111 protein-coding genes, 2 tRNA genes and 2 pseudogenes (1 of these 115 cut by a window edge) are annotated in these 113,261 nt (G+C 66.0%); 75 read left to right on the forward strand and 40 right to left on the reverse strand.

Annotated elements, in window-relative coordinates:
• The 3 genes in view from ABIA30_RS01080 to ABIA30_RS01090 are tightly spaced (at most 19 nt apart) and all read left to right on the forward strand, a layout consistent with a single transcriptional unit that may run on beyond the window.
• Nucleotides 1-31, forward strand: partial view of a hypothetical protein gene (locus ABIA30_RS01080; RefSeq protein ID WP_370061270.1) — the end only. It extends 107 nt beyond the left edge of the window; only the last 31 of its 138 coding nucleotides appear in the window; its start codon lies off the left edge, out of view; it ends in the stop codon at nt 29-31.
• A gap of 19 nt (nt 32-50) precedes the next feature.
• Nucleotides 51-2,027: a hypothetical protein gene (locus ABIA30_RS01085; RefSeq protein WP_370061271.1), complete on the forward strand. Its 1,977-nt coding sequence runs from the start codon at nt 51-53 to the stop codon at nt 2,025-2,027.
• A 10-nt stretch (nt 2,028-2,037) separates the two neighbouring features.
• On the forward strand, nt 2,038-2,334 hold the full coding sequence (locus ABIA30_RS01090) for a hypothetical protein (RefSeq protein ID WP_370061273.1): 297 nt from the start codon (nt 2,038-2,040) through the stop codon (nt 2,332-2,334).
• Nucleotides 2,335-2,577: 243 nt separating this feature from the next.
• Here the strand turns inward: ABIA30_RS01090 and ABIA30_RS01095 are convergent, their stop codons facing one another.
• The 3 genes from ABIA30_RS01095 to ABIA30_RS01105 form a co-directional block, all read right to left on the reverse strand.
• A complete protein-coding gene (locus ABIA30_RS01095) occupies nt 2,578-3,366 on the reverse strand; it encodes an alpha/beta fold hydrolase (RefSeq protein ID WP_370061275.1) in 789 nt (262 codons plus the stop codon).
• Between the two features lie 80 nt (nt 3,367-3,446).
• Nucleotides 3,447-3,782 carry a hypothetical protein gene (locus tag ABIA30_RS01100; protein ID WP_370061277.1) on the reverse strand — a complete coding sequence of 112 codons (336 nt, stop codon included), beginning with the start codon at nt 3,780-3,782 and terminating at the stop codon, nt 3,447-3,449.
• A 31-nt stretch (nt 3,783-3,813) separates the two neighbouring features.
• Complete coding sequence (locus ABIA30_RS01105) at nt 3,814-5,019, reverse strand: MFS transporter (RefSeq protein WP_370061279.1); 1,206 nt, start codon at nt 5,017-5,019, stop codon at nt 3,814-3,816.
• A gap of 74 nt (nt 5,020-5,093) precedes the next feature.
• Between ABIA30_RS01105 and ABIA30_RS01110 the strand changes: the two genes are divergently transcribed.
• From ABIA30_RS01110 to ABIA30_RS01130, 5 genes are all read left to right on the forward strand, one after another.
• On the forward strand, nt 5,094-6,278 hold the full coding sequence (locus ABIA30_RS01110) for an alpha/beta hydrolase family protein (protein ID WP_370061281.1): 1,185 nt from the start codon (nt 5,094-5,096) through the stop codon (nt 6,276-6,278).
• 26 nt (nt 6,279-6,304) lie between these two features.
• Complete coding sequence (locus ABIA30_RS01115; RefSeq protein WP_370061283.1) at nt 6,305-7,087, forward strand: fumarylacetoacetate hydrolase family protein; 783 nt, start codon at nt 6,305-6,307, stop codon at nt 7,085-7,087.
• Complete coding sequence (gltX, locus tag ABIA30_RS01120; protein ID WP_370061285.1) at nt 7,087-8,544, forward strand: glutamate--tRNA ligase; 1,458 nt, start codon at nt 7,087-7,089, stop codon at nt 8,542-8,544. The genes ABIA30_RS01115 and gltX overlap by 1 nt, the downstream gene beginning before the upstream one ends.
• A 128-nt stretch (nt 8,545-8,672) precedes the next feature.
• A tRNA-Gln gene (locus ABIA30_RS01125) sits at nt 8,673-8,744 on the forward strand.
• Nucleotides 8,745-8,804: 60 nt separating this feature from the next.
• Nucleotides 8,805-8,877: transfer RNA gene (locus ABIA30_RS01130), tRNA-Glu, on the forward strand.
• 51 nt (nt 8,878-8,928) lie between these two features.
• Here ABIA30_RS01130 and ABIA30_RS01135 read toward each other — a convergent pair.
• From ABIA30_RS01135 to ABIA30_RS01145, 3 genes are all read right to left on the reverse strand, one after another.
• A complete protein-coding gene (locus ABIA30_RS01135) occupies nt 8,929-10,128 on the reverse strand; it encodes a DUF1501 domain-containing protein (protein ID WP_370061287.1) in 1,200 nt (399 codons plus the stop codon).
• A 17-nt stretch (nt 10,129-10,145) separates the two neighbouring features.
• Nucleotides 10,146-11,423 carry a DUF1800 domain-containing protein gene (locus ABIA30_RS01140; protein ID WP_370061289.1) on the reverse strand — a complete coding sequence of 426 codons (1,278 nt, stop codon included), beginning with the start codon at nt 11,421-11,423 and terminating at the stop codon, nt 10,146-10,148.
• A 91-nt stretch (nt 11,424-11,514) separates the two neighbouring features.
• Nucleotides 11,515-12,216: an IclR family transcriptional regulator gene (locus ABIA30_RS01145; RefSeq protein WP_370061291.1), complete on the reverse strand. Its 702-nt coding sequence runs from the start codon at nt 12,214-12,216 to the stop codon at nt 11,515-11,517.
• Between the two features lie 112 nt (nt 12,217-12,328).
• On the opposite strand from ABIA30_RS01145, the gene leuC reads away from it, so the two are divergent.
• The 3 genes from leuC (at nt 12,329) to ABIA30_RS01160 (ending at nt 15,235) form a co-directional block, all read left to right on the forward strand.
• On the forward strand, nt 12,329-13,753 hold the full coding sequence (gene leuC, locus ABIA30_RS01150) for a 3-isopropylmalate dehydratase large subunit (protein WP_370061293.1): 1,425 nt from the start codon (nt 12,329-12,331) through the stop codon (nt 13,751-13,753).
• A 12-nt stretch (nt 13,754-13,765) separates the two neighbouring features.
• On the forward strand, nt 13,766-14,359 hold the full coding sequence (gene leuD / locus ABIA30_RS01155; RefSeq protein ID WP_370061295.1) for a 3-isopropylmalate dehydratase small subunit: 594 nt from the start codon (nt 13,766-13,768) through the stop codon (nt 14,357-14,359).
• Nucleotides 14,360-14,584: 225 nt separating this feature from the next.
• The gene (locus ABIA30_RS01160; protein ID WP_370061297.1) at nt 14,585-15,235 is read left to right on the forward strand and encodes an HU family DNA-binding protein; all 651 of its coding nucleotides are present in this window, start codon (nt 14,585-14,587) and stop codon (nt 15,233-15,235) included.
• 63 nt (nt 15,236-15,298) lie between these two features.
• Here ABIA30_RS01160 and ABIA30_RS01165 read toward each other — a convergent pair whose 3' ends face one another.
• Genes ABIA30_RS01165 through cofC form a run of 3 tightly spaced genes read right to left on the reverse strand, consistent with a single transcriptional unit; the run spans nt 15,299 to nt 19,115 of the window.
• Complete coding sequence (locus ABIA30_RS01165) at nt 15,299-16,231, reverse strand: NUDIX domain-containing protein (RefSeq protein WP_370061299.1); 933 nt, start codon at nt 16,229-16,231, stop codon at nt 15,299-15,301.
• A gap of 18 nt (nt 16,232-16,249) precedes the next feature.
• Complete coding sequence (locus ABIA30_RS01170; protein ID WP_370063206.1) at nt 16,250-18,421, reverse strand: RNA degradosome polyphosphate kinase; 2,172 nt, start codon at nt 18,419-18,421, stop codon at nt 16,250-16,252.
• A gap of 46 nt (nt 18,422-18,467) precedes the next feature.
• Complete coding sequence (gene cofC / locus ABIA30_RS01175) at nt 18,468-19,115, reverse strand: 2-phospho-L-lactate guanylyltransferase (RefSeq protein WP_370061301.1); 648 nt, start codon at nt 19,113-19,115, stop codon at nt 18,468-18,470.
• A gap of 93 nt (nt 19,116-19,208) precedes the next feature.
• Here cofC and ABIA30_RS01180 point away from each other — a divergent pair, with 93 nt between their 5' ends.
• Genes ABIA30_RS01180 through ABIA30_RS01190 form a run of 3 tightly spaced genes read left to right on the forward strand, consistent with a single transcriptional unit; the run spans nt 19,209 to nt 22,464 of the window.
• Entirely contained in the window at nt 19,209-20,189 is a 981-nt protein-coding gene (locus tag ABIA30_RS01180; protein ID WP_370063208.1) for an NAD(P)H-dependent glycerol-3-phosphate dehydrogenase, read from the forward strand.
• A 5-nt stretch (nt 20,190-20,194) separates the two neighbouring features.
• Nucleotides 20,195-21,310, forward strand: coding sequence for a cystathionine gamma-lyase (locus ABIA30_RS01185; RefSeq protein WP_370061303.1), 1,116 nt, complete (start codon nt 20,195-20,197; stop codon nt 21,308-21,310).
• 32 nt (nt 21,311-21,342) lie between these two features.
• Nucleotides 21,343-22,464 carry a D-alanine--D-alanine ligase family protein gene (locus ABIA30_RS01190; protein ID WP_370061305.1) on the forward strand — a complete coding sequence of 374 codons (1,122 nt, stop codon included), beginning with the start codon at nt 21,343-21,345 and terminating at the stop codon, nt 22,462-22,464.
• 18 nt (nt 22,465-22,482) lie between these two features.
• Here ABIA30_RS01190 and ABIA30_RS01195 read toward each other — a convergent pair whose 3' ends face one another.
• Entirely contained in the window at nt 22,483-23,046 is a 564-nt protein-coding gene (locus tag ABIA30_RS01195; RefSeq protein WP_370061307.1) for a DUF3515 domain-containing protein, read from the reverse strand.
• Nucleotides 23,047-23,071: 25 nt separating this feature from the next.
• Here ABIA30_RS01195 and ABIA30_RS01200 point away from each other — a divergent pair, with 25 nt between their 5' ends.
• Both ABIA30_RS01200 and ABIA30_RS01205 read left to right on the forward strand, forming a co-directional pair.
• Nucleotides 23,072-24,028 (forward strand): thiamine-phosphate kinase, encoded by a 957-nt coding sequence (locus tag ABIA30_RS01200; RefSeq protein ID WP_370061309.1) that lies wholly within the window; start codon nt 23,072-23,074, stop codon nt 24,026-24,028.
• A 9-nt stretch (nt 24,029-24,037) separates the two neighbouring features.
• On the forward strand, nt 24,038-24,721 hold the full coding sequence (locus ABIA30_RS01205; RefSeq protein WP_370061311.1) for a uracil-DNA glycosylase: 684 nt from the start codon (nt 24,038-24,040) through the stop codon (nt 24,719-24,721).
• Between the two features lie 91 nt (nt 24,722-24,812).
• On the opposite strand, the gene rpmB is transcribed toward ABIA30_RS01205, so the two are convergent.
• Nucleotides 24,813-25,007: a 50S ribosomal protein L28 gene (gene rpmB, locus ABIA30_RS01210; protein WP_370061313.1), complete on the reverse strand. Its 195-nt coding sequence runs from the start codon at nt 25,005-25,007 to the stop codon at nt 24,813-24,815.
• A 215-nt stretch (nt 25,008-25,222) separates the two neighbouring features.
• On the opposite strand from rpmB, the gene ABIA30_RS01215 reads away from it, so the two are divergent.
• Genes ABIA30_RS01215 through ABIA30_RS01225 form a run of 3 tightly spaced genes read left to right on the forward strand, consistent with a single transcriptional unit; the run spans nt 25,223 to nt 29,795 of the window.
• Nucleotides 25,223-26,875, forward strand: coding sequence for a DAK2 domain-containing protein (locus ABIA30_RS01215; protein ID WP_370061315.1), 1,653 nt, complete (start codon nt 25,223-25,225; stop codon nt 26,873-26,875).
• Nucleotides 26,875-29,100, forward strand: coding sequence for an ATP-dependent DNA helicase RecG (gene recG, locus ABIA30_RS01220; protein WP_370061317.1), 2,226 nt, complete (start codon nt 26,875-26,877; stop codon nt 29,098-29,100). The genes ABIA30_RS01215 and recG overlap by 1 nt, the downstream gene beginning before the upstream one ends.
• Nucleotides 29,097-29,795, forward strand: a complete 699-nt coding sequence (locus ABIA30_RS01225) for an HNH endonuclease family protein (protein WP_370061319.1) — start codon at nt 29,097-29,099, stop codon at nt 29,793-29,795. The genes recG and ABIA30_RS01225 overlap by 4 nt, the downstream gene beginning before the upstream one ends.
• Here ABIA30_RS01225 and ABIA30_RS01230 read toward each other — a convergent pair.
• Together ABIA30_RS01230 and ABIA30_RS01235 are read right to left on the reverse strand one after the other, a co-directional pair.
• Complete coding sequence (locus ABIA30_RS01230; protein WP_370061321.1) at nt 29,792-30,631, reverse strand: aldo/keto reductase; 840 nt, start codon at nt 30,629-30,631, stop codon at nt 29,792-29,794. The genes ABIA30_RS01225 and ABIA30_RS01230 overlap by 4 nt on opposite strands.
• A gap of 5 nt (nt 30,632-30,636) precedes the next feature.
• The gene (locus ABIA30_RS01235; protein WP_370061323.1) at nt 30,637-31,485 is read right to left on the reverse strand and encodes an aldo/keto reductase; all 849 of its coding nucleotides are present in this window, start codon (nt 31,483-31,485) and stop codon (nt 30,637-30,639) included.
• On the opposite strand from ABIA30_RS01235, the gene ABIA30_RS01240 reads away from it, so the two are divergent.
• The 7 genes from ABIA30_RS01240 to sepIVA all read left to right on the forward strand — a co-directional run bounded on the left by ABIA30_RS01240 (nt 31,484) and on the right by sepIVA (nt 39,538).
• The gene (locus ABIA30_RS01240) at nt 31,484-32,617 is read left to right on the forward strand and encodes an alpha/beta hydrolase (RefSeq protein ID WP_370061325.1); all 1,134 of its coding nucleotides are present in this window, start codon (nt 31,484-31,486) and stop codon (nt 32,615-32,617) included. The genes ABIA30_RS01235 and ABIA30_RS01240 overlap by 2 nt on opposite strands.
• 48 nt (nt 32,618-32,665) lie before the next feature.
• Complete coding sequence (locus ABIA30_RS01245; RefSeq protein WP_370061327.1) at nt 32,666-33,556, forward strand: DsbA family protein; 891 nt, start codon at nt 32,666-32,668, stop codon at nt 33,554-33,556.
• Nucleotides 33,553-34,164: a vitamin K epoxide reductase family protein gene (locus ABIA30_RS01250; RefSeq protein ID WP_370061329.1), complete on the forward strand. Its 612-nt coding sequence runs from the start codon at nt 33,553-33,555 to the stop codon at nt 34,162-34,164. Before ABIA30_RS01245 ends, ABIA30_RS01250 begins: the two co-directional genes overlap by 4 nt.
• 20 nt (nt 34,165-34,184) lie before the next feature.
• Nucleotides 34,185-37,568: a pyruvate carboxylase gene (locus tag ABIA30_RS01255; RefSeq protein ID WP_370061331.1), complete on the forward strand. Its 3,384-nt coding sequence runs from the start codon at nt 34,185-34,187 to the stop codon at nt 37,566-37,568.
• A complete protein-coding gene (gene rsmD, locus ABIA30_RS01260; RefSeq protein WP_370063210.1) occupies nt 37,565-38,122 on the forward strand; it encodes a 16S rRNA (guanine(966)-N(2))-methyltransferase RsmD in 558 nt (185 codons plus the stop codon). The genes ABIA30_RS01255 and rsmD overlap by 4 nt, the downstream gene beginning before the upstream one ends.
• A gap of 25 nt (nt 38,123-38,147) precedes the next feature.
• The gene (gene coaD, locus ABIA30_RS01265; RefSeq protein WP_370061333.1) at nt 38,148-38,627 is read left to right on the forward strand and encodes a pantetheine-phosphate adenylyltransferase; all 480 of its coding nucleotides are present in this window, start codon (nt 38,148-38,150) and stop codon (nt 38,625-38,627) included.
• Between the two features lie 167 nt (nt 38,628-38,794).
• Nucleotides 38,795-39,538, forward strand: a complete 744-nt coding sequence (gene sepIVA / locus ABIA30_RS01270) for a cell division protein SepIVA (RefSeq protein ID WP_370061335.1) — start codon at nt 38,795-38,797, stop codon at nt 39,536-39,538.
• 4 nt (nt 39,539-39,542) lie between these two features.
• Here the strand turns inward: sepIVA and ABIA30_RS01275 are convergent, their stop codons facing one another.
• Together ABIA30_RS01275 and ABIA30_RS01280 are read right to left on the reverse strand one after the other, a co-directional pair.
• Nucleotides 39,543-40,754 carry an SfnB family sulfur acquisition oxidoreductase gene (locus ABIA30_RS01275; RefSeq protein ID WP_370061337.1) on the reverse strand — a complete coding sequence of 404 codons (1,212 nt, stop codon included), beginning with the start codon at nt 40,752-40,754 and terminating at the stop codon, nt 39,543-39,545.
• Entirely contained in the window at nt 40,751-41,920 is a 1,170-nt protein-coding gene (locus ABIA30_RS01280; protein WP_370063212.1) for an LLM class flavin-dependent oxidoreductase, read from the reverse strand. The genes ABIA30_RS01275 and ABIA30_RS01280 overlap by 4 nt, the downstream gene beginning before the upstream one ends.
• Before the next feature lie 185 nt (nt 41,921-42,105).
• Here ABIA30_RS01280 and ABIA30_RS01285 point away from each other — a divergent pair, with 185 nt between their 5' ends.
• The 3 genes from ABIA30_RS01285 to mutM are packed head-to-tail and all read left to right on the forward strand — an operon-like array spanning nt 42,106 to nt 44,223.
• Complete coding sequence (locus ABIA30_RS01285; RefSeq protein ID WP_370061338.1) at nt 42,106-42,669, forward strand: DUF177 domain-containing protein; 564 nt, start codon at nt 42,106-42,108, stop codon at nt 42,667-42,669.
• Nucleotides 42,666-43,379, forward strand: a complete 714-nt coding sequence (gene rnc, locus ABIA30_RS01290) for a ribonuclease III (RefSeq protein WP_370061340.1) — start codon at nt 42,666-42,668, stop codon at nt 43,377-43,379. Before ABIA30_RS01285 ends, rnc begins: the two co-directional genes overlap by 4 nt.
• Nucleotides 43,372-44,223, forward strand: a complete 852-nt coding sequence (mutM, locus tag ABIA30_RS01295) for a bifunctional DNA-formamidopyrimidine glycosylase/DNA-(apurinic or apyrimidinic site) lyase (protein WP_370061342.1) — start codon at nt 43,372-43,374, stop codon at nt 44,221-44,223. Before rnc ends, mutM begins: the two co-directional genes overlap by 8 nt.
• Nucleotides 44,224-44,258: 35 nt before the next feature.
• Here mutM and ABIA30_RS01300 read toward each other — a convergent pair whose 3' ends face one another.
• Nucleotides 44,259-45,101 (reverse strand): hypothetical protein, encoded by an 843-nt coding sequence (locus tag ABIA30_RS01300; protein ID WP_370061344.1) that lies wholly within the window; start codon nt 45,099-45,101, stop codon nt 44,259-44,261.
• 128 nt (nt 45,102-45,229) lie between these two features.
• Here ABIA30_RS01300 and ABIA30_RS01305 point away from each other — a divergent pair, with 128 nt between their 5' ends.
• The 9 genes from ABIA30_RS01305 (at nt 45,230) to ABIA30_RS01345 (ending at nt 57,992) form a co-directional block, all read left to right on the forward strand.
• Nucleotides 45,230-45,637 (forward strand): OsmC family protein, encoded by a 408-nt coding sequence (locus ABIA30_RS01305; RefSeq protein WP_370061346.1) that lies wholly within the window; start codon nt 45,230-45,232, stop codon nt 45,635-45,637.
• Complete coding sequence (locus ABIA30_RS01310; protein ID WP_370061348.1) at nt 45,634-45,927, forward strand: acylphosphatase; 294 nt, start codon at nt 45,634-45,636, stop codon at nt 45,925-45,927. The genes ABIA30_RS01305 and ABIA30_RS01310 overlap by 4 nt, the downstream gene beginning before the upstream one ends.
• 53 nt (nt 45,928-45,980) lie before the next feature.
• On the forward strand, nt 45,981-49,568 hold the full coding sequence (gene smc, locus ABIA30_RS01315; protein WP_370061350.1) for a chromosome segregation protein SMC: 3,588 nt from the start codon (nt 45,981-45,983) through the stop codon (nt 49,566-49,568).
• A 30-nt stretch (nt 49,569-49,598) separates the two neighbouring features.
• Nucleotides 49,599-50,915 (forward strand): signal recognition particle-docking protein FtsY, encoded by a 1,317-nt coding sequence (gene ftsY / locus ABIA30_RS01320; protein WP_370061352.1) that lies wholly within the window; start codon nt 49,599-49,601, stop codon nt 50,913-50,915.
• Between the two features lie 151 nt (nt 50,916-51,066).
• Nucleotides 51,067-52,431 carry an ammonium transporter gene (locus ABIA30_RS01325; protein WP_370061354.1) on the forward strand — a complete coding sequence of 455 codons (1,365 nt, stop codon included), beginning with the start codon at nt 51,067-51,069 and terminating at the stop codon, nt 52,429-52,431.
• Between the two features lie 51 nt (nt 52,432-52,482).
• Entirely contained in the window at nt 52,483-52,821 is a 339-nt protein-coding gene (locus tag ABIA30_RS01330) for a P-II family nitrogen regulator (RefSeq protein ID WP_370061356.1), read from the forward strand.
• Nucleotides 52,822-52,834: 13 nt separating this feature from the next.
• Entirely contained in the window at nt 52,835-55,312 is a 2,478-nt protein-coding gene (locus ABIA30_RS01335) for a [protein-PII] uridylyltransferase (RefSeq protein ID WP_370061358.1), read from the forward strand.
• Nucleotides 55,313-55,321: 9 nt separating this feature from the next.
• Nucleotides 55,322-56,884 (forward strand): signal recognition particle protein, encoded by a 1,563-nt coding sequence (gene ffh / locus ABIA30_RS01340; RefSeq protein WP_370061360.1) that lies wholly within the window; start codon nt 55,322-55,324, stop codon nt 56,882-56,884.
• Nucleotides 56,885-56,891: 7 nt separating this feature from the next.
• Nucleotides 56,892-57,992, forward strand: coding sequence for an amidohydrolase family protein (locus ABIA30_RS01345; RefSeq protein ID WP_370061361.1), 1,101 nt, complete (start codon nt 56,892-56,894; stop codon nt 57,990-57,992).
• 1 nt (nt 57,993) lies between these two features.
• Here ABIA30_RS01345 and ABIA30_RS01350 read toward each other — a convergent pair whose 3' ends face one another.
• Complete coding sequence (locus ABIA30_RS01350; protein WP_370061363.1) at nt 57,994-58,884, reverse strand: D-alanyl-D-alanine carboxypeptidase family protein; 891 nt, start codon at nt 58,882-58,884, stop codon at nt 57,994-57,996.
• 69 nt (nt 58,885-58,953) lie between these two features.
• Here ABIA30_RS01350 and ABIA30_RS01355 point away from each other — a divergent pair, with 69 nt between their 5' ends.
• Complete coding sequence (locus ABIA30_RS01355) at nt 58,954-59,382, forward strand: nuclear transport factor 2 family protein (protein WP_370063214.1); 429 nt, start codon at nt 58,954-58,956, stop codon at nt 59,380-59,382.
• A gap of 34 nt (nt 59,383-59,416) precedes the next feature.
• Here ABIA30_RS01355 and ABIA30_RS01360 read toward each other — a convergent pair whose 3' ends face one another.
• Nucleotides 59,417-60,196: a hypothetical protein gene (locus ABIA30_RS01360; protein ID WP_370061365.1), complete on the reverse strand. Its 780-nt coding sequence runs from the start codon at nt 60,194-60,196 to the stop codon at nt 59,417-59,419.
• A 228-nt stretch (nt 60,197-60,424) separates the two neighbouring features.
• On the opposite strand from ABIA30_RS01360, the pseudogene rpsP reads away from it, so the two are divergent.
• From rpsP to trmD, 4 genes and pseudogenes are all read left to right on the forward strand, one after another.
• Nucleotides 60,425-60,866: pseudogene (gene rpsP, locus ABIA30_RS01365) on the forward strand (30S ribosomal protein S16); the annotation flags it as partial.
• A gap of 22 nt (nt 60,867-60,888) precedes the next feature.
• The gene (locus tag ABIA30_RS01370) at nt 60,889-61,131 is read left to right on the forward strand and encodes an RNA-binding protein (RefSeq protein WP_003881089.1); all 243 of its coding nucleotides are present in this window, start codon (nt 60,889-60,891) and stop codon (nt 61,129-61,131) included.
• A 16-nt stretch (nt 61,132-61,147) separates the two neighbouring features.
• Entirely contained in the window at nt 61,148-61,678 is a 531-nt protein-coding gene (gene rimM, locus ABIA30_RS01375) for a ribosome maturation factor RimM (protein WP_370061367.1), read from the forward strand.
• A 5-nt stretch (nt 61,679-61,683) separates the two neighbouring features.
• Entirely contained in the window at nt 61,684-62,373 is a 690-nt protein-coding gene (gene trmD / locus ABIA30_RS01380) for a tRNA (guanosine(37)-N1)-methyltransferase TrmD (protein ID WP_370061369.1), read from the forward strand.
• Here the strand turns inward: trmD and ABIA30_RS01385 are convergent.
• Nucleotides 62,370-63,284, reverse strand: coding sequence for a serine hydrolase (locus ABIA30_RS01385; RefSeq protein ID WP_370061371.1), 915 nt, complete (start codon nt 63,282-63,284; stop codon nt 62,370-62,372). The two genes, trmD and ABIA30_RS01385, sit on opposite strands and share 4 nt — an antisense overlap.
• 393 nt (nt 63,285-63,677) lie before the next feature.
• Between ABIA30_RS01385 and rplS the strand changes: the two genes are divergently transcribed.
• The 5 genes and pseudogenes from rplS (at nt 63,678) to ABIA30_RS01410 (ending at nt 66,679) form a co-directional block, all read left to right on the forward strand.
• Nucleotides 63,678-64,019 carry a 50S ribosomal protein L19 gene (gene rplS / locus ABIA30_RS01390; protein ID WP_370061373.1) on the forward strand — a complete coding sequence of 114 codons (342 nt, stop codon included), beginning with the start codon at nt 63,678-63,680 and terminating at the stop codon, nt 64,017-64,019.
• 3 nt (nt 64,020-64,022) lie between these two features.
• Entirely contained in the window at nt 64,023-64,865 is an 843-nt protein-coding gene (gene lepB / locus ABIA30_RS01395; protein WP_370061375.1) for a signal peptidase I, read from the forward strand.
• Between the two features lie 10 nt (nt 64,866-64,875).
• A pseudogene (locus ABIA30_RS01400) lies at nt 64,876-65,556 on the forward strand (ribonuclease HII); the annotation flags it as partial.
• Between the two features lie 97 nt (nt 65,557-65,653).
• On the forward strand, nt 65,654-65,959 hold the full coding sequence (locus tag ABIA30_RS01405) for a DUF2469 domain-containing protein (RefSeq protein ID WP_003893809.1): 306 nt from the start codon (nt 65,654-65,656) through the stop codon (nt 65,957-65,959).
• A gap of 9 nt (nt 65,960-65,968) precedes the next feature.
• Entirely contained in the window at nt 65,969-66,679 is a 711-nt protein-coding gene (locus tag ABIA30_RS01410) for a trimeric intracellular cation channel family protein (protein ID WP_370061378.1), read from the forward strand.
• On the opposite strand, the gene ABIA30_RS01415 is transcribed toward ABIA30_RS01410, so the two are convergent.
• Nucleotides 66,670-67,869, reverse strand: coding sequence for a cytochrome P450 (locus ABIA30_RS01415; protein WP_370061380.1), 1,200 nt, complete (start codon nt 67,867-67,869; stop codon nt 66,670-66,672). The two genes, ABIA30_RS01410 and ABIA30_RS01415, sit on opposite strands and share 10 nt — an antisense overlap.
• A 177-nt stretch (nt 67,870-68,046) precedes the next feature.
• On the opposite strand from ABIA30_RS01415, the gene ABIA30_RS01420 reads away from it, so the two are divergent.
• From ABIA30_RS01420 to ABIA30_RS01430, 3 genes are read left to right on the forward strand one after another with little or no spacing between them, the layout of a single operon-like run.
• Nucleotides 68,047-68,580, forward strand: a complete 534-nt coding sequence (locus tag ABIA30_RS01420; protein ID WP_370061382.1) for a TetR/AcrR family transcriptional regulator — start codon at nt 68,047-68,049, stop codon at nt 68,578-68,580.
• Between the two features lie 59 nt (nt 68,581-68,639).
• Nucleotides 68,640-69,311 carry a PadR family transcriptional regulator gene (locus ABIA30_RS01425; protein WP_370061384.1) on the forward strand — a complete coding sequence of 224 codons (672 nt, stop codon included), beginning with the start codon at nt 68,640-68,642 and terminating at the stop codon, nt 69,309-69,311.
• Between the two features lie 38 nt (nt 69,312-69,349).
• Complete coding sequence (locus ABIA30_RS01430) at nt 69,350-70,036, forward strand: haloacid dehalogenase type II (protein ID WP_370061386.1); 687 nt, start codon at nt 69,350-69,352, stop codon at nt 70,034-70,036.
• Here ABIA30_RS01430 and ABIA30_RS01435 read toward each other — a convergent pair.
• Together ABIA30_RS01435 and ABIA30_RS01440 are read right to left on the reverse strand one after the other, a co-directional pair.
• Complete coding sequence (locus tag ABIA30_RS01435; protein ID WP_370061388.1) at nt 70,018-70,710, reverse strand: alpha/beta fold hydrolase; 693 nt, start codon at nt 70,708-70,710, stop codon at nt 70,018-70,020. The genes ABIA30_RS01430 and ABIA30_RS01435 overlap by 19 nt on opposite strands.
• Before the next feature lie 27 nt (nt 70,711-70,737).
• Nucleotides 70,738-71,454 (reverse strand): SDR family oxidoreductase, encoded by a 717-nt coding sequence (locus ABIA30_RS01440; RefSeq protein WP_370061390.1) that lies wholly within the window; start codon nt 71,452-71,454, stop codon nt 70,738-70,740.
• Between the two features lie 193 nt (nt 71,455-71,647).
• Here ABIA30_RS01440 and ABIA30_RS01445 point away from each other — a divergent pair, with 193 nt between their 5' ends.
• The 3 genes from ABIA30_RS01445 to ABIA30_RS01455 all read left to right on the forward strand — a co-directional run bounded on the left by ABIA30_RS01445 (nt 71,648) and on the right by ABIA30_RS01455 (nt 75,680).
• A complete protein-coding gene (locus ABIA30_RS01445) occupies nt 71,648-72,520 on the forward strand; it encodes an alpha/beta fold hydrolase (protein ID WP_370061392.1) in 873 nt (290 codons plus the stop codon).
• Nucleotides 72,521-72,547: 27 nt separating this feature from the next.
• Nucleotides 72,548-73,879: a TetR/AcrR family transcriptional regulator gene (locus tag ABIA30_RS01450; RefSeq protein ID WP_370061394.1), complete on the forward strand. Its 1,332-nt coding sequence runs from the start codon at nt 72,548-72,550 to the stop codon at nt 73,877-73,879.
• Nucleotides 73,880-74,030: 151 nt separating this feature from the next.
• Nucleotides 74,031-75,680 (forward strand): DUF222 domain-containing protein, encoded by a 1,650-nt coding sequence (locus ABIA30_RS01455; RefSeq protein ID WP_370061396.1) that lies wholly within the window; start codon nt 74,031-74,033, stop codon nt 75,678-75,680.
• A gap of 10 nt (nt 75,681-75,690) precedes the next feature.
• On the opposite strand, the gene ABIA30_RS01460 is transcribed toward ABIA30_RS01455, so the two are convergent.
• Nucleotides 75,691-77,397 carry a 3-ketosteroid-delta-1-dehydrogenase gene (locus ABIA30_RS01460; RefSeq protein ID WP_370061398.1) on the reverse strand — a complete coding sequence of 569 codons (1,707 nt, stop codon included), beginning with the start codon at nt 77,395-77,397 and terminating at the stop codon, nt 75,691-75,693.
• Between the two features lie 101 nt (nt 77,398-77,498).
• On the opposite strand from ABIA30_RS01460, the gene ABIA30_RS01465 reads away from it, so the two are divergent.
• From ABIA30_RS01465 to ABIA30_RS01475, 3 genes are read left to right on the forward strand one after another with little or no spacing between them, the layout of a single operon-like run.
• A complete protein-coding gene (locus tag ABIA30_RS01465; protein WP_370061400.1) occupies nt 77,499-78,632 on the forward strand; it encodes a Rieske 2Fe-2S domain-containing protein in 1,134 nt (377 codons plus the stop codon).
• Nucleotides 78,632-78,910 carry a ferredoxin gene (locus ABIA30_RS01470; protein WP_370061402.1) on the forward strand — a complete coding sequence of 93 codons (279 nt, stop codon included), beginning with the start codon at nt 78,632-78,634 and terminating at the stop codon, nt 78,908-78,910. The genes ABIA30_RS01465 and ABIA30_RS01470 overlap by 1 nt, the downstream gene beginning before the upstream one ends.
• Before the next feature lie 4 nt (nt 78,911-78,914).
• The gene (locus ABIA30_RS01475) at nt 78,915-79,715 is read left to right on the forward strand and encodes an SDR family NAD(P)-dependent oxidoreductase (protein WP_370061404.1); all 801 of its coding nucleotides are present in this window, start codon (nt 78,915-78,917) and stop codon (nt 79,713-79,715) included.
• A gap of 15 nt (nt 79,716-79,730) precedes the next feature.
• Here ABIA30_RS01475 and ABIA30_RS01480 read toward each other — a convergent pair whose 3' ends face one another.
• On the reverse strand, nt 79,731-80,513 hold the full coding sequence (locus ABIA30_RS01480; protein ID WP_370061406.1) for an SDR family NAD(P)-dependent oxidoreductase: 783 nt from the start codon (nt 80,511-80,513) through the stop codon (nt 79,731-79,733).
• An 86-nt stretch (nt 80,514-80,599) separates the two neighbouring features.
• Complete coding sequence (locus tag ABIA30_RS01485; protein WP_370061408.1) at nt 80,600-81,364, reverse strand: helix-turn-helix transcriptional regulator; 765 nt, start codon at nt 81,362-81,364, stop codon at nt 80,600-80,602.
• Nucleotides 81,365-81,418: 54 nt separating this feature from the next.
• Between ABIA30_RS01485 and ABIA30_RS01490 the strand changes: the two genes are divergently transcribed.
• On the forward strand, nt 81,419-82,603 hold the full coding sequence (locus ABIA30_RS01490) for an MFS transporter (protein ID WP_370061410.1): 1,185 nt from the start codon (nt 81,419-81,421) through the stop codon (nt 82,601-82,603).
• A 27-nt stretch (nt 82,604-82,630) separates the two neighbouring features.
• Here ABIA30_RS01490 and ABIA30_RS01495 read toward each other — a convergent pair whose 3' ends face one another.
• The gene (locus ABIA30_RS01495; RefSeq protein ID WP_370061412.1) at nt 82,631-83,176 is read right to left on the reverse strand and encodes a DUF1772 domain-containing protein; all 546 of its coding nucleotides are present in this window, start codon (nt 83,174-83,176) and stop codon (nt 82,631-82,633) included.
• A 41-nt stretch (nt 83,177-83,217) separates the two neighbouring features.
• Between ABIA30_RS01495 and ABIA30_RS01500 the strand changes: the two genes are divergently transcribed.
• Nucleotides 83,218-84,141 carry a cupin domain-containing protein gene (locus ABIA30_RS01500; protein ID WP_370061414.1) on the forward strand — a complete coding sequence of 308 codons (924 nt, stop codon included), beginning with the start codon at nt 83,218-83,220 and terminating at the stop codon, nt 84,139-84,141.
• A 12-nt stretch (nt 84,142-84,153) separates the two neighbouring features.
• Here ABIA30_RS01500 and ABIA30_RS01505 read toward each other — a convergent pair whose 3' ends face one another.
• The 7 genes from ABIA30_RS01505 to ABIA30_RS01535 all read right to left on the reverse strand — a co-directional run bounded on the left by ABIA30_RS01505 (nt 84,154) and on the right by ABIA30_RS01535 (nt 90,851).
• A complete protein-coding gene (locus ABIA30_RS01505; RefSeq protein ID WP_370063216.1) occupies nt 84,154-85,008 on the reverse strand; it encodes an SDR family oxidoreductase in 855 nt (284 codons plus the stop codon).
• 21 nt (nt 85,009-85,029) lie between these two features.
• Entirely contained in the window at nt 85,030-85,938 is a 909-nt protein-coding gene (locus ABIA30_RS01510) for an alpha/beta hydrolase (RefSeq protein ID WP_370061416.1), read from the reverse strand.
• Nucleotides 85,935-86,741 (reverse strand): IclR family transcriptional regulator, encoded by an 807-nt coding sequence (locus tag ABIA30_RS01515; protein ID WP_370061418.1) that lies wholly within the window; start codon nt 86,739-86,741, stop codon nt 85,935-85,937. The genes ABIA30_RS01510 and ABIA30_RS01515 overlap by 4 nt, the downstream gene beginning before the upstream one ends.
• 180 nt (nt 86,742-86,921) lie before the next feature.
• Entirely contained in the window at nt 86,922-88,382 is a 1,461-nt protein-coding gene (locus tag ABIA30_RS01520; protein WP_370061420.1) for an FAD-dependent oxidoreductase, read from the reverse strand.
• Nucleotides 88,379-89,287: a VOC family protein gene (locus ABIA30_RS01525; RefSeq protein ID WP_370061422.1), complete on the reverse strand. Its 909-nt coding sequence runs from the start codon at nt 89,285-89,287 to the stop codon at nt 88,379-88,381. Before ABIA30_RS01525 ends, ABIA30_RS01520 begins: the two co-directional genes overlap by 4 nt.
• Nucleotide 89,288: 1 nt before the next feature.
• Complete coding sequence (locus ABIA30_RS01530) at nt 89,289-90,470, reverse strand: acyl-CoA dehydrogenase family protein (RefSeq protein ID WP_370061424.1); 1,182 nt, start codon at nt 90,468-90,470, stop codon at nt 89,289-89,291.
• A 96-nt stretch (nt 90,471-90,566) separates the two neighbouring features.
• Entirely contained in the window at nt 90,567-90,851 is a 285-nt protein-coding gene (locus ABIA30_RS01535; protein WP_370061426.1) for a 2Fe-2S iron-sulfur cluster-binding protein, read from the reverse strand.
• A 132-nt stretch (nt 90,852-90,983) separates the two neighbouring features.
• On the opposite strand from ABIA30_RS01535, the gene ABIA30_RS01540 reads away from it, so the two are divergent.
• Genes ABIA30_RS01540 through ABIA30_RS01560 form a run of 5 tightly spaced genes read left to right on the forward strand, consistent with a single transcriptional unit; the run spans nt 90,984 to nt 95,526 of the window.
• Nucleotides 90,984-92,591, forward strand: a complete 1,608-nt coding sequence (locus tag ABIA30_RS01540; RefSeq protein ID WP_370061428.1) for a flavin-containing monooxygenase — start codon at nt 90,984-90,986, stop codon at nt 92,589-92,591.
• On the forward strand, nt 92,591-93,391 hold the full coding sequence (locus ABIA30_RS01545; protein WP_370061430.1) for a mycofactocin-coupled SDR family oxidoreductase: 801 nt from the start codon (nt 92,591-92,593) through the stop codon (nt 93,389-93,391). The genes ABIA30_RS01540 and ABIA30_RS01545 overlap by 1 nt, the downstream gene beginning before the upstream one ends.
• Before the next feature lie 10 nt (nt 93,392-93,401).
• The gene (locus ABIA30_RS01550) at nt 93,402-94,193 is read left to right on the forward strand and encodes an SDR family NAD(P)-dependent oxidoreductase (RefSeq protein WP_370061432.1); all 792 of its coding nucleotides are present in this window, start codon (nt 93,402-93,404) and stop codon (nt 94,191-94,193) included.
• Nucleotides 94,194-94,198: 5 nt separating this feature from the next.
• On the forward strand, nt 94,199-95,047 hold the full coding sequence (locus tag ABIA30_RS01555; RefSeq protein ID WP_370061434.1) for a TIGR03619 family F420-dependent LLM class oxidoreductase: 849 nt from the start codon (nt 94,199-94,201) through the stop codon (nt 95,045-95,047).
• A complete protein-coding gene (locus ABIA30_RS01560) occupies nt 95,044-95,526 on the forward strand; it encodes a nuclear transport factor 2 family protein (RefSeq protein WP_370061436.1) in 483 nt (160 codons plus the stop codon). The genes ABIA30_RS01555 and ABIA30_RS01560 overlap by 4 nt, the downstream gene beginning before the upstream one ends.
• A gap of 16 nt (nt 95,527-95,542) precedes the next feature.
• Here ABIA30_RS01560 and ABIA30_RS01565 read toward each other — a convergent pair whose 3' ends face one another.
• Nucleotides 95,543-96,382, reverse strand: coding sequence for an alpha/beta fold hydrolase (locus tag ABIA30_RS01565; RefSeq protein ID WP_370061438.1), 840 nt, complete (start codon nt 96,380-96,382; stop codon nt 95,543-95,545).
• A gap of 60 nt (nt 96,383-96,442) precedes the next feature.
• Between ABIA30_RS01565 and ABIA30_RS01570 the strand changes: the two genes are divergently transcribed.
• The 5 genes from ABIA30_RS01570 to ABIA30_RS01590 all read left to right on the forward strand — a co-directional run bounded on the left by ABIA30_RS01570 (nt 96,443) and on the right by ABIA30_RS01590 (nt 101,495).
• Nucleotides 96,443-97,642, forward strand: a complete 1,200-nt coding sequence (locus tag ABIA30_RS01570; RefSeq protein ID WP_370061440.1) for a CoA transferase — start codon at nt 96,443-96,445, stop codon at nt 97,640-97,642.
• The gene (locus ABIA30_RS01575) at nt 97,639-98,442 is read left to right on the forward strand and encodes an acyl-CoA thioesterase (RefSeq protein WP_370061442.1); all 804 of its coding nucleotides are present in this window, start codon (nt 97,639-97,641) and stop codon (nt 98,440-98,442) included. The genes ABIA30_RS01570 and ABIA30_RS01575 overlap by 4 nt, the downstream gene beginning before the upstream one ends.
• 68 nt (nt 98,443-98,510) lie before the next feature.
• A complete protein-coding gene (locus ABIA30_RS01580; protein WP_370061444.1) occupies nt 98,511-98,888 on the forward strand; it encodes a hemophore-related protein in 378 nt (125 codons plus the stop codon).
• 11 nt (nt 98,889-98,899) lie between these two features.
• Nucleotides 98,900-100,483, forward strand: coding sequence for an acetolactate synthase large subunit (locus ABIA30_RS01585; protein WP_370061446.1), 1,584 nt, complete (start codon nt 98,900-98,902; stop codon nt 100,481-100,483).
• Nucleotides 100,484-100,898: 415 nt separating this feature from the next.
• Complete coding sequence (locus ABIA30_RS01590; RefSeq protein ID WP_370061448.1) at nt 100,899-101,495, forward strand: AhpC/TSA family protein; 597 nt, start codon at nt 100,899-100,901, stop codon at nt 101,493-101,495.
• Here ABIA30_RS01590 and ABIA30_RS01595 read toward each other — a convergent pair.
• From ABIA30_RS01595 to ABIA30_RS01605, 3 genes are read right to left on the reverse strand one after another with little or no spacing between them, the layout of a single operon-like run.
• Nucleotides 101,492-102,520 carry an NAD-dependent epimerase/dehydratase family protein gene (locus ABIA30_RS01595; RefSeq protein ID WP_370061450.1) on the reverse strand — a complete coding sequence of 343 codons (1,029 nt, stop codon included), beginning with the start codon at nt 102,518-102,520 and terminating at the stop codon, nt 101,492-101,494. The two genes, ABIA30_RS01590 and ABIA30_RS01595, sit on opposite strands and share 4 nt — an antisense overlap.
• A complete protein-coding gene (locus ABIA30_RS01600) occupies nt 102,517-103,554 on the reverse strand; it encodes a sensor histidine kinase (protein WP_370061452.1) in 1,038 nt (345 codons plus the stop codon). Before ABIA30_RS01600 ends, ABIA30_RS01595 begins: the two co-directional genes overlap by 4 nt.
• 3 nt (nt 103,555-103,557) lie before the next feature.
• Nucleotides 103,558-104,253, reverse strand: coding sequence for a response regulator transcription factor (locus ABIA30_RS01605; protein ID WP_370061454.1), 696 nt, complete (start codon nt 104,251-104,253; stop codon nt 103,558-103,560).
• Between the two features lie 103 nt (nt 104,254-104,356).
• On the opposite strand from ABIA30_RS01605, the gene ABIA30_RS01610 reads away from it, so the two are divergent.
• Genes ABIA30_RS01610 through ABIA30_RS01630 form a run of 5 tightly spaced genes read left to right on the forward strand, consistent with a single transcriptional unit; the run spans nt 104,357 to nt 107,850 of the window.
• The gene (locus ABIA30_RS01610; protein WP_370061456.1) at nt 104,357-105,013 is read left to right on the forward strand and encodes a glycosyltransferase; all 657 of its coding nucleotides are present in this window, start codon (nt 104,357-104,359) and stop codon (nt 105,011-105,013) included.
• Complete coding sequence (locus tag ABIA30_RS01615) at nt 105,010-105,678, forward strand: DUF2064 domain-containing protein (RefSeq protein WP_370061458.1); 669 nt, start codon at nt 105,010-105,012, stop codon at nt 105,676-105,678. Before ABIA30_RS01610 ends, ABIA30_RS01615 begins: the two co-directional genes overlap by 4 nt.
• Nucleotides 105,678-106,307 (forward strand): methyltransferase domain-containing protein, encoded by a 630-nt coding sequence (locus ABIA30_RS01620; protein WP_370063218.1) that lies wholly within the window; start codon nt 105,678-105,680, stop codon nt 106,305-106,307. Before ABIA30_RS01615 ends, ABIA30_RS01620 begins: the two co-directional genes overlap by 1 nt.
• A gap of 2 nt (nt 106,308-106,309) precedes the next feature.
• The gene (locus ABIA30_RS01625) at nt 106,310-107,398 is read left to right on the forward strand and encodes a molybdopterin-dependent oxidoreductase (protein ID WP_370063220.1); all 1,089 of its coding nucleotides are present in this window, start codon (nt 106,310-106,312) and stop codon (nt 107,396-107,398) included.
• Complete coding sequence (locus ABIA30_RS01630) at nt 107,398-107,850, forward strand: hypothetical protein (RefSeq protein WP_370061460.1); 453 nt, start codon at nt 107,398-107,400, stop codon at nt 107,848-107,850. Before ABIA30_RS01625 ends, ABIA30_RS01630 begins: the two co-directional genes overlap by 1 nt.
• Here ABIA30_RS01630 and ABIA30_RS01635 read toward each other — a convergent pair.
• Nucleotides 107,776-109,125, reverse strand: a complete 1,350-nt coding sequence (locus tag ABIA30_RS01635) for a hypothetical protein (protein ID WP_370061462.1) — start codon at nt 109,123-109,125, stop codon at nt 107,776-107,778. The genes ABIA30_RS01630 and ABIA30_RS01635 overlap by 75 nt on opposite strands.
• Nucleotides 109,126-109,354: 229 nt before the next feature.
• Here ABIA30_RS01635 and ABIA30_RS01640 point away from each other — a divergent pair, with 229 nt between their 5' ends.
• Nucleotides 109,355-111,004: an acetolactate synthase large subunit gene (locus ABIA30_RS01640; RefSeq protein WP_370061464.1), complete on the forward strand. Its 1,650-nt coding sequence runs from the start codon at nt 109,355-109,357 to the stop codon at nt 111,002-111,004.
• Between the two features lie 9 nt (nt 111,005-111,013).
• On the opposite strand, the gene ABIA30_RS01645 is transcribed toward ABIA30_RS01640, so the two are convergent.
• Together ABIA30_RS01645 and ABIA30_RS01650 are read right to left on the reverse strand one after the other, a co-directional pair.
• A complete protein-coding gene (locus ABIA30_RS01645) occupies nt 111,014-111,799 on the reverse strand; it encodes a universal stress protein (RefSeq protein WP_370061466.1) in 786 nt (261 codons plus the stop codon).
• A gap of 27 nt (nt 111,800-111,826) precedes the next feature.
• Nucleotides 111,827-113,245, reverse strand: a complete 1,419-nt coding sequence (locus ABIA30_RS01650; RefSeq protein ID WP_370061468.1) for a hypothetical protein — start codon at nt 113,243-113,245, stop codon at nt 111,827-111,829.
• Nucleotides 113,246-113,261 lie beyond the last annotated feature (16 nt).

The raw sequence follows: 113,261 nt of genomic DNA on the forward strand, positions 1-113,261 counted from the left end.
GGAGTCGATCGATCGACAGATGCCCGGCTGATCGGGCGTAGGGGCAGCTGGTGGGGGAGTTCAAGCACTTCACTCGTGCGGAGCTGGCTGGTGAAGCTGGGGTCGATCCGTGGGAGATTAATCGGACATTGCAGACGGGCAACCCGGGCAAGATCGATGCGATCGCCGACGGGATTCACCGTGCGGGCGTGGCCGCCGGCGAGGTTGATAGCGATTTCGACCATGCGCGCAAGCAGTTTCGTGATGCGTGGGTGTCGGACGGATCGCATAGTCCCATCGATGAGTCCGGCGAGGTCCAAAGGATCACCGCGTCGGTGGGAGCACATCGTGATCAATTGAAGGCGATCGCCACCAAGTACGAGGCGATCGCTGCGGCATTGGCGAAAGCTCAGCGCGACGCGGATGCCGAGATCGCGGCCTTGGAGCAGCAGTTACACGCGGTCGACGAACAGATGGATGCTGCCGATCGGTTGATGGCCACCGATCCGACGACGGCACAGAATGTGTCGAAGGTGGCTAAGGCACTGGCTGTCGAATTCGTCGAGAAGGCCGGCGAGGAGATCCACGGCTATCGCTCCACCTACGCGGCAGTTCTCGCGGATGCTGAGGCGGTGCTCAAGGCAAACGGTTCGCCGCTCGCTCCTGAAGTACCTGATATTCCGGTCGTTGATCCTGCTGTTCAACAGGCTACGGACCAGTTGAAGCAGCTGACCGATCAGGCGGTCGTTGACCAGATGGCCAAGGTGCGGTCGATCCAGAAGGCCCTCGATGATGCTGCGGCCGACGCCTATGTGCATGGTCCCGGTACTTCCGAAGGCGAGGCGGCGCTTGCCAAAGTCAATCGGCTCAAGGGCGAATTGGCGTCTGCACTTGATGATTTGGGCAATATCCCGGACTATTCGAAGCTGGACCCGAGGGCGGTGACCGTCGGAGCGGACGGTCATGTGTTCGGCGACTACACCGTCGATGGCCAGCCTGTGCAGATGTACGGGCAGCTCAAGAACGGCACCGGCGAGATATTCGATCAAGCTCGGCAGACCTCGTTCACCTTCAAGGACGGCAAGCTGGTCGGAATGAATCGACTCGATCCAGGCAAGGTCACGCCGGACGATGAGCTGCTGTTCAACGCAGTAACGGCGGCAGTGGGTGCACCCGAAATGGCTGTCGGAGCCAAGGCCGTTGGTGAGCTCGGGGTGCAGGGAATCAAGCGGTTGCTGACCCGTGAGGGCTTCGATCTGACCGGGCCCGGGTTTGCGGCCGGCGATGTGCTCCCGCATGCAATGACGGGCGCGGAAGCGCAAGCCGCGATGGCCGAGGAGCGGTTGCGAGGCACACGCGGTTTGTTCGACGCCTACCCACCGGATTCTCCCCATACAGCCGGTCCCGGTGTAACACACCCGGGAGAGCCGCCGCGAGCTGGTGCGGGTGATCATCTTCCGGCCAAACCGCCTAATCTGGGAGAGGCTAACAGCGCTGATGTGCCCGCGGGAACTGGTTCTCACGAGCCAAGCAACGCAGCTGATAGCCCTCACGCTGGCGCGGGCAATGACGACATCCACCACTCGACCTCAGGCGACGGAGATGTTCCGCACGGCGGATTTGTGGGTCCGTATCAATTGCCGGATTCCGCGCAGCTCACACCGCCACCGGATGGGGCGTATTTCTGGTCTGGGCGAAATGGTGACGGTATCGGGGTGGGGCCGGAATCAGCGGGCGGCAGCGGAGCTGCAGATATGTATGCGGGCAGCCATGGAACAACTCTCGAGGGGCTAATCGACTCGAACAAGATCTCACCCCCCAAGTGGTCGCCGGACAATCCGATGGCTGAAAAATGGTGGTCGGAGGTGTCGCGTATTTATGCAGAAAATGCGAGAGGTGACGTGCACGCAGTTATCGGATCGAATTTGAGGCCGGGCAATATCTGGGAGAATGTAGAACTACCACGGTTGATGACTAATCCAAACGTGACTCGTATCGTAGTGGTCGACCCCGATACGGGTATGGAGCGAGTTGTATTCGAGCGATAGGAGACTAGAGATGGCGAACGAAGATAAGATTGGTCAGGCAGTAGTTCTGAGTATTCAAGATTCGGCAATTCCGAGAGTGGACAGTTCAAAATTGATTGAGGCTTACGGCGAAGAGGCTGGCAAGTCGCTTGCGCATAGCGTGACAGCCCTAGTAAAGGAAGCGGCTTCGATGCCCATTGAGTGGGGTGACATGTCACTTGCTGAGGGCGTAGAGGACATTATGAAGCGATTTGCGCAAAATCATCCCGAATTGCCAGCCGATGCGCTCACTGAAATCGGTAGATGCGTGGGTTGGCAACTGAGGTGAGTGTACGAGTGCGATGAATAAGTTCGAAGCCACTATTATTTCGTAGTGCCTGCATTAGGGGCTGACCGAGTCCTGAGGAGCCTCTCGATGTGATTCGATGACGAATTATATATGGGCGTCTAGAGATGACTCCTGAACAAGTTGTCGTTGCCCGCGCAGCATCTGAACATGGATCGCAGCTTCTCTGTGCAGAGGGCATACGACGTACGCGATGGAATGGCGCGAGGATTGCGCCCGCGATCGCTACGTCCACGAGAGGTCTTTCAGGAAGTCGAGGATGAGTGGGTTGGCTTCGTCTGGTGCTTCCAGCGGGACGAGGTGCGCGGCGCCGGCGGCTTCGATGTGGCGGGCGTTGGGCAGCTTCTGGGCCATTCGCTCACTATGGATCGACGGCAGGGTGCGGTCCTGTTTGCCGGACACGATGAGCGCGGGCACCGTCACCTCAGGCAGGACATCGAGAACGGGCGTTCGATCGATCAGCACTGAACGCACGGTCGCGATGAAGCGACGGCGATCCCAGCTCAGGAATTGATCGGCCAGATCGGTCCCGAGTGCGGGCTCCTGCCTTTGTGTTTCGGCCGCCAATAGTCCCGACACGATCATCGGTCCGGTCACCTTGTCGAGCGCGCCGATTGCCAGGAGCTTGGTCAACAGAGCCGCCTTGGCGCGCTCGAGCACGGCGCCGCGTTCAGCCGACGTATTGAACAGCACCATGGCGATGATGCGCTGCGGCGCGCGCAGCGCCACTCGTGGCGCAACGAACCCGCCCCAGGAGGTGCCGCAGACGATGACCGGTGTGTGAACGTCGCTGGCTTCGAGGACCTCGAGGGCCGCCTGTGCACATTCGTCCATGGAGAAGCGACGTCCGGGACCAGGGCTGCGTCCGTGGCCGGGCGGATCAAGGGCGAGCGTGCGCCAACCTGCTTCATTCAGCGGGGCGATCTGATGGCGCCACATGCGGTGATCGGTAAATAGACTGGGCCAGAGCAACACCGCGGGCTGGCCTGGTTGGCCTTGGTCGTCGACGTACACGGGGCCGAGGGTTGTGTTTACGGTGGCCATGTTTCGGCTTTCTGGCTCGTTCACCAACCAGTAGTGCGGTCGCCAGCAGTCTATAGCGCAGGTCCGCCGATGCGACTGCGCAAGATCTCGATGAATCGTTCCGGTTCGGTTGGTGTGACGCATGGCTTAATTGAATGGCCGCCATCGATCACCACCAGAAGGTGTTTGCGAGGCCGTTTCATGTCCAGTGGGAACCAGTGCCGCACACTCCCGGTGCCCCAAATTCGACCGCGACCGGTCATTGCGGTCAGCGGTCGCACGTCGATGCCGCGAACGTCGCTGTAGGGCAACCGTTTCGCTGTACACAGCGGAAAGTAGTAGCGGCGGATCGTCAGCCCGTCAGCGTCAAGCAATAGCAGCCCGTCGTCGTACAGTGCATCGCTCATCTATCCACCATGCCACGGTGGGACGGATAGATCAGGCCTGCTCGGCAGTCTGGGCGCGAAGTGGGTCCGCGGCGACCGGGACCAGGGGAGTAGCCAGCACCGGGAACAGTGCACACACCGCAAAAGCAAAGGGAAAACCGAAGACACCGATCAATGCCCCGAACACCGGCGGCACGATTGCCGTGGTCAACAGCTGTGACGTGTTCTGTGCGCCCAATGCCCGCCCACTCCAGAACGGCCCGGCGATCTCGGCGATGGCAGTAAACGACAAACCGTTGTCGGTCACCGTCACGACGGAGGCCACCACCATCACGAACACCGCGACAGGCCAATGCAGGTAGTCGGTCAGCGCCAGCAATGCCATCGTGAAAGCCGCGGCCCAGGCGATCACCCGCACCGGTCGCAACCGGGAACCCACGATGTCCGACCAGCGGCCCGCAGCGATTCGTCCTGCGGCTCCGCACAATTGGGCCACCAGTACCAAGGCACCTGCCGAACTCGCGGACCAGCCGTGGGCAGTCATCAACCAGGTCAGCGCGAAGGTCCACACCAGACACTGCGGCGCCACCAACAGCACCGACACGGCATGTATACGCCAGAGCACCGACGATCCACTGTAGGGATTGGCCAAATGCGAAGCGGGAGCTTCGGACCGGGGCGGTCGCGGCGGGTCCAGCACACCCACTGCCGTCACCACAGCGGCGACCAGGCACGCGCAAGCGGGAAACAGTAGAGCGGCAGACACCCCGGAAGACTCGGCCAGCCGTGGAATCACCAAGGCGCCCAAGCCAACTCCCAAGGGCTGGGCGGTCTGCCGGATGCCCATGACCAGGCCGCGCTGCGAAGGTGGGAACCAGCCCACCACCAGTCGTCCGCTCGCCGAATTCGAACTCGCAGCCGCCATTCCACCCAGCAGCAAGAAAACCCCGACCGCCACCAAGGAATCTGCCCAGGCCGCGGCGAATGCCGCCAACGCGGTCAGCAAGGACCCAACAGCCAGGACGAATCGCTCGCCGACCCGGTCGACGATGTAGCCCCACAAGATCAGGGTCAGCACCATCCCGAAACTGGGCATGGCAGATACCAACCCGGCCTGGGACAGGTCCAGTCCGCGCGACCGGTGCAACGTGGGAATCAAAAACGCCGCGCCGTTGATGAATACGTTGGCGCACATCGTCGAACCGAGCGCGATCACCAACATCGACCAGCGACGGGCGGCTGAGATCGTGGCGGTCATAAACCCATGGTGCCATGAAATATCCCAAAATATGACTTCATATCTCAGAATATGAGACACCCTAGAGTGTGGCCATGAATTTGCGCCCAACCCTGTTCCGCGTGGCCACGATCCTGGCCGCCGTCACCGCGCTGGTGTCGACGCCGATCGCGTCAGCGGCCACGCCGGATTGGTCGGGCTTGGACGCCCGCGCATTCGAAGCACCGGTCCAGGCGCCGGGCGCCCTCATCCGGACCGTCCCGCTGAACCCCGCACTGTCGGTCAAGGGCGCCAAAGCCGCCTACCGGATCCTGTATTCGACCACCGACCAACACAACTCACCGGCGGTCAGCACCGCGGCGGTGTTTGTGCCCAACGGCCCCGCGCCCGAGAAAGGTTGGCCCGTCATCGCCTGGGCGCACGGCACCGTCGGGCTCGGTGATGACTGCACGCCATCGGCGCAGCCCCGCAGCGCACGCGACAACGAGTACCTGTCGCATTGGCTGGACCAGGGTTACGTCGTCGTCGGCTCCGATTACACCGGCCTGGGTACCCCAGGTCTGATGAGCTACCTCAACAGCGTCGCCACCGCGCACGCCATCATCGACTCGGTGATCGCCGCCCATCACATGGATTTACCGCTGTCGCCGAAGTGGGCGCTCGTCGGGCAGTCCCAGGGCGGAGCCGCGGCCGTGGCCAGTGCACGATGGGCAACCGAATTCAGCCAGGGCACCGGTCTGGACTATCGCGGCGTAGTGGCCACCGGCACACCGGCCAACATCGACAACGTGGTTATCACCGCCGGCCCCGATATGGCATTGCCGCCGGAACTGGGACCGATCGCATCGGCTTACACCGCCTACATCCTGGCCGGGTTCCGCGAGATCCGGCCGGACGTCAACGACGTGCTGACGCAGGTTGGTCTCGACGCGGCGCAGAAAGCCGAAACCCTCTGCACGGCAGCGCTGAGTGCGGCTCTGACCGACGTGACACCAGAACAGTTCTTCACCGCTCCGCTGGCGTCGCTGCCCGGAATTAAGGAAGCGCTGCATGACTTCATGGGCACCCCGGTCAGCGGGTACGACCGGCCGATCTTCCTGGGCGTCGGTCTGAAAGACCGCGACGTGCCACCGTCATCGACCCTGAAATTCGCCGACCAGCTCAAGGCGAATGGTCAGCGCGTGACGCTCAAGATCTATCCCGACGACGACCACTCCAGCGCGGTGCTGGCCTCGATGGCCGACTCCACCCCGTTCCTGCGCGCCCAGTTCACGGGCTGACCAGAACCCCGAACTACGCTGGACCAATGCGCCTTGGTCGAATTGCCAGTCCAGACGGTGTCGCTTTCGTGGTGATCGAGGGTGACCCGAACTCCGATGCGATCTGCCGGGAGATCGCCGAGCAATACCTGTCCCGCAACCCGACCTTCACCGGTCGGTCGTGGCCGCTGGCCGACGTGCGACTGTTGGCGCCGGTCCTGGCCAGCAAGGTCATCTGCATGGGTAAGAACTACGCGGCGCACGCCCGGGAAATGGGCAGCGAGCCCCCGGAGGATCCGGTGATCTTCCTCAAGCCCAACACCGCGATCATCGGGCCGAACGTTCCGATCCAGCTGCCGGCCGATGCCAATCCAGTGCATCACGAGGGCGAGCTCGCGGTAGTCATCGAACGTCCCGGCAAAGACATCCCCGCCGCCAAGGCCAAGGACTACATCCTTGGCTACACCATCGCCAACGACGTCTCGGCGCGTGATCAGCAGAAGAAAGACGGCCAGTGGATGCGGGCCAAAGGCCACGACACCTTCTGCCCGGTCGGCCCATGGATCGAAACCGCGGTGGACCCAGCCGATCTGGACATCCGGACCGAGGTCAACGGCGAAAAACGACAGGACAGCAACACCGCCCTGCTGCTGCACGACGTCGGCGCCATCATCGAGTGGGTCTCGGCCGTCATGACGCTGCTGCCGGGTGACCTCATCCTCACCGGCACCCCCGAGGGCGTCGGGCCGATCGAGGACGGCGACACGGTGAGCATCACCGTCGGCGGCATCGGCACCCTCACCAATCCCGTTGTGCGTAAAGGAAAGTGATGACCAGTCCCGTCCGCGTAAGATTCTGCCCGTCGCCTACCGGCACCCCGCACGTCGGCCTGGTCCGCACCGCGCTGTTCAACTGGGCCTACGCCCGGCACACCGGAGGTACGTTCGTCTTCCGGATCGAGGACACCGATTCCGCCCGCGATAGCGAGGAGAGCTACAACGCCATCCTCGATGCGTTGCGCTGGCTCGGCCTGAACTGGGACGAGGGCCCCGAGGTCGGCGGGCCGTACGAACCGTACCGGCAATCGCAGCGCAGCGACCTGTACCGCGACGTGATCGCCAAACTCCTTGAGGCGGGCGAGGTCTACGAGGCCTACTCGACCCCCGAAGAGGTTGAAGCGCGGCACATCGCGGCCGGTCGCAATCCCAAGCTCGGCTACGACAACTATGACCGCGACCTCACCGCCGAACAGAAAGCGGCGTTCCAGGCCGAGGGCCGAAAGCCGGTGCTGCGTCTCAAGATGCCCGACGAGGACATCACCTGGACCGACCTTGTGCGTGGGGAGACCACGTTCGCCAAGGGCGTGGTCCCGGACTTCGCGATCACCCGCGCCAGCGGAGATCCGTTGTACACCTTGGTCAACCCAGTCGATGACGCCCTGATGAAGATCACCCACGTGCTGCGCGGTGAGGACCTGCTGCCGTCGACGCCTCGACAGATCGCGCTCTACCAGGCGCTGATCCGCATCGGTGTGGCCGACGCGGTGCCCCAATTCGCCCACTTGCCAAGCGTTCTCGGCGACGGCAACAAGAAGCTGTCCAAGCGCGACCCGCAGTCCAACCTGTTTCTGCACCGCGACCGCGGTTTCATCCCCGAGGGTCTGCTCAACTACCTCGCCCTGCTGGGCTGGGGCATCGCCGACGACAACGACATCTTCAGCCTCGACGAGATGGTGGCTGCCTTCGATGTGATCAACGTCAACTCGAATCCTGCCCGCTTCGACCAGAAGAAGGCCGATGCGATCAACGCGGAGCACATTCGCCGGTTGTCCGCGGAGGACTTCACGAACAGGCTCAAGGCGTATCTGGATCAGCACGGCCAGGACACCACGCTCGACGAAGCCGCGTTCAGGACTGCGGCCGAACTCATCCAGACCCGCATCGTGGTGTTGGGTGACGCTTGGGGTCTGCTGAAGTTCTTCAACGACGACGCCTACGTCATCGACGAGAAGTCCGCGGCCAAGGAACTCGGGCCCGAGGCGGTAGAGGTGCTGGATGCGGCGCTGAGCGCCTTGGAAGGCGTCGGGGAGTGGAACACAGCCAACATCGAAGCTGCGCTCAAGGCGTCGCTGCTTGAGACTCTGGGGCTCAAACCCCGTAAGGCGTTCGGACCGATCCGGGTTGCGGTCACCGGTGCGACGATCAGTCCGCCGTTGTTCGAGTCGATGGAACTGCTCGGCGCCGGACGCAGTCTGGCCCGATTGCGGGCCGCCCGGAACCGGCTGTGAGCGGGCGATTTAAAACCTGCGGCAAGTATTTGATAGTCTGCTCGTCGGTCCGATAACCACAGCGGAGACGTCGCCGCTACGGAGATTCGGTCCAAAGATGCCTCTGACCAGCGGTTATAGGCATCAAATGGGGTATGGTGTAATTGGCAACACTAGGGATTCTGATTCCCTCATTCTAGGTTCGAGTCCTGGTACCCCAGCTGCCGGAGCAATTAGGTCAGCAAGCTCACCTGAGCTAAGCTGACGCTCCGGAAGTTCTAGCCCCCGTCGTCTAGCGGCCTAGGACGCCGCCCTCTCACGGCGGTAGCGTGGGTTCGAATCCCATCGGGGGTACAAAATTCCCGGGGTGCCATACAGGCCCCCGGGATGTTTTGTATCTGGGTATCAGAGGAAGCCGATATTGCGCCGGCCGGTTCCCACCACCGGCTCGGGATCGGTGCCGATGGTCTTGGTCAGCAATTCGTAATACACATCACGAAAATCGGTGGTGGTCTTCAGATCGCCGTCCACCAGATCGGTGAGGCTGGGCTCGTCTCCGTAGAAGCCGCCTTTGACCGGAGTGCCCGCGATGAATACCGGCGCCGACGATCCGTGGTCGGTGCCTTGCGAGGCGTTGGCATGCACTCGGCGGCCGAACTCGGAGTAGACCATCACCACGACGTCCCGGCCGTACGGGTTGGTCCGCATCTGCCGCAGGAACGGGGTGAGTGCATTGTCCAGTGACTGCAACAGCCGCTGATGGTCACCGCGCTCGTCGGCGTGGGTGTCGAAGCCACCCAGATCGACCATGTACACCCGGCTGGGGACTCGGGCCCGAATGCACTGGGCCACCAACTCCAGATCATCGGCCAGTTGCTTGCCAGGGTCGGCCTGAGCGTCCGGTGGTGGTGCGGTGGCGGCGAACTGGCTCAGCGTGTGATCGGTGGTTTTGTTCGTCCGGTAGGTGGCGCGCACCGACGCCATGGCGGGAGTGTCGTGCGGGTCGCTCTGACTCAACGCGGTCAATGTGGCCGCGACCTCGTTGGGGACCAGTGGCAGGTTCGCCGAAAGTGCTGCCGCCAGGTGTTTTTCGCCGACAGCCATCGGAGACAGGACCGCCCCGATGTTGAGGGCGCGCAGTGGGTCGTCGCCGGTTGCGTCGAGCCAGCGGCCGATCCAGCCGGTGGGCACGGGCCGGTCCGGTGATGCCGTCTGCCAGATGTCCATCGAACGGAAGTGGCTGCGATCCTGTTTGGGATATCCCACCCCGCGCACGATCGCCAATTCCTTGTCGCGCCACACCTCGTTCAGACCGGCCAGCGCGGGGTTGAGTCCGAGGTGCCCGTCCAGGTCCAGTACTTCACCCGGTGCGAACGCCAGCTCCGGTCGGGCATCGTGATACGCATTGTCGTTGTAGGGGATGACGGTGTTGATGCCGTCGTTGCCGCCGTAGAGCGTGACGATCACGAGGATGCCCCGGTTGGCTGCGAGGGGATGTTCCTTGGCGTGGTCGAGCAGCATCGGCACGGTAACCGCTGCTCCGCCGGCCACTGCGACTGCGCCGGCGCTCGCAATCAGGAAATTGCGGCGGTTCATCTTGGGCATCGTCGGACTCAATCTCGTTATGACGTCAGGTATTCGGGCGCGTTCAAAGCCGCGGCCACCAGTCGCTGGGGATCATCGGACAGCTCCTTGAGTGCTGCGGCCGTGCGGTCCGTCCAGGCACCGATACCGATCAGGTACCCGGCCGCGTCGACTCGATCATTGGGCCCGGCGGACTCGACGATCGAGATATTGCCCTGCGGCACCAGTTGATCGGCGGCCCAGACCCGGGCTGCAACGCTGGTGGAGGACAGCCAGACCGATCCGCGCGGCCAACCGCCGACGTCTGGCGGATAGAAGGGACGTTGGCCCATCACGATCAGCACGACGTCGGCGGCGGAGAGCATCTCGGGTTTGTCCATCGGGATGGCAAGCGAACGAATCAGTCCCACAAGCCATTCGACCGGGGTGTTGACCACCGTGCCGGCGGCGCCGTTGAACTCGGGATCAAGGAAGACCGCCTTGGTCAGCGCGCGCAGATCCCGGTTGGGGCCGTAGGCGGCGATCAGCCGGCCCAGCGTGGCGTCCGATGGCGCATTGTCGGATGCCAAGGACCGCCACATCTTGGTGGCCACGAAGGGTGCCGACGACGGATGGTTCACTGCGATGTTGCAGAAGTCCGACTCGTTGAAATCGCCGGTCACACCAAGGATGGTCTTGGGACCGGCGTCGTGGTTGTCTGCCGACAATGCAGTCTGTCCGGTGGTGCTCGTCATCCAGCCGGTCAGTGCCCGGGCACCTTCACGCACATCTACTTCGGTGTAACCGTTGCCGTGGCCGAGGGTGAACAGCTCCATGAATTCTCGCGAGAGGTTCTCATTGGGGGCGGCCTTGGTGTTGGTGTTGCCGTCCAGCCACAGCTGCATGGCGGCATCGGTCAGCATCGCGTGGGCGAAGGTCTGGAAGTCACCGCTGTGCAGACTGCGCAGCCGCTGATTCTGTAGGGCCATGAGCTCGGCTGCCGCGACTTTCTCGGCGGAGGTGGCGAAGTGGTTGTGCCACACCATCGTCAGCTTCTCGTGGATGGGCTGTTGAACGGCGGCCATCCGGCGTAGCCACCACGCCGACAATTCCTGCATCTGACCGAAGAGGGTCTGGGCGAACTCGGTGTGCTCCTGCTTGCCGGCGCCGTCACCGGGGACTGGCGGAGTCACCGGATTGGGCATCGGGGTGGCGATTGCACCGGGGTCCGACTCCGGATCCATGCCCAATGCGGCATCAAGGTAGGCCGACCAGTCTTGGCCGGCGACGGCATCTACCTGGTGGCCGGACGCACCGAATCCCGCTCGCCGCAACATGCGAGCGGTGGCGAGCCACTGAGGCGACTGTGATGGCGTTTCTACTACCTCCGATTGGCCCCATTGCCCTGCAGAGTTGCAGGATATGCCGCTACTGACGTCTTGTCAGCGCATCGGCGGCGACCAACAGGTCGGCTGCCCACCGCATTCCGGGGCGGCGGCCCATCCGGTCTATGGGGCCGGACACGGAGATCGCCGCGATCACTGTTCCGCGGCTGTCCCGGACCGGGGCCGAGACGCTGGCGACCCCGGTCTCGCGCTCGGCGACGCTTTGCGCCCAACCGCGTTTGCGAACCTCGGCCAATGCGCGGTCGGTGAATTTGGCCGATGGCAGCACAGCTTGCTGAGTGGCGGGATCGCTGAACGCCAACAACACCTTGGCGCCCGAACCCGCGGTCATGGGCAGCCGCGTTCCGACGGGAACGGTGTCGCGCAGGCCGGCCGGTGGTTCCAGCGCCATGACGCAGACCCGCGACAGTCCTTCCCGTCGGTACAGTTGCACGCTCTCGCCGGTGATTTCGCGCAGCCTGGGCAGGATCGCCGCGGCCGCGGTCAGGAGCGGGTCGTTGACCTGCCCGGCCAATTCGGTCAGCGCCGGTCCCAGACACCACCGTCCCTCGCCGTCGCGGGCCAGTAGGCGGTGCACCTCCAGACCGGCGGCCAGCCGGTGCGCGGTGGCCCTGGGGAGTCCGGTGCGTTCGCACAGTTCGGTGAGCCCGCAAGGGGACTCGGCCACGCAATGCAGCACACCCACCGCTTTGTCGAGGACGCCGATGCCGCTATCCTGTCTCACAAGGAGATACTAGCGTCCCGAATAGTGAGATGCGCAAAGAATCCCCACCGGCAGCCCCGGAGCGGAGAATCGTGGATATCTCCCGATGATCGTGGAAGGAAACCGCAGCATCATGACGAACAATCCACGCACCATGGCCGAAAAGGTCTGGGCCGACCACGTCGTGGTCCAGGGCGCCGGTGAGGGATCGGCCCGTGAACCCGACCTCATCTACATCGATTTGCATCTGGTCCATGAGGTCACCAGCCCGCAGGCGTTCGACGGTCTGCGGCTGGCCGGCCGGCCGCTCCGGCGTCCGGACCTGACCATCGCCACCGAGGACCACAATGTCCCGACCATCGACATCGACAAGCCGATCGCTGATCCGGTGTCGCGCACTCAGGTTGAGACGCTGCGCCGCAACTGTGAGGAATTCGGCGTCCGGCTTTTTCCGATGGGCGACTCGCAACAGGGCATTGTGCACATCATCGGCCCGCAGCTGGGCCTGACCCAGCCCGGCATGACGGTGGTGTGCGGCGACAGTCACACCTCTACTCACGGTGCGTTCGGCGCAATCGCCATGGGCATCGGCACTTCTGAGGTCGAACACGTGCTGGCCACCCAGACACTGCCGCTCAAACCTTTCAAGACCATGGCGGTCAACGTGGACGGCGTGCTGCCCGCCGGCGTCAGCGCCAAGGACATCATCTTGGCGGTGATCGCCAAGATCGGTACCGGCGGCGGCCAGGGTCACGTCATCGAATACCGCGGCAGCGCCATCGAATCGCTGTCGATGGAAGGCCGGATGACCATCTGCAACATGAGCATCGAGGCGGGGGCCCGGGCCGGCATGGTGGCCCCGGACGAAACCACGTTCGAGTTCCTCAAGGGCCGTCCGCACGCCCCACAGGGCGCCGAATGGGATGCGGCAGTGCAGGCTTGGAGTTCCCTGCGAACTGACGAGGGCGCCGAATTCGACACCGAGGTGTACCTCGACGCGGCCGGCCTCAGCCCGTTCGTCACCTGGGGCACCAACCCGGGACAGGGTGTGCCGCTGGCGGGTAACGTCCCCGATCCCGAACTGATCGTCGAAGAAGGTGACCGTCAGGCGGCCGAAAAGGCATTGGCCTACATGGACCTTCGGGCGGGCATGCCGATGCGGGAGATCGCGGTGAACACGGTGTTCGTCGGCTCGTGCACCAATGGCCGGATCGAGGATCTGCGAGTGGTGGCCGACGTGTTGCGCGGCCGGAAGGTCGTCGATGGCGTCCGGATGCTGATCGTGCCGGGGTCGATGGCGGTTCGCGCTCAGGCCGAATCCGAGGGACTGGGCGAGGTTTTCACCGCCGCGGGCGCGGAGTGGCGCCAGGCCGGATGCTCGATGTGTCTGGGCATGAACCCCGATCAGCTGGCGCCGGGGGAGCGCAGCGCCTCGACGTCCAACCGAAATTTCGAAGGCCGCCAAGGCAAGGGCAGCCGCACACATCTGGTGTCACCCGCCGTCGCGGCCGCAACCGCGGTGCGCGGAACCCTGTCCTCACCAGCCGATCTGAACTAGGAGCGCAGAGCCATGGAGGCATTCCATACCCATACCGGAATCGGCGTTCCACTGCGCCGGTCCAATGTCGACACCGATCAGATCATCCCAGCGGTGTACCTGAAGCGCGTTACCCGAACGGGTTTCGAGGACGGGTTATTCGCCGCCTGGCGCAATGATCCGGCTTTCATTCTGAATCTTGCGCCTTTCGACAAAGGTTCGGTTCTTGTCGCCGGGCCGGATTTCGGCACCGGCTCGTCCCGCGAACATGCGGTGTGGGCGTTGATGGATTTCGGCTTCCGGGTCGTCATCTCATCGCGGTTCGCCGATATATTTCGGGGCAATGCCGGCAAGGCCGGACTACTCGCGGCTGAAGTCGCACAGGATGATGTGGAACTGCTCTGGAAGCTGCTGGAGCAGAATCCGGGACTGGAAATCACTGTGAATCTTCAAGATCGGAATTTGACCGCGGGAACCATGGTGTTGCCGTTCACGATTGACGATTACACCGCCTGGCGGCTGCTCGAAGGGCTCGACGATATAGGCCTTACGCTGCGGAAACTTGACGAGATCGAGGTTTTTGAGCAGCACCGGCCGACGTGGAAACCGCGGACACTCCCGGCCTGATCTGGGTTCTGCAATACCCCGAAATCGTCGGCTCGGTGGCCGAATCGCCACCCCCGCAACCGGGTTGTTCAATCCACTAACCATCTCCCAAGTGGGGCAACTGGATTGCCGATCTTGCTGTCAGCTATGCCCGAAATTGGGCGTGGCTCTTGGAAATCAGCGGCACAAAGGTTTACCGTGTGCATTGGTCGGTCCACCCAGGGCCACTTAATTCGGAGGTTTTGGATGAACAAGGCAGAGTTGATCGATGCTCTGACAGACAAGTTGGGCACCGATCGCCGTCAGGCCACCGCGGCCGTCGAGCACATCGTCGATACCATCGTTCGCGCCGTGCACAAGGGTGAGAGCGTGACCATCACCGGCTTCGGTGTATTCGAGCAGCGCCGCCGTGCCGCCCGCGTTGCGCGCAACCCGCGCACCGGTGAGACCGTCAAGGTCAAGCCGACCTCGGTTCCGGCTTTCCGTCCGGGCGCTCAGTTCAAGGCTGTTGTCTCTGGTGCGCAGAAGCTTTCGAACGACGGCCCCGCGGTGAAGCGTGGCGCGACTGCTGCTCCCGTCAAGCGCGCCGCTGCCAAGAAGACCGCTGCCAAGAAGGCTGCGCCGGCTAAGAAGGCTGCGCCGGTCAAGAAGGCCGCGCCGGTCAAGAAGGCTGCACCGGCTAAGAAGGCTGCGCCGGTCAAGAAGGCTGCGCCGGCTAAGAAGGCTGCGCCGGTCAAGAAGGCTGCGCCGGTCAAGAAGGCTGCACCGGCTAAGAAGGCCGCACCGGTCAAGAAGGCTGCACCCGCCAAGAAGGCCGCACCGGTCAAGAAGGCTGCACCCGCCAAGAAGGCCGCACCGGCTAAGAAGGCCGCACCGGTCAAGCGTGGCCGCAAGTAATAACCAAGTAGATCCGACTCAGACGCGCCGTGGATCGGCTAGATCCACGGCGCGTTTGTGTGTCTATCGATTTGCCGGTAGTGGACTGCCGATGTGGTCGGCGGCGATCAATGTGTCGCCGGCCAACGACAGGACCCAAGTGCTGCCTTTGTGATTTCGCGACTTGTCGGGCTTCACGCCGTCGCGCTCGCACCACCAATCGATCAGGCCGGGAATGACCTTGCCCTGGGTGCATATCACCGGTGTCACTTCGGCATTCGCACGCTCCGCAATCCGCAGGACGCGTTGGTGCGCCGTGCCGTGGTCGCGAGCGTACGCCTCCTCGGTAAGCGTGGGCTCGTCGTCGATCTGTATCCCGAGTTCCTCGGCGAGCGGCTCGACCGTCTGCTCGCAGCGCAGGCGGGGTGCCGCGTAGATCTCGTTGGCGCCGAACGCCAACAACTGACCGACCAGTGATTCGGCCTGCGCGCGGCCGCGCTTGTCCAGTGGACGCCGACGATCGTCGTCACCCTTGTAGCGCGCCTTCGACCCTGCGGTGGCGTGCCGCACAATCAGCACGGTGCGGGTGTGTGCAGGCTGGCGGAGGAAGCGGCGCAGCACTTTCCGGTCATCCGGATACTGCAGCCGTTTCATCGCCTTGTCGACGCTGAGCCAATCGAGTTGGTCGACTTCGGAGTTCGGAGTGAACTCACCGCTGCTGCTGCGCACGGCCCAGTACCGGACCTTTTTGGTGCCGCGTTCGAGCGGATAACTGACGGTGGCCAGGCGCCGCCCGAGAACCACCGAATAGCCCGTCTCCTCAAGGACTTCGCGCACCGCGGTCACCGGCGCGGTCTCGCCGGGGTCGACTTTGCCCTTGGGTAGTGACCAGTCGTCGTACCGGGGCCGGTGTGCGACCGCGATCAGCGGCTCTCCGGAACCGGAAGGATCGTCGCGCCACAACACCGCCCCCGCGGCCAGAACTGGAATATCAACGGACGAAGCGCGCTTGGGCACCTCAGTTCCTCCACGGGGTCAAGGGTTGCGGTGTCGCTCCATCATGGACACCTGGTGGTCCCGCACGGTCTGACCCGCGTGGGGCAGCGCCGTCCAATGACCATCGGGCTTCAGTTCCCAGCAGCGGGTGGCCGGATCCATCGCCGAGTCGAACACCTCATTGAGTTGTTCGGTCAGCCGCGGGTCTTTCACCTGTGCCATCACCTCGACGCGACGGTCGAGATTACGATGCATCATGTCGGCGCTGCCGATCCAGAATTCATCGATGGCGCCGAAGTGAATAATGCGTGAATGCTCAAGGAAGCGGCCGAGAATCGAGCGCACGACGATGTTCTCCGAGAAGCCTTCGGCCCCGGGACGCAACGCACAGATGCCGCGCACCACGACCTCGACCCGCACCCCGGCCTGCGATGCCCGGTAGAGCGCATCGATTACCTGCTCGTCGACCAGAGCGTTCATCTTCATCCGGATCCGGGCGTCCGCACCGGCCCGCTTGGCCTCGATCTCGCGCTCGATGCGCTCGATGATGCCGCGACGCACGCTGTGCGGGGCCACCAGCAGGTTGCGGTAGGAAACCTTGCGTGAGTAGCCGGTCAGCGAGTTGAACAGGTCGGTCAGGTCGGCGCCAATGTCGGGCGAGGCGGTCAGTAGGCCCACATCTTCGTACAGGCGAGCGGTTTTCGGGTTGTAGTTGCCTGTGCCGATGTGGCAGTAGCGGCGGATGGTGGAGCCTTCACGGCGCACCACCAGTGCGGTCTTGCAGTGCGTCTTGAGCCCGATCAGTCCGTACACCACGTGCACGCCGGCCTGCTCCAGCTTGCGCGCCCACTTGATGTTCGCCTGCTCATCGAAGCGGGCCTTGATCTCCACCAGTGCCACCACCTGCTTGCCGGCATGGGCGGCGTCGATCAGCGCGTTGACGATCGGCGAGTCACCAGAGGTTCGATACAGCGTCTGCTTGATGGCCAACACATTCGGGTCGGCGGCGGCCTGTTCGATGAACCGCTGCACCGTGGTGGAGAACGAATCGTAGGGGTGGTGCACCAGGACATCGCTGTCACGCAGCGCAGAGAAAATACTCTTGGGAGTCTCCCGCTCACCGAAGGCCGGCGGGGTGGCGGGCACGAAAGGGCGGTCTTTGAGGTCGGGCCGGTCCACCCCGTAGAGCTGCCACAGTGACGAAAGATCAAGCAGTCCGGGCACCGCGATCACATCACCGGGGTGCACGTCGAGCTCACGCAGCAGCAGCTCGAGCATGGTCTCGGTCATGTCGGTCCCGATTTCCAGGCGCACCGGAGAACCGAACCGGCGGCGCGCCAGCTCCCGTTCGAGTGCCTGCAACAGGTCCTCGTCGCGATCCTCTTCGACTTCGAAGTCGGCATTGCGAGTGATACGGAACGCGTGCTGCTCGACGATCTCCAGTCCAGGGAACAACACCTGCAGGAACGCCCCGATCAGATCTTCCATCGGCAGGAATCGGGCCCGAGTCTTGCCGTCGGTGGAATCGCCCGCGCCGGGCAGCTCGACGTAGCGGTCGACGTTGTCGGGCACCTTGATTCGGGCGAAGTGCCGGGTGCCGTCCTCGGGATTGCGGACCGTGATCGCCAGATTGATGCTCAGACCGCTGACGAACGGGAACGGATGTGCGGGGTCGACCGCCAGCGGGGTCAGGACCGGGAACACCTGTTCGTGGAAATAGGTGGACAGCTTGGACTGCTCGTCGCCGTCCAGTTCGTTCCAGTTCACGATGATGATGCCCTCGGCGGCCAGCGCCGGGCGGACCAGGTCGCCGAACACCGCGGAATGGCGGGTGGAGATCTGCTGGGTGCGCTCACCGATTCTGCGCAACTGCTCGCGCGGTGACAGGCCGTCGGCGGAGCGCACCGAAAGACCGGTCTCATCCCGGCGCTTCAGGCCGGCGACCCGCACCATGTAGAACTCGTCGAGATTGGAAGAGAAGATCGCCAGGAACTTTGCCCGCTCCAGCAATGGCAGGGACGGATCAGCAGCCAGCGCCAACACCCGGGCATTGAAGTCGAGCCAACTCAATTCGCGATTGAGGTAACGGTCTTCGGGTAGAGCGTTGTCGGACGAAGCGGTGGTGGCCGCAGGCGGCGCTTCGGGCTCGGCGTCACCGGAGGCGCGATCGGATTCGGGGCGGCGGGTATCGGCTTCGGTCACTCTGCCGATCTTTCCTTATTAGTAGGGTGCAGGCCAGCAACCCCCGTGAAGATCGTCAGGCGTGGCCGTCCACAGCCTGTGTGGTGGCCGGGCCGAGGCCCAGCGCCAGCGCCGCATTCAGGTCTTCGGGGGTGTCGATGTCGCAGCGCAGCCCCGGCCACGTGCCGGACAGCTGGACCGCGCCCGAATCGCTATGGCGCAGAGCCGAATCGGTGCCGAAGCGGGGATCCAGCGGAACCCCGAACGCGAACAGGGCAGCCGTGCCGGTGCCTTGCCGGTCGGCGATGAAACTGCGGGGGTGCGCGCGGGCGGCGGCGAGCGCCGCGGTCAGCTCGGCCGGCCGTAGCGCGGGCAGATCACCTTGCAGCACAGCGATATTCGTCGTACCCCGGCCGACAACCGACTCCGCACTGCCGATCGCGTTGTTCAACGGGTTGTGATGGCCGGCCGGGGTCGGGTCGGTCAGGGCCGAAGCGCCCAGATCGGTGGCGGCTCGGGCGGCGATCGGATCAGGGGTCACCACCGTCACCGACTGCACCCCCGGCGAGGCCAGGGCGGCGGTGATGGTGTCGATCAGCATCGCCAGGACCACCTCCTCACGGGTGCCTGCGGCGAACAGCGGTGCCAACCGGGTCTTGGCTGCGGTCAGCCGCTTCACGGCAATGATCACGCCGACGCTCGTCGGGCCGGGGGTGGCGCTCATGCCATTACCCGTCGCTTCGCTCGCCCATTCATGACCGCCATCCTGCCAAAGGACCGACCGGGCTAGGGTGAGCCCGTGGTGGAGGCGGCTGTGATGGGTGCCGGCGCGTGGGGTACCGCGCTGGCGAAGGTGTTGGCGGACGCGGGCAATCCGGTGACGTTGTGGACCCGGCGCGAGGAACTCGCGCAGGAGATCAACCAGACGCACCGCAACACCGGCTACCTGGGCGATGTGGTGCTTCCGGAGTCGATCCGGGCCACCAGCGATCCGGCCGAGGCGCTGTCGGGTGCCTGCACCGTGCTGCTGTCGGTGCCGTCACAGACCCTGCGCACCAACCTCTCGGAGTGGACCGGGTTGCTGGGCGACGACACCACGCTGGTCAGCGTCGCCAAAGGCGTCGAACTGAACACGCTGCTGCGCATGAGCCAGGTCATCGTCCAGGTGACCGGTGCCGATCCGTCCCGGGTTGCTGTGCTCAGCGGTCCGAACCTGGCCAGTGAGGTGGTGGCCGAACAACCGGCCGCCACGGTGGTGGCGTGCAGCGACTCGGGCCGGGCGGTGGCGCTACAGCGGGCATTCGCCACCGGATATTTCCGGCCGTACACCAACTCCGATGTGGTGGGCGCCGAGATCGGCGGGGCCTGCAAGAACGTGATCGCACTCGCTTGCGGAATCGCAGCCGGTGTCGGGTTCGGGGAGAACACCGCGGCCGCGATCATCACCCGCGGCCTGGCCGAGATCATGCGACTGGGAATTGCGCTGGGTGCCAAGGCCGGAACGCTGGCCGGGCTGGCCGGTGTCGGAGACCTGGTGGCCACCTGCAGCTCGCCGCAGTCGCGCAACCGCAGTTTCGGCGAACGCCTCGGTCGCGGCGGCACCATGGAATCGGCCTTGGCCGCCGCCGGTGGCCACGTCGCCGAGGGCGTCACCTCGTGTCAGTCGGTGTTGGCCCTGGCCGACAGCTACGACGTCGAGATGCCGTTGACCGACGCGGTCAATCGGGTGTGCCACAAGGGGCTGTCGGTCGGCGACGCGTTCACCCTGCTGCTCGGCCGCAGCACCAAGCCCGAGTAGCGCCGGTGCCGGACTTTCCGCTCGGCGATTCCACTCGAACCGTCAAAATAACCGCTTCCCAACGGATTCCGGGTCAACCCGTGGCGCCGCCCCCGGTGCCGGTGGCGGCATACCACCTGTCCGACGACGACGCCGATCCGTTGGACTTCTACGGACGTAACTCCAATCCGACCTGGCGCCAACTGGAATCGGCCCTGGCCGAGTTGGAGGGCGCCGGCTCGGCACTGACCTTCGCCTCCGGGATGGCGGCAATCTCGTCGACGCTTCGGGTGCTGGCCAAGGCCGGCAGCACCCTGGTGGTGCCGGCCGACGGCTATTACCAGGTCCGCCGGTATGCGACCGAATACCTTGCGCCACAGGGTGTCAACGTCGTCGAGGCAGCGGCTGCCCAGATCTGCGACGCCGCCGCGACGGCCGACGTGGTGCTCGCCGAAACCCCGGTGAATCCGACGCTGGACGTGGTCGACCTACGCCGGTTGGCGGAGGTCTGCCGGGTCCGTGGCGCCACCCTGGTGGTGGACAACACTGCGGCCACCCCACTCGGGCAGCGTCCGCTGGAGTTGGGCGCGGACCTGGTGGTCGCCAGCGCGACCAAGGGGCTGTCCGGGCACAGCGACCTGCTGGCCGGCTACGTCGCGGGTTCTGATCCCGATCTGCTGACGGCCATCGAACGCGACCGACTGCTGTCCGGCGCGGTCCTCGGGCATGTGGAGGCCTGGCTCGCGCTGCGCAGTCTCGGCACCGCGGGACTGCGCTACGGGCGGCAGTGCGACAACGCCCTGGCCCTGGCAGCGATGCTCGATGAGCACCCGGCGGTGCGTTCGGTGCGGTACCCCGGGCTGCCCACTGATCCGGCACATCCGGTGGCCGCCGAACAGATGAGCCGCTTCGGGTCCTTGGTGTCGATCGAACTGGACGACGCCGCCGCGGTACACGCCCTGGTCCGCCACAGCGAGCTCCTGGTCGCCGCCACCAGCTTCGGTGGGATCCACACGTCGGTGGACCGGCGGGCACGCTGGGGCGACCCCGTCGCCGCGGGGTTCGCCCGTATTTCGCTGGGCATCGAGGACACCGACGACGTCCTGGCCGATTTCGCGCGGGCACTGGGCGGCGGTCGGTAGGGGACAGCGGTGGCCGGTAGCCTCTCTAGGTTGTGACTACCCCTCATCCATCAGGAGACACCGCCCGGACCCGGGTCGCCGTCGTGTTCGGCGGCCGCAGCTCCGAGCACGCCATCTCCTGTGTTTCGGCCGGTAGCATCCTGCGCAATCTGGATCCGCAGCGCTATGACGTGATCGCGGTCGGCATCACCCCGGAAGGCTCCTGGGTGCTCACCGACGGCCGGACCGATCAGCTGGCGATCACCGACGGCCGTCTCCCGGAGGTCACCACCGAAGCGGGTACCGCGCTGACCGTAGCCGCCGATCCCGCGCGCCGCGGAGAGCTGCTGTCGTTGGGGGCCGCCGATGTGCTGGCCACCGTTGACGTGGTGTTCCCGGTGCTGCACGGGCCCTACGGCGAAGACGGCACGGTGCAGGGACTGCTCGAACTGGCCGGAATTCCCTACGTCGGCGCCGGGGTGCTCGCCAGCGCAGCCGGCATGGACAAGGAATTCACCAAGAAGCTGCTGGCCGCCGAGGGGCTGCCGATCGGCGACCAGGTGGTGCTGCGCCCTCGGGACGAGACGCTGAGCCTGGACCAGCGGGAGCGGTTGGGTCTGCCGGTGTTCGTCAAACCGGCGCGCGGCGGTTCCTCGATCGGGGTGAGCCGGGTCGCCGCATGGGAGGACCTCGATCGGGCCATCGAGTATGCCCGCGAGCACGATCCGAAGGTGATCGTCGAAGCCGCGATGCCCGGCCGCGAATTGGAGTGCGGGGTATTGGAATATCCGGACGGCCGGGTCGAGGCCAGCATCCTGGGTGAGATCCGCGTCGCGGGTGTCGCCGGCCGCGAAGACGGCTTCTACGACTTCGCCACCAAATACCTCGAGGATGCCGCCGAACTGGACGTTCCGGCCAAGGTTGATGACGAAACTGCCGATGTCATAAGGGAATTGGCGATACGGGCGTTCCGTGCCGTGGATTGCCAGGGCCTGGCCCGGGTCGACTTCTTCCTCACCGACAACGGCCCGGTGATCAACGAGATCAACACCATGCCCGGCTTCACCACGATTTCCATGTATCCGCAGATGTGGGCGGCCAGCGGGGTGGATTACCCGACGCTGCTGAGCGTCATGGTCGAAACCGCACTGGCCCGCGGTACCGGCCTGCGCTGACCGCTCAGTGTTGACCGGTCAGCGCGCCGGCGCCGGGTCCAGCGGACGGACCGGCATGATCTGCTCCAGCAGTTCGGAGATGGTCTGGATCGGTGTCGGACCGGAGCCCTGCGGCAACGTCAGCGCCACATAGTTTCCAGGCGCGCCGCGATCGACGGCGTACCAGGTGCTGAGGCCGTCACCGCGCACTTCGAGCCAGGACACCGCGTCGACCATCTGCAGTGGCGAGCCCACCACGAAATCCGCGGGTCGCTCGACCCCGCAGCGCAGGATCACCGGGTCGGTCCCGGTAGCGCCCAGCCAGGCTGCTGCCCCCGCGGGCACCGGGTCGAGGGCTTGCGCCCGCCGGAATTCGCCCATGGTGTCCGGCAGCGCCGAGAGCAGTTTCTGGCACGGTGGACTGTCGGCCAGCGGTGCGAGCGCCGCAGCGATGGGGACCCTCGGCTTGGCGGGATGGGCTTGCCGCAGAGCCACATACGCCAGACCGCCGACGATGGCCGCAACCGCCACCGCGACGGCGGCGATGATCGCGCCGCGCGGCGGGCCGCCGTCATGGTGGTGGCCGTCGGTGGGCTCGGTCATGGGCACAACTCTAGACTTGTGGACCATGACGGATTCCGGGGAGACACTGGCCGGAGTCGGCGAGTTCGCGGTGATCGAGCAGTTGGTGGCGGGCCGGCCTCAGCCCGCCGGGGTGTTGGTCGGTCCGGGTGATGACGCCGCGGTGCTGGCGACCGGTGATGGTCGCGTGGTGGTGTCCACTGACATGCTGATCGAGGGACGGCATTTCCGGCTGGATTGGTCGACACCAGACGAGGTGGGGCGCAAGGCGATTGCGCAGAACGCCGCCGACATCGAGGCGATGGGCGCCCGGCCGTATGCTTTTGTGGTCGGTTTCGGCGCTCCGGGCGGGACACCGGCGCGGGCCGCGACTTCGTTGTCGGACGGAATGTGGTCGGAGGTAAGCCGATTCGGCGCCAGTATTGTCGGCGGTGATCTGGTGGCCGCCCCGCAATGGGTGATTTCGGTGACGGTGCTGGGGCAGTTGGACGGTCGCGCCCCGGTGCTGTTGAGTGGTGCACGGCCGGGGAACACCGTCGCGGTGACCGGCGACCTGGGCTGGTCGGCAGCCGGATATGCGCTGTGGAACAACGAGATTGATGGCTTCGACGCGCTGCGTCAGCGGCATCTGGTGCCCGAGGTTCGGTATGGGCAGGGAGCGGCTGCGGCGCACGCAGGTGCGACGGCGATGACTGACGTGTCCGATGGCTTGATCGCCGATCTCGGCCACCTGGCGCGGGCTTCTGCAGTGGCCGTCGACCTTTCGCTGGCGGCGCTCGGCGACGACGTCGCGGCGTTGGCCGGTGCGGCCGAGGCGCTGCGGGCAGACCCGGAGGACTGGGTATTCGGTGGCGGTGAGGACCACGCGCTGGTGGCGACGTTCGGTGGTGCGCCACCGTCGGGTTGGCGGACCATCGGCACTGTGCGGGTGGGTGAGCCTGCGGTGACCGTCGATGGCGCCGCGTGGCATGGAGCTGCCGGGTGGGAATCGTTCGGACAGTAAGGTACTCGCGTGACTGCCCGACCCCTCAATGAACTTGTCGACCCCGGCTGGGCCGGCGCGCTGGAACCCGTTGCTCCCCAGATAGCCGCCATGGGCGAGTTTCTGCGGGCCGAGAACACCGCGGGACACGGCTATTTGCCGGCCGGCGAGAATGTGTTGCGCGCCTTCACCTTCCCGTTCGACGACGTCCGGGTGCTGATCGTCGGGCAGGATCCGTACCCGACGCCCGGACACGCGGTGGGCCTGAGTTTCTCGGTGGCCCCAGAGGTGCGGCCACTGCCGCGCAGTCTGGCGAACATCTACACCGAATATCAGGCGGACCTGGGCTACGAGATGCCCTCATGCGGCGACCTGAGCCCGTGGTCCAAACAGGGCGTGATGATGCTCAACAGGGTGCTCACGGTGCGACCGGGAAACCCGGCATCGCACCGGGGCAAGGGCTGGGAGGCCGTCACCGAATGCGCGATCCGGGCCCTGGTGGCGCGGCCGCAGCCGCTGGTGGCCGTGCTGTGGGGCCGCGACGCGCAGACCCTCAAGCCGATGCTCACCGAGGGCGGCTGCCGGACCATCGAGTCGGTGCACCCGTCGCCGCTGTCGGCGTCGCGCGGATTCTTCGGGTCCCGGCCGTTCAGCCGCGCCAACGAGTTGCTCAGCGGGCTGGGCGCCGAACCGATCGACTGGCGCTTGCCCTGAATCTGGCGAGAGCGGGGACACACAAAAGCGCTGCGCGGGAATCGCGCAGCGCTTGGGTGTGGCGGATGTCAGTCCGCCCGCTGGGGCTGAACTAGCCCCGGGTGACCTTGCCGGCCTTCAGGCAGGAGGTGCAGGCGTTGACCCGCTGACGGTTACCACCCGGACGGTCGACGGCGCGAACGGTCTGGATGTTCGGGTCCCAGCGGCGGTTGGTCCGGCGGTGGGAGTGCGAAACCGACTTGCCGAAGCCGGGGCCCTTTCCGCAGATGTCGCACACGGCGGCCATGTAGAACTCCTCGAAATCAGTACTTGGGGTTTGAGCCTGACGACCGCGAACAGCCGACGGTTCGACCAGGCAACCTGACCAGGATACCGGCCCGGTTGGGGATAACCAAAATGGGTGCCCAGCCACCACGCCGCAGGCTCTGCGCACGCTGATCTGTCGGGGCCACTGACTAGGCTTGGCGCCATCGATCGGCGTCGCAACGTTTTGGAGGTCACATGCCGGCTGGCGCGGGTTCCTCGCCCCGTCCGCGCGGTGTGCTCGACGGGGCCGCCCTGCACGAATGGACCCACACGGCGGTCCTCCAACTCATCGCCCACACCGATGAGATCAACCAGCTCAACGTCTATCCGGTCGCCGATTCGGACACCGGTACCAACATGTTGTTCACCATGCGCTCAGCCGGTGCCGGGGCCCATGACGCACTCGCCGCATCCGGCAATGATGTGGTGGCGGTAGCCACTGGGCTGGCCGCCGGGGCATTGCACGGGGCCCGTGGCAATTCCGGGGTGATTCTGTCGCAGATCCTGCGGGGCCTGTCCGATGCCGCTGCCGAGCGTGGCAGGCCGATCGAGATCGACGCCGATATTTTCGCCGCGGCACTGCGTCGGGCCGTGGTCCTGGCAGTGGCCTCCGTCGGCGAAGTTGTCCCGGGCACCATCGTCTCGGTGGTGCAGGCGGCGGCCGACGCTGCCGGCGCGGATACGACGCGCACATTGGCCGACACCGTCGCCGCCGCCGCGGACGCCGCGGTGATCGCATTGGAACGCACACCGCAGCAGCTCGAGGTGCTGGCCGAGGCCGGCGTGGTCGATGCGGGCGGCCGGGGTTTGGTGGTGCTGCTGGACGCGATGACCGCAACACTCACCGGCGTCCTACCCCCGCGGGCGTTGTACCGGCCCGCCCCAGCCGCTGGGCCACATCAGCACGATCACGACTGCGACACCGCGGCGGCGCCCCAATTCGAGGTGATGTATCTGCTCGACGGCTGCCCGCCCGACGCCCTCGATCGGCTGCGGGACCGGCTGGATCGGCTCGGCGAGTCGGTGGCCATCGCGGCGTCCACCGTCGGGGCGCAGTACACGGTGCATGTCCATGCAGACGATGCCGGCGCCGCGATCGAAGCGGCGATGGATCTCGGTTCGGTCAGCCGGATCCAGGTGACGGCGCTGACCGGCGGGGCGGCTGCCCGCCCGGCCGGCGGCTGGAGCCTGGACCGGGCAGTGCTCGCGATCGTCGACGGGGACGGCGCCGGGGAGTTGTTCGCCGGCGAGGGTGCGCACGTGCTGCGGCCCACCGATGGGCCGATCAGTGCCCAACAGTTCCTGGCCGGGCTCGTCAAAACCGGCGCGGCGCAAATCATGGTGCTGCCCAACGGATATCTGGCCGCCGAGGAGCTGGTGGCCGGCTGTACCACCGCGATCAGCTGGGGCATGGACGTGGTGCCGGTGCCGGCGGGATCCATGGTGCAGGGGCTGGCGGCGCTGGCCGTCCACGACGCCGCACGCCAGGCCGTCGACGACGGGTACACCATGGCGCGCGCCGCAGCCGGTGTCCGGCACGGCGCGGTGCGCATCGCCGCCGAGTCGGCGTGGACCTGGGCGGGCATGTGCAAGCCCGGTGACGGATTGGGTATCGCGGGTGATGAGGTGCTCATCGTCAGCGGTGATCTGGCAAGTGCCGCAAAGGGATTGATCGATCTGATGCTGACTTCTGGTGGGGAACTGGTGACCGTCTTGACCGCCGCCGGGGTGGATCCCGCGGTCGGGGCGGCATTGGCCGATCATGTCCGCCAAGAACATCTGGGCGCCGAATTGGTCACGTACCACACCGGTCATCGGGGCGATGCGCTGCTGATCGGGGTCGAATAATGGCCACCCTTGCCGACCGTCTCGAGTTCGTGCTGGGCCGCAAAACCGCGGACAAGCTCGAAGAGCACTTCGGTATGCACACCGTCAACGATCTGCTGCGGCACTATCCGCGCAAGTACAGCCAGGGTGCCACGGTGTTGGGTGAAGGCTCGGAGCTGCCGGAGGAGGGTGATCACATCACCTTCGTCGATGTGATCACCAAGGCTGAAGTGCGCTGGACCAACCGCACGCCTAAACGTGAATACCTCGTGGTGACGTTGGGGCACCGCAATCCGACGGTCACTGCGACGTTTTTCAACGCGAAGTTCACCAAGAAGACACTCGTCGAGGGCACCCGGTTGATGTTGTCCGGTGAAGTAGGCTTCTTCAGGCGCGCAATGCAATTGACGCATCCGGCGTTCCTGGTGCTGAACTCCGAGTCTGGACGCAGCTTCGGGTCCGCGTCCCTGAAGAAGATCGCCGATGCCTCGCAGACCGACGATGGTGAATTCGACATGTCGGCGTTCACCCGCGAGTACTTCCCGATCTACGCGGCCTGCGCCAAGGTGCAGAGCTGGGATATCTACGCATGCGTGCTGCAGGTACTCGCCGTACTCGACCCGGTCCCGGATCCGTTGCCGGAATCGTTTCTGCGCCAACGTGATCTGCTCAGTCTGGACGAGGCGTTGCGGGCGATCCACCTGGGTGAGCGGGAGGCGGAGCGGGAGCGCGCGCGCGAGCGGCTGACCTACGACGAAGCTGTCGGCCTGCAATGGGCGTTGGTGGCCCGCCGCCACAGCGAGCTCAGCGAGTCCGGGCCCGTCGCAGTGCTTCGCGACGATCGATTGGTTGCCGTGATGTCCCGCATACTGCCGTTCGAGTTGACCGCGGGCCAGCGTGAGGTGCTCGACGTGATCTCCGGCGAGCTGGCCTCCACCCGGCCGATGAACCGCATGTTGCAGGGTGAGGTGGGCTCCGGCAAGACCATCGTGTCGGTGCTGGCAATGTTGCAGATGGTCGACGCCGGCTACCAGTGTGCGCTGTTGGCGCCGACGGAAGTCCTTGCCGCCCAACATGCCCGGTCGATCCGCGAGATCCTGGGTCCGATGGCGATGGCGGGTCAGCTCGGCGGCGATGACCTGGCCACCGGTGTCGCCCTGCTGACCGGATCGATGACAGCGCAACAGAAGCGGCAGGTGCGCGATGAGGTGGCCGGCGGACGCTCCGGCATCGTCATCGGTACCCATGCGCTGTTGCAGGAGGCCGTCGAGTTCGACAACCTCGGCATGGTGGTGGTCGACGAACAGCACCGGTTCGGGGTCGAGCAGCGGGATACCCTGCGAGCCAAGGCAGTTGACGGTGTGACACCGCACCTGCTGGTGATGACGGCCACCCCGATCCCGCGCACCGTCGCGCTCACCGTCTACGGTGATCTGGAGACCTCGGTGCTGCGGGAACTGCCGCGTGGTCGCCAACCCATCACCACCAACACCATTTTCGTCTCGCAGCAACCGACCTGGCTGGACCGGGCCTGGGCCCGGATCCGCGAAGAAGTTGCCGCCGGCCGGCAGGCGTATGTGGTGGCATCCCGGATCGACGAGTCCGACAAGCCCACCGACTCCGATCAGGGTCAGGGCGGTCCGCCGCCGATCACGGTGGTCGCGCTCCTGGAGAAGCTGCGCGCCGGGCCGCTGGCGGGCCTGCGCCTGGGCCTCATGCACGGTCGACTCGGCGGTGAGGAAAAGGACGCGGTGATGTCGGCCTTCCGGGACGGCGACATCGATGTGTTGGTGTGTACCACGGTGATAGAGGTCGGTGTGGACGTGCCGAACTCGACGGTGATGGTGGTGATGGACGCCGACCGGTTCGGGATCAGCCAGTTGCATCAGCTGCGTGGGCGGATCGGCCGTGGCCAACACCCGAGCCTGTGTCTGTTGGCCACCAACCTGCCGGAGGGTTCCAGGGCGGGGGAGCGGATCAAGGCGGTCGCCGGCACCCTGGACGGATTCGCACTGGCCGACCTGGATCTGCAAGAGCGTCGCGAGGGTGATGTGTTGGGGCTCAACCAGTCCGGGCGCACCATCAACCTTCGGTTCTTGTCCCTGCAGGAGCACCTCGGGGTGATCACCGATGCCCGCGAATTCTGCGAATCGATGTACGAACGCAGCCCCGACGACCCCGGGATGGCCCTGCTGGCAGCACAATTCACCGACACCGACCGCGTCGAGTATCTGGACAAGGCGTGAAACGCTGGATCTGGTTGGTGGCGGCCGTGGTACTGGCGGTCGCGGTCGCCGTGCAGCAGGGCACCACCGAAGAACCGGCCGCGGTGGCCGATGGTGCGCCGGTGCCCACCGTCGCACCGGGCACGGACATCCTCGCCGGCCTCGGGGTCATCCCGCAGCGGGTGCGCGACCACAACTACCGCCGGGCCGCGTTCGGTGATGCCTGGACCGACGACAACTCGGCGCCGGGCGGTCACAACGGTTGCGACACCCGCAACGACATCCTGGGCCGCGACCTGCGGGACATCGCGTTCGTGTCGATCAAGCGCTGTCCGCAGGCAGTGAAAACCGGTGTCCTGCATGATCCGTACACCAACCAGACCATCGCGTTCACCCGTGGCAACCAGGTCGGGGCCGACGTGCAGATCGACCACATCGTGCCGTTGGCATTGGCGTGGGACTTGGGAGCCAAGGATTGGCCTGAACCGCAACGGGTGCGGTTCGCCAACGACCCGGCCAATCTCTTGGCCGTCTCCGGAAAAGCCAACCAGGACAAGGGCGACAAGCAGCCAGCGGACTGGATGCCGCCCAACCATGCGTTCTGGTGTCAGTACGCAGTGCAGTACGTCGCGGTGCTACGTGGCTACGGCCTGCCGGTGGACCAGCCGTCGATCCCGGTGCTGAGGGATGCCGCGGGTACCTGCCCTACCGGCTAGGTGCCGGTGTAGGTGGCCGGGTCCGGGCGGTAGCGGGTGCCGTCGTCGAGCCCATTGAGCACATCCATGTGGCTGGCGGCCAGCTCGAAGTCGAACACGTCCATGTTCTCCGCGATCCGTTCCGGCGATGACGACCGCGGGATGACCACATTGCCCAATTGCAGGCTCCAGCGGATCAGCACCTGGGCGGCGGTCTTGCCGTACTCGCCGGAGATCGAGGTCACCGTCGGGTTGGTCAGCAGGCTGCCGACACCGAGCGGGCTGTAAGCCTCGGTGACGATGTCGCGCTCGGCATGTACCGCGCGCAGTGCAGCCTGGTTCAGCTGCGGGTGCAGCTCGATCTGGTTGACCACCGGGCTCACATAAGTCAGGTCGATGATGGTGGACAGGTCGTCGGCGGAGAAGTTGCACACACCGATCGACTTGGTGGCACCGTCGTTGTGCTCCTTGATCAGGGCGCCCCAGCTGTCCACGTACTTGCTGGTGTTCCCGGCCGGCCAATGGATCAGGTACAGGTCCACGTAGTCCAGGCCGAGCTTGTCCAGGCTGGCCTTGAGGGCATCCTGGCCGGCCTGGAACCCTTGGTCCGCGGTGGCCAGTTTGGTGGTGACGAAGATCTCCGCACGCGGAATGCCCGAGGCGGCGATGGCCCGCCCCACGGCGGCCTCGTTGCCGTACGCGGCGGCGGTATCGATCAGCCGCACGCCGATTTCGAGGGCCGCCGACACCGCCCGTTCGGTGTCGGCATCCGACAACTCGCCGACACCGATGCCGAGAGCCGGTATCGCGTTGTCGTCGTGCAGTGCCACATTGGGAATTGCAGCCACGGAGGCCATTTCACCTACCCTGTGAAGTTGAATGTGCGTGGATCGGGGCCCAGTCGGGTGCCGTCCTCGAGGGCCGCGATGGACTCCATGTCCTGCTCGCTCAGCTCGAAATCGAACACGTCGAAATTACTCGCTATCCGGTCCGGGTTCACCGACTTGGGGATGACGATATTACCCAGCTGGATATGCCACCTAATCAGCACCTGCGCTGGTGTTTTTCCGTGCGTGGCGGCGAGGGCGCCGACCGCCGGATGCTCCAGCAATGATCCTTGTCCCAGCGGGCTCCACGCTTCGGTGGCGATGCCATAGCGGGCGTGGGTCTCCCGCAGTTCGCGTTGCGCCAGCAGCGGGTGCAGCTCGACCTGATTGACCACCGGCACGATCCCGGTCGAGTCGATCAACATCTTCAGGTGCTCGGGCTGGAAGTTGCTGACCCCGATCGATCGGATCCGGCCCTGATCACGCAGGTGGGCGAACGCCTTGAAGGTGTCGACGAACAAGTTGGCCGCCGGCAGCGGCCAATGGATGAGGTACAGGTCCAGGTAATCGGTGTCGAGCCGGGCCATGCTGGCGTCGAAGGCGGCCAGGGTCTTGTCATAACCCTGCTCCGAGTTCCACAGCTTGGTGACCAGAAAGACGTCTTCGCGTGGCACGCCGGCGGACTTGAGTGCGCTACCCACCTGCTGCTCGTTCTGATACGCAGCCGCGGTGTCGATGTGGCGGTATCCGCTGTGCAGCGCCGCGGTCACGGCGCGCTCGGTGTCGGCGGCCGGGGTCTGCCAGACTCCGAGTCCGACCACGGGTATTGAATTACCGTCGTTGAGCGTCAGCAACGGACCACCTGCACCTGAAGGATCGGCCATGACCAAGAGCATGCCAGGCGATGCTGTGCCCGCCGGATCGGCTGTGTCGCTGCAACATCCGCTGGCCGGTCGACCTGGCCGCCGCAGGCTGCAGCTGCTGGCCGCGATCATGTCCCTGGGGCTGCGGCTGATACCCAAGATCCCCGATGGGCTCAAACGGATCCTGCTGGGTGGCCGGCAGGTGACCATCGACGGCAACACGCTCGACACCACGTTGCAGTTCATGCTGGCCGCTCAGCGCTCGATCGGTGCCGAGGGCCTGGTGGCCAGCAGCGACATCAACGATTCGCGCCACCAATTGCGCAAGCTGGCCGCTCACCTGCGGTGGGGTATTCAGGTCGATACCCGCGACATCGTCATTCCCGGTCCGGCCGGCCCGATCGGCGCTCGGCATTACCGGCCGGCCGGCCCAGGGCCGGCGCCGCTGCTGGTGTTCTTCCACGGGGGCGGGTTCGTCATCGGCGATCTGGACACGCACGACGAGCTGTGCCGACTGATCTGCCGAGACGCCGGTGTGCACGTGGTGTCGGTCGACTACCGGTTGGCCCCCGAACACCCGGCCCCCGCCGGCGTCGACGACTGCTACGCCGCCTACCTGTGGTGTGTGGGCAACGCCACCGAACTCGGCGCCGACCCGGCCCGGGTCGCCGTCGGCGGTGACAGTGCCGGCGGCAACATGGCCGCCGTGGTGTCGCAACGGGCTCGCGGCGACGATGCCCCGGCCCCGGTCCTGCAGTTACTGATCTATCCGGTCACCGACTTCGTCGACGACACCAGGTCGAAAACCCTGTTCGCAGACGGCTTCTTCCTGCGCAAGACCGACATGGACTGGTTCCAGGGCTGCTATACCGACGGATCGGCGCTGGCGCCGTCGGACCCGCGGGTGTCCCCGCTGCTGTCCGATGATCTGTCCGGCTTGCCGCCGGCGCTGGTGCTCACCGGCGGCTTCGATCCATTGCGCGACGAGGGCACGGCCTACGCCGAGGCGCTGGCCGCCGCGGGCGTTTCGGTTGATCACCGCCGTTACGGCTCCCTGGTGCATGGATTTGCCAACTTCTTCCCGTTGGGCGGGGGCAGCGCCACCGCGACGGCAGACATGGTTGCGGCGGTCAAGGCGGCGCTGAGGAGTTGATGTGTGGACCCGGCGTGCACCCGCCGGGCCGCTTGTACCCTTGACGCCGTGCCGTCGAAAAACGATAAGAATGCCAGCTTCGGCTTGAAGGCCGCAGACCGTAAACGTGACTGGTTGGTCAAGGGAGGCCTCACCGCGCTCGTCGTCGTGTTCGCGGTGGCGCTGGTGTTGTACATCGTCATGAACGGCAAGCCGAAGGCCAACCCGAACGAGGTCCGGGCGATCCACCTGGCGGCGAGCAACGTGGTGACCAAGCCGGGAACCAGTGACCCCAAGGTCACGGTCTCGGTATACGAGGACTTCCTGTGCCCGGTATGCGGCAACTTCGAGAAGGGCTACGGCCCGACGCTGAGCAAGCTGGTCGACAGTGGCGCGATCGCCGTCGACACCTACATGGTGAGCCTGCTGGGCCGGGGCGACAAGAACTCCTACTCGACTCGCTCGGCCGCCATCGCATATTGCGTCGCCGATGAGAACAAGGACGCGTACCGGCGCTTCCATTCGGCGCTGTACGCCAACCAGCCCGAAGAGACCGCCAGCGTCTTCCCGGACAACACCAAGCTGCTGGAGATCGCGCGACAGGCCGGGGTGGCCGTCGGCGAGAACGACCCGGTCGGCAAGTGCGTGAAGAACAGCACCTACGTGGACATGGTGAACAACTTGGTCCACAACACCGGGATCCAGGGCACCCCGACCGTCAAGATCAACGGTGTCGAAGCCGACCTCAGCCCGGTCGGTGACCCGCAGACTCTGGTCGACAAGATCAAGGCCATTGCGCCCGACCTGCCGGGCCTGGCCCCGGCCCCGCCGGTGAGCATCCCGCCGGGCGCCGGACTGAACGCGCCGCCGCCGGGTGCGCCGGCCGCACCTGCGGCGCCCGCTGAGTCCGGGGCTCCCGCGCCTGCGGCTCCCGCCGAGCCGGCGGCTCCCAAGCCGTGACCGAAACCGTCGCACCCGACGCCGACAAGGGTGCCGGCGTCGGGGTGCGGCGTGCCAGTGCGATCTGGGTGTTGCTCGCCGGCGTCATCGGTGAGATCGCCTCGTTCGTGCTGAGTGTCGAGAAGATCCGTCAGCTCGAAAGCCCCAGTTACGTCCCGTCGTGCAGCATCAATCCGGTGCTGTCCTGCGGCTCGGTCATGTTGAGCAAGCAGGCTTCGGTGTTCGGGTTCCCCAACCCGCTACTGGGCATTGCGGCCTTCAGCGTGGTCATCGTCACCGGGGTGCTGGCGATCGGCGGTGTACGACTTCCGAAGTGGTACTGGTCCGGCCTGACCGCTGGCACACTGCTGGGCGCGGTGTTCGTCCACTGGCTGATCTTCCAGAGCCTCTACCAGATCGGCGCACTGTGTCCGTACTGCATGGTGGTATGGGCGACGGTGATGGCGCTGTTGGTCGTCGTGACCCCGATTGCGTTGCGGCCCTTGGCCGGTAACGCAGTGCTGGACACGGTGTACCAGTGGCGCTGGCCGCTGTACGCATTGTGGTTTACCGCGATTGCGCTGCTGATCCTGGACCGGTTCTGGAACTATTGGTCGACTCTGATCTAGCCCGAGCGTAGGAGCTGCGCGTGATTTCCAAAGTGCTGGTTGCCAATCGCGGTGAAATCGCGATTCGGGCCTTTCGAGCGGCGAACGAGCTCGGTATCACCACCGTGGCCGTGTACCCGTTCGAGGACCGCAACTCGCTGCACCGGCTCAAGGCCGACGAGTCGTATCAGATCGGCGACATCGGCCATCCGGTGCGCGCCTACCTCAACATCGACGAGATCGTCAGCACGGCAATCGCTTGCGGTGCCGACGCCATCTACCCGGGTTATGGCTTCCTGTCGGAGAATCCGGAACTGGCGGCGGCCTGCGCGGCCGCGGGCATCACGTTCGTCGGGCCCAGTTCCCACATCCTGGAGCTGACCGGCAACAAGGCGCGGGCCATCGACGCGGCCCGCGCGGCCGGCCTGCCGGTGCTCAGCTCGTCGGCTCCGTCGTCGTCGGTCGACGAACTCGTCGCGGCCGCCGAGCAGATGCAGTTTCCGTTGTTCGTCAAGGCGGTGGCCGGCGGCGGCGGGCGCGGGATGCGCCGGGTGGCGGACCCGGCCGACCTGCGCGAGTCCATCGAGGCCGCATCCAGGGAAGCCGACTCGGCGTTCGGTGATCCGACGGTGTTCCTGGAGCAGGCCGTGGTGAACCCGCGGCACATCGAGGTGCAGATCCTCGCCGACAACGATGGCAACGTCATGCACCTGTTCGAGCGCGACTGCAGCGTGCAGCGTCGGCACCAGAAGGTGATCGAGCTGGCACCCGCGCCGAATCTGGATCCCGAACTGCGGATGCGCATCTGCTCCGACGCGGTGGCGTTCGCCCGGCAGATCGGCTACTCCTGCGCGGGCACTGTCGAGTTCCTGCTCGACGAACGCGGCCGGCACGTGTTCATCGAGATGAATCCGCGAATCCAGGTGGAACATACGGTGACCGAAGAGATCACCGCCGTCGACCTGGTCGCTTCCCAACTGTGTATTGCGGCCGGCTGGTCATTGGACGACCTGGGATTGAGCCAGGAGACCGTGCAGGCACGCGGTGCTGCACTGCAATGCCGGATCACCACCGAAGACCCGGCCAACGGCTTCCGTCCGGACACCGGCCGGATCACTGCGTACCGGACTCCGGGCGGCGCCGGAATCCGGCTCGACGGCGGTACCAACCTGGGCGCCGAGGTGTCCGCGCACTTCGACTCGATGTTGGTCAAATTGACCTGCCGCGGAAGGGATTTCACCACTGCGGTGGTGCGGGCCCGACGGGCTGTTGCGGAGTTCAGGATTCGCGGGGTGTCGACGAATATCCCGTTCCTGCAAGCGGTTCTGGAAGATCCGGACTTCCTGGCCGGCCGGGTCACCACGTCGTTCATCGACGAGCGTCCGCAGCTGCGGACCGCCCGCACCAGTGCCGACCGCGGTACCAAGATCCTGAACTACCTGGCCGACGTGACCGTCAACCAGCCGCACGGACCCCGTCCCTCATCGGTGTACGCCCGCGACAAGCTGCCCACCGTCGACCTGAAGGCGGCGCCGCCGTCGGGCTCGAAACAGCGGCTGGTGGAACTGGGTCCGGAGGGATTCGCCCGCTGGATGCGTGAGACACCCGCGGTCGGGGTGACCGATACCACCTTCCGCGATGCACACCAGTCGCTGTTGGCCACCCGTGTGCGGTCCACCGGGTTGTTGGAGATTGCCCCGTACATCGCCCGGTCGACTCCGCAGCTGCTCTCGGTGGAGTGCTGGGGCGGCGCCACTTACGATGTGGCACTTCGCTTTTTGAAGGAAGATCCGTGGGAGCGACTGGCAGCGCTGCGGGAGGCGATGCCGAACATCTGCCTGCAGATGCTGCTTCGCGGCCGCAACACCGTCGGCTATACGCCTTATCCGGAGCTCGTGACGTCGGCATTCGTACATGAGGCGACGGCCACCGGCATCGACATCTTCCGGATCTTCGATGCCTTGAACAACGTGTCCTCGATGCGGCCGGCCATCGACGCCGTGCGCGAAACCGGTACTGCGATAGCCGAAGTCGCGATGTCCTATACCGGCGATCTGACCGATCCGGCCGAGACGCTCTACACGTTGGACTACTGGCTGAAGCTCGCCGACGAGATCGTCGGCGCCGGGGCACATGTGCTGGCGATCAAGGACATGGCCGGTCTGTTGCGGCCACCGGCGGCAGCGAAACTGGTGTCGGCGTTGAAGTCTCGCTTCGATCTGCCGGTGCACGTGCACACCCACGACACCCCGGGTGGGCAGTTGGCCACCTACATGGCCGCCTGGCAAGCCGGCGCGGACGCGGTCGACGGTGCCTCGGCCCCGCTGGCCGGTACCACCAGTCAGCCCGCGCTGTCCTCGATCGTCGCCGCGGCGGCGCACACCGAGTACGACACCGGGCTGTCGCTGGCCGCGGTCTGCGACCTGGAGCCGTACTGGGAAGCACTGCGCCGGGTGTACGCGCCGTTCGAATCCGGGCTGCCCGCGCCGACCGGCCGGGTGTACACCCATGAGATCCCGGGCGGGCAGCTGAGCAACCTGCGTCAGCAGGCCATCGCGCTCGGGCTGGGGGACCGGTTCGAGGACATCGAGAACGCCTATGCCGGCGCTGACCGGATCCTGGGCCGGTTGGTGAAGGTGACGCCGTCGAGCAAGGTCGTGGGTGATCTGGCCCTGGCGTTGGTCGGTGCCGGTGTCACCGCCGACGAGTTCGCCGCCGACCCGGCGCGCTACGACATCCCGGACAGCGTCATCGGATTCTTCCGCGGTGAGTTGGGTGACCCGCCGGGCGGCTGGCCGGAACCGTTGCGCACCAAGGCATTGCAGGGACGCGGTCCGGCCCGGCCGGAGCAGGAACTGACCGGAGCCGACGAGGCGGAGCTGGCGCAGCCCGGTACGGTCCGCCAGGGCGCGCTCAACCGGCTGTTGTTCCCCGGCCCCACCCGCGAATTCCTGGCCCACCGTGAGGAATTCGGCGATACCTCGCAGCTGAGCGCCAACCAGTTCCTCTACGGGCTGCGACGCGGCGACGAGCATCGGGTGCAGTTGGAGAAGGGTGTCGAACTGCTGATCGGGCTGGAGGCGATTTCCGAGCCCGACGAGCGTGGCATGCGCACCGTGCTGTGCCTGATCAACGGGCAACTGCGTCCCGTGCTGGTGCGTGACCGCGCCATCGCTGCCGATGTGCCGGCCGCGGAAAAGGCCGATCGCGCCAATCCCGACCAGGTGGCCGCGCCGTTCGCCGGGGTGGTCACGGTCGGGGTGGCGGTCGGTGATCAGGTCGAGGCCGGTCAGACCATCGCCACTATCGAAGCGATGAAGATGGAGGCGGCCATCACCGCACCCAAGGCCGGGACCGTCGCCCGGATCGCCGTCACGCCGACCGCGGGAGTCGAGGGCGGTGACCTGCTCGTGGTGATCTCCTGACCCGGATCATTGGCGGGCGCTTCGGCGGCCGACGAATTGTGGTGCCGCCCAAAGGGACTCGACCTACTACCGATCGCGTTCGGGAGTCGTTGTTCAACGTGCTGGCGGCTCGGTTCGATTTCGACGACGCCACGGTGCTCGATCTGTACGCCGGCTCGGGGGCGTTGGGTCTGGAATCGTTGTCCCGGGGCGCACGCAGTGCGTTGTTCGTCGAATCGGATCGGCGTGCGGCCGCGGTCATTTCGCGCAACATCTCCGAGCTGGGCGTCAGCGGTGCGGTGGTGCGCTGCGGTCCGGTGGCCGCGGTGTTGGCCGGTGGCGCCGGTCGCGCGGCGGACCTGGTGTTCGCCGACCCGCCGTATGAGGTGTCGGCCGGCGAGGTCGAGTCGAATCTGGCTGCCTTGTCCGCCGGGGGTTGGCTCGCCGATGGCACGGTAGCGGTGATCGAGCGCTCGACGTCCGGACCTGAGTTGTCGTGGCCGGACGGCTGGGTGCCGTGGACACAGCGCCGCTACGGCGACACCCGGCTGGAAATGGCGCAGTGGGCTCCGTGATCGCAGGCAGGTACGGTGGGCGTCCATGAGCGGCGCGGTATGCCCGGGATCCTTCGACCCGGTGACCCTTGGCCACATCGACGTATTCGAGCGGGCGGCGGCCCAGTTCGACGAGGTCGTGGTGGCGGTACTGGTGAACCCCAACAAGAAGGGCATGTTCACCGCACAGGAACGCATCGACCTGATCGTCGAGTCGACGGTGCATCTGCCGAATCTTCGGGTCGAGTCCGGCTCGGGACTGGTGGTCGACTTCGCGCGGGCCCGCGGACTGAGTGCCATCGTCAAAGGCCTGCGCTCGGGCACCGATTTCGAGTACGAGCTGCAGATGGCTCAGATGAACCGGCATGTGGCCGGCGTGGACACCTTCTTCGTGACCACCACCCCGCAGTATTCGTTCGTCTCGTCATCCCTGGCCAAAGAGGTTGCCGCGCTCGGCGGCGACGTCAGCGATCTGCTGCCCGAGCCGGTGAATCGGCAGCTCGCGGCCAAACTCGCCGAGCGCTGAACTGTGCCGAAGTCACCGTTTGTGACGGATTTCAGCCGGAAACCATCACAAACCGTGGTTTTGGCGATCCTCTGCAACGAAAACAGCGACACACCGGTCGGTAAAGCCGAGTCACATGAGTAACACCAGGCACACTAGTAACAACAACTAGGCCTGGAGGGGTTGCCGTGTACCGAGTATTTGAGGCGCTCGACGAGCTCGGCGCGATCGTGGAAGAGGCGCGCGGAGTGCCGATGACCGCGGGCTGCATGGTGCCCCGCGGCGACGTGCTGGAACTCATCGACGACATCAAGGACGCCATCCCCGGCGAGTTGGACGATGCCCAGGATGTGCTGGACGCCCGCGACGGAATGCTGCGCGAGGCCAAGGAGCACGCCGATTCGATGGTCTCCTCGGCTACCGCCGAAGCAGATTCGACCCTGCATCACGCCCGCAGCGAGGCCGATCGGCTGCTCGCCGACGCCAAAGCGCAGGCGGACCGGATGGTCGGCGAAGCCCGCGCGCACAGCGAGCGGATGGTCGGCGAGGCCCGTGAAGAGGCCAACCGCATCGTCACCTCCGCCAAGCGGGAGTATGACGCCGCCACCGGCCGGGCGAGGGCCGAGGCGGACCGACTGATCGAGAACGGAAACATCTCTTACGAGAAGGCCGTCCAGGAAGGGCTCAAGGAGCAGCAGCGGCTGGTCTCGGACACCGAGATCGTGCAGACCGCCACCTCCGAGGCCACCCGGTTGATCGACTCGGCGCACGCCGAGGCCGACCGCCTGCGCGGCGAGTGCGACATCTACGTCGACAGCAAGCTGGCCGAGTTCGAAGATCAGCTGAACGGCACCCTGCGTTCGGTCAGCCGTGGTCGCCACCAGCTGCGGACCGCAGCCGGCACCCACGACTACGCTCAGCGTTCGGCCTGACGCCTCAGAGTTGGCCGTGCCGAGGCGGTTTGGTGCCCGACAGGGTGTATCTGCCGATGTGCTGCAACTTCCATCGGGTGGCGTCGTGCAGGGTATGGGTCCGCGCGTCGCGCCAGTAGCGAGACAGATTCGCCGACGCCGTGGCGCTGCGGGTACCGCCCAGCTCAAAAAGCGTTGTCGCGGCCTGTAATGCGGCCCGTGCCGCGGCAACCTTGGCTACCGCGACGGCCACCGATGCTTCAGCCGCGGTGTCGGCGTTCAGGTTTGACGCGGCAGCGTCGACCCGGCGCGCGGCTTCGGACAGCAGTGCCTGGGCCGCGCGCACGGTGACGGTCAGCTCGCCGGCGACCGCGATCAGCGTCGGGTCCTGCGCCGACGATTGCACGTCGGCCTCGAAATGCGGCCTGGCCTTGGCTGTTTGACGGACGCCCTCGGCCAGCGCCCCGGTCGCGATACCGGTATCGATCGCCGTGTGCACCAGCTGCGCCCGCGCGCCGTACAGCGTCGGCTCGGCAAAAATCGGCGAGTACGGCACCACCTGAGCGGCCGGCACCCGGACGGTGTCCAGCGTCACAGTGCCCGATGCGGTGGTGCGCTGGCCCAGTCCGTCCCAGTCGTCGATGATCCGCACCCCCTGGGTGTCGGCCGGGATGAACGCAATGACCTTGGGGGTCGAGTTATCCGGTGCTGCCGGCGGGTCGAATGACGCCCGCACAGCCAGCCAGTCGGCGAACAGTGCGCCCGTACAGTAGAACTTGCGGCCGGTCAGCTCGAAGTCGGTTCCGGCCGGCACGAGTGTCGTGCGGTCCACGTTGACCGGCTGGGGCCCGCGTTCGACCTGAGCGTTCGCCAGCAGTGCCCCGTCGCGCACCAGGCCGAAGAAGAACTCCTTCTGCGCCGCGGTGCCTTGCAGCCGGATCGCCTCCAGGAAGGTGAAGTGCGATTGGGGAATCTGCGCGAGCGAGGGGTCGGCGTCAGCCAGCAGCCGGAAGAATTCGGCTACCGCGGCCGCCGGCGCGTCCAGGCCACCGAAGGTGGTGGGGACCGAGAGGGCAAGCAGCCCAGAGGCTTTCAACGCCGCCACCTGTTGGCGCGGCAGTATCCGCTCGGCATCCCGGGTCGCGGCGGCCGCGCGGAACTCTTCGGCGAGTGTTGCGGCGACTTGCAGCGCCTGCTCGGGCGTCGTGAGCCGGGCAGCCTGCCGCGCCGCGGTCACCGCGCCGAACTCACGAATGGAATCGACACTGCCGAACCGGCGGTCTGATCGGCGTCGAACACTCCGCGCTGCCGCAGGATCGGCACCACCCCCTCGCCGAACCAATACAGCTCCTCCAGATGCGGATACCCCGAGAAGATGAACTCATCGATGCCGGCCGCGGCATATTCAGTGATCCGGTCGGCGACTTCGGTGTGGCTACCCACCAGCGCGGTGCCGGCTCCGCCTCGCACCAGGCCGACGCCGGCCCACAAATTGGGTGCGATCTCCAGGTTGCGTGCGGCGCGCCAGGTTCCATCGGCCCGGCTGGCTTCGTGCAGCGCCAGCATCCGGTGTTGGCCCTCGGATTGACTGCGCGACAGGCTGGTCTGTGCGTTGCCGACGGTGTCGTCGTCCAGGGCGGCCAGCAGTCGGTCCGCCTGCGCCCATGCCTCGTCCGCAGTATCCCGGGACAAGGTGTGCAGCCGGATGCCGAAACGAATGGTGCGACCCTGCTTGGCGGCCAGCGCGCGAATCCATTCGATCTTCGCCTGCACCGCCTCCGGCGGCTCACCCCAGGTCAGGTACACATCGGCGTGCCGGGCGGCGACCGGTCCGGCAGCGGCCGAACTACCACCGAAATACAGGGGAGGTATCGGGTCGGGCAGAGTGGCCAGCGAGGCGTCCTGCACGTCGACGTATTCGCCGCGATGGGTGACGGTCTGCCCGTCCCACAACCGGCGGACCACATCAAGGAACTCGTCGCAGCGTTGGTAGCGCGCGTTCTTGTCCAGGTGATCGCCGAACGCCCGCTGCTCATGGTCTTCACCACCGACGACGACGTTGAGCAGGATGCGGCCCGGCGCGTGACGGGCGAAAGTGGCTGCCATCTGCGCCGAGAGGGTGGGGCTGACCAGTCCGGGACGAAACGCCACCAGGAAGGCCAACGTGCTGGTCTCGCGCACCAGCAGCGACGCGGTGATGAACGCGTCTTCGCACCAGGCGCCGGTCGGGATCAGCGCCCCGGTGAAACCGAAGCGCTCAGCGGCTCGCACGATCGACGCGAGGTAGTCGATGCTGGCGTCTCGATCGCCCCCGGCGGCTCCGGCGGGGCTGCCGTGTCCGCCCCCTACGATCAGCCGGCTGTCGCCGTAGGTGGGCAGGAACCAATGCAGTTTCACGGTCACAGGGGTCATTCTCGGGAACTGTGGCCGTCGCCACGAGTGCCGCCCGCGAGGCCGGCCGCCGATGCTGAATTGCGCCACCTGCCGGTAGCTGCCGAGACGCGTCCCGGCCGACTAAAAATCTTGCTGAGCGGGTGTCGGGTGATCATTCGCGGGGCGTTGACCGGCAGCGACGTAGAATCACGAGCATGGCAGGCTCCAAAAATCCGCTGGCGATCGACATCTCGCGGTTGGGCCGTCGCCCCGGCTCGCTGATGACCTATACCCAGACGGTGCCCAGCCCGTCGCGAATCGGGCTGGAACTCTTGGCAATTGAGGTCGGCGCGCCGCTGACGCTGGATCTGCAGTTGCAGTCGGTATCCGAAGGTGTATTGGTCACCGGATCGGTTTCGGGCCCCACCGCCGGCGAGTGTTCGCGGTGCCTCGCGCCGATTTCGGGGGACGTCGAGATCAGCCTCACCGAACTCTTCGCGTACCCGGACAGCGCGACCGAGGCCACCACAGAAGAGGACGAGGTCGGACACGTCGTCGACGACTTCGTCAACCTCGAACAGAGCGTGGTCGACGAGATCGGGATGGCGCTGCCCTTCTCGCCGGTGTGCACCCCGGATTGCCCGGGTCTATGCCCGGACTGCGGCGTACGCCTGGCCGAGACCGCCGACCATCACCACGACAAGATCGATCCGCGCTGGGCCAAGCTCGCTGCCATGATGCCCACCGACGACACCGTGGCGCCGGGGAATGATTCGTGACGGTGGATCGCACCCCACTGCTCGACGCCCTCGGTGTGCGCCTGTCCGATGAGCTGCTGACCGTCGCGTTGACCCATCGCAGTTACGCCTATGAGAACGGCGGCTTGCCCACCAACGAACGCCTGGAGTTTCTCGGCGACGCGGTGCTGGGGCTGGTGATCACCGCTGAGATCTTCGGCCGATACCCGGACCGCAGCGAGGGAGAGCTGGCCAAGCTCAAGTCCGCGGTGGTCAACACCCAGGCGCTCGCCGAGATCGCTCGTGGCCTCACCGCCGACGGGCTGGGCAGCTATCTGCTGTTGGGCCGCGGTGAAATGGCAAGTGGCGGAGCACAAAAGGCCAATCTGCTGGCTGATGGTCTGGAATCCCTGCTGGGGGCGACATACATCCAGCACGGCCACGAAGTGGCCCGCAAGGTGGTGCTCGGGTTGTTCGGCGGGGTGCTCGAGACCGCGGCCGGTCTCGGTGCCGGACTGGACTGGAAGACCAGCCTGCAAGAACTTTCGGCGGCCCGCCGGCTGGGTGTGCCGTCGTATGCGGTCAGTTCGACCGGGCCTGAACACGACAAGCAGTTCACCGCCCGGGCGATGGTCGAGGGTGTCGAATACGGTTCCGGTCTGGGCCGCACCAAAAAAGAGGCCGAGCAGCAGGCCGCGGCCGCGGCGTACACCGCGCTGCAGGACGTGGACTCCGACGCCACCGATGCCTGAACTTCCCGAAGTCGAGGTGGTGCGGCGGGGACTGCAATCCCATGTCGCCGGAAGACAATTCGCTGCCGTGACGGTGCATCACCTGCGCGCGGTGCGTCGGCACGACGCCGGTCCGGCCGACCTCGCCGGCCGGCTGGCCGGGCGCCGGATCACCGGAACGGGTCGTCGCGGTAAATACCTGTGGCTGACCCTCGACGGTGACGAGGCGCTGGTGGTGCACCTCGGCATGAGTGGCCAGATGCTGATCGGTCCGCCGGCCCGCCCCGACCATCTGCGGATCTCTGCACTGCTCGACGACGGCACCGAATTGAGTTTCGTCGATCAGCGGACCTTCGGTGGTTGGCAGGTTGCCGATCTGCTGGAGGTCGACGGCAGCGCGGTGCCCGAGCCGGTGGCGCACATCGCCCGGGACCCGCTGGACCCGGAGTTCGACCCGGATGTAGTGGTCAACGTGTTGCGGCGCAAGGACTCTGAGATCAAGCGTCAGCTACTCGACCAGACCGTGGTCTCCGGCGTCGGGAACATCTACGCCGACGAGTCACTGTGGCGGGCTCAGGTCAACGGGTTCCGAGTGGCCTCGGCGCTGCCGCGGCGACGCCTGGGCGAGCTGCTGGGCCACGCCGGCGCCGTCATGGTGGCCGCGCTGGACCAGGGTGGCACGTCCTTTGACTCGTTGTACGTCAACGTCAACGGCGAATCGGGTTACTTCGACCGGTCGCTGGACGCGTACGGCCGGGAGGGCGAGCCGTGCCGGCGCTGCGGCAGCGTGATGCTGCGGGAGAAGTTCATGAACCGCTCGTCGTACTACTGCCCGAAATGCCAACCGCGGCCGCGCCGATCCTGATCGATCTGACCCGACCGCGGTGGCATACCGCGAATTCAGTTGCCGCCGAATACTTTTCCGAACATCGGCGAGTCGCTCATGCAGATCTTCCAGTCGCCCGATTCCTTGCGGAAGTAGAGGGTCAGCGGAGGCCGGGCCCCGCCACCGGCAGTGATCTGCGCGGTGGCCTTACTGCCGTCGACCTCGATATCGGAGATGGTGGCGGTACCGCCGCCGGCACCTGAACTGTCGGTGGGTACCTTGATCGGCCCGATGGCGCCGATCTTGTCGTACAGCTGCTGGTCCTTGGCGCACGAGTGCTGACGCATGGTTTGCATGAAGTCGCCGCCATCGGAGTTCATGTTGGTCAGCAGACTGCGAATCTGGGCCTTGTCGTCGGAACCGGAGCCGAACGAGCTGTCGCCGCTCGCCGAGGTGCCGCCACTGGACTGGTGCATGTTGAACACGCCCGAGAGCCCGAGGATCGCGACGACACCGACGATGACCAGCACTGACAATCCGCCGATCAACCACCACTTGGCGTTGTTGGACGACGGCGGCGGTGGGCCGCCCGGAAAGCCCGGGCCCGGAAAGCCAGGAGGATAACCGGGGCCCTGCGGGAACGCCTGCGGGTAACCCGGTGCCGCCGGGTAGCCGGGAGTTTGGGGGTAACCCGGCCCCTGGGGGTAGCCGGGAGCCTGCGGGTAGCTGGGCATCGTGGGATAGCCGGGTGCGCCGAGGACGTTCGGCGGGCCGTAGGCCGGCGCAACCGGCTGCTGCGGGTATGCACCGAGGGCTGGATAACTCGGCCCTGCCGGGTACCCGGGGCCAAAAGCCGGCTGATCGCCCGGCCAGGGCTGAGCGTCCGGAAACTCCGAACCGGACGGGGGATAGGTCATGTCTGGTCGCTCCCTGTGAACTGTGCTGGAATCCAACGTAACACCGGGTCGCAGGGCCGACGAGTGCGAAAGGGTCACGGTTGTGCCTGGGATCATCCGCCGATGGCGGGCACGGTACAAATGGAGCCATGACGGAACTGTGGGTCGAGCGCACCGGGGTGCGCCGCTATACCGGACACAGCTCACGCGGGGCGGAGGTGCTGGTCGGTTCCGAGGATGTCGACGGCGTCTTCACCCCGGGCGAACTGCTGAAGATCGCGCTGGCAGCCTGTAGCGGTATGAGCAGTGACCACCCGCTGCGGACGCGACTGGGGGATGACTACCAGACCACCATCCGGGTGTCCGGGCCTGCCGACCGTGAGAACGAGGTCTACCCGCATCTGCAGGAGAGCATCGAGCTGGACCTGTCTGCGCTGTCCGAGGACGAGATCAAGAAACTGAAGATCGTCGTGGAGCGGGCGATCGACAAGGTTTGTACAGTCGGGCGCACTCTCAAAGCCGGCACCGAGGTCACTCTCGAGATCACCGGGAAGTGAGCGCCGATGACCCGGCCGGCGAGGTCCGCCTCTCGGCCTGGGTGCATGGCCGGGTTCAGGGCGTCGGATTTCGGTGGTGGACCCGGGCCAGGGCATTGGAGCTCGGGTTGACGGGTTACGCGAGCAACAAAGCCGATGGGCGGGTGCACGTCGTCGCGCAGGGTCCGCGAGCCGGCTGTGAGCGGCTGCTTGAACTGCTGCGCAGCGGAGACACCCCGGGGACGGTGACGACCGTGGTCGACGACTGGGGCCCGGCCGGCGACCGGATCGAGGGTTTCACCGAGCGGTAATTTGAGCCAGGGGTCCCCGGGATTTAACCGGCCCGACGGTAGGGTTTCACCCCATGCATCTGAAGAGTCTGACGCTGAAGGGCTTCAAGTCCTTCGCGTCGGCGACGACTCTTCGCTTCGAACCAGGCATCACCTGTGTGGTGGGGCCCAACGGTTCGGGCAAGTCCAACGTCGTCGATGCCCTGACCTGGGTGATGGGCGAGCAGGGGGCCAAGACCCTGCGCGGCGGCAAGATGGAGGACGTCATCTTCGCCGGCACGTCCTCGCGGGCGCCGCTGGGCCGCGCCGAGGTCACGCTGACCATCGACAACTCCGACAACGCCCTGCCGATCGAATACTCCGAGGTGTCGATCACCCGCCGGGTGTTCCGCGACGGCGCCAGCGAGTACGAGATCAACGGCAGCAGTTGCCGATTGATGGACGTGCAGGAACTGCTGAGCGATTCTGGCATCGGCCGTGAGATGCATGTCATCGTCGGCCAGGGCAAGCTCTCGGAGATCCTGGAATCGCGCCCCGAGGACCGCCGGGCGTTCATCGAAGAAGCCGCCGGTGTGCTCAAGCACCGCAAGCGCAAAGAAAAAGCAGTCCGCAAGCTCGACGCGATGCAGGCCAACCTGGCCCGGCTGACCGACCTGACCACCGAACTGCGTCGTCAGCTCAAGCCGTTGGGCCGCCAGGCCGAGATGGCCCGTCGCGCGCAGACCATCCAGGCCGATCTACGCGATGCCCGGCTCCGACTGGCCGCCGACGATCTGGTGACCCGGCAGGCCGAGTTCGACGACACGAATTCCACCGAAACGGTGCTGCGCCGGGAGCATGGCGAGGTCACCTCCCGACTTGAAGCGGCGAGCGCCGAGCTGGCCGGCCACGAGGCCGCGGTATCGACGTTGTCCGGCCGTGCCGAGGCCGCCCAGCAGACCTGGTTCCGGCTCTCGGCTCTGGCAGAGCGGGTCAGCGCCACCGTCCGGATCGCCACCGAGCGCACTCAACTGCTCGACTCCGAACCCGAGGTTTCCACCGGTCGAGATCCCGATGAGCTGGACGCCGAAGCCGACGCGGTTGCCGAACACGAAGAGCAGCTGCTGGCCGAGCTGTCCGAGTCGCGGACCAGGCTGGAGGCCGCCCGCGCCGCGCTGTCCGAATGCGAGCGCGCCGCCGCTGATGCCGAGCGTGCCCAGATGGCGGCCGCGCGCGCCGAGGCCGACCGCCGTGAGGGCCTGGCCCGGCTGGCGGGTCAGGTCGACACCATGCGTACCCGGATCGAATCGATCGACGAGGGCGCGGTCCGGCTGACCGGAAGCATCGAGGAAGCCGCGGCCCGGGTACAGCAGGCCAAGGCCGAGTTCGAGACGGTCCAGGGACGGGTCGGCGAACTCGACGCGGGTGAGGCCGGCCTCGATGAGCACCACGACCGCACCGTCACCGCACTGCGCCAGGCCGACGAGCGCGTGGCCGAACTGCAGGCCGCTGAGCGTGCCGCGGAGAATCAGGTGGTCTCGCTGCAGTCCCGGATCGAGGCGCTGTCGGTGAGCCTGGATCTCAAGGACGGATCGGCCTGGCTGCAGGAAAATCATGACGGCTCAGGACTTTTCGGCTCGGTCGCGCAGTTGGTCCGGGTACAGACCGGCCACGAGGCGGCGATCGCCGCGGTACTGGGCGCCGCGGCAGACGCATTGGCCGCCGAGAGTTTCGACGCGGCCCGCGCCGCAGTGGATGCGCTCAAACGCGGCGACGGCGGTCGTGCGGCCATCGTCTTGGGCGACTGGCCCGGCGAAACCGCCTCTCCGAGTGGGGATCTGCCGGCCGGTGCGCGCTGGGCCACCGATCTGGTGGAGGTCCCGGCCCGGCTCAAGGGTGCGATCGGAGCGATCCTGGCCCGGGTTGCGGTGGTGGACTCCTTGTCCGCAGCGCTCAATCTGGTGGCTACCCGGCCCGAATTGCGGGCGGTCAACACCGAAGGGGATCTGGTCGGCGCGGGCTGGATCAGCGGTGGATCTGACCGCAAGCCAAGTACTTTGGAGATCGCCTCGGAGATCGAGAAGGCCCGCACCGCGCTGGAGCAGACCGAGCGGCGGACCCATGAACTGTCCGCGGCACTGTCCGGGGCATTGGCCGAGCAGTCGAGCCGCCAGGACGCCGCGGAGCACGCGCTCGCTGCGCTGAACGAATCCGATGCGGCGATCTCTGCGATCTACGAGCAGCTCGGCCGGCTGGGCCAGGACATGCGGGTGGCCGACGACGAGTGGCAGCGGCTGATCCGCCAGCGCGACGACCTGGAGGCCGGGCGGTCACGCACCCTGGCCGAGCTGGCCGAGTTGGAGGACCGGTTCCACAATGCTCAGCAGGAGCCGATGTTCGATGTCGAACCGGTGGACCGGCACGAGACCAACGCGGCGGCGGAAGAGGCGCGCGCCGTCGAGGTGGAGGCCCGACTGACGGTACGCACCGCGGAAGAGCGCGCGAATGCCGTTCGTGGACAGGCTGATTCACTGCGCAGAGCGGCGACTGCCGAGCGCGACGCCCGGCTGCGTGCGGCCCGGGCCCGCGAGGCCCGCGTGCACGCCGCGGCGGTGGCCTCCGCAGTCGCCGAGTCCGGCCGGCTGGTTGCCGAGAAACTGGCGCTTACGGTGGCGGTGGCGGCACGTACCCGTGATGCGTTGGCCACTGAACGTGCGCAGCGCTCAGAGGGTTTGACGCGCGTGCGGGTTGAGGTGACCGAACTCAGTGCCCGGGCCAGTGCGCTCACCGAGGCGCTGCACCGTGATGAGGTGGCCAAAGCCCAAGCGGCGCTTCGCATCGAGCAGCTCGAACAACAGGTGCTCGAGCAGTTCGGTATGGCGGTGGCCGACCTGGTCGCCGAGTACGGACCCGAAGTGTCCTTGCCGCCAACCGAATTGGAGATGGCCGAGTACGAGCAGGCCAAGGAACGCGGCGAGCAGGTCACCGCGCCCGCGCCGATGCCGTTCGACCGGCCCACCCAGGAACGTCGGGCCAAAAAAGCTGAGCGCGAACTGGCCGAGCTGGGCCGGGTGAACCCACTGGCGCTCGAAGAGTTCGCCGCGCTGGAGGAGCGCTACAACTTCCTGTCCACCCAGCTCGAGGACGTCAAGTCGGCCCGCAAGGACCTGATGGACGTCATCGCCGACGTCGATGAGCGCATCCTGCGGGTGTTCGCCGAGGCCTACGAGGACGTGGAGCGAGAATTCGCCCAGGTGTTCCAGACCTTGTTCCCCGGCGGCGAGGGGCGGCTGCTGCTGACCAATCCCAACGATCTGCTGACCACCGGCATCGAGGTCGAGGCCCGGCCGCCCGGCAAGAAGGTCAAGCGGTTGTCGCTGCTGTCCGGTGGCGAGAAGTCGCTGACCGCGGTGGCCATGCTCGTCGCGATCTTCCGGGCCCGGCCGTCGCCGTTCTATGTCATGGACGAGGTCGAGGCCGCCCTCGACGATGTGAACCTGCGCCGGTTGATCAGTCTGTTCGAGCAGCTGAGGGAGAAGTCGCAGCTGATCGTCATCACGCACCAGAAGCCCACCATGGAGGTGGCCGACGCGTTGTACGGCGTCACCATGCAGGGCGACGGCATCACCCAGGTGATCTCGCAGCGGATGCGCGGCCAGGAGTTGGTGTCCGGCGGTTCGTAGGGGTGACCGTCCGACTGACACAATGTCACGGTGTCGGAAGGTCTGTGGATCGCGATAGCGGTCATCGCTGCTCTGGTTGTCGTTGCTCTGGTCGTCGGCTTTGTCCGATACCGGCGCAGCCGTGTCTCGCTGACTTCTGCGGACGACACCCCACAGATCGACCGTTCGGGCGGCTACACCGCGTCGTCGGGCATTACCTTCAGCAGTTCGGACACTCTCCCGACGGTCGGTGACGACGCCGAGATCCCGAGGGATGCGCCCAAACGGACCATCGCCGAGGTTCAGCTGCCGGAGCCGGAAGCCTCGGTTGTAGAGCCCGAACCAGAGCCGGAAACCGCACCGGAACCCGAACCGGCGCCTGAACCAGAGCCGGTTGCCGAACCCGAGCCGGCCCCAGAACCCGCGGCCGAGCCGCGCGATGAGATCGCGCCCTCTGCCGGGCGCCTGGAGCGGCTGCGCGGCCGACTTGCCAAGTCGCAGAACGCAATCGGACGCAGTGTGCTGGGCCTGCTCGGCGGCGGCGATCTCGACGAAGACTCGTGGCAAGAGATCGAAGACACCCTGCTGATCGCCGACCTGGGCCCGACGGCCACCGAATCGGTGGTGACTGCGTTGCGTTCCCGGATGGGTGAGGCCAGCGTGCGCACCGAGGCCGACGCCCGTGCGGTGCTGCGCGAGGTGCTGATCAACGAACTGCGCCCCGAATTGGACCGGTCCATCAGGGCGCTGCCGCACGCCGACAAACCGTCGGTGCTGCTGGTGGTCGGGGTCAACGGCGCCGGAAAGACCACCACGGTGGGCAAGCTGGCCCGCGTACTGGTGGCCGATGGTCGGCGGGTGGTGCTGGGTGCCGCGGATACCTTCCGGGCCGCTGCCGCCGACCAGTTGCAGAGCTGGGGCGCGCGGGTCGGTGCCGACGTGGTGCGTGGTCCCGAAGGCGCCGATCCGGCATCGGTGGCCTTTGACTCCGTCGACAAGGGCGTCGCGACGGGCGCCGACGTCGTCGTGGTCGATACTGCCGGCCGCCTGCATACCAAGACCGGCCTGATGGACGAACTCGGCAAGGTCAAACGGGTGGTCGAGAAGCGTGCCAAGGTCGACGAGGTGCTCTTGGTCCTCGATGCCACCATCGGGCAGAACAGTCTGCCGCAGGCCCGGGTGTTCGCCGAGGTGGTCGACATCACCGGCGTGGTGTTGACCAAGCTGGACGGAACGGCCAAGGGCGGCATCGTTTTCCGGGTACAGCAGGAGCTCGGCGTGCCGGTGAAATTGGTCGGATTGGGCGAGGGCCCGGACGATCTGGCGCCCTTTGAACCCGCTGCCTTCGTCGACGCGCTTCTGGGCTAAGCAGGGCATTAACGTCGGCGAAACGAACTAGGGCGATCCGTTCACACGAGCGAAACGCCCGTGCGCCTTTGATGAAACAACCACTGCGCAAAGTTCTGGCCTAGGTCAACGGTGCCTGACCGTGACTATGGGCGTAAGGAGGAAACAGCCAGTGGATGGATTCCCGATAATGGGTGTCCCCAACTCTGGGGATACAGCGTGGATGCTCGCGAGTGCCGCGTTGGTGCTGCTGATGACGCCAGGTCTGGCGTTCTTCTACGGCGGCATGGTGCGTGCCAGGGGCGTGCTCAACATGATCATGATGAGCATCAGCGCAATGGGTTTGGTGACGGTGTTGTGGGTCCTCTACGGCTTTTCCATGTCATTCGCCAACGACACGGACAATCTGTTCGGTAACCCGACTCAGTTCTTCGGGCTGAAGGGCCTGTTCACTGCCGCCAACGGCGCCGCGGCGGTTGCCGCGGTACCCGCCAGCGGTAGCACGGCGGCAGTTGCTGCGGTTCCGGAAGTTGACATTCCACTCTTCGGAACCCTCCCGGCGCTGGTCTTCGTGATGTTCCAGCTGATGTTCGCCATCATCACCGTCGCCCTGATCTCGGGTGCAGTTGCCGATCGACTCAAGTTCGGCAGCTGGTTGGTCTTCGCGGGTCTGTGGGCGACCATCGTCTACTTCCCGGTTGCGCACTGGGTGTTCGACTTCGACGTGGCAGACGCCTCGGGCAAGATCATCCACCATGGCGGTTGGATCGCCAACCACCTCAAGGCAATCGACTTCGCCGGTGGTACCGCGGTCCACATCAATTCCGGTGCTGCGGGTCTGGCGCTGTGCATCGTGCTGGGCAAGCGCAAGGGCTGGCCGACCACTCTGGTGAGGCCGCACAACCTGCCCTTCGTCATGCTGGGCGCCGGTCTGCTGTGGTTCGGCTGGTACGGCTTCAATGCCGGTTCGGCCCTGTCGGCCAACGCGTCGGCTGCGGAGACGTTCACCACCACGACCATCGCCACCGCGGCTGCCATGTTGTCCTGGCTGCTCGTGGAGCGAATCCGGGACGGCCACGCCACGACCCTGGGTGCCGCGTCGGGCATCGTCGCCGGTCTGGTGGCCATCACCCCGTCCTGCTCGTCGGTGAACGTGGTCGGCGCACTGGCCATCGGCCTGATCGGTGGCGCGGTGTGTGCTTTGGCCGTCGGGTTGAAGTTCAAGTTCGGCTTCGATGACGCGCTCGACGTGGTCGGTGTGCACATGATCGGTGGTCTCACTGGCACCCTGCTGATCGGTCTCTTTGCGACCGACGAGGCGCCGGCTGCGGTCAAGGGTCTGTTCTACGGTGGTGGCTGGTCTCAACTGGAGAAGCAGGCCGTTGGCGCGTTCTCGGTGATGGCGTACTCATTCGTCGCCACCCTGATCATCGCGCTGGCGATCAAGTACACAATTGGTCTACGGCTCAACGAAGAAGATGAGGCGAGCGGGATCGATGAATCGCAGCACGCGGAAACCGCTTATGAACTGGCGTGATCGGGAAGGATTCACGGTGACATCCACGGGTATTCGGAAGGAAGCGACCAAATGAAGTTGATTACGGCGATCGTCAAGCCGTTCACACTCGAAGACGTCAAGACCGGCCTGGAACAGATGGGCATCCTCGGCATGACCGTCAGTGAGGTGCAGGGCTACGGACGTCAAAAGGGCCACACCGAGGTCTACCGTGGCGCTGAGTACTCGGTGGACTTCGTGCCCAAGGTGCGCGTGGAGGTCGTTGTCGACGATGCCGCCGTCGACAAGGTCGTTGATGTCATCGTGCAGGCCGCACGTACAGGCAAGATCGGCGACGGCAAGGTCTGGGTCACCCCGGTCGACACCGTCGTGCGGGTCCGCACCGGTGAGCGTGGCAGCGAAGCGATCTGATCGAAAGGTCATAGTGCAGACACCAGATCCCGCCGCCGATGCCGAGCCTTCGCAAGGCTCGGCGGCGGGATCGCCCCGTCCCGCGAAGGATTTGGCCAAGGCGGTAGACCAGTTGCTGTCGGCCGGGAACCGGCAGCTCGATTCGTCGGCCCTGCGCGAGGCGCTGGTGGATCTCTACGAATTCTGGCTTGCCACAAAGGCGGCCGAGATCGGTATCACCGACACCAGCGGCTTCGCCATCGTCGCCACCGGTGGGCTGGGCCGCCGGGAGATGCTGCCGTACTCGGACCTGGACCTCATGCTGTTGCATGACGACCTGCCCGCGGAGGCTGTCACCGAGGTCGCCGAGTCGCTCTGGTACCCGTTGTGGGACGCCAACATTCACATCGACCACAGCGTCCGCACCGTCCCACAGGCGCTGAAGACGGCGGCCACCGACATCTCCGCGGGCCTGGCGATGCTGGACGCCCGTCATATCGCGGGTGACTCGGATCTGTCGTCGCTGTTGGTCGGTGGGGCAAAACGGCAATGGCGCACGGGTATTGCGCCACGGTTCACCGAGTTGATCGAACATGCCCGGGCCCGCTGGGAGCGTTCGGGCCAGATCGCCCATCGTGCCGAGCCGGACTTGAAGAACGGTCGCGGCGGCCTGCGCGATGTGCAGTTGCTCAACGCGTTGTCGATCGCCCAGCTCGCCGACGTCTATCCCAGCCGCTCGGTGGCGTCCCCGCTGGGCACGTTGGGAGATGCTCACCTGGCGTTGCTCGACGTCCGCACCGAATTGCACCGGGTCTCGCACAAGGGGCGCGAGATGCTGTTGGCGCAATACGCCGACGAGATCGGCGGGGCGCTGAACGTGGGCGATCGCTTCGACCTGGCGCGGGTCATCAGCGATGCCGCCCGGACCATCACCTTCTATGTCGACGCCGGTATCAGAACTGCGGGAAATGCGTTGCCCCGCAAGGGTTTATCCGTATTGCGCCGACCCACGCGCCGGCCGCTGGACGAGGGGGTCATCGAGTACGCCGGCGAGGTCATGCTGGCCCGCGATGCCCGGCCGGAACGTGACACCGGACTGATCCTGCGGGTGGCCGCGGCATCGGCCACCAGTGGACTGCCGATTGCGGGATCGACCTTGGGGCGATTGGCCGATTCGGCACCTGAACTGCGCACCCCGTGGCCCAGCGAAGCACTCAAGGACCTACTGGTGATGCTGGCCACCGGCCCGAATGCGGTGAGCACCGTCGAGGCTCTGGACCGGATGGGCTTGTGGGGCAGGCTGTTTCCGGAATGGGGCGCGATTCGGGATCTACCGCCGCGCGACGTGGCGCACATCTGGACCGTCGACCGGCATCTGATGGAAACCGTCTCGCGGGCAAGCGCTTTCACCACTCGAGTGGCGCGCCCTGACCTGTTGCTACTGGGTGCGTTGGTACACGACATCGGCAAGGGCCGCGGGGGAGACCACAGTGTCATCGGCGCCGAGCTGGCGGTGCAGATCGGCACCCGGCTGGGCATGCGGCCCGACGACATCGACGTGCTGGCCAGGATCGTTCGGTACCACCTGTTGCTGCCCGACACCGCGACCCGTCGTGATCTGCAGGACCCCAACACCATTGCCGCGGTGGTCGAGACACTCGGCGGCGACGCGCTGCTGCTGGAGTTGTTGCAGGCGCTGGCCGAGGCGGACTCGCTGGCCACCGGTCCCGGGGTATGGGGGGACTGGAAGGCATCGCTGATCGGCGATCTGGTCCGGCGCTGCCGGCTGGTGATGGCGGGCGAAGAGCTTCCCCATCCCGATCCCATTGATCCGCAGCTTCTTTCGCGCGCCGTCCGGGACGGGGTGCATGTCGAGCTCGCGGCTGGGGAAAGCGCCCACTTCTACAACGTGACGATGATCGCGCCGGACCGCCGGGGCGTGTTGTCTAAGGCCGCCGGGGTGCTTGCACTCAACTCGCTGCGCGTGCATTCGGCGTCGGTGAACAGCTACGAGGGGCTGGCGATCAACACCTTTGCGGTGTCCCCACACTTCGGTACACCGCCGGCGGCCGAGCTGTTGCGTCAGCAGTTCATCCTGGCGCTCGACGGCGGCCTGGACGTGATCGGCTCGCTGGAACAGCGCGACGAGGAGTCGGGCGCCAACACCCGCCGTGCCGGGGAGATCCCCGATGCGGTGCCGGGCAATGCCGCGCTGGCTCCGCCTCGGATCCTGTGGTTCGACGGCACCGCGGCCGACGAACTGGTGCTGCAGATCCGGAGCGCCGACCGCCCTGGGCTACTGGCCAGGCTGTCCGCGGTGATCGAACGCACCGGCTTCGACGTGTCCTGGGCCAAGGTGACCACGTTGGGCGCCGCGGCGGTCGATGCGTTCGGGCTGGCGGTTCCCGAAGGTGGCGCGATGCCGGGCGAGTCCCGGGCAGCGTTCGAGAAAGACCTGTATGCGGTGCTCCCCGCGCCGCCACCGGCCAAGGCGAACACCGCGGCCAGCTAGGCTTACCTCGTGTTTGAATCCCTGTCCGACCGGTTGACCGGTGCGCTGTCCGGCCTGCGTGGCAAGGGCCGGCTGACCGACGCCGACATCGATGCCACCGCCCGTGAGATCCGTCTGGCGCTGCTGGAGGCGGACGTATCCCTGCCGGTCACGCGTGACTTCATCGGCCGGATCAAGGAGCGCGCCAAGGGCGCCGAGGTTTCGGGTGCGCTGAACCCGGCCCAGCAGGTCGTCAAGATCGTCAACGAGGAGCTGGTCGGCATCCTCGGCGGTCAGACCCGCCAGCTGGCGTTCGCCAAGACCCCGCCGACGGTCATCATGCTGGCAGGCTTGCAGGGTTCGGGTAAGACCACCCTGGCCGGCAAGCTGTCGAAATGGCTTAAAGATCAAGGACATACGCCTCTGCTGGTGGCCTGCGACCTGCAGCGCCCTGGCGCGGTCAACCAGCTGCAGATCGTCGGTGAGCGCGCCGGCGTGAGCGTGTTCGCGCCGCACCCCGGGGTCTCGCCGGCCGGCGTTTCCATCGATCAGATGACCACCGGTGACCCGGTCTCGGTGGCCGCCGCCGGTCTGGCAGAGGCCAAGGCCAAGCACCACGATGTGGTGATCGTCGACACCGCCGGACGCCTCGGCATCGATGAAGAGCTGATGGCCCAGGCCGCGGCAATCCGCGACGCGGTGCAGCCCGACGAGACACTCTTCGTCCTGGACGCGATGATCGGTCAGGATGCCGTCACCACCGCCGACGCGTTCCGCGAGGGCGTCGGCTTCACCGGTGTAGTGCTGACCAAGCTCGACGGCGACGCCCGCGGTGGCGCTGCGCTGTCGGTGCGTGAGGTCACCGGCGTACCGATCCTGTTCGCCTCGGCCGGGGAAAAGCTCGAAGACTTCGACGTCTTCCACCCGGACCGGATGGCGTCTCGCATCCTCGGTATGGGTGACGTGCTCACCCTGATCGAGCAGGCCGAGCAGGTCTTCGACCAGCAGAAGGCCGAAGAGGCCGCGGCCAAGATCGGCTCCGGTGAGCTGACCCTTGAGGACTTCCTCGAGCAGATGCTGATGATCCGCAAGATGGGTCCGATCGGCAATCTGCTGGGCATGCTGCCCGGTGCCGGCCAGATGAAGGACGCCCTGGCTGCCGTCGACGACAGTCACTTGGACCGGATTCAGGCCATCATCCGCGGGATGACCCCGGCCGAGCGCAGCGATCCCAAGATCATCAATGCCTCGCGCCGGCTGCGCATCGCCAACGGGTCGGGTGTCACGGTGGCCGAGGTCAATCAGCTGGTGGACCGGTTCTTCGAGGCCCGCAAGATGATGTCCGCGATGGCCGGCCAGATGGGAATGCCGTTCGGCCGCAAGAACACTCGCAAGGCGGTCAAGGGTAAGAACAAGCAGGCCGGCAAGGGCAAAAAGGGTGGCCGCGGTCCCACACCGCCGAGGAATCCATTGGGTGCGGGTGCACTACCAGGTGGCTTCCCGGACCTGTCGGCCATGCCGCAGGGGCTCAACGAGTTGCCGCCCGGCCTGGCCGACTTCGACCTGTCGCAGCTGAAGTTCCCGAAGAAGTAGCCCGGTCGTGCCAGCGCTGCACGTACGGGGTCGGGCGCTACCCGACGGCGAAGAAGTGCAGTGGTGGATACACGACGGTGTGCTGTCGGCCGAGCCGATTGCGGGCGCCGGGGCGAGCGTAGCGACGGGCGAAGAAGTCGTCACCGTCTTTGACGGCGGCTGGATCATTCCCGGCCTGGTCGACGCGCATTGTCACGTCGGCCTGGGGCCCGGCGGAGCCGTCGGACTCGACGAAGCCGTCGGGCAGGCCGAGACCGAACGCGACGCCGGGGCTCTACTACTGCGGGACGCCGGCTCGCCGGTGGACACCCGCAGTTTCGACGACCGAGATGATCTGCCCCGGATCATCCGCGCGGGCCGGCACCTGGCCAGGCCCAAGCGCTATACGCCCGGCCTGCCGATTGACATCGAGGACGAGTCGCAACTGCCGCACTACGTCGCCGAACAGGCCCGGTGGGGCGATGGCTGGGTGAAACTGGTGGGGGACTGGATCGATCGCAGCGTCGGCGACCTGGCCCCACTGTGGTCCGACGACATTCTCAAAGCGGCCATCGACGCCGCCCACGCCAACGGTGCCCGCGTCACTGCGCACGTCTTCGGTGAGGATGCCTTGCCCGGATTGATCGCTGCCGGGATCGACTGCATCGAGCACGGCACCGGGATCACCGACGACGTCATCGACCTGATGCTGGCGCACGGCACCGCCTTGGTGCCGACCCTGATCAACATCGACAACTTCCCGGGCATCGCGGACCAGGCCGGCAAATACCCGACCTACGCCAAGCACATGCGCGACTTGTACGCGTCGTGCCCGGCCCGGGTCGGGGCCGCCCACGAAGCGGGTGTGCCGATCTACGCCGGCACCGATGCCGGCGGCATGATCGCGCACGGCCGGATCGCCGACGAGGTGGCCGCATTGGCACGGGTGGGGCTGAGCCCGACCGAAGCCCTCGGCGCAGCCAGTTGGGATGCGCGAAAGTGGCTGGGGCGTCCGGGTTTACGGCACGGTGCATCGGCCGATCTGGTCTGTTACCACGACGACCCGCGAGTTCCCGGCGTGCTCAACGACCCGGCACTGGTGATCCTGCGCGGACGGCTGTGGCGCTGACTCACAACGAGCCGATGGTCACCGAACGCTCCTGGGCAAAGCCCCAGTCCAGCAGTTGGGCGGCCTGGTCCCAGTAGGTCGGACCACCCTCGTGGATCAGGCCGTACATCATGGCGATCACCAGGCGGCGGCCACCGCGGTCAGCGGCGGCGACAAAGGTCTTCCTGGCGGCGTCGGTGAAGCCGGTCTTGCCGCCGATGGTGCCCGGGTAGCGCTGCAGCAACTGGTTCTCGTTGACGATCGGCTCGACGCCGGTCGCGGTGGGGAAGCTGGCGGCCGGCTGCGCGGTGATCTGGGCGAAGTACGGGTTGGCCATCGCGGCGCGGAAGATGATCGCCAGATCACGCGGGGTGGTCCAGCCCGAACCGCCGGCGCCGTCCAGACCGGACGGGGTGGCCGCATGGGTATCGACGGCGCCGATCGATGCGGCCATTGCGTTCATCTTGGCCACCGCGGCGTCGTAGCCACCGATCGTGTCGGCCAGCGTGTTGGCGGCGTCGTTGCCCGACACCAGCAGCACGGCGTCGAGCAGCTGCCGGGCGGTGTAGGTGTGGCCCGGGACGATGCCGGCGCAGTTGCACTCGACCTTGGTGTCGGCGACGTTGGCGACCACGGTGGTATCCAGGCTGGGCAGCTCGCTGAGCGCGGTCAGGGCGAGCAGTGTCTTGATGGTGCTGGCGGGCGGGTGCCGCATATCCATGTCGCGGCCGGCCAGCACCTGGCCGGAGTCCATGTCGGCGATGATCCAGGCCGGCGCAGGTCCGGCCGGTATCGGCGCGGTGCCGACCGGTTGGACGTCGATGTCGGCGGATGCCGCGGGTGGGACGGCAGTGAATGTGAGCGTGAGTGCCGCCGCCAGGGCTGTTGTGATGGCGGTTACGAACCTTCTCATGGGGTCATGAGCCTACTGGCCTTCACTGATCATTGCCGTCCAGCCGGCGCGGTGGTGTTCAATCGAGCCATGCTGAGTCTGGAAGAGATCTCCGACCGACTTGAGATTCAACAACTGCTGGTGGCCTACTCGACGGCGATCGATACCCGCCAATTCGATGATTTGGAACGGGTTTTCACTCCCGACGCCTACATCGACTACCGCGCGATGGGCGGCATCGACGGGCAGTTCGGCGAGGTGAAGACCTGGCTGGCCCAGGTGTTGCCGAACTTCCCGGCGTACTCGCACATGCTGGGCAATTTCGATGTCACCATCACCGGCGACACGGCAAAATCCCGCACCATCTGTTTCAACCCGATGGTCCTGCCGGCCGGCACCGACGGCCAGAGCCAGGTGCTGTTCTGTGGTCTTTGGTACGAGGACGAGTTCATCCGCACCGCTGACGGCTGGCGGATGACCCGTCGCGTCGAAACCAAGTGCTTCGACCGCGTGGTCTGAGCCGCCGCTGCCGGCGGCGCGTGGTCTGAACCGCTCACATTGCGGGCCGTTTCAGGGCGTAGGCCTGCTGTAGGTCGTTGCCGGGAACGAAGAACATGCGCATGGTCAGGTGGTTGAAGGTGTCGTATGCCCAGCGGGTGATGGGACCGCCCGGGGTCGGCGGGGCTGCGGGGTAGAGCTTGTCGGCCAGGAACCGCGCGCCTATCACTTTCCAGGCGCCGTGGCCCTGGTACGCGTACAGCAACGCCTGCGGTGCCGTCGGATCGAGTACCTGCGCACTCTTCGCGTCTGTCCGGTTGACCACCGTCATCGTCAGCGGGTGTCGGCCCGGGCCATGGGCGTCCACCTCGGCGAGGCGTTGAGCGATCTTGCGGTTGTGCTTTTCGGACTCGGCAAGCTGGGCGCCGACGTCGAAACCGGCAGCCTTGGCGGCGCCGAGATCCGACCAACCTGCCGTGGCCGCTTCGGTGCGTGAAAGCAGATCGGCTGCGGCCTGGCGTTGATCTGGGGTCGCCGATGCGACAGCGGGCAGGTCGGCGCCGGTTCGCAGGTCGATGCCGTACTGGTGCGCCCACGCCAGACGGGCGGCTGCCTCGGCCTTCTTGTCGTGCCTGGATTCCGGCGCGGAGGCCGGTGCGGCTCCGGTCGATGCGGTCGGGTGGCTCGGTTCTGGCATGGTCAAAGCCACGGCGATGGCAGATACCCCCGCCACCACGGCCGCCACAACTGTGGCGATCACCCACATCCGCCGCGGCTTGGCCGGGGCCGGGGCAGGGGCGAAAACCGTGGTCGGTTGCTCGTCAGGCAGATGCATGCCTACAGGGTGTGGGGTGAATCTGGGGAGAACCTGACTTCCAGCGGGACAGCAGGATGACAGTCTGCGATTTTTCATCGACCCGCGTGCTCTGGCACAATTGTCGGCTGTCTGTCCGCGACTCGTTCGATGCGTCGCGCGGCGGTCACACACGTGAGGCAAAACCGGACCGGGCAATCCGCTCGAGTCGCTGAATTGCAGCGTGGCAATCACAGGAGATGTTGATTCATGGCTGTCAAGATCAAGCTCACCCGGCTTGGCAAGATCCGCAACCCCCAGTACCGCATCATCGTCGCCGACGCGCGCACCCGCCGCGACGGCCGCGCCATCGAGGTCATCGGCCGCTACCACCCGAAGGAAGAGCCAAGCCTGATCGAGATCGATTCGGAGCGCGCGCAGTACTGGCTGGGTGTTGGCGCTCAGCCCACCGAGCCCGTCGCGGCCCTGCTGAAGATCACTGGTGACTGGCAGAAGTTCAAGGGCCTGCCGGGTGCCGAGGGCACGCTGAAGGTCAAGGCGCCCAAGCCGTCCAAGCTGGATCTGTTCAACGCCGCGCTGGCCGCTGCCGACGAGGCTCCCGCCGGCGAGGCCGTCACGCTGAAGAAGCGCAAGGACAAGAAGGCCGAAGAGGCCCCGGCCGAGACCGAGGCCGCTGAGGCCACCGATTCCGCCGAGGCTGAAGCGCCCGCAGAATGAGCAGCGTCGTCGTCGACGCCGTAGAACATCTGGTCCGCGGGATCGTCGACAACCCCGACGACGTCCGTGTCGACATGGTGACCAGCCGTCGTGGCCGCACCGTCGAGGTGCACGTGCACCCCGATGACCTGGGTAAGGTCATCGGGCGCGGCGGTCGTACCGCCACTGCGCTGCGCACTCTGGTCGCCGGCATCGGCGGCCGGGGTATCCGCGTCGACGTGGTGGACACCGACCAGTAGCTCAGAGAAGGCGAATATGGACCTCGTGGTCGGCCGGGTCGTCAAGGCGCACGGCATCAGTGGCGAGGTCGTCGTCGAAGTACGTACCGATGACCCCGGCGAGCGTTTCTCGCCGGGGTCATCGTTGCGTGGTAAGCCGGGGGCGCGTGCCGTCGAGCGGGCGGAGCGCACGTATGTGATCGAATCCGCGCGTGAGCACGGCGGCCGGCTGCTGGTGCGCCTGGTCGGGGTCGCCGACCGCGGTACCGCCGACGAGATGCGTGGCACCCTGTTCCTGGTGAATGCCGCCGATCTACCACCGATCGACGAGCCCGACGAGTTCTACGACCACCAACTCGAGGGGCTGAAGGTCCGCACTGTCGACGGTGTCGAGGTCGGTGTGGTGATCGAGGTGCTGCACACCCCGGGTGGTGAATTGCTCTCGGTGCGAACCGAATCGGGCAAAGAGGTGTTGGTGCCGTTCGTCACCGAGATGGTGCCGACGGTGTCGCTGGCCGATTCCCTGGTGGAGATCGACCCGCCGGACGGCCTACTCGAGTTGGAGTGAGTCCGGTGCGCATAGACGTCGTCACGATCTTTCCGGCCTACCTCGACGCGTTGCGACAATCCTTGCCCGGCAAGGCAATCGCCAGCGGCATTGTCGAACTTGGTGTGCATGACCTGCGCCGGTGGACTCACGATGTACACAAGTCGGTGGACGACTCGCCGTACGGCGGCGGCCCCGGCATGGTGATGAAGGCCCCGATCTGGGGTGCTGCTTTGGACGAGATCTGTTCCCCGGAAACAGTTCTCGTGGTCCCGACGCCGGCCGGTCGGTTGTTCACCCAAGAGCATGCGCACCGCTGGACCGCGGAGAAGCACTTGGTGTTCGCCTGTGGGCGTTATGAGGGCATAGATCAGCGCGTGGCCGACGATGCCGCCCGCCGGATGCGGGTCGAGGAGGTATCGATCGGCGACTACGTCTTGCCCGGCGGTGAGTCGGCGGCGCTGGTGATGATCGAGTCGGTGGTCCGGCTGCTGCCCGAGGTACTCGGCAATCCGGTTTCCCACCAAGACGATTCGCACTCGGCACACGTCGGGGGAGTGCTGGAGGGTCCGAGCTACACGCGGCCGCCGATGTGGCGTGATTTGGAAGTGCCGCCGGTGTTGCTCTCCGGTGACCACGCCAAGGTTGCGGCCTGGCGTCGGGAACAGGGACTGCAGCGGACCCGCGAGCGCCGGCCAGACCTGTTGCGGGACTAGCTGATTCGTCCGCCGGGGAAAATCGTCTTGACGGCGTCGGTGATGGTTGTCCGTGCGGTGGCGTCGTCGGTGGGCTGCAGTGAGCCGATCGCCATCACGTAGCGGTGGTCTGCGCCGATCACTCCGGTCGACATGTGCATCCAGTTGTTGCCGTTCCACTGCGGCATCCAGCCCTGCTTGACCGCGACGGGCTCGCCGTAGAGCCCATCGGGGATGCCGAAGCGCTGCGGATAGCCGTCGGCGCCGGTCGGAGTGGACTGCGCCAGGTTGGACAGGATGATGCTGGCCTGCTCGGGCGGAAGCCCGCCGCGGCCGTCGAGCAGCTGATCGTAGTAGTGCACCAGGTCGCCCACCGTGCTCATGGTGTTCCACCAGTTGCCGTCATAGGGCACCGACGTCCCGGTCAGCCCGTAGCGAGCCGCGACCCGGGTGATGACGTCATTCCCGCCGCTGCGGCTCCAGAAGACATTGGCCGCCGAGTCATCGGACGAACGCAGCATGGTGTCGAGCTGCTCGTGGTCCGCCGCAGTCAAGGCGATTTGGCCCTTGGCTTCCTGCAACAGCAGATCGTCTGCGATGAACAACTTGGCCACCGACGCGATCGGCATCGCGGAGTTGTCCCCGTTGGTGATCAGCTGGCCGGTATTGCGGTCCAGCACCGCGGCGTAGATGGTCGCACCGGAGTTGGCGGCGTTGTTGGTGGCGACGTGCTCGCGGGTGTCCAGGCCGGTCAGTCCGGCGGCCGGATCGACCGCCGGCGCATCGGGCAGCGGCGCGGTACCGACCAGCGGCACGATGCTCAGTTCCGGCGCACTCGGCGAGGCGCCATACACCTTGGCTTCGCAGCCGGCTGCGGCCATCACCGCGGCGGCGGCCGCGACCGTGATGGTGAACAGCTTGAGCGGCTGCATGCTTCTCCTTGTCGGGCGGCGCGCCAGAGACGGCCGATAACTTGCTGTATGCGCCGGGTTTGGGTCCGGGGTACCGAGCGGAAACCTCGGACCGACGCGGTCGCACGAAATTCGAAGGGAAAGCTTAACCGCTGGATGAGCGATATGTGTCTGTAGTTATCCTGTGTGACGCGTCTGGCATGCGTGGCGTCGCGATTTCGTCACTCAGCACCCATCTGGCACAATTGAGCAGTTGTCTGCGCTGGGCGCGGGGATCTTGTGCACGAGTTTTACTCAGGCGAGGCCCCGACCAGCAGCGACATCCAACCTGTACGCCCGAAAAGATGGCCCGACATCGTGTCGATAACCCGACCGATGGCATCGGCCGCGAACTAGCAAGGAAGTGTCACCGAAATGCAAACGCTGGACTTCGTCGACCAGGCGTCGCTGCGCGACGACATCCCGGCCTTCAACCCCGGCGACACGCTCAACGTGCACGTCAAGGTCATCGAGGGCAACAAGCACCGCATCCAGGTCTTCAAGGGTGTCGTGATTCGTCGCCAGGGCGGCGGCATCAGCGAAACCTTCACCGTTCGCAAGGAGAGCTACGGCGTCGGTGTCGAGCGCACCTTCCCGGTGCACTCGCCCAACATCGACCACATCGATGTGGTGACCCGCGGTGACGTGCGTCGCGCCAAGCTGTACTACCTGCGCGAGCTCCGTGGCAAGAAGGCCAAGATCAAGGAGAAGCGCTGATCCGTGAGCGGATCCAGCGACGACACTGCTGCCCCGGACAGTAGCTCCGAGGATTCCGTAACCGACGGTGAGACTGCCTCGGCCGAGCAATCGGCCGAGGCACAAGCCAAGCCGCGATTCGCGGCGCTTCGCGAAGGCGCCATGTTGGTGGCCATCGCGTTGGTGCTCTACTACGTGATGCTGACGTTCGTGGCGCGGCCGTATCTGATTCCGTCCGAATCGATGGAGCCGACGCTGCACGGCTGCACCGGCTGCGTGGGCGACCGGATCATGGTCGACAAGGTGACCTACCGGTTCACCGCCCCGAAGCCCGGCGACGTGGTGGTGTTCAAAGGCCCGCCAAACTGGAATCTCGGTTACAAGTCGATCCGGTCGGACAACTCCACTGTGCGCGCCATCCAGGACGCCCTCTCGGTTGTCGGCTTCGTGCCACCCGACGAGAACGATCTGGTCAAGCGGGTCATCGCGGTCGGCGGCCAGACCGTGCAATGCCGCGCCGAGACCGGCTTGACGGTCGACGGCAAGAAGCTCGACGAGCCCTATCTGGACCCGGCGACCATGATGGTCGACCCCGCCGTCGAACCATGTCTGGGCCCAGACTTCGGTCCGGTCAAGGTGCCGGACGGACGGATCTGGGTGATGGGCGACAATCGGACCCACTCGGCCGATTCCCGGGCCCACTGCACGAACGTCCCGGCCGACGCCCTCAAGGGGCTGATGTGTACCGGTGACCCGATGGCGGGCACTGTGCCGGTACCCAACGTGATCGGGAAGGCCCGGTTCATCGCCTGGCCGCCGTCGCGCTGGGGCTTGGTCAAGACGTTCGATCCGCAGACCGGCAGCTAAGGACGCCGCGTTGCCGCGGGCCGTTTCCTCTTCGCGCGAGCGCTCATCGGGCAGCTGGCCGCCCCGCACCGTGATTCGCAGGTCTTCGGGCCTGCGCACCCTGGAATCCGCGCTGTACCGCTGTGGGCTGGGTCCGGTGGCCGGGGTCGACGAGGTCGGTCGCGGCGCCTGCGCCGGACCTTTGGTGGTCGCGGCCTGCGTGCTGGGTCCGAATCGGCTCGAATCGCTGGCGGCACTCGATGATTCCAAGAAGCTCACCGCCAAGGAACGCGAGCGGCTGTTCCCGCTGATCTGCCGGTATGCCGTCGCGTTTCACGTGGTCTTCATCCCGTCGACGGAGGTCGACCGTCGTGGCGTGCACATCGCCAACATCGAGGGCATGCGCCGTGCTGTCGCGGGACTGCCGGTACGTCCGGGTTACGTGCTCTCCGACGGATTCCGGGTACCCGGGCTGGCGGTGCCGTCACTGCCGGTCGTCGGCGGTGACGCCGCAGCGGCCTGCATCGCGGCGGCCAGTGTCCTGGCGAAGGTGAGCCGCGACAGACTGATGGTCGAGATGGAGAATGACTACCCCGGATACGGTTTCGCCGATCACAAGGGGTACGGCACTGCAGCTCATACCGGCGCATTGGAGGAGCTGGGGCCGTGCCCACAGCACCGGTTCTCTTTTGCCAACGTGCGCAGCGTGGCATTGGCACACCACCGCCGGTCGGGGTGAGGAAAGATGGATGATCTGCACACCGAAATCGATCTACCCGAAGGGCCGCTGAACTGATGAGTCTGAGCCGATGAGTGCCGAGGATCTCGAAAAGTATGAGACCGAGATGGAGCTCTCGCTGTACCGCGAGTACAAGGACATCGTCGGGCAGTTCAGCTATGTCGTGGAGACCGAGCGACGCTTCTACTTGGCCAACAGTGTCGAGCTGATTCCACGCAACGCCGACGGCGAGGTGTATTTCGAGCTGCGCCTGGCCGACGCCTGGGTATGGGACATGTACCGGCCGGCCCGGTTCGTCAAGCAGGTGCGGGTGATCACCTTCAAAGACGTCAACATCGAAGAGGTCGAGAAGCCCGAACTGCGTCTGCCTGAGTAGTTTTCGGCCGTGTCGACAATCGGCGAGCTGTTCGCGGTCATCGATCTGGCCGGAGTCCTGACCAACGCGATCCTGGGCGGCATCGTCGCTCGCGACGAGCGGATGGACCCGATCGGCTTCCTCACCTTGGCGCTGTTGTCCGGTCTGGGTGGTGGCATCATCCGGGACACCCTGCTGCAGCACGGTCCGCCGGTGGCGCTCACCGACTTTCGTTATGCGTTGTGTGCTGTGGTCGGAGCGGCGATCGCCTTCCTGATGCCGATCGGCGGCCGGGCGTGGCACGCGGTGTTTCCGTACGTGGACGCCCTGGCACTGGGTTTCTGGGCGACCGCAGGTGCACAGAAGACATTGGCACTCGGGCTCGGCTGGGTGCCGGCCCTGCTGTTGGGGACCATCACCGCAGTCGGCGGTGGGACGTTACGCGACCTGACGGTGCACCGCGTGCCGCAGATCTTCCGCGGTACCACCCTGTACGCGACGAGCGCCCTGGCGGCCAGCGCGGTGGTGATCGGATTCTGGTACGTCGGGTTGGCGCAGGTCGACGCCGTCGTCGGCACTGCGGCGGGTGCGGTGTTGTGTCTGATCTCGCGGCGTCGTGGCTGGCAGCTGTGGAGCGGGTTGTCGTGGGAGTACGACTTCGCGCGCAAGCCGGGACAGAAGTTGCCGCACGTCTCGGTGCGGATGATCAAAGACGACCCGCCCCCTGCTGATCAGCGGTAGCGCAGCTCGAGGCGCTGGTGCCGGCGCACCATGATGCTCGGCACCCATTGCGCGGCGGTCATGTCGAACCACGCGGTGTTGTCGAGCAGGGTGCCGATGGCGATGCGGGCTTCGGTGCGGGCCAGTGCGGCACCGACGCAGAAGTGCAGGCCCTTGCCGAAAGCCAGATGGTTCCGTTGGCCGGCACGATCGAGCCGGAGCTCATCGGGGTCGTCGAAGGCCTCCGGGTCGCGGTTCGCTGCACCCCACATCAGCAGCAGATGGCTGCCCTTGGGCAGTGGCGTGCCGCCGAGCGAGGTGTCGGTGATGACATGGCGATGGTGGTTCCGAAACGGCGACTCCATGCGCAGGGTCTCTTCGAGGAGCGCGCCGACGAGTTGTGGGTCGTTGCGGACCTGCTCTTGAACGTCGGGGTGGGTGGCCAGTAGCCGGGCGGCATTGCCGATCAGTCCCGCGGTGGACTCGCCGCCGGCTCCGACCAGTTGGATCAACATCAACACCGCGGTGTCCGCGTCGACGATGCCTGCTGCTTGTGCGCGGGCCAGATCACCCAGCAGGTCGTCGCCGGGGGACTGTTGGGCCTGTGCGAACTTCTCGAAGAGATAGCCGGCCAGTTGGGCCGAGGTGTTGACCGCGGCGGTGAGATGGTCGATGTCGAATACCCCACCGAGCAATTCGGTGCTGCCGTAGCCCAGCTGGACCAGGCGTGGCACGTCGTCGTCGGGTAGGCCGATCAGCTTGGCCACCAACGTCATTGGCAGCCGATCGCCTATCGCCTCCATCCACTCGATATGCCCGTCGGCAGCGCCGCGGTGCCATAGCTGCCGGCTGGTCTCGGTTACGAACGGCTCCAGTGCGCGGATGCGTTTGGCGACCAGAGCCGGCAGGACCAGTTTGCGTTCACGGGCGTGGTCGGGGTCGTCGGCGGTGGCCAGCACATGCCGCGCCGTGCCACCGGCGTCCATGTCGAACGTCGAGGACCGGGTGCCGTGGCGCACCAAGGTGGCGGTGAGGTTGGACGAGAAGTCGTCGGTGCGGGCGGTTGCGCCCAGCACGGTGTCCCACGTGGTCGCCAGGTAGAAGTCGGTATCGGCCAATTGGTGCACGCCGCCCTCTGCGCGGAGGCGGGCATAGGTGGGGTAGGGGTCTTCGAGCTGTTCTGGTTCGAGGAGATCTGAAACAACTTGCACGCGTTGAGTTTTGGAGTCATGGGTGGGCCTTGTCAAGCGATTGCGAAAGATGAGAAAGCCGGCGGTGACGACGCAGTGGCGGGGTATCTCAACGGAGGCGCCGACCTGCCTCGACGTAAGGAGTTATGGGTATTTTGTCTCGCAGTGAGACAAAATGTTCAAGTAGTATCAGTGGCCATGGACTGGCTTGCCGGTGGTGATCGGGCCGAGCTGGCCATCGAACGCATCTACGTCGCGGCATCCGAGAGTGCCGCGGCCCGCGGATTGGATCGGTTGAGCGTCGACGAGATCGCCGCGCGGGTCGGGTGCTCGCGGGCCACGCTGTACCGCCACGTCGGCGGCAAGAAGGCGTTGCGGGACGGGGTGCTCGCCCGCGCCATCTCGCGGGTCGGGGTCCTGACATCCGAGGCCGTCAACGGCCTGACCGGCCAGGACAGGGTTATCGTGGCCATTTTGTCGGCGCTGCGGGCCGTGCGCGACGATCCGGTGGCCGCGTCCGTGACGCGCGGTGGCCCCGCCGTCGACAGGATGATGCTGGATTCGCCGCGGCTGGCTGCGGCGGCCGCCGAGCTGTGCGGTGTGGACGATTCCGTGGCCGCCGAATGGATTGTTCGGGTGGTGCTGTCGCTGTTGTTCTGGCCGATGCCGGACGCGGCCACCGAGGAATCGGTGGTGCGCCGGTATGTGGCTGCCGGAGTGTGTTTGCTGTGATGTCCCGCCCAGTGGTCGGGCCTGCACAAATCGTGATTCGGCATTGTTAGGCTAGCGAAATGGCAGGCAAGGACCCACAGGCCAAGTCCTCGCTGGCAGCGACGAGCTGGACGCTGCTGGGCATGCTGTCGTACGAGGAAGAGCTGAGCGGTTACGACATCAAGAAGTGGATCGACTGGAGTGTCGGTTTCTACTATTGGAGTCCGTCGTACAGCCAGATCTACACCGAGCTGAAAAAGCTTGAGGGACTTGGCTACCTGGAGTCGCGTGTCGAACAGGACGAGGGTCTGCGCAGCCGCCGGCTGTACAAGATCACGGCCCCCGGCATGGAGGCCGTGGCGGACTGGACCAACAATGCTCCGGTGGATCCGCCCGTGCTGAAACACAGTGTGTTGCTTCGGGTTACGTTCGGCCATCTGAGCAACCCGACTCGTCTCAAGGAGCTGCTGGAACAGCACATCGCCTATTGCGATGCGATGGAACGGCAGGCCGCCGAAGACTCCGAGGGTGCTCAGGCTCAACCGGTATGGGCGTATTCGGTGATCGCGCTGCGGTGGGCGGCCAAGTACTACGCCGCCGAGCGGGAATTCGCACTGGAGCTGATGAAGGACATCGACGAAGCCGACGCAGTGCTACAGACGGCGGCCAGAGGCGTGGCCGGTCTCCCGCGTTCGACACCGGGGTTGTGGCGTGATGTCGAGCGACAGGTTCAGGGCACCCGCGATCCGTAGGGCTTTCCATCCTGGGTTGGACAACCCAGAATGGTTGCATGGCTTCGGGTCGACCTGCGGTTCTGGTATTCGACGTGAACGAGACGCTCATCGATATCGAATCGCTTGGCGTGCACTTCGACCGGATTTTCGGTGACCCCACGGTGGTCCGTGAATGGTTCGGCCAGTTGGTCACGTACTCGATGACGGCCACACTGTCCGGCTGCTATGTCGACTTCTTCGCGCTGGGCCGGGCGGTGCTGCACATGGTCGCCGACATTCACGGCGTGCACATCGCAGCCGACGACCTTGATGCGTTGGCCGCCGGTATGCGGACGATGCCGGCACATCCCGACGTCGAGGCCGGGTTGTCCGCGTTGCGCGCGAACGGCTATCGGCTGGTCACCCTGACCAACTCGCCGCATCTGCCGGGTGTGGCAACACCTCTGGACAATGCCGGGCTGGCTCACCATTTCGAGCGGCAGTTCACCGTGGACCAGTTGCGGTTGTTCAAACCGGCCACGGCGCTGTACCTCGACGTGGCGCGGCAGCTGGAGGTGCCGACCGGCGCGTGCATGATGGTCGCCGCGCATGTCTGGGACACCATCGGCGCGCATACCGCTGGATTCGGCGGCGCGCTGATCACCCGCCCGGGAAATGCGCCGCTGCCTGTCGATGGGCTGTCACAACCGGATCTGATCGCCGCCGACCTGGTAGACCTCGCGGCTCAGCTTGGCGCCGCCTGAAGCGCTTCGGTGATGATGGCGCGCACCGTGTCCGGTGCGGTGAGCAGCGGCGTGTGATCCACCTCGTGTCGCCGGACCTGCGCTCCCATCCGCTCGGCCATGAACGCCTGGGTGCATGGATTGATCATCCGGTCCTGATCGGCGATCAGGTACCAGGCGGGCACCCTGCGCCAGCCCGGCTCCGACACGGGCTGTTGGATGCAGGCTGCCGAAATGGGCCGCTGAACCGCGGCCAATACCGCCAGGTCCTCCGCGTCGGCGTGTTGGGCGAAGGCGCCGGCGAACGCATCGGGTGGCAGCCAGATGTCGCCGTCGGCATCCGGCGCGAGTTGTGGTGCCGCGGGATGGGGCGGCTCCCGGTAGAAGACGTCGGCGACGGTTTCCCCGGTATCCGGTGCCAGCGCAGCGACATAGACCAGGGCGGCGATCTGCTCGTGGGTGCTCTCACCGATCACCGCGCCGGCGTACGCGTGCCCGACCAGGACGACCGGGCCGTCGACGCGTTCGATGGCCCGGTCGAGTGCGGCGACGTCATCCGGGAGCGACCGCAGGGGGAGGGGAGCGGCGGTGACCGACATGCCATCGCGCTGTAGTAGGCCGATGACCCGGCTCCAGCTGTAGCCGTCAGCCCAGGCGCCGTGGACCAGTACCACGGTCGGTGTATTCGCTTTCACGACAGTTCCTTTCGACCATTGTGGCGGTCAGGTCAGTGGTTCGCCGCCGTCGATCTTGAGCATCGCGCCGGTCATGAAAGCGTTGGTCATCGCGAACAGCGCAGCGTGCGCGACATCGTCGACCGTCCCGATCCGGCCCGCCGGGTTGTGCTCGCTGATGTGCTCGAAGTAGGTTCGTTTGCCTTCCTCGCCCATCTGGTCCCAGGCCCCGGTGTCGATAACACCCGGCGAGATCGCGTTGACCCGGATGGGTGCGAGCTCGACGGCCAGGGAGCGGGTCAGGAAGTCGACCGCTCCGTTGGTGATCGCCACCCCGAGGTAGCCGGCGCTGACCTTGAATGCGTTGACACCCGAGAACAGCACCAGCGATCCGCCGGGATTGATATGTGGGGCAAGGTATTTGGCCACCATGGTGGGTCCGAGGACCTTGGTGTTCAACGACAGCAGCAGGGTGTCGCGCTGCAGTTCCGACAGCATGCCACGGGCGCGAGCGGAGGCCGTAGAGACCACGTGGTCGACCGTGCCGATCCGCTCGGCCAAGGCGGCGATCGACGCATCGTCGGTGACGTCGACGACCTCTGCAGTGATCCGGGGATCGCCGTACGCCGCGGCCAGCTTGGTCCGGTCGCGGCCGGCGACGACCACATCGGCGCCCTCGGAACGGGCCAGCAGGGTGATCGCCCTGGCGATGCCGGAACCACGTCCGATCACCAGAACCTTCTTGTCGTTCAGCGAGGTACTCACGGAGATGCTCCTTGCGTCGTCAAAAATTGGGTGGAGCAACCCAAACATAGACACCCGGTCAGTGCTGGGTCAATGTCTTTGCTGCACTGGATATTTGCTGTGAGTGCAGAAACAGCTGCTGGTGCGAAGCCGACCGATTCGGCATAATGGGCTGAACAACCCATTATTGTGATGTCGGCGAACGGAGATTTCGATGGCACGAGTTCATCACCGCTACGTCACCGTGGACGGACATCGGTTGTTCTACCGCGAGGCCGGCGATGAGAAGGCCCCGGTGGTGGTGCTGCTGCACGGGTTTCCGACGAGTTCCTACATGTTTCGTGATCTGGTACCGGCCCTGGCCGACCGGTACCGGGTGATCGCCCCAGACCATTTGGGATTCGGGTTGTCCGATGCGCCGCCGGTCGAAGAGTTCGATTACACCTTCGACGCGCTCGCAGCCTTGACCTCTGGGCTGTTGCGCGGTCTCGGCGTCGACAGATACGCGATGTACGTCCAGGACTACGGCGCACCGATAGGGTGGCGGCTGGCATTGGCGGACCCTGCGGCGGTCACCGCGATCATCAGCCAGAACGGTAACGCGTACGACGCCGGCTTCGTGGAGAGCTTCTGGAAGACGGTGTGGGACTACCAGGATGCCCAGACTCCCGAGACCGAGGCGGCGGTGCGGGCGTTCCTCACTTTGGAGGCGACGCGGTGGCAGTACGTCACCGGGGTCGATGATCCGACGCTGCTCGACCCGGAGTCCTGGCACCACGACTACGCATTGCTCTCGCGTCCGGGCAATGATCTGGTTCAGCTGGCTCTCTTCCGCGACTATGCGACGAATGCGCCGATGTACCCGCGGGTGCATGAGTACTTCCGGGCCACCGGGGTGCCACTGTTGGCGGCGTGGGGTCGCAGCGACGAGATCTTCGGTCCGGCCGGAGCTGAGGCGTTCGCCACCGATCTTCCGAATGCCGAAGTGCATCTGCTGGAAGGCGGTCACTTCCTACTCGAATCGGCGCTCGACGATGCGACAGTGCTGATTCGGGCGTTTCTGGCCAAACATCTGACCGGAGGCTGACCACCACGGGAGTAGCCTGAACGGTTGATGGTCACTGCAGATCCGGGCGCCGAGCGGCGGTACACCGCAAAAGGCCGAGCTACCCGTGAGCGGATTCTGCAGGCCGCCGCCGAGGTGATTCTGGCCGAGGGGTTGTCCGGACTGAGCATGGATAAGTTGCGCAGTACTGCATCGGTCAGCGGATCACAGCTCAGCTACTACTACGACGACAAGCAGGCATTGATCCGCGCTGTGCTCGAACGGCAGATCGAGGTGGTGCTGGACTTTCACCGCCAACCGCAACTCGGCGGCTTCGAGACGTTCGACGACTACGAACGCTGGATCGACCGCAACGTCCGCTACCTGCGCCGCATCGGATACGTGGGCACGCCGACCTACCATGCGCTGGCCGGCCAACTGATCAAGTCGGACGAATCAACCCGCGCCACACTGGGACTCGGATACCGCCGGTGGATCGCGTTGTTCGAGCAGTCACTACAGCGAATGAAGGATCGCGGTGTCCTGGTGGCCAACGCCCGACCGGCCGATCTGGCGCTGGTCCTGGTGGCGGCACATCAAGGCGGCGGCACCATGGCCTTCACCTTCCGTCAGGAGTGGCCACTGACCGACGCCCTGCGGTTCGCGGTCAACTACCTGCGTTGCTTTGCCGCCGATCCGGCCGAGCGTGTGCCGCGCCGTCCTCGGCGGGTCCGTGACCGTCGTGAAATACGTTCCGGTGTCATTGATTCCGACCACGGCGAGCGTTTCACCGGCAAGGGCCTGGCCACTCGCTCCCGGATTGTCGACAGCGCCGCGCAATTGATGTTCGCGCAGGGCGTCGTCGGCACCAGCCTCGATGATGTGCGCCGAACTGCCGGGGTCAGTGGCTCGCAGCTCGCCCACTACTTTTCCGGCAAGCGCGATCTCACCCGGCAGGTCGTTGCCTCGCGTACCCGTGATGTCCTGCACTTCCACACCCAGCCAACGATGGCAGCGCTGGATTCCGTTGGCGCGCTGCGCTCTTGGGTATCGGCCTGTGCCGCCGATGTCGCGCCGGTGTATCTGCGGGGTGGGTGTGTGTACGGATCTCTGGTCGGCGAGCTGCTGGAATCCGATGAAGAACTGCTCGACGATCTTGCTGCCGGCTACGGCCGATGGGTACAACTGTTCCGCGATGGATTCATGGTCATGCGCCGCAAGGGTGAGCTGGTGCCCGAGTCCGATCCGCGTCATCTCGCGGCGGTGATGGTGACTGCGCACCAAGGTGGCGCCATGCTCACCTATGCGCTGGGCAACCCTGACGCTTTCGGGGTGGTGGCCGGGGCGGCCGTCGATTACGCCGGTTCTTTCCAGCCGCCTGTCAAGCGGGTGGGGCGCTGACGGCGCGGTAGGCGAGTGGGCCGCGGGCGCACCGGTCATCCTCTACTCGTGTCAGTCGGCCTCGGCGTTGATTTATCCACAGATGCGGATCCATCCACATCTTGCGCCTGCCAAAACGTTTTGAGCAGCAGCTGTAACTAGACTCGAAGGTATGTTCGATTTATTACCGGGTTTGTTTGTCGGGGTTGATGATTCGGCCCTGATCGACCGGATCGCGGGTTATGCGCGGGTGGAAGCCGAAGCCGCGGCGGGCCGACTAGCGGCGATCGCTGAATTGGCGTTGCGCCGGTGTGACGATGAGGACGGCCGGGCACTGTGGGCCTGTGATGGTTGGGATGTGGCGGCCGCTGAGATCGGGGCGGTGTTGACCATCGGACGCCGGGAAGCTTCCGGGCAGATGAGCATCGGTATCGCGTTGCGGACCCGGTTGCCCAGGGTGGCGGCGGTGTTGGCTGCCGGCGGTGTGTCGGTGCCGGTGGTGGCGATGATCACCTGGCGTACCCGTCTGGTCACCGATCCTGATGTGCTGGCGGTGTTGGATGCGGCGGTGGCCGGGGCGATGACCCAATGGGGTGTGCTGTCGAAGGAGGCGCTGGCCCGGGTGATCGATGGCTGGGTGCACAAGTTCGATCCGGTCGCTGTGATCCGGACCCGCTCGGCGGCGCGTAACCGGAGCATCGAATTCGGTAAACCCGATGATGAGACCGGGACGGTATCGGTGTGGGGTGCGTTGTTGGCCACCGACGGCGCGCTGTTTGAGCGGGCGATCACCGAGATCGCGCTCACGGTGTGTGCCGCTGATCCCCGCACCCTGGGGCAGCGTCGCGCTGATGCGGTCGGGGTGCTGGCCGTGCGGGGTTCCCGTCTGGCCTGCCGGTGCGCACAACCGCACTGCCCGGCCGCCGCCGTACCGGATGCCCCGGCCGCGGCGGTGATCATTCACGTACTCACCGATACCGTCCCGGCGCCGAAGCTGGACCGGCAACTGCACACTCCTATCGCGGCGTCGGCCCTCGTGGTGGCCGAACCCGCAGCCGATCCGGCACCTGCGCCGGCCAGGCCCGCGCCACCGGCGAACCCGGCGCGCACTATTGCCGGGCCACGTCCACCGGTCGGCTACCTCCAGGACGGCCAGGTGATCCCGCCGACCATGCTCGCCGACCTACTTGCTCGCGGCGCCAAACTACGCCACCTGGCCCGCGCCGCCGATCTGGGCAGCATCGACCGCTACCGACCGAGCGCGGCGATGGCCGACTTCGTGCGGATGCGCCACCTGAGCTGCAGCTTCCCCGGCTGCACCGCACCAGCGGTGCAGTGCGACATCGACCACACCATCGCCTGGCCGACCGGGCCCACCCATCCGGGCAACCTCAGCCCCAAATGCCGAAAACACCACCTACTCAAAACGTTTTACGGCGGACCTGGTGGTTGGCGGGACCGACAAGAACCTGACGGCACCGTCGTATGGACTACACCCACCGGACACACTTACCGAAACACGCCGTTGTCGCGGATCCTGTTCCCGGACACGAACTTCGACACACCACTGCCACCCCCGACCGCACCTGACAGCACCACCGGGCCGGGCCGAGGCGGCATGATGCCCCAACGCCGCCGCACCAGAGCCCACGACCGCGCCGCCCGCATCGCCAACGAACGCACACTCAACGAACAAGAACTAGCCACCACGCACCGCGAAAAGCCCAGTGCATCAGAGACAAAACCCGAACGGCGCGGCAGTCGGGACCACATCATCAGTGCGGCACACCCACCCGACCACCACGATCCACCACCGTTCTGATGGCGTCGGTCTATCGCGCTCCGGCGGCGTCCCGTCCGGCGATGTAGCCGTAGACCAGGCCCTGGGCGATGGTCGCTCCCGCGCCCGGATACACCGTGCCGAATGCATTGGCTGCGGTATTACCGATGGCGTAGAGGCCTTCGATCACTGCGCCGTCTTCGCGGTGCACCCGGCCGCGGTCGTCGGCGACCAGCCCACCGCAGGTGCCCAGGTCGCTGAGCGTCATCTTGACCGCGTAGAACGGGCCCTTGGTCAGCGGGCGCAGATTCGGGTTCGGTGTCACCGTCGGATCGCCGTAGTAACGGTCGTAGGCGCTGGCGCCGCGCTGAAAGTCGGGATCGACGCCGGCCGCGGCGATTTCGTTGAACCGTGTCATGGTCTGCACGAAATCTGTTGTAGGCAAACCGATCTTGGCCGCGAGTTCGGCGAAGTTATCGGCCTTGGCGGCGACTCCGGCCCGATACCAGGCGGCGGGCAACGCCATCCGCGGAAACATCTCGGCGGCAAAGACGTAGCTGTTCCGGTACTTCTGGTCGAACACGATCCACATCGACTCCACCGGAGTCCCGGCGCGTTCGAGTCGCAGGACGCGCTGCCCGAACGACATGTAGTCCTCGGATTCGTTCGAAAACCGCTTGCCGTCCTGGTTCACGATCAGCGAGCCGGGCAGCGATCGTTCGGCCAGCATCACCGCGGGCGGCCGGCCATCGACCGATGCGACTGCCGGAAACCACCAGGCCTGGTCCATCAGCGCGGTGGCGGCGCCCAAGTCTGTGGCGGAGCGGATGGCCTCGCCGGTATTGGATTCGGCACCGAGGCTCTCGTGGTCACGGAGCGACTCGGACTGGTACTTGTGCCGCGTCGCCATGTCGTGGTCGAAACCGCCGGCGGCGAGCACCACACCACGACGCGCGGTCACCGTCACTTCGCGACCGTCGTGGTTGAGCACGGCTCCGGTTACCCGATCGCCGTCGCCGGTCAGTCGCGCCAGCGACGTCGACGTCCAGATCGGGATGCCGGCGCGCAGCACCCCGGCAAACAGTCCGGCGGCCAGGGCCTGCCCGCCGGCGATGTAATCGCGACCCAGCAGTTTGCCGCCGACGCCCTGCGCCAGGCGTTTGATGATGAGCGGCACGCCTTTTCCGGGCTTGCGGGCCATCAGGTTCATCCACTTGTAGTCGGCGCCGGTGGTCGGCATGGGCACCTTGGGTTTCATGATGCCGCCGCGCAGCCGGGACCGGTACTCGCCGAGCACCGAGGCGTTCAGCGGCCGGCATTCGCAGGTGCGTCCGGCAGCCGTGCCGCCGGGCAGTTCGGGGTGATAGTCGGAATACTCGCGGGCCCAGAACAGCTTCATGGGTGTGGTGCGCCGCAACATGTTCACGGTGTCGGTGACGTGCTCGAGGAAAGCAGTCGAACGGGCAGCCGGCGCGCTGTCCCCGACCACCGCGTCGAGGTAGGTCTCGGCTCGCGCCACGGTGTCGGCGGCCCCGTTGTCGGCCAGTACCGGGCTGGCGGGCAGCCACAGTGCGCCGCCGGACCTGGCGGTGGATCCGCCTACTGTCGATGACTTTTCGACGATCAACACGTTCAGCCCACATTCGTGTGCGCTGAGTGCAGCGGCCACGCCGGTCCCGGAGCCGACGACCAGCAGATCGACAGTGATGTCGGCGATCTGAAGACCTGAGGGGATGGTGGCTGTCGCAGAGTTGGTCACGGCCCTCGAGGCTATTCAACGAGTCGGCACTACGGACTCAGCTATCCCTGCCAGCGGGAGAATGGATGCGCGGCACGGGTACACACTGTTAGACCTTTTACATGACGCTGGAAGATGCTGATGCAATCCGTCAGATCGAAGCCGCTCAGGCGCCGACCCGCTTCGCCCGCGGGTGGCACTGCCTCGGTCTGACCAAGGATCTGGGCGATGGTGAGCCGCACTCCATCAATGCATTCGGTCAGAAGCTGGTGGTGTTCCGCGGGGGCGACGGTCAACTCAACGTGTTGGACAGCTATTGCCGTCACATGGGCGGTGACCTCAGTCAGGGCACCGTCAAGGGCAACGAGATCGCCTGCCCGTTCCACGACTGGCGCTGGGGCGGCGACGGCCGTTGCAAGCAGGTGCCGTACGCCAAGCGCACGCCGCGGCTGGCCCGTACCGCAAAGTGGACCACGCTGGAGCAGGACGGCATGCTGTTCATCTGGAACGACCCGGAGGGCAACCCGCCGCCGCCCGAGGTCACCATTCCGCGGATCGAGGCCGCCGAGAGCGGCGAGTGGACCGATTGGCATTGGTACACAACGGTCGTCAACATCAACTGTCGCGAGATCATCGACAACGTCGTCGACATGGCGCATTTCTTCTACATTCACGGTTCGATGCCGTCGCACTTCAAGAACATCTTCGAAGGCCATGTCGCCACGCAGTACATGAACAGCTCCGGCCGCGCCGACATGCAGGGCACCGAGAGTGAACGCATGATCGGTACCACGTCGGTCGCGTCGTACTACGGGCCATCGTTCATGATCGACGACCTCACGTACCACTACCCGGAAGCCGATCACAATACGATCCTGATCAACTGCCACTATCCGATCGACTCGGAATCCTTTGTGCTGCAGTACGGAATCGTGGTCAAGAAGTCGGCGGCCATGCCCGAAGACGCGGCCATGGCGACCGCGATCGCGCTCGGTGACTGGGTGAAACAGGGCTTCGAGCAGGATGTGCAGATCTGGAAGAACAAGGCCCGGATCGACAACCCGTTGCTGGTCGAGGAGGACGGCCCGGTCTACCAGCTGCGCCGCTGGTATGAGCAGTTCTATGTCGACGCGGCGGAGGTGACGCCAGAGATGGTGGACCGCTTCGAATACGAGCTGGACACCACCGCCCCTCGCGAGGCGTGGGCCAAGGAGATCGAAGAGAATCTGGCAGCGCGGGCCGCGGAGTCGGTCTGATGACCGTGCGGCCCGACAACCGGCTGGCCGACATGCCGATGGTACCGGTAGCCTGCCGTGCTTGTGGTGCAAGAGTTTTGGTGCGCAAGAGCAGCTGGCAGCAGACCAGCGTGCAGTGGGACGCGCAATCGTCTGGGATGTGTGAGGAACGCCGGCGGTCCGAGCTGCTGCCGGGCCGGATCTTCCTGTCGTGTGGCCAACTACGGGAGTCCATCTCGGCCGCGGTGGCGGCCGGTAACCTGCACGTCGTCGACGACGAGCTGAGCGTGGCACCATAGCCCGATGAGCTCAGACAAACGGGTTGCGGTGGTCACCGGCGCCAGCAGGGGAGCGGGCCGGGGCATTGCCACGGCGCTGGTCGCCGACGGGTGGACGGTGTACCTGACCGGACGGACCGTCACCGATCCGGGCGATGGTGGCATCGCCGTGCCGGTGGATCATCGCGACGACGGTGCGGTCGGCGAGTTGTTCGCCCGGGTGGCCGATGAGGCAGGGCGGCTCGATCTGCTGGTCAACAATGCCGCCGTGGTGCATGACAATCTGGTTGACCCAAAGCCGTTCTGGGAGAAGCCGATTGGCCTCGGCGACGTGCTCGATGTCGGACTGAGGTCGGCATATGTGGCGTCCTGGCACGCCGCTCCATTGTTGGTCGCCCAGGACCGGGGACTGATCGTGTTCACATCGTCGCCGGGTGGGGTGTGCTACATGCACGGGCCGGCCTACGGCGCGCAGAAGGCCGGTGTGGACAAGATGGCAGCCGACATGGCCGTCGACTTCCACGGCACCGGGGTGTCCACGTTGTCGATCTGGATGGGCATCCTGCTCACCGACAAATTCAAGCGGGCGTTCGATGCCGAAACGCTCGCCAAGGCCTCCGGGAACTTCGAAACCCCCGAGTTCGTCGGGCATGTCATCGACGCGCTGTACCGCGATCCGGACCTGGCTGAGATCAGCGGTCAGACGGTGATAGCCGCAGAGGAAGCGCAGCGCTACGGCATCACCGATGAGGACGGCCGCACACCGCCATCACATCGGGCGATGCTTGGTGATCCGCGGGTGCCCAGCGATGTTGTCGTCCGTTGAGCACCCGCGGAAGCGTCAGGCGTGCGCGCCGCCGTCGATCCGGATCTCGGTTCCGGTGATGAAGGCGCCGTCGTCGGAGGCCGCCATCGCGACCACTGCGGCGACCGCGCTCGGATCGCCCAGGATTTCGCTGTCCGCGCCGTGCAGCAGCGGGGTCTGCTTGGCCCAGAGGCTGTAATCGGTGCCCTCGGGCATCTTGTCCATGGTCGTATTGGCCAGTGCGGTCGAGACGCCACCCGGCTGGATGTTCACCGCGCGCAGTCCCTGCTTGGAGTACTCCAGTGCCAGTGAGTGCGTCAGGCTCAGGATGCCGCCCTTGCTGGCCGCGTAGGCAGCCATGTATGGGTGGGCGTAGTTCGCCGAGGTAGAGGTGAAGTTGATGACCACGCCGCGCTTGGAGTCCAGCAGCGCCGGCAGGGCCTGACGGGTCATCAGGAAGGTGCCGGTGAGGTTGACCGCGATGGTGCGGTTCCAGTCGGCCAGGGTGGTTTCGTGGGTGTGCGAGCAGGTCTGGATCGCTGCGACGTTGACCAGCACTTCCAGGCCGCCCATGCCGGCGATGGCGCCGTCGACGACCTTGGCGACGTCTTCCTCGGAGGAGATGTCGAGCACCTTGGTGGTCAGCCGCGCTGCGGTGCCGGCCTTTTCGGCAGCTTCCCGGGTGCGGGCCAGTCCCTCGGCTGAGATGTCGCACGCGACGACGGTGCCGCCCTCATCGAGCAGCCGGGCCACGGTGGCCTGCCCGATGCCCGAACCGGCGCCGGTCACGATGATCCGACGGTCGCTGAATCTTTCCATGCTGCAAATCCTTTCGTTGCCAGTGGATTGTCGCGAGCGGCCCGGGCCGCGGGACACGCGTTGCCCGGTGACCGGGATGCGGGGTGTCAGGCGTTGCTTTCGCCGTCACCGGTCGCTCGCGCAGACGAGCCGGGTGTGTGTCCGAAGGTGCGGCGGTACACGTCGATGAAAGCGCTGGGGGAGGACCACCCGCATTGGTGTGCCACGGTCGTCACCGAAGCGCCCTCGGCAAGGAGTACCAACGCCTGATGTAGTCGTAACTGGGTGCGCCACTGCGGAAATGACATGCCCAGGTCGCTGCGAAAGAGTCGGGACAAGGTGCGATCGCTGGCGCCGACGACCCGACCGAGCTCGATGAGCGTGCGGTCATCGCCGGGATCGGCATGCAGGATGTCGCACACCGACCGAAGCAGCGGGACGGTCGGGCTGGGTATGTGCATCGGCTGTTGGGACGAGGCGCGCAACTGGTCGAGCAGCACCGCGCGGAGTCTGGTTCGTTCCGGGGTGTTGTCGTTGCCTTGTGTGTAGGCGACGATCAATTCTCGGAGCAACGGGCCGACGGCCAGGACGGTCGGTGAATCCAGTTCGAGCGGATTGTCGGTCGCGGGCAGGCCGACCAGATGGAGTTTGAGTTCGCCGTAGGCCCGGTGCGCATGGTGGATGCCGGCAGGTATCCAGATGGCTCTGGTGGCCGGGGCTACCCACGAGCCCTGGCTGGTCGTGACGGACAACACCCCGCGCCCGGCGTAGACGATCTGGTGGTCGTCGTGTCGGTGAGCGTCGATCGCCTCGCCCGGGGCAAGTAACAGAGTGTGGGTGGGCGCAGCCGACTCGTGGCGGATTTTCAACATTATTTGGCAGTTTAATGAAAGCCAGACAGCAATGAAACCGTGAACATTGCTGGCATGAGACGAAACACTCCCATCGCGCTGTTGTCGGTCGGGCACGCCTGTGTCGACATATACCAGGGGTCGGTCGCAGCACTGGTTCCGTTCTTCGTGGCTCAGCGCGCCTACACCCTCGCTGCCGCTTCAGGTTTGGTGCTCGCCGCCTCCCTGCTGTCCTCGGTGGCACAGCCGTTGTTCGGTGCCATCACGGACCGATATGCACTGCCGTGGTTGATTCCGGCCAGTACCTTGTTGGGCGGCGCAGGGATTGCTCTGAGTGGTCTGAGCGGTTCGTATCCGTTGACGTTGGTGTTCGTGGCGATCTCCGGAGTCGGTGTGGCGGCATACCATCCGGAGTCTGCTCGCATTGCCCGGCTGGCCAGCGCGGGTAGTCATCGTGCCATGGCGGTCTTCGCCACGGGTGGCAATGTGGGGTTCGCCCTCGCGCCGCTGATGGTCGCCGCCGCGGTGGCGACCGGTGGGCTCCGTTGGACACCGGTGCTGATGTTGCCGGCAGTGGCCGGTGCCGTCCTGACCCTGCCGGCGTTGCGGGCGCTGCGGCAGCGCCACGCCGTCGACTCCGGTGAGTCGGCGTCCGTTGGCACTGATGATGTGCGGTCGTTCGTGAATCTGTCACTGGCCGTGGTGTTCCGGTCCGTTGCGTTCATCGGCCTGAGCACTTTCATCTCGTTGTATGTCCAGCACCGCACGGGTGGCGGTTCCGCAGCCGGCACCGCAGCCCTGTTCGTGCTCTACCTCGGCGGGGTGGTCGGTTCCATTTGGGGCGGCGCGCTGGCGAGCCGGTGGGACAGAGTCACCGTGACCCGTTGGTCCTATCTGTTGTCGGCCGCGGCAATTGCCGGGGTGGTGTGGGTGCCAGGTCCGGCGATCTACCTGTTTGTTGCGCTGACCTCGGTTGGTCTCTATGTGCCGTTTTCGCTGCAGGTCACATTGGGCCAGGACTATCTGCCATCGAGGATGGGAACTGCCAGCGGCATCACCCTCGGCCTGACGGTCAGCATCGGCGGTTTGATCAGCCCGGTCATCGGAAAGCTCGCCGAAGCCACCTCATTGCAGACGGCCCTGGCGCCGCTGGTGGTGACGCCCCTGATCAGTTGGCTGCTCTTTCGCGGGCTGTCCGATCCGGCTCAACCGAGACGAACCGCGGCAGACACCGGACACACCACTGCCGGCGTCCGATGATCGACGCAGGTCATGGCGTGTTCGGGGTCAGCCGCGAGCCGTCAGCGTCAGGGCCCAGGCCAGCACGGCGGTGGCTGCCGTATTGGCCAGGGCGCGAATCACGTTCCAGCGGACCCACGACGACTCGAACTGTGCTCGCAGCGTGGCCGGGTCGGCCGGCGTGCCGGCGGTGGACGCGGTGCCGAGTTGATTGTTCAGCGGCACATTGATCGCTGAGGTGATGACCAGGCTGACGATGTTGAGCGCCATCCCGATTCCGATGACGACCAGCACCGGGCGGGCCGCAGGCTTGAGATAGAACGCGCCGGCCAGCACGGTGAATCCGACCGACCCCAGAAAGCTCAGCATGAAGGGCGGGTTGACGATCACCACGTTGATCTTGTTCATGACGTCGACGAATGTCCGGTCGTCGAAGGAGCTGAGTGCGGGCATCACCGATATCGCGTAGGAGTAGTACACGCCGGCCAGGAGTCCGGAGGTCACGATGGCGGCGAGGAGAGCGCCGGAGCCGAGAGGCAGCTTGCCGAGAGTCATGCCCTCAACGTAACCAAGCAGGATGAGACGATCCATCATCAAAAGGCTCATATCCATACGTCATCGTCTACTCTGACGACGTGGATGCCCTAGCGGGGTTGCTGGAAGGGCCGCGCGCGCGTGGCGCATTTCTGATGCGGTCGCTGCTCGACCCGCCGTGGTCGCTCCGGGTCGCGGACCGGGCTGCGCTCACCGTTGTCGTGGTGGGGCGCGGGTCGGCCTGCGTGATTCCCGACGGTGGCACGGGCCGGCAGCTCGAGGTGGGGGACATCGCGATCTTCCGCGGGCCGGACGGCTACACCGTCGCCGATCAACCCACTACCGCACCCCAGGTCGTCGTGCACCCGGGGCAAGTGACGACGACCATGGACGGCGAACCGCTGTGCGAGACATTGAGTCTCGGGGTCCGGAGCTGGGGCAGCCGGACTGATGCCGAGACCATGCTGATCACCGGCGCCTACGAAGAGGTGGGCGCGGTGTGCCGGCGGCTGCTGAGTGCGTTGCCGCCGTTGGTGGTGGTCCGGCGCGGCGAGGTCAACGGCAAGCTCCTGGACCTGTTGCTGGACGAGATGTCGTGCGACGCACCAGCTCAGGGTGCGGTGCTCGACCGGCTGCTGGACCTTCTCACCATCGCGGCGCTGCGCAGTTGGTTGTCACGGCAGGACGCGCCGGCCTGGTATCGGGCCTATCGAGATCCACAGGTGGGGAAGGCACTTCGGCTCATGGAGAACAATCCCGCGCACCCGTGGACCGTCGGATCACTGGCTGTCGAGGTCGGATTGTCCCGGGCCGCGCTGGCTCGGCGGTTCACCAGACTCGTCGGCGAACCGCCGATGGCACTGCTCACCGAGGTGCGCCTGGCGCTGGCCGCCGACTTGCTCCGTGAGTCGGACGACACCATCGAGACCGTTGCCCGCCAGGTGGGTTACGGCACCGCATTCGCCCTCAGCGCCGCGATCAAACGTCGGTACGGCGCAAGTCCGAAGGCGATTCGCGGACGCTAGTCGGCGGCGGCGCTACCGGGTCTTGCCGAACCGGCGGTGCCGCCACACATAGCGGGGCAGGCCGCGCAGCGGAACGGGTTTCGGCCAACCGTCCGGCCGGAAGTAGGCGTCGGTGCCGCCGTCGACGAAGATGACACTGCCGCACAGGAAGTCGGCGGAGTCGGACAGCATGAAGGTGATCCAGTTGGCCAGATGGACCGGGTCACCGAAGCCCCCGGCCGGGATCGGGAAACTGCGGACCGCATTGCCCTCGCGCGGCGAATCGAGCTGAGCTTGCAGCAGCGGCGTCATGACGGCGCCGGGTGCCAGTACGTTTACCCGGATGCCGCGTCCGGCCCAATCCGCGGTCACGGCTGCGTGCCGGACCCACCGACTCACGGCAATCTTCGATGCCGCGTACATGATCGCCGAGGCGCCGCCGCTGAACAGTCGCACCGACCGGGCGGCCTTGTCTGCGTCGCCGGCCAGCAGGGCGCGGATCGTGCGCCGGGGTACTGCGGGCACCGTTGTACTGGAGTTACTGCCCAGCACAACGACTTTCGCGTTCTCGGCGGCCGCCAGTGCAGGGCGCCAGGCGGTGAGTAGCTCGACCACGCCGAGGAAGTTGATCTGGGCGATCAGCCGGGCCCGATCAGCACCGGCGCCCGGGCCGATTCCGGCGGCCAGCACCGCACCGTCCAGGCGTCGCTCGCTGAGCTCAAGCACCCGGCCGGCCGCGGCGCGACGACCCTCGGTGGTGGACAGGTCCGCAATGACCTCGGCGTCCTTGAGATCGATGCCGATCACAGTGTGGCCGAGGGTGCGTAGTTGTTGTGCAGCTTGGTATCCCATACCGGATGCCGAGCCGGTCACCGCGTAGGTGCCGATGATGATCTCCTGGTTTCTCGATCAGTGAGCGAGGGTCTTGACCAGTGCGTCGGATATCTCGCGACGGGCGCGATGCGCGAGGTCGAGTACCGGCATGGTCAGGAATCCGTGAATGGCACCGTAATACAGTTCGGTGGCCGGTACATCTGCCTCCCGCAAAGCGGTGACGTAGGAGAGCGCCTCGTCACGCAGCGGATCGTATCCGGCGACCACAACGATGGCCGGCGCGACTGCCTCGACGGAGGCGGACAGCGGTGCGGCGTATGGGTTTTCCCGGTCGGCGGCGCTGGGCAGGTACTGGTCCCAGTACCACTGCATGGCCGCGGTGGTGTTGTAGTAGCCGGTGCGGAACTCGTGGTAGGAGCCATAGGTGAAGTCGGCGGTCAGCACCGGGTAGAGCAGCACCTGGGCAGCCAACGGCGCGCCGCCGCGGTCCCGCGTCATCAACGCGGTCACGGCGGCCAGGTTGCCTCCGGCGCTGTCTCCGCAAACCGCGAGCCGTCTCGGGTCGCCGCCGAGTTCGGCGGCATGCGCCGCGGCCCATTGGGTCACGGCGTAGACATCTTCGGCGGCCGCCGGCCACGGGTGCTCGGGGGCCAGCCGGTAGTCGACCGAGATGACCACGGCGGGAATCGATTTCGCGAAGCTGCGGCAGAGGCCGTCGTGGGTGTCCAGATCGCAGAAGACGAATCCGCCGCCATGTGCGAATACCACGATCGGCAATGGGCCGTCGGAGGCGGGTCGGTAGATTCGGACCGGAACACCGTCGACGACCGTATCCGTGATGGAGTCGACCGGTTCGGGTTCGGCGGGCGGGACGTACCGCGAACGAATGACGGCCCGCGCCTGGGCGCCGGTCATCGACGGCAAATCGGGGAATGCGCCGTTGAGAGCCTCCAGGAGGCCGGCGATCTGCGGGTCGAGACTCACGCGTACTGAGGGGCCGGTCCCATACGCAGCGGACGCATCGGCTGCAGGGTCGGTGCGACGCGGGCCGGACCGTCTTCGGCGTTGCGCCAGATACCCATCGCGGTCATCCGGACCGGGGCGGTCAGCTGCTCGAAGGCCATCCGGTTCATCGGCCCGCACACGGACACGGCGGCCACTGCTTCGCCCTGGCGTCCGATAGGTGCTGCCACGCAACCGAATCCGGGCACGGACTCCTCGCGTTCGATCGCCACGCCATGGGCGCGGACCTTCGCCAACTCGGCGGCCAGCTGGGCGCGGTTCGCGATCGAGTACTTGGTCTTGCGGGTCATCAGGTCGACCTCGGCGTCTTGGTTGTAGGCCAGCATCGCCTTGCCGACCGCGGTACAGTGCGCGGGCTGCCGGCCGCCGACGCGCGAGGGTAGCGCGGTGACCATGGCGTTGCCGACCTTCTCCAGATAGACGATGTCGCTGCCGTCGAGGACGGCGAGGTGGACGACCATGCCGGTGGCGCGGTGCAGCTCGTGCAGCAGCGGCATCGCGGCGCGGTGCATGCGGTCCTGGTGCACGGCAAGCGAGCCCAGCTCGACCAGACGCATACCCAACTCGTAGTCGCGTCCGTTGCGGCGCAGGAACCGAAGTTGCACCAGACGCTCCAGCATGCGGTGCGCGGAGGAGCGGGGCAGGCCCGTGCGGCGGACGATCTGGGCCAGGGTCAACCGACCGGGCCCGTCGAACGCGTCCAGGACCAGGGATACCCGGTCGATGACGGCGCTAGGGGTAGTCGATTCGAGTGCTGCGGTCATGGTGGCCTCCACGCTGGCGTCGTTGACTTGGTGGCATATTACTATTAGTAATATGCCTGTTTGTATCACAGGGCGGAAGGCACTGTCATCTAAATCACTCAACGGCGTGAAAATATATTCACGCCAAATGGTCCCGCAACCGGTTGGTGCGGGACTGGCGATAGGTGGTGAATGACCAGGTCAGCCGCTGGCGGCGGCCCTCCCGGCGCGTCGGCCGTAGAAGCTGCCGTCCCCGAGTGAGACGCCACTGGCGTAGCCCCACGCAGCCAGACCTGCGGCGGCCCGCCCGGCGGCGAACAGGCCGCGGATGGGATGGCCGTTGACGTGCAGCACCCGCGCGTCCAGCGTGGTCATCAAACCGCCGAGGGTGAACCCGCCGGTGCTGGACCGCAGATCGATCGCCCCCACCGGCGACCCGATCGGCCGAAGCCACTCCGGCTTCTTGTGCAGCATCGGATCCTCGCCGCGGGCGGCGTGCTCGTTGTAGTAGGCGACGGTGGCCTGCAGTGCGCCTGATGGCAGGCCGATCTCAGCCTCCAGCTCGGCGACGGTGTCGCACACCCAGGTGGCCTCGCGGCGCAGGAACGGAGTGGCCGACGTGGCAGCGACAGCTTCTTCGTGCGCATCGCCGTCGATGATCAGGTAGGCGGTGTCTTCCTGGTAGTACAGCGTCTGCTGACCGATCCGGCCCGGATAGGTGTCCTCGGCGATGTACCGCTGGCCGCGGCCGTTCACCAGAATGCCGCGCACCAACTGTTGCGGGTCACAGAAGAACGCCACCTCGGTCCCGTCCATATGGGCCAGGTCGGCTCCGAGAGCCTGTGCCATCTGGATGGACTGGCCGTCGTGCTGTTCGATGCTGGCTGCCGGGCGGCCGGCGAGCCGCGGTGCGTACTGCGCCACCATCGCGTCGTTGTAGGCGAAGCTGCCGGAGGCCAGCACCACCCCGCGCCGGGCTTTGATGGCGACGGTGTCGCCGTAGCGGCGCGCGACGATGCCGACCACCCGGCCGTCGTCGACGACCAACGACTGCACGTGGGTGTCGTACACCGACCGCGTGCCCTGCGCGGTCGCGGTGTCCACCAAGGGCTTGACCAGCATGTACCCACCGCTGCGTTCGCCGGCGACCTTGTCGGCCATCTGCGGCACGTGTCCGCGCGGCGCGGGAGCGGCAATCGTGTTGTACGGGAAGGCGTTTTCCCCGCCGGTGAACATCAGGCCCTGATCACCCGGCGGCTCCCAGCCGGGTTCGCCCCAGAACACCGGGTTGAACGGCACGCCGCAGCTCACCAGCCAGTCGTAGTGGGCGACGCTGCCGGCGCAGTAGTCAGCTATCCGCTCTGCGTCGGCGCCCGGGCCCATGGCGACCTTCAGGAAGGCGGCCATGTTCTCGGGTGTGTCCTCGAAGCCGCACGCCTGTTGCAGCCCGGTGCCGCCACCCAGGTAGACGAATCCGCCGGCCATGGCGGCCGCGCCGCCCCAGCCGCCGGTCCGTTCGACGACCAGTACGTCGGCACCGGCGGCGGAGGCTTCCACGGCCGCCGCCGCGCCGGCAATGCCGTAGCCCACGACAACGACGTCGGCCTCGTCATCCCACGAAACGATGGACGATGCCGGAACCGGCGTGACGTCAGCGATCACGGCAGCATGGCTCGCGGAGGTGTGCCCATCCACTCATGGCCCCAGTAGCTGTCGGCGGTGATTTCCTCAGCGGTGTAATACCTTTCGTCAACCCGCATACCCTCGGTGCCGAACTCGATATCCCAATCGCCGGGGGAACGCACGTAGAAGGACACCATCTTGTCGTTGGTGTGCCGACCCAGCGTCGAGGACAACTGGAAGCCGTCGCGGTTCACCCGGTCGAGCGCCTGCCCGACGGCATCGAGGGTGTCGACCTCGACCATCAGGTGGATCAGGCCGGGGTCGCGGAGCGTCGCGGCCGGGCAGATCGCCAGGCTGTGGTGACGTTCGTTGAGGCCCAGGAACCGCACCCGCATGGGGCCGAACTGAGGGGGAGCGGGCACCCGGAAGGCGCCGCGGGGCAGGAAGCCCAACACTTCGGTGTAGAAGGCGAACAGACCGTTGACATCTTGCGCGGGCATCACCACGTGGCCCAGGCCAAGGCCTTCGGTCACGAATCGGGCACCGAACGGGGTCACCACAGGGCTGTGGTCGAGCACCGCGCTGTGGAACACCTCGAGGTGGTAGCCGGCCGGGTCTTTGAAGGCGATGACCTCTTCGACCCGACGAACGTCGGCGTCACCCTGCGAGAGTTGCTCCCAGGGCACCCCGGCAGCGTCCAACGACGCCTGCACCCGGCGCAGCGCGGCGCCGTCACGGACCTCCCAGCCCACCGTGACGATGCGGTCGGCATCGCCGGGCACCACGATGATGCGGGCCGGCCGCTCGTCCATCCGAAGGTACAGCGCATCGGGATCGGGGCCGCTGCCCTGCGCGAAACCCAGTACATCGAAAGCGAATTGGCGCCAACGCTCGATATCGGCGGTCTGGACCTTGATATAGCCCAGGCTCTTCAGATCGGTCACGTCAGATCATGCCTCGCAGCGGACCCTCGGGATCGACACCGAAGCTGCTCAGCGCCGACGCGTGGTACGTGGTGCCTGGGGTGTGGATGGCGTGCGCCAGGCCGGCGTGCGCATCGCGCCAGTAGCGCTGCAGCGGCTTGTCCATCCGCAGGGCGTTGCCGCCCGAGCGGGCCATGATCACATCGACCGCGGCGACCGCGCGCCACACGGCGCGGATCTGGGTGCGCCGGCCGGCGGCGCGGTCGGCGAAGGACACCTCCTGGCCGGCCTCGACCATCCTGTAGATGCGGTCGACGTTGGCCAGCAGTTCCTGGCGGGCAGCGTTGATATCGGCGGCGGCCTCGCCGATGGCGTACATGACGTACGGGTCGTCCTTGACCGCGACGCCGCTGGCGTTCACCCGGCTGCGCTGGTAGTCCAGGTGCGCGGCCAGTGCGCCCTCGGCGATGCCGATGGTCGCAGAGCTGATGCCCAGCGGGAACATCGTCGACCAGGGCATCAGGTACAGCGGAGAGGTCATTCCGGCCTCGATCTGCGCGCGGCCGTCCATCACCTTGGTGGCGTCCATGGTGCGGTAGCTCGGCACGAAGGCGTCCTTGACGATGACGTCCTTAGAGCCGGTACCCCGCAGGCCCACCACGTTCCAGGAGTCCTGGACGATTTCGTAATCGCTGCGCGGCAGGATCATGTGCAGCATCTGCGGTGGCATCACGGGTTTTCCTTCGGCGTCACCGAGCATGGCGCCCAAGAAGATCCAGTCGCAGTGGTCGGTGCCGGAGCTGAACTGCCAGCGGCCGTTGAAGATGTAACCGCCCTCGACCGGACGGGCCACGCCCTGCGGGGCGTATGGCGAGGCCACCCAGGTGTCGTTGTCGGTCGCCCAGATTTCCTCGGCGACCTTCGGGTCGGCGTAGGCCAGCTGGTAGGGGTGCACGCCGACCACGCCGTTGATCCAGCCGGCGGCGGGATCGAGTGCGGCGGTTGCCATCACGGTCTCGGCGAATTCACGCGGATGCACCTCGAAGCCGCCGTACTGGCTGGGCTGCAGCAGCTTGATATTGCCGGTGGCCTTCATCAGCTTGACGGTCTCGTCGGGCAGCTGGCCCAACTTCTCTGCCTCCCAAGCCTGTTCGCGCAACTGGTCGGCGATGTCGCCGAGCTTGTCGAGTACCCGCTGGGTCATCGTGGTTGTCCTAACTCCGTGTGATGGGCTCTGATTGATGGTTTACCGCACCCGCAGGGCGTCGGGAAGTCGATCCCGGTCAGCGGGCGAAAATACTTAACCGAAATCGACGTGGGCGTCATCGGTTACGGGACGGGCCTGGCAGGCCAGGATCAATCCGTCGGCCAGGTCACTGGGTTCGAGGATGTCGCAGATGACCATGTCGACTTTGCCGGACACCAGGGTTGCCACGCACGAGCCGCAATGACCCTCGCGGCAGGAGTGCGGTACGTCGATGCCGGCGTCCAGCATGACGTCGACCAGACTCTGGTCCTTGGGCCAACTCAGGCGATGCGTCTGACCGTCGAGATCGACGTCGACGGTTGTGCTCACGTCTGTCATGAATCCGAGTCTCGGGGGCGTTCCCGGGTTGTGGTTACCGGCCGGTCCAATGGTCGGGATGGCTCCGGTGGGTCGTCCGTTCATCGGGACGCCGTGCACTGTGCTATCGGAGCGAGAGTTAACTTCTTTGGTGTGAGCAGCGCAGAACAGGTTGACGTCGTCGTCGTTGGTGCCGGGTTCTCCGGTTTGTACGCACTGCACAAGCTGCGATCCCAGGGCTTGTCGGTCGTGGTGTTGGAGGCGGCACCCAATGTGGGCGGAACCTGGTACTACAACAGGTACCCCGGGGCCCGCTGCGACGTGGAGAGCGTCGACTACTGCTACTCCTTCGACAAGGAGCTGCAGCAGGAGTGGGTATGGACCGAGAAGTACGCCACCCAGGCCGAGATCCTGCGCTACATCAACCACGTCGCCGACCGGTTCGATCTGCGCCGCGACATCCGGTGCAGCACCCGCGTGACTTCGGCGGTGCTCGACGAAGAGACACTGCGCTGGACCGTCACCACCGACGCCGGCGACACCGTCACGGCGCGGTTCTGCGTGATGGCCACCGGCGCGCTGTCTGAGCCGTTGCTGCCGAACATCCCCGGTGTCGAGACCTTCGCGGGCGAGACCTATCACACCGCGAACTGGCCGCACGAGGGCGTGGATTTCACCGGCAAGCGGGTCGGCATCATCGGTACCGGTTCGTCGGGCATCCAGAGTGTGCCGATCGTGGCCGAGCAGGCCACCGAACTCGTTGTCTTCCAACGCACCCCGAACTTTTCCGTGCCGGCGGGCAACCAGCCGCTGACCGCCGAACGGTTGGCGGACGTCAAAGCCAGCTATGACGAGCGGCGCGCGCTGTCCTGGCGCAGCGGCGGTGGCTCGCCGCACCTGGCGCACCCGAAGCTGACCATGGAGCTGTCCGACGACGAGCGCCGCGCAGAGTTCGAAAGGCGTTGGCAGCTGGGCGGTGTGCTGTTCAGCAAGACGTTCAGCGACCAGATGGTCGACCCCGTCGCCAATGCCGAGGCGAAGAAGTTCTACGACGAGAAGGTGCGCGCGGTCATCGCCGACCCGACGGTCGCCGACCTGCTGATCCCGAACGACCATCCGATCGGTGCCAAGCGGATCTGCACCGATAGCAACTACTTCCAGACCTTCAACCGCCCCAACGTGACCTTGGTCAGTGTCCGCAAGACTCCGATCGAGCAGGTCGACGTCACCGGCATCACCACGACCGATGCCCGCTTCGATCTGGACGCCATCATCTTCGCGACCGGGTTCGACGCCCTGACCGGAGCGCTGGCACGCATCGACATCGTCGGGCGCAGTGGAGAGAAACTCAAGGACAACTGGGCGCACGGACCGCGCAGCTACTTGGGCCTGGGTGTCGATGGCTTCCCGAACATGTTCATGGTGTCCGGTCCGGGTGCGCCGGCGGTGCTGGCCAACATGGTGCTGCACGCCGAGGCGCACGTGAACTGGATCGCCGACGCCATCGGCTACGTCGACGCGCACGACTACGCGGCGATCGAGGCCAGCACCGATGCGGTCGAGGACTGGGGCGCCGAATTGATCCGCCGCGCCGACAAGACCTTGTTCCCCAAGGCGAACTCCTGGTACATGGGCGCGAATGTGCCCGGCAAGCCCCGGGTTTTCATGCTCTTCATCGGCGGATTCGCGGCGTACAACGACATCTGCGCCGATGTTGCGTCGGCCGGGTACAAGGGATTTGACCTGACCAAGGCCTCCTGATGTCGGGTCTTGTCGACAAGGTCGTCGTCGTCACCGGTGCGGCCCGGGGCACCGGACGCACCCATTGCGAGCGGTTCGCCGAAGAGGGCGCCGACGTCATCGCGCTGGACATCGATTCGGCTGCAGCGGATTTGGTGTCGCTCGCCGAGGCGGTCCGGCAGCGCGGGCGGCGATGCTTCACCGGGGTGGCCGACGTCGCCGATCTCGACGCGGTAGTTGCGGCGGTTGACGCCGGGGTTGCCGAGTTGGGCCGGCTGGATGTGGTGGTCGCCAACGCGGGGATGCACTCGGCGTCAGCGCCGTCGTGGGAGGTCACGCCCGAGGACTGGCAGCGGATCCTGGGCATCAACCTCACCGGCGTCTGGCATACGGTCAAGGCCAGCGTGCCGCACATCGGCGACGAGGGCGGGTCCGTGGTGATCATCAGCTCCACCAACGGACTTCGCGGCACCGCCAACACCGCGCCGTACACGGCGACCAAGCACGCCGTGGTCGGACTGGCTCGCACCCTGGCCAATGAGTTGGGGCCCAAAAGAATTCGGGTCAACACCGTTCATCCGGGGGCGGTCGGCACCGCCATGGTGCTCAATGAGGCCACCTTCAAACGTATCCGGCCCGACCTGGAGAACCCGACCGCAGACGATGTCGCCGAGGTGCTTTCAGCGCGTAATTTGTTGCCGGTACCGTGGGTTGAGCCGGTGGACGTCAGCAATGCGGTGGTGTTCCTGGCTTCGGATGAGGGGCGCTACATCACCGGCACCCAACTTGTCGTGGATGCGGGATTGACCCAGAAGGCGTGAGGAGCCGCCCGTGACGGATCTGGCCAAGTACGGGCCGTGGGCGGTGATCGCCGGGGGCTCCGAAGGCGTGGGTGCCGAATTCGCCCGCCAGTTGGCTCGGGCCGGCATCAATCTGGTGCTGGTGGCGCGCAAACCCGGACCGCTGGCCGAGACGGCGGCGAGCTGTCGGGCGCTGGGCGTGCAGGTGCGTGACCTGGCGCTGGATCTGCTTGACCCAGAAGCTGTTACGCGATTGGTCGAGGAAACTGCTGATGTCGAGGTCGGCCTGTTGATCTACAACGCCGGCGCGAACACCGTGCGCTCGCCATTCCTGGACGCTTCGCTTGAGGATTTTCAGCGCGTCATCGACCTGAACGTCACTGCGATGCTCGCCCTGGTGCAGCATTTCGCCCGGCCGATGCGGGACCGCCGCGCCGGTGGGGTGCTGCTGGTCGGGTCGATGGCCGGCACTCACGGGGCGTACGCGCAGTCGATTTACACCGGGGTCAAGGCGTTTGGCCGCTTGTTCGCCGAGAGCCTGTGGCTCGAACTGCGCGAATTCGGCGTCGACGTGTTGGAACTGGTACTCGGGGTGACCCGCACCCCAGCCATGCAGCGGGCGGGCCTGAACTTCGAGGTGCCCGGACTGCGGGTGGCGGACCCGGCCGATGTGGCGGCCGAAGGGCTGGCGCATCTGGGTGATGGGCCGGTGTGGATCGCCGGCGGAAACGGGCCGGCCGTCGAGCGTGGCAGTGGACCGAACCGCGCGGCGATCGTGCTGGGATCGCACGAGGCCATCATGGCCCTGACCGGAAAGCGTTGAGCCGGATGAAACTTGGACTGTCGACGCCGGTGGTCATGCGGGTTCCGGGCATGGCGTCATCGTGGGAGGCCGACGGAACCGCGGCGGACCTGGCGTTGATCGCCTCGGCCGCCGACGAGCTCGGCTATGAATTCTTGACCTGCGCCGAGCATGTGGCGGTGCCGGCCCCCGATGCCCGCGGTCGCGGGGACACGTACTGGGATCCGGCGGCCACCTTGGGTTTTCTGGCCGCACACACCTCGCGAATCAGGCTGGCCACCTCGGTGCTGGTGTTGGGCTACCACCATCCGCTCAAGATCGCCAAGCAATACGGCACGCTGGATCGGCTCAGCGGTGGACGAGTGGTGCTGGGTGTCGGAGTCGGGTCGCTGGAGGCGGAATTCGACTTGCTCGGTGCGTCTTTCGCCGACCGCGGGGCTCGGGCCGATGACGCGATGCGCGCGTTGCGGGCCGCACTGGGACAACGCGAGCCGTCGTACGCCGGTGAGTTCTTCGAGTTTTCCGGCATGTCGGTGAATCCGTGGGCGCAACAGGGGCGGATGCCGATGTGGGTGGGCGGACGGACCCGCCGGTCGCTACGCCGGGCTGTCGAGCTGGGGGAGGGCTGGATGCCGTTCGCGCTGGCGCCGGACGCGTTACGTTCGATGCTCGAAAGCATCTCGCTACCAACCGGTTTCGAGGTGGTGCTGGCCGCGGGGCGGCCGCTGGATCCCGGCGCGGACCCCGTTGGCGCCCGCCGTGCGCTGGACGCGCTGCGACACGCCGGAGCCACCTCGGCGACCTGCACCGTGGCATCCGGGTCGGCGCGACACTATTGCGAACAGCTTGCGCAGCTGCAGGAACTGGCGTCATGACCTCGGTCGAGGAACTGGTCGCCCGGTTGCAGAACCTGGAGGACGAACGCGACATCGCCCACCTGATCGCGTCCTACGGCCCTCTGGTCGATGCCGGCGATGCCGATGGGGTGGCCGCGCGGTGGGCCGAGGACGGCGGCTATGACGTCGAGGGTTGGCAGATGACCAGTCGCGCGGATGTACACGCCATGGTGAATTCGACCGGACACCAGGGTCTGGTGGCGTCGGGATGCTGCCACTTTCTCGGGCCTGCGGTGGTGACCGTGTCCGGGGATACCGCGGTGGCGGTGTGCGAGTCACTGGTGGTGGTTCGGCGCGATACCCAATTCGTCGTGTGGCGGGCGGCCGCCAACCATTTTCAGCTCTCCCGGACTGCAGGCAGCTGGCAGATCGCTGCACGGAAAAGCAGGCTGCTCAACGGATCTGGCGAAGGCCATGGCCTATTGACGGCAGGAGTTGCGGGCCGAGCCGCCGACTGACGGCCCGGCCCTGCGATCAGCGCTGCAGGAAGCCCAGGACCGTGCTCTCGAAGGCCTCCTTGGCCTCGATCATGGCCCAGTGCCCGCAGTTCGGGAAAACGTGCAACTCGGCGTTGGAGATCGTGCGCATCGGGATCAGTGCCATGTCCAGCGGGCTCACCCGGTCGTCGCGACCCCAGGTCAGCAGCGTCGGCGCTGTGACCTTGTGCATTTGTGCCCAGGGCTGCGGCGGGGCGTCGGCCGAGCGCATGAACTTCATCATCATGTTGAACGCCGCCTTGCCGTACATCCGGCGGGCGGAGGCCAGCGTCTCCGGATCCGAGGCCAGCTGCAAGCGCTCTTCGATCAGCTCCTCGGTCACGATGCGCTGGTCGTAGACCATCGAGTTGAGCCAGTCGACCAAGCGCTGGCGGGTCGGGTCCTCGGTGAACTCCTGGAGCAGCCGGATGCCCTCGCTGGGGCCGGGGCTGAAGATGTTGGTGCCGATGCCGCCGATGGTGACCAGCTTGCCGATCCGGTCGGGGTTGTTGATGGCGAAGTTGATACCGACGCCGCCGCCCATCGAGTTGCCCACGACGTCGACCTTGTCGATGCCGAGGACGTCCAGGAACGGCACCACGGCGGACTGGGCGTCGATCATCGGGTGGCCGCCGAAGTCGTCGCTGACGCCGAAGCCCGGGAACTCCAGGATCAAGCAGCGGAAGTGCTCGGCGAAGGTCGGCAGAACGCCGCGGAAGTTGCGCCAGCCGGTGACGCCCGGGCCGGAACCGTGCAGAAACAGCAGGGTCGGTCCGGAGCCTTCGTCGTAGTAGCGCAGTGTTCCGCGGTCGGTCCGGACTTCCTTCAGATCGGTCATGCGACCCAAAGTACGGTGCGATGTCGCGGCAGTCGCTGCCGCCTCCCATATGGTGGGCGGATGACTGCGCCAGATTCTGCGCGTCCGTTGGCGGGCGTGCGGATCGTCGAGATCTCCAGTTTCGTTGCGGTACCACTGGCGGGAATGACGCTGACCCAGCTCGGTGCCGAGGTCATCCGTGTCGACCCGGTCGGTGGGGCGGCGGACTATCACCGCTGGCCGGTGACCGACGCCGGTGAGAGCATTTACTGGGCCGGACTGAACAAGGGCAAACGGTCGGTGGCGGTCGACATGCGCGCACCGGAAGGCCAGCAGCTGGTGGCCCGGCTGATCGCCGAAGCCGGGGTGCTCATCACCAACGTTGCCGGGCGGCAATGGCATTCGTATGAAGCCCTGGTTTCGCGGCGTCCCGACCTGATCCATGTCGAGGTATCGGGCCGAGCCGATGGGGGTACCGGCGTGGACTACACCGTCAACGCCGGGCTCGGTTTCCCGTTGGTCACCGGGCCGGCCGGGCTCGATACCCCGGTCAACCATGTGCTGCCGGCGTGGGATGTGGCTTGCGGACTGTACGTCGCGCTGGCGGTCACCGCGGCGCTGCGGCATCGCGACGCCACCGGAGCCGGGCAGCGCGTCAGCATCCCGTTGGAGAACGTCGCGCTGGCAACCGCGGGAAATCTGAGTTTCCTCACCGAGGTGATGGTCAACGGGGTGTGCCGAGAGCGGATCGGCAACTCGCTGTTCGGTCAGTACGGGCAGCAGTTCCTAGCCGCCGACGGCGCGGCCTTCATGATCGTGGCGTTGACCGGACGGCACTTCAGAGACCTTACCGAGGTGACGGGTACCGCGAAAGCCGTTGCCTCGCTGGCGGAATCGCTGGCCGCGGACTTCACTGACGAGGGTCAGCGCTATCGCCATCGGGACGCGCTGACCGGCCTGTTCACCGTATGGTTCTCCGCGCATACCGCCGACGAGATCAGCGCGGCGTTGAGCGGTACGTCGATTCTGTGGGAGCGCTACCGCGACTTCGCCGAGGCGGCAGCGAGTTCGAAGGTGACCGCCAATCCGTTGTTCACCGAACTCGATCAGCCGCGAATCGGCAGGTATCTGGCGCCCGGCCTGCCCATGCAGATCGACGGGCAGTATGCCGCAGCCCAGCCGTCACCGGCGTTGGGCGATCACACGGTGACGGTGTTGTCCGAGTTGGGGTTGCCCGGCGACGAGGTGGCCCGGTTGGTGGAAGCGGGGATCGTGGCATGAGCGTGCTGCCCGAACTGCTGACGGTGTCGGCCGGCTGTGAGCCAGACGCCTGGATTGGTGCCGCGGGTGGACCGGTGGGTAAGCGGGCGTTCGGTGGGCTGCTGATGGCGCAGAGCCTGGCCGCCTCGTGTCAGACCGTCGATGAGGCCAAGCGGCCCACTGCGATGCATCTGCACTATTTGCGCGGCGGCGAGGCCGGCGAGGTCACCGACTACGTCGTCACCCGGGTCTACGACGGGCGCACGGCAGCGTCGCGCCGAGTCGAGTCATTCCAGTCGGGCCGGATGCTGACGACGGCGTCCGTGTTGTACTCCACCGACCTCGCTGGTCCGTCACACGGTCAAATGGCAGTAATGCCAACCGATCCCGACACGCTGCCGCCGACAGGTCCGCCTGGACCGGCGCCTGCGGTGCCCCTGGATGAACTGGACATCCGAATCTCCGATGACCGGTCGTCCGGGGAATTCGTGCGTCGGATGTGGTGGCGGGTCACGGTGCCGCTGCCACCGGAACAGTTGGCGCACATGATGATTGCTGCCTACGTCACCGATCTCTACGGGATAGACCCTGCGCTGCAGGCGCACGGCCACTCGATGCAGGCCCGGACTCACCGCAGTGGCACCACCGATTTCTCCATCTGGTTCCACCACCCGATCCGGGCAGATCGGTGGAATCTGTTGGAATCCCGGTCACCGGCGGCCGGGCGTGGCCGTGGGGTGGTCACCGCAGCGCTGGTGGGCGCCGATGGGACCCTCGCCGCAACACTGGTACAGGAAGGGTTGATCGCCGACCGCGAGTGAGGCGAACATTGGTTGCTGGCCGGCATATTGCAGTACCTTCATGGGCGAACTCGCTAAGGAGAATTGACATGGCATTTTCAGCAGCTCGCCCAGTGGCACTGGGCGCTTTGACGGCGGCACTCATCGGTTCGGCAGTTGCCGCGACACCCGTCGCCAATGCCGGCGGACCATGCGCGGCGAGCACCGCCGCCAACATCGCAAGTGGCGTGCTGGGAGCCATGGGGGGATACCTGGACGGTCACCCCGACGCCGATGCGGTGGTCACGGCGGCGGGTAACCAGAATGCCGGGCAGGCGAAGAACTCGCTGACCACGTACTTCGCCACGCACCCGCAGCAGATGCTGGACCTGAAGGGCATTGCCGATCCGCTGATCAATTTCAAGCGGCAGTGCAACATCACGATGAATGCGGGTCAGTTGGCCGCCCTGATCCAGTCGTTCGGCTGACGGCCAACCCGGTGAACGGCGCGCAGGCGCTGATCCGCACCCTCGCCGACGCCGGGGTCACTGTCTGCTTCGGTAACCCCGGCACCAGCGAAATGCATTTCGTCGCAGCGCTGGATTCGGTGCCCGAAATGCGCGGGGTGCTGTGCTTGTTCGAGGGCGTCGTCACCGGTGCCGCCGACGGGTATGCCCGGATGGCCGACAACCCGGCCGCCACCCTGTTGCACCTGGGGCCGGGCTTGGGCAACGGCATGGCCAACTTGCACAACGCTCGTCGCGCGCATTCGCCGCTGGTCAACATCGTCGGCGACCACGCCCTGGGCCACAAGAAGTACGACGCACCACTGGAATCGGATATCGAATCGGCTGCCGGCACGGTGTCGGGTTGGGTGCGTCGGTGCCGCGACACCGCGGCGGTCGCCGCCGATGCCGCGGATGCAGTTGAGGCCGCGAAGCTGGGGCAGGTGGCCACGCTGATCCTGCCCGCCGATGTGTCCTGGAGTGAGGGCGGCGAGCCCGTCGCCGCATCAGGTGGTTCGGTGTTGCGTCATGAATTCGACTACCGGGACGGTGTGGATCCGGCCGAACACGCGGTGCACCACATTCGTTGTGCCGATGACACACAACAGGTTTTCGGTCCGGACTCCACCATCTTGATCGGCGGCGCGGTCTGCCGGAACCGTGGCCTGCTGGCGGTCAGCCGCATCGCCGCGGCCACCGGCGCCAAGGTTTTGGTGGAAACCTTTCCGGCCCGACTCGAACGCGGCGCCGGGGTGCCCACTTTCGAGCGGCTGGCCTATCTGGCCGAAGCGGCCGAGGCCCAATTGGTCGGCACCAAGCACCTGGTGCTCGCCGGTGCCCGGTCCCCGGTGTCGTTCTTCGCCTATCCGGGTAAAGCCAGCGACCTGGTTCCCGAGGGCTGCCAGTTGCATGGGGTGACCGGTGACGTGGTTACCACGCTCGAAGCGCTGGCCGACGCGCTGGCAGCGCAAGCCGTGCCGGTCGTGCAGGAGCCGCGAATTCCCGAGCTACCCACCGGCGCAACCGAACTGACGACCCAGAACTGGGTCGACGTCGTCGCCGCGACGCTGCCCGAGCACGCGATCGTGGTCGACGAATCCAACACCAGCGGTTTTCTGCTGCCACAGGCCACCATGGGTGCGCCGCGCCACGATTTATTGACGCTGACCGGCGGGGCCATCGGATTCGGGTTGCCCAACGCCGTCGGCGCAGCAGTGGCCTGCCCCGACCGTCCGGTGCTGTGCCTGCAGGCCGACGGTAGTGCGATGTACACGATTTCGGCGTTGTGGACCATGGCGCACGAGCAGCTCGACGTGGTCACCGTGGTGTTGAACAATGCCGCCTACGCCATCTTGCGGATGGAGTTGCAGCGCGTCGGCGCGCAGGCCGGCGGCCCGAAGGCCGCGGCGATGCTCGACCTGTCCAATCCCACAACCGATTTCGTCGCCTTGGCGCAATCCATGGGAGTGCCTGCCGCTCGCGCCACCACCACTGCGGAACTCGCTGAGCTATTGCTGGTGGGTTATGCCACCCCGGGGCCGTACCTCATCGACGCGGTGGTTCCGCCGCTGTTGTAGCACTTGAGCCCGAGTGCCACGCCACCGGCCATTTGTTACCGATTTCTGACGACCGTCTGACTTCTCTTGTCGCGCCGCGCTATTCATAGCTTAATGGGTAGTGATGGCGGATGCCCTTGGAGCTGGCGAGGGCTCCGAAGGTGAATGGAAAGGCCATGGCAGATGAGTAGATTCAGGTTCACTGTGGCGGCGACCGGAGTTCTGATCGGCATGGCCGTGGCGGGCGCGGGAGCCGCCGGCGCCGCAACGCCGAGCATCGGTTCTTCCGCAGGCGATGCGGTCAATGCGCTGACGGCGCAGGGTTATAGTGTCCAGCTCAGTTCCACTCCGAGCTCGCCCTTGTCGGACTGCACGATCGCAAACATCAACACGTTATCTGACGCTGGTGGAGCACCCGGCGCAGTGCCTGTGGCCTATGTCGACGTCACTTGTCCGACTGGCTGCTGACGTGCGCCGTCACGCCGTAGGCGATGTCGTCGACCCGCAACAGTGGACCACGCTGGCCGGCATGAGCTGCCATGTCCCCGACTCGGAGCTTCTGCTGCACATCCAATTCCGACGTTTTGCCGGATGTCCGATCTGCAACACGCACTTGCGTGAGGTGACGCTGCGTGGCGACGAACTGGCTGCTGCCGGCATTCGTGAAGTGATCGTCTTTCATTCCAGCGCTGACGAGTTGCTCAGGTATCAGCCGGACATTCCGTTCGACGTGGTCGCCGATCCGGATAAGGTCTTGTATCGCCAGTTCGGCGTCGAAACGTCCTGGCGCTCATTGTGTAATCCCCGACTATGGCTGCGGTTCGCCGCGGTTGCCGCAACGATGTGGCGGACGGTGCGCACCACACGGCGCCTTCAACTCCGGCCGACCGGTGGTGAGCTGGGACAACCTGCCGACCTGTTACTGAACACCCGCGGCGAAGTGGTGGCCGTGAAGTACGGACGGCATGCGTACGATCAGTGGTCAGTCGATGAGGTTCTCACCTTGGCCGGGGAATTCCGCAGGAGTTCCTAACGTAGTGCGGCGTAGGCGAATTCGGCCATGCCGTCGGCCGGGCCGATCATTGCGCGGTAGCCGAGCTTGCCGGCCGCGCGTGCGGGATCTGCAACGATGTGGCGGACGTCGCCGGCCCGATAACGGCCGGTGACTCTTGGTGTGCCCGAGCCGCGGGCAGTGCAGAGTCGTTGGGCCACTTCATAAATTGAGATCGGTTGGCCCGAGCACACATTGACTGCCTCGAACCCGCCGAGGTCGGCCTCGACCGCGGCGACGTTCGCCGCCGCCACGTCATCGACGTGAACGAAGTCCCGCATCTGTCCGCCGTCCTCGTACACAGTCGGGGTGCGTCCGGCCTCCAATTCCGAGCGGAAGATCGCCGCCACACCGGAATACGGGGTATCGCGCGGCATTCCGGGGCCGTACACATTGTGGTAGCGCAACGCGATCACCGATGCTCCGGTCGACTCGGCCCACGCCAGGGCATAGTGCTCCTGCGCCGTCTTGCTGGCCGCGTAAAGACTGCGCGGACGCAACGGTTCGTCTTCGCCCACCAGCTGCCACTGCAGCGCTTCGCCACCCACCGGGCAACGGTGCTCGAACGCTCCGGCATCCAGATCTGATCGGCGGCGCGGCAACGGGTCGACGTCGCCGTGCTCGGGGCACGCGTAGCGGCCCTGGCCGTAGACCACCATCGATGACGCCAGGACCAGTTTGCGGCACCCCGCGGCGAACATCTCCGCCAACAACACGGTCGTCCCGTAGTCGTTGTGCCCGCCGTATTCTGGGGCGTCGGCGGCGTTCACGCCCGCGCCGACCACCGCCGCCTGATGGCACACCACATCGATGCCCCTCAGCACGCGGGCCAGCCCGGCGGAGTCTCGCACGTCGAGTTGTGAACATCCTTCTGGTGCAGTGGCATTCGGCCCATGTGCGGCGGCCAGCATCGCGTCGACGCCGACGACATCGTGCCCCTCGGCGACCAGCGTGGCGCTCACCCGGCTGCCGATGAACCCCGCGGCGCCGGTCAACAGCACCCTCATGCCGTCGCTCCGTCGGCATCGGCCAGCGGAAGCCGCACCTCGAACCGGGCCCCGGTGTCCAGATTGTGTGCCGACAGCGTGCCCTGATGGGCCTGCACCAGGCCGGCGGCGATCGCCAAACCCAGCCCGGAACCGCTGGGAAGTGATGAATCCGCGCGTGGCACACGACCGTTGGAGCCGCGATAGGCGACGTCGAACACCCGGGCCAGATCGGCCTCGTCGATGCCCACGCCGGTGTCATCGACGCGTGCCCAGGCGCCGTTGGCGTCGCGGCCGAGCGTGAGCTCCACCCGGCCACCCTCGGGGGTATGAGCGATGGCATTGGCCACCAGGTTCGACAGCACCCGCACCAAAGCCCGGTCACTCCCGATGACCCGGACCGGTTCGGCGGGCAGACTGGCCTGCAGGAGCACTCCGGCGCGTTCGGCGGCGATGCGATGGGTGGCCATCACGTCATCGACCACCTCGTCGAGGGCCACGGTGTCGTGCGCGGGCTGTACGGCGCCCGCGTTGATCTTGGACATCTCGAACAGGTCATCGACCATTTCAGAGAGCCGGATCGACTCCTGCTCAATGTGTTTGGCCTGCTGGCGGGCTTCGGAGGCATCGACCACGCCGTCGGAGATGGCTTCGGCGACCGCCCGGATACCGGCCAGCGGTGTGCGCAGATCGTGGCTGACGAAAGCGACCAGCCGCCGTCTGGACTGTTCGGCGGCGCGTTCGGAGTCGCGGATCTCCTTCTCCCACACCGTTCGCCGGGCCTGGTACCGGGCCAGCATGATGGCGGCCGGGATGGTCACCACCGACACGATCAGCAGGACCACGGCGATGCGTTCGAATGTCTCGGTGATCATGAACCCGCTGGCGCCGAGCACGCCGATGAAGGTGGCCAGCGTGGGAATAAGGATCAGCACCACCATGCTGACGGTCATCGACCACGACCGGGAGAACCGGATGATGAGTGCGCCGATGACCACGATCGGCACCGAACAGGCGAGTGCCCACCCGACGATCTGCCACAAATCGGTTGGCATGGTTCAGTACTCCTGGCCGGGTTGTCTTTCGGTGCTCCACAGGTAGCCACGACCCCACACGGTCTGCACCCGGTGGTGGTTTCCGAGCTTGGCGCGCAATCGTTTGATGTGCACGGTGACGGTGGACAGATCGCCGAAATCCCACTGCCACACCAGTTTCAGCAGTTGTTCGCGGGAGTACACCGTGTCGGGATGGGACAGCAGAAAAACCAGGAGATCGAACTCCCGGTTGGTCAGGTTCATCGGTACGCCATCGACGGTTGCCGAGCGGCTGGCCGCGGACACCTGCAGGCCGCAAGTGTTGAACTCCAACGGCGCGGTTGTCGTCACTTCCGAGGCCCGGCGCAACACGCTGCGCACGCGCAACGCCAACTCACGCGGACTGAACGGCTTGGTCAGATAATCATCGGCGCCGGCTTCCAGGCCGGCGATACGGTCATCTTCCTCGCCGAGCGCGGTCAGCAGGATGACAGGCATGCCGTAGCCCTCGTCGGAGCGCACGCTTCGGCACAGCTCGAGCCCGTCGGGTCCGGGCATCATCACATCGAGCACCGCCAGATCGACTCGGGTGGAATGCAGTAACTGCAGGGCCTCGGAACCGTCACGGGCGATGGCGACGTCGTGTCCATCGCGTTCCAGATAGCGGCGCACCACATCCCGCACGACGGGGTCGTCATCGGCGATCAGCACAGTGCTCACCGTATCGACAGTAGTGCTTCTGGGTCGCTACCTGCGTGGACGTCACAGTTTCGTCATCACTGGACACCTTTCACCGGCGGCGACACCGGCTTAGGTTTTTGGCATGCCGTCTACTCCGGTCACCGTGCTGCTGCCCTGTCTGAACGAGGCAGAGTCGCTGCCGGCGGTGTTGGCCGGCATTCCTGAGGGGTACCAGGTGATGGTGGTGGACAACAACAGCACCGACGACACCGCCCGGGTGGCACGTGAGTACGGTGCGGAGGTCGTCTACGAGGCGCGGCCGGGCTACGGGGCGGCTGTGCATGCCGGGGTAGTGGCCGCCGATGGCGCGGTCGTCGCGGTGCTCGATGCGGACGGCTCGCTCGACCCGCGGGCGGTGCCGGCGTTGGTGCACGAACTGGAACTCGGCGCCGATCTGGTTGTCGGCCGCCGTCGCGCGGTGCCGGGATTGCGTTGGCCGTGGCATGCGCGGGCAGGTACCGCAGTGGTGAGCTGGCGGCTGCGGTCCAAATTCGCCCTGCCCGTGCATGACATCGCTCCGATGCGGGTCAGCCGCCGTGATGCCTTGTTGTCGTTGGGCATTGTGGATCGGCGTTCCGGCTATCCCGTTGAGCTGCTGGTGCGTGCCGCGCGGGCCGGCTGGAAGGTGGTCGAACGCGACGTCACCTACGGGCCGCGCATCGGTGGCGTGTCCAAGGTCAGCGGCTCGGTTCGTGGCAGTGCTGTTGCAGCAGTGGACTTCTGGCGGCGAATCCGATGAGTGACGTGCTGCCCGTGACAGTGGTGGTGGTCGCCAAGGCTCCGGTGCCGGGGCTGGCAAAGACCAGGCTGGCCGCCGCCGTCGGTGCCGAGGCTGCCGCGGACATCGCCGCCGCGGCGTTGTTGGACACGCTCGATGCGGTGGCTGCGGCTCCGGTTGCCGCCCGTGCGGTGGCGCTGACCGGCGACCTGACCCAGGCTCGAGCGTCCGCTGACATTCGGAATCGGTTGGCGGCATTCACGGTATTCGATCAGCGCGGGTGCGACTTCGCCGATCGGCTTGCCAATGCGCATCTGGACGCGGCACGTGCGGGCTACCCAGTTCTGCAGATCGGGATGGACACACCCCAGGTCAGCGCGGACGCGCTGGGCGAGTGTGCGCGTGCTCTGCTGGGCGCGGAAGCAGTACTCGGTCCGGCCACGGACGGCGGCTGGTGGCTGCTGGGTCTGCACGATCCGGAGTTCGCCGGATGTCTGCGCACGGTGCCGATGTCGCGACCGGATACCGGAGAGCTGTCGCTGCGGGCGCTGCGCGCCGCGGGTCTTCGGGTGCAACTCGTCGCTTCGCTGTCCGACGTCGACACCATCGGCGATATCAGTGCGGTGCGCCGACATTGTCTGCTCGAGAGCAACTTTCATCGAACTACCACTGAGCTGGGGGTGTGATGTTCGGCAATCTCTACGAGCGCGCATTGGTGGGCGAACGATGTTGGATCCGGCACGTCGATGGCACGGTACAACGACTGCCGGTGCACAACTGGCTTGGCGGGCATCGCAGCGACCGACGGTTCGACCGAGCGGTTTTGGAACGGTGCGATGGACCGACAATAGATCTCGGCTGCGGCCCGGGCCGACTGGTCGCCGATCTGATCAGACGGGGAGTGCCGGCCCTCGGCGTGGACCAATCGGCCACCGCAGTGGAGATCGCTCGGCGCAGTGGTGCGCCGGCGCTTCGTCGTGATGTGTTCGATCCGCTGCCCGGAACCGGCCGCTGGCAGACCGTCTTGTTGGCCGACGGCAATGTCGGGTTGGGTGGCGACCCCTTGCGAGTCCTGCGTCGCGCAGGTGAACTCCTTCGACGCGGCGGCGTGTGCCTGGCCGAATTCGATTCGGCGCCAATCGGAATTCAGTACCAATGGGTGCGGCTCGAATCGGCACGCACCATAGGTCCGTGGTTTCGGTGGGCGGCGGTCGGCATCGACAGTGCGGCTCGGGTCGCTCACGAGGCCGGCCTGGCGATCACCACGGTCCACCCGATCGGTAGCCGGCTGCTGGCAACTCTGGAGCTGTCGTGAGCTTGCGGGGTACGGCGGTCACTGCCCGCGTCGGGGTCGCACTAGGCGTCGCGATCACCGTTTGCTTTGTCACCGGATTGCTCAGTCACCTCATTCAGCACCCCCAGCCGTGGTTCGACTGGCCGACCCGACCGGTCTGGCTGTACCGGCTGACACAAGGCACCCATGTCGCGTCCGGAATCGCCGCCATCCCACTGACCGTCGTCAAACTGTGGTCGGTGTGGCCGAAACTGTTCGAACGTCCGATCATCGGTGGCATCACGCGCCAACTGGAACGGCTCTCGATACTGGTCCTGGTCGGCGCGATCCTCTTCGAACTTTCGACCGGACTGCTCAACATCGCCCAGTGGTACGTATTCGGATTCTTCTTCACCACCAACCATTACGCGGTCGCTTACCTTGCCCTCGGCGCCGTGCTGGTTCATCTGGCGGTGAAGCTGCCGGTGATCCGGCGGGCCCTGGGCGAGCCCATCGAGGCTGCGTCGACAGAAGGGGTCACCGGCCCGACCCGGCGCAGCGTGTTGCGCGGTACCTGGCTGGCGGCCGCAGTCGCCACGCTGGCCACGGCCGGTCAGGCGGTGCCGCTGTTGCGGCGCGTCTCGGTGCTGGCCCCCCGATCAGGCCAAGGGCCGCAGGGTATTCCGGTGAACCGCAGTGCGATCGCCGCCGGCGTGTTGGTCGGCGCCTATTCGCCGAACTACCGGCTGACGGTGGTCAACGGAACCAGGAGTCGGGCTTTCTCGCTGGCGGACTTGAACGCCTTGCCGCAGTCGACGCACCGGCTGCCCATCGCATGCGTCGAAGGCTGGAGCGCCGACGCCGAATGGACCGGGGTGGTGCTGGCCGACCTCGTCGAGGCGGTCGGGGGCTCGCCGCACGACGACGTGCGGATGGTCTCGCTGGAGCCGCCCGGTCCGTACTCGCGGACTGTGTTGCCGGCCCGTCATGCCCGCGACCGATTGACCCTGGTTGCTTTGCGACTCAACGGCCAAACGCTTGACGCGGACCACGGTTACCCGTGCCGGCTCATCGCGCCGTCGCGACCCGGCGTACTGCAGACCAAGTGGCTATCCCGAATCGAGATGGTGTGATGAGGGTGATCCGAGCGGGTTTGGCCGCAATTGGACTGTGCCTTGCCGTCTACGGGGCAACGTTGCTCAGCGCGAATCCGCAGGTGATCCTGATCCGGATTCTGACCTGGGCACTCGCCGCCGTCCTCATCCATGACGCGGTGTTCGCCCCGCTCTGTGTGGCCGTCGGTTTCGCCGGTCGCAAGCTGCTGCCCGAACGCTGGCAGGCGCCGGTTGCGGTGGCGGCCCTGTGCAGCGTGGTTCTGCTGACACTGGCGGTACCGGTTTTCGACAAACCGGGACGGCATCCGGACAACAGCACCGTACTCGACCGTAATTACCATGCTGGACTGTGGATTTCGCTGACCGTGGTCTGGGTTATCGCTCTCGGTCGGCTGCTACCAGTTCGTAAGAATGAGGTGGTTGAGCGCCAGGGCACCGACGACGTTGAGAGCGAGCCACCAACGCCGTGACGTCGCGGGCAGCAGCCCACCGGCGGCCGTCAGCCACACCGTGAACGGCAGCCAGATCCGCTCGGTCTCGGCCTTGCTCAGCATGCTGACATCGGCGCAGATGATGGCCAACAATGCGGCGAGTACCAATAGGTTCATGCCAGAACGTCGACGCACTGCATCGATGTCGAACGCGCGACTGATTCCGGCCACGGAACCGACGCCTATTGCGCACACCACCGATGCCAGGTTGGCCCATGACCAATACTGGAACGGCCTGTTGCTGGCGATGCCCTGCCAATAGCGTTGCTGCACCAGTGTGTATCCGTCGAACCACCAGAATCCGGCGATGGCAAATGTCGCGACGACCAGCAATGCCGGAACGGCTGCACAGACCGCGGCGCGGATCGCTGACCTTCGGTCGGGGGCGGTGCACAGGACGGCCACCGCGAGAAATCCGATCAATACCAGGCCGTAGTTCAGGAAGATGCCCCAGCCCAGCAGCAACCCGGAGCAGGCTGCGGTGAGGACCGGCCGTTGATTGCGGGTCGCCTTGGCCAGCAACGCGATACCCCACGCGGCGACGCCTGCGTAGTAGCCATCGGCCGACACCGCGATCCAGATGACCGTGGGGGCCACGGCGACGAACGGTGCCGCGGACCGGGCAGCGGCCTCGCCCGATATGGTCCGGATTGCCACCACGATGGCCGCGGCCGCGCTGGTGCCGATCAGCGTGCACCACCAACCTGCCCAGGCGCCGCCGCCCAGGCCGAGGCGGTCCAACCATACGAACGTCAGCAAGGATCCCGGCGGATGTCCCGAAACATGGGTGATCCACGAATTCGGTTGAAAGTCAGGGATTCTCGATGCAAAGGTGCGCACCGCTTCAGGCAGATCGTGCACGGTGGGCACCTGGCGCAGATACTCGTTCGGCGCGGTCAACCGACCGGCGAAGCCGCGTTGCCAGCCGTCCACCATGGCCAGAGCGAACGCCCAGCACAGCGATGCCGCCCACACCACCCAAGGCAACGCAGGCCACCGGATCCGGGCGGCGACCGTCGGCCCCCACAGCACCGCGCAGATTGCGATCAGCACCGCGGGCCCGGTACCCCAACCGACATGGGCATCCCACCAGCCGAAGATCGGTGCGGTCTGCGCGAAGGCCTGGATCTGCCCGGCTGTGCTGTGGATGAGTGGCGTGACGATTCCGAGATGCAGCAGGGGGACGACAAATGCCGCCAGCACCAACACGGCCGCCGAACCTGCGGCGATAGATTCGCGACGTCCTGGCCTCACGACCAATCACCCTATGGGACGAAGTCGCCGGAAGAACTGACCAATGTGTGACGGGATGACGGTTCACCGCCGCCGGCAGGTGCCGGTTGCGTCCTTGAGTGCGGGATCACCGATCTCGGCTCCCAGCGGCACGAGATCGGCATCTGACCGCGCGAGGCGATTTGGCCCGACGCGCGTGCGCGGCGTCGTCGCCGGCGTAACGTGACGGTCGACAGATCGGAGCCCCGCGATGCCCACAGCAGCGCAACTGATGGTCGAGTGCCTTGAGGCTGAAGGTGTTTCGCTGGTATTCGGCATACCCGGCGAGGAGAACATCCGGTTCGTCCAGGCACTTGCCGGGTCATCGACGATCCGTTACGTGTTGACCCGCCACGAACAGGCTGCCGCATTCATGGCCGAGATGTACGGTCGCGTGACGGGGCGGCCCGCGGTGGTGTCGACGACACTGGGCCCCGGCGCGATCAACATGCAACTCGGCGTGGCTGACGCAACCACGAACAGCACGCCGCTGGTGGCGCTGTCTGCACAGGTCGGGCAGAACCGCGAGTACAAGGAATCTCACCAGTACGTGGACCTGGTGTCGATGTTCGTGCCGATCACGCGGTGGTCCGACGGGCTTCCCACGCCATTGGCCATTCCCGAGATGTTTCGCAAGGCATTCAAGCTCGCCGAGACCGAACGCCCCGCGGCCGTGTATCTGGCTGTCCCGGAAAACATCGACGCCGATGAATTCGAGTACGCATTGGGGCCCTTGCCGCGCAACGTCGTTCGACCCGAGGCTCCTTCTCCCAGTCAGGTGGTGCGGGCCGTCGAGGTTCTCAACAACGCCACCCGACCGGTGATCCTGGCCGGTCACGGTGCTGCTCGCGCCGACGCGACCGCAGCATTGGTGCGACTGTCCGAACAGCTGGGCATCAGGGTGGCCAACACCTTCCACGGAAAAGGTGTGATGCCCGACGATCATCCGAACAGCATGGGCACCATCGGCTTCATGCGGCACGACTACGTCAACTTCGGGTTCGACGACGCGGACCTGATCATTGCCGTCGGATACGAACTGCAGGAGTTCGACCCGGTGCGCATCAACCCTTTGGCCGACAAACGCATCGTGCACATCCACCGTTTCCCGGCCGAGGTGGATGCCCACTACTCGGTTGACGTCGGGATCATCGGCGATATCAGCGCCTCGCTGGATGCCGTTCGGGTGGCGATGGCGGGACGGCGATATGACGAGGAACCGTGCGCTCCCGGCGCTGGGCTGCTCGCCGAGGAGTTCGCCAGGGGGCAGGCGGACGCGCGGTTCCCGTTGGCGCCGCAACGAATCGTCGCCGACACCCGGGCGGCGCTCGGCCGGGGCGATGTGGTGCTGGTCGACACGGGCGCGGCCAAGATGTGGATGGCGCGGCTGTACCCGACCTATGAGCGCAACACCTGCCTGATCTCCAACGGATTGTCGACCATGGCGTTTTCCTTGCCAGGTGCGCTGGGAGTCAAGCTGGCCCGGCCCGAGGCCAAGGTGCTCGCCGTGATGGGCGATGGCGCGTTCCTGATGAACAGCCAGGAGATCGAAACGGCAGTCCGCGAACGTATTCCGCTGGTGGTGTTGATCTGGGAGGACGGCGGATATGGGCTCATCGAATGGAAAATGGACCTCGAGCTCGGAGAGCACTACTACGTGGGCTTCACCAATCCCGACGTGGTCAAGTACGCGGAGAGCTTCGGGGCCAAGGGATATCGGATCAATTCCGCCGACGAGCTGCTACCGACGCTGCGTCTGGCCCTCGCCGACGAGGGAGTTTCGTTGATCGCCTGCCCGGTCGACTACTCGGAGAATATGCGGCTGACCGATCGGCTCGGCCAGCTCGACGACACGCTCTGACCAGAAGAGTCACCCCGCTGCCGGAGCGGTGTTGACCAGCAGCAGGTTTGACGTTGCGCGGTGGGTGATGGTGTTGGCAGTGGACCCCAGCACCCGGGCGAACCCCGACATCCCACGATTGCCGATCACCAGCAGGTCGTAGTTGTCGGCAGTGGAGATCAGCGCATCGGCCGGGCTGCCGAGCAATATCCGATGCTCAAGTTCGGCGGTGTCCAATTGGTCTGCAACGTCCGTCAATGTCGCAGTGCCGCTTGCGGTGTCACCGGCCGCGGTGACCAGAACGGGCCGAGCCCCGACTGCTGCCGCGAGATCCACTCCGGCGCGGACGGCCCGTAGCGAGGTCGGGGAGCCGTCGGTGGCCAGTGCCACAGAGGTGAACTTCTGAACCGGGCGGCGCACGAACAGGACATCCACCGGACTGTTGTGGGACAACTGGTTTGACGTGCTGCCGAGCAGCCGGCTGGAGGTCTGGTCGAGGCCCGCGGCGCCAACGACGATGAGCGCATGTGACGAGCGGTTCGCGATCCTGACGAGTGCGTCGAAGGCGTTGCCCTGCAACGGAAACTGCTTGATGGTCGTCACCCCCATCGCGGTGAGGTCGACGTCGGCGCCGCGTGCGGTCAGATCGGCCCAGGGCTGTTCGCGTCCGCCGGGCACTGCCACACTGGACTTCCACGCGGTTACCACCGCGACCGGAATGCCCGTGGCCGCGGCGATGACACCGGTGACGGTGATGGCGTCGCAGGCTGCCTCAGAGCCGTCGGTGCCGGTGACAATCTTCGAATAGGGCGCCACGGCCGGTCCTTTCGGTCGGTGGGGAGATCAGGCACCGAAGATGAGCATGTGGACGGCGCCGACGAGGATGCCCAGCAGGCCGCCGTGTGCGTACAGCAGCCAGGCGTCCTGTTCGATTGCCGAGTAGAGCATCTCGCCGAATTTGTCCGGGGGTAAGGCCCGGAATTTCTCGGTGGCGAAAGCTTCGATCTTCTTCGCCTGCGCCTTGTTGAACCCCGGGTCATACAGGACGCTGGGCGCGAATTCGACCAGGGTGTCTCCGGCGCCCCGTTGCAGGCCTTTGACATCGACAACCCCGAATGAGTTTCGGGCCACCACGATGAACGGTCCGAGAATGCGTTCGGCCTCTTCGGCGACGGAGGCTTCGATGAGCGCACGAGTCTTGTCGGCGCTGGCTCCGTTGAGCAGCTCGTGGGCGAAGTTCTGCACGGTCAGCACCTGCAGCGACAGCATCGTCGCGAGCTCATGGGCAGCCTGGTGTTGGCGCTTGGCGAACAGGCCCTGCTTCCAGAGGTACTTGTAACGCGGTTGCGGTTCCCCGGGTTCGAACACCACCTTGATCGCGATGATGTTGACGAAGATCCCGATCACTGCGGCACCCGCCAGCACCCACAGCCAGGTGGGCAGCAGGTGCAGAGCCGAGTTCAGGAAGCTCGGCAGGTGTATGACGAAGCCGCCATGGGCGGCATGCTCGGCGGCCTCGCTGCCCGAGTAGTAGATCAGCGACAACCACAATGCCAACACGATGCCGAACGGGAATCCGAGGGCGCCGACGCGGACCATGAAGCGCAGTTCCGGTACGGCCATCCCTCGGATGATGTCGCGCAGGACTTCTGGATTGCGCCGCAGGTAATTGACCGTCATGAGTTTGACGTTCAACAGCTGGTCGATGTACTGACCGATGTTGGCGAAGGCCCGTTTGGATATTGCCGGCAATTCGGCGTCTACGGTCGAGATGATCTGGTCGCGCATGGCCGGTGGCAGCGACTGCCATAGCTGCGGATGTCTGGCTTCGATGATCTCGGTGGTCAGCCTGCGGATGTCCGGTCGGGCGGCTTTGGCGATGGTCTTGGCCAGCTTGTCCGGGTCGAGTTGTTGATAGAAGTCGCTGATCTTGCCGATTCGGGCGATGGACGTGTCGACGATCAGGCTGGCCATCTTTTCGGCCCGGCAGGGAATGAAGCCCTGAAAGCCGAGAATCCCGTTGGGTGCGAACGTCGGCAGGATCTGCAATTTGCGTGGCAGATAAGGAAATACCCGCCGCAGCCCGGGCACGTAGAACCCGGTGAATCGGACCGGCGCGAACAACATGATGACGCCGGTCCAGTTGGTGATCAAGCCGGCGATCATGCTGAATATCGGCACGCTGATGATGTCGACGACGAACTTGGATTGGCCGGTCAGGTGCTCCCAATCGAGGAAAGGGCCGGCGGCGAGTGTCGTCATCGGTGGGTCCTTGTCG

The sequence above is a fragment of the Mycobacterium sp. MAA66 genome, assembly GCF_041261665.1.
In the GTDB taxonomy this organism is placed as follows: Bacteria; Actinomycetota; Actinomycetes; order Mycobacteriales; family Mycobacteriaceae; genus Mycobacterium.

Excerpts from the sequence above, each read along its gene's own strand:
- ABIA30_RS01090 (WP_370061273.1), top strand. The coding sequence starts at position 2,038 with ATGGCGAACGAAGATAAGATTGGTCAGGCAGTAGTTCTGAGTATTCAA.
- ABIA30_RS01100 (WP_370061277.1), bottom strand. The coding sequence starts at position 3,782 with ATGAGCGATGCACTGTACGACGACGGGCTGCTATTGCTTGACGCTGAC.
- ABIA30_RS01105 (WP_370061279.1), bottom strand. The coding sequence starts at position 5,019 with ATGACCGCCACGATCTCAGCCGCCCGTCGCTGGTCGATGTTGGTGATC.
- ABIA30_RS01110 (WP_370061281.1), top strand. The coding sequence starts at position 5,094 with ATGAATTTGCGCCCAACCCTGTTCCGCGTGGCCACGATCCTGGCCGCC.
- ABIA30_RS01115 (WP_370061283.1), top strand. The coding sequence starts at position 6,305 with ATGCGCCTTGGTCGAATTGCCAGTCCAGACGGTGTCGCTTTCGTGGTG.
- gltX (WP_370061285.1), top strand. The coding sequence starts at position 7,087 with ATGACCAGTCCCGTCCGCGTAAGATTCTGCCCGTCGCCTACCGGCACC.
- ABIA30_RS01135 (WP_370061287.1), bottom strand. The coding sequence starts at position 10,128 with ATGCCCAAGATGAACCGCCGCAATTTCCTGATTGCGAGCGCCGGCGCA.
- ABIA30_RS01140 (WP_370061289.1), bottom strand. The coding sequence starts at position 11,423 with ATGTTGCGGCGAGCGGGATTCGGTGCGTCCGGCCACCAGGTAGATGCC.
- leuC (WP_370061293.1), top strand. The coding sequence starts at position 12,329 with ATGACGAACAATCCACGCACCATGGCCGAAAAGGTCTGGGCCGACCAC.
- leuD (WP_370061295.1), top strand. The coding sequence starts at position 13,766 with ATGGAGGCATTCCATACCCATACCGGAATCGGCGTTCCACTGCGCCGG.
- ABIA30_RS01160 (WP_370061297.1), top strand. The coding sequence starts at position 14,585 with ATGAACAAGGCAGAGTTGATCGATGCTCTGACAGACAAGTTGGGCACC.
- cofC (WP_370061301.1), bottom strand. The coding sequence starts at position 19,115 with ATGAGCGCCACCCCCGGCCCGACGAGCGTCGGCGTGATCATTGCCGTG.
- ABIA30_RS01180 (WP_370063208.1), top strand. The coding sequence starts at position 19,209 with ATGGGTGCCGGCGCGTGGGGTACCGCGCTGGCGAAGGTGTTGGCGGAC.
- ABIA30_RS01195 (WP_370061307.1), bottom strand. The coding sequence starts at position 23,046 with ATGACCGAGCCCACCGACGGCCACCACCATGACGGCGGCCCGCCGCGC.
- ABIA30_RS01200 (WP_370061309.1), top strand. The coding sequence starts at position 23,072 with ATGACGGATTCCGGGGAGACACTGGCCGGAGTCGGCGAGTTCGCGGTG.
- rpmB (WP_370061313.1), bottom strand. The coding sequence starts at position 25,007 with ATGGCCGCCGTGTGCGACATCTGCGGAAAGGGCCCCGGCTTCGGCAAG.
- ABIA30_RS01215 (WP_370061315.1), top strand. The coding sequence starts at position 25,223 with ATGCCGGCTGGCGCGGGTTCCTCGCCCCGTCCGCGCGGTGTGCTCGAC.
- recG (WP_370061317.1), top strand. The coding sequence starts at position 26,875 with ATGGCCACCCTTGCCGACCGTCTCGAGTTCGTGCTGGGCCGCAAAACC.
- ABIA30_RS01230 (WP_370061321.1), bottom strand. The coding sequence starts at position 30,631 with ATGGCCTCCGTGGCTGCAATTCCCAATGTGGCACTGCACGACGACAAC.
- ABIA30_RS01240 (WP_370061325.1), top strand. The coding sequence starts at position 31,484 with ATGACCAAGAGCATGCCAGGCGATGCTGTGCCCGCCGGATCGGCTGTG.
- ABIA30_RS01235 (WP_370061323.1), bottom strand. The coding sequence starts at position 31,485 with ATGGCCGATCCTTCAGGTGCAGGTGGTCCGTTGCTGACGCTCAACGAC.
- coaD (WP_370061333.1), top strand. The coding sequence starts at position 38,148 with ATGAGCGGCGCGGTATGCCCGGGATCCTTCGACCCGGTGACCCTTGGC.
- ABIA30_RS01285 (WP_370061338.1), top strand. The coding sequence starts at position 42,106 with ATGGCAGGCTCCAAAAATCCGCTGGCGATCGACATCTCGCGGTTGGGC.
- mutM (WP_370061342.1), top strand. The coding sequence starts at position 43,372 with ATGCCTGAACTTCCCGAAGTCGAGGTGGTGCGGCGGGGACTGCAATCC.
- ABIA30_RS01300 (WP_370061344.1), bottom strand. The coding sequence starts at position 45,101 with ATGACCTATCCCCCGTCCGGTTCGGAGTTTCCGGACGCTCAGCCCTGG.
- ABIA30_RS01305 (WP_370061346.1), top strand. The coding sequence starts at position 45,230 with ATGACGGAACTGTGGGTCGAGCGCACCGGGGTGCGCCGCTATACCGGA.
- smc (WP_370061350.1), top strand. The coding sequence starts at position 45,981 with ATGCATCTGAAGAGTCTGACGCTGAAGGGCTTCAAGTCCTTCGCGTCG.
- ABIA30_RS01330 (WP_370061356.1), top strand. The coding sequence starts at position 52,483 with ATGAAGTTGATTACGGCGATCGTCAAGCCGTTCACACTCGAAGACGTC.
- ABIA30_RS01350 (WP_370061363.1), bottom strand. The coding sequence starts at position 58,884 with ATGAGAAGGTTCGTAACCGCCATCACAACAGCCCTGGCGGCGGCACTC.
- ABIA30_RS01355 (WP_370063214.1), top strand. The coding sequence starts at position 58,954 with ATGCTGAGTCTGGAAGAGATCTCCGACCGACTTGAGATTCAACAACTG.
- ABIA30_RS01360 (WP_370061365.1), bottom strand. The coding sequence starts at position 60,196 with ATGCATCTGCCTGACGAGCAACCGACCACGGTTTTCGCCCCTGCCCCG.
- ABIA30_RS01370 (WP_003881089.1), top strand. The coding sequence starts at position 60,889 with ATGAGCAGCGTCGTCGTCGACGCCGTAGAACATCTGGTCCGCGGGATC.
- rimM (WP_370061367.1), top strand. The coding sequence starts at position 61,148 with ATGGACCTCGTGGTCGGCCGGGTCGTCAAGGCGCACGGCATCAGTGGC.
- ABIA30_RS01385 (WP_370061371.1), bottom strand. The coding sequence starts at position 63,284 with ATGCAGCCGCTCAAGCTGTTCACCATCACGGTCGCGGCCGCCGCCGCG.
- rplS (WP_370061373.1), top strand. The coding sequence starts at position 63,678 with ATGCAAACGCTGGACTTCGTCGACCAGGCGTCGCTGCGCGACGACATC.
- ABIA30_RS01405 (WP_003893809.1), top strand. The coding sequence starts at position 65,654 with ATGAGTGCCGAGGATCTCGAAAAGTATGAGACCGAGATGGAGCTCTCG.
- ABIA30_RS01420 (WP_370061382.1), top strand. The coding sequence starts at position 68,047 with ATGGACTGGCTTGCCGGTGGTGATCGGGCCGAGCTGGCCATCGAACGC.
- ABIA30_RS01425 (WP_370061384.1), top strand. The coding sequence starts at position 68,640 with ATGGCAGGCAAGGACCCACAGGCCAAGTCCTCGCTGGCAGCGACGAGC.
- ABIA30_RS01430 (WP_370061386.1), top strand. The coding sequence starts at position 69,350 with ATGGCTTCGGGTCGACCTGCGGTTCTGGTATTCGACGTGAACGAGACG.
- ABIA30_RS01445 (WP_370061392.1), top strand. The coding sequence starts at position 71,648 with ATGGCACGAGTTCATCACCGCTACGTCACCGTGGACGGACATCGGTTG.
- ABIA30_RS01450 (WP_370061394.1), top strand. The coding sequence starts at position 72,548 with ATGGTCACTGCAGATCCGGGCGCCGAGCGGCGGTACACCGCAAAAGGC.
- ABIA30_RS01455 (WP_370061396.1), top strand. The coding sequence starts at position 74,031 with ATGTTCGATTTATTACCGGGTTTGTTTGTCGGGGTTGATGATTCGGCC.
- ABIA30_RS01465 (WP_370061400.1), top strand. The coding sequence starts at position 77,499 with ATGACGCTGGAAGATGCTGATGCAATCCGTCAGATCGAAGCCGCTCAG.
- ABIA30_RS01470 (WP_370061402.1), top strand. The coding sequence starts at position 78,632 with ATGACCGTGCGGCCCGACAACCGGCTGGCCGACATGCCGATGGTACCG.
- ABIA30_RS01475 (WP_370061404.1), top strand. The coding sequence starts at position 78,915 with ATGAGCTCAGACAAACGGGTTGCGGTGGTCACCGGCGCCAGCAGGGGA.
- ABIA30_RS01480 (WP_370061406.1), bottom strand. The coding sequence starts at position 80,513 with ATGGAAAGATTCAGCGACCGTCGGATCATCGTGACCGGCGCCGGTTCG.
- ABIA30_RS01485 (WP_370061408.1), bottom strand. The coding sequence starts at position 81,364 with ATGTTGAAAATCCGCCACGAGTCGGCTGCGCCCACCCACACTCTGTTA.
- ABIA30_RS01490 (WP_370061410.1), top strand. The coding sequence starts at position 81,419 with ATGAGACGAAACACTCCCATCGCGCTGTTGTCGGTCGGGCACGCCTGT.
- ABIA30_RS01495 (WP_370061412.1), bottom strand. The coding sequence starts at position 83,176 with ATGATGGATCGTCTCATCCTGCTTGGTTACGTTGAGGGCATGACTCTC.
- ABIA30_RS01515 (WP_370061418.1), bottom strand. The coding sequence starts at position 86,741 with ATGACCGCAGCACTCGAATCGACTACCCCTAGCGCCGTCATCGACCGG.
- ABIA30_RS01530 (WP_370061424.1), bottom strand. The coding sequence starts at position 90,470 with ATGACCCAGCGGGTACTCGACAAGCTCGGCGACATCGCCGACCAGTTG.
- ABIA30_RS01535 (WP_370061426.1), bottom strand. The coding sequence starts at position 90,851 with ATGACAGACGTGAGCACAACCGTCGACGTCGATCTCGACGGTCAGACG.
- ABIA30_RS01545 (WP_370061430.1), top strand. The coding sequence starts at position 92,591 with ATGTCGGGTCTTGTCGACAAGGTCGTCGTCGTCACCGGTGCGGCCCGG.
- ABIA30_RS01555 (WP_370061434.1), top strand. The coding sequence starts at position 94,199 with ATGAAACTTGGACTGTCGACGCCGGTGGTCATGCGGGTTCCGGGCATG.
- ABIA30_RS01560 (WP_370061436.1), top strand. The coding sequence starts at position 95,044 with ATGACCTCGGTCGAGGAACTGGTCGCCCGGTTGCAGAACCTGGAGGAC.
- ABIA30_RS01565 (WP_370061438.1), bottom strand. The coding sequence starts at position 96,382 with ATGACCGATCTGAAGGAAGTCCGGACCGACCGCGGAACACTGCGCTAC.
- ABIA30_RS01570 (WP_370061440.1), top strand. The coding sequence starts at position 96,443 with ATGACTGCGCCAGATTCTGCGCGTCCGTTGGCGGGCGTGCGGATCGTC.
- ABIA30_RS01575 (WP_370061442.1), top strand. The coding sequence starts at position 97,639 with ATGAGCGTGCTGCCCGAACTGCTGACGGTGTCGGCCGGCTGTGAGCCA.
- ABIA30_RS01580 (WP_370061444.1), top strand. The coding sequence starts at position 98,511 with ATGGCATTTTCAGCAGCTCGCCCAGTGGCACTGGGCGCTTTGACGGCG.
- ABIA30_RS01590 (WP_370061448.1), top strand. The coding sequence starts at position 100,899 with ATGTCGACGTCACTTGTCCGACTGGCTGCTGACGTGCGCCGTCACGCC.
- ABIA30_RS01595 (WP_370061450.1), bottom strand. The coding sequence starts at position 102,520 with ATGAGGGTGCTGTTGACCGGCGCCGCGGGGTTCATCGGCAGCCGGGTG.
- ABIA30_RS01600 (WP_370061452.1), bottom strand. The coding sequence starts at position 103,554 with ATGCCAACCGATTTGTGGCAGATCGTCGGGTGGGCACTCGCCTGTTCG.
- ABIA30_RS01610 (WP_370061456.1), top strand. The coding sequence starts at position 104,357 with ATGCCGTCTACTCCGGTCACCGTGCTGCTGCCCTGTCTGAACGAGGCA.
- ABIA30_RS01615 (WP_370061458.1), top strand. The coding sequence starts at position 105,010 with ATGAGTGACGTGCTGCCCGTGACAGTGGTGGTGGTCGCCAAGGCTCCG.
- ABIA30_RS01620 (WP_370063218.1), top strand. The coding sequence starts at position 105,678 with ATGTTCGGCAATCTCTACGAGCGCGCATTGGTGGGCGAACGATGTTGG.
- ABIA30_RS01630 (WP_370061460.1), top strand. The coding sequence starts at position 107,398 with ATGAGGGTGATCCGAGCGGGTTTGGCCGCAATTGGACTGTGCCTTGCC.
- ABIA30_RS01640 (WP_370061464.1), top strand. The coding sequence starts at position 109,355 with ATGCCCACAGCAGCGCAACTGATGGTCGAGTGCCTTGAGGCTGAAGGT.
- ABIA30_RS01650 (WP_370061468.1), bottom strand. The coding sequence starts at position 113,245 with ATGACGACACTCGCCGCCGGCCCTTTCCTCGATTGGGAGCACCTGACC.